The following is a 115,343-nucleotide window of genomic DNA, read 5'->3' on the forward strand; positions in this document are numbered from 1 at the left end:
AGCTATTCCTTATATGCGCTGTATTCCTTGATCATGGCGGCGGCATTATTTTATCGGCCAAGGGTCTTTAAGTGGGTGCTATTAAAAATCTTTAGCATCCGATGGATACGCAAATGGAAGTACAATGCCAGCGAGTATGGCGACCAGATCATCGAATCCAGCAAGGAGCTACAAGGCAAAAAAGCCAAATATTGGATCACCATCGCCGTAGCCACCATTTTTATCTGGTCTTCCCGCTACCTGATGCTCAATGCCCTGATGACGGCTTATGTAGACTTGAGTTTTACGGAACATATTTTGGTCTTTGCGAGGCAGATCATCATGTGGATCGTCATGATGATTTCCCCTACCCCTGGCAGCAGCGGTACAGCAGAGTTTTTCTTTGCACAGTTCTTCTATGAATTCCTGACCAACTACACCTTTGTGGGAAGTATCCTATGGAGAATGTTCTCTTATTATCCTTATTTGCTCTTGGGGGCGATCTTCCTTCCTAGATGGATCCGTCAGGTCTTTTTCAAGAAGAAAGAAGAGTAAGCCCCGGAAGGATATCAGGATTTTATCAGTAGGATAGAAGTAAGCGGTGTCGTCGGTCAGCTGTCGACTGTCCACAGGAGTCAAGGAGCTTGAAACCTTCCAGCATCATCATCTCACTGATCCTTCGTCTCGTGCATTACTTGGGAAGATAATTTTAACCCGCACTACAAGACATCGGCAAATAGTGACGTAAATCAGCTAACTTATTTAACCACATTAGGAACATAGGGTACATTAGGGAAAATTCGGTAATCAATATGCTGAAGCCATACCAAATCCAACGACATACAAATCTTCGGAAGTTAGATGAAAATATGCATTAGCCTATCTATTGCGACAAGAAATTGCTTTGCTTTAGTTTTCGGTTCTACCTGGCAGCTAAACCATAGCCGCTAGGTCAAGGGTGTAAAAGACTGATAGACAAGCCTGCCTTATTGCCCGCTCGCTTTTTAATTTCTTAACGCCCAATACCTGCAAGGCGGAATCAGTTAATAAGTCTGTTTTATGCTATAAAGAGTCTCTTTTGGATAAATTATCATGATTATTCCATGCAGTGGCCTATTTTCTTAAATAACCAAGTTGAGCCAGAACTATAAGCTCCCCTGAGCCAAAAAATGGTATCGTTTCCTTAAGACGGCCCTTGGCATGCCTGTTTTTCAGTAGGTGGTGGAGGCCGTTAGAAAAGGGAGTTGGCTCGCGTCGTGGAACAGCGAGACCCACTCTCTTTTAGGCCGTAGCTACCGGATGAAAATTAAAATGGGGGAGGGATCGTCGTCGCATGGGAAATGTATGTCCCATTTTAAAAGGCATACCACAGGCCTAGATTTTTTTCTTTCTTTTTTCATCAATGGAAAAAAGGAAAAGGATAAAATCCACCAAGATGATCAGGTTTCTGCGGCCACAGTCAATCAAAAAAGGGGGGCTTAAATACATAAAAAGGATAAATACCTTTAACTAAACGGCATTGATTTCGGGTTTAATTTCTAATTCCCTCTGAGAAAAAATTCTTCTTCCACATCTCTTTACAAACGAAATTGACACAATCTAAAATCTGGTAGATATTTTTGGGCACAAAAGGGCTCAGGCTGATTTGGTAATTGCCATGTCTGTCCTTTTGGATGTCCAATTCATATTGGTTCTTCAGCTGAAGTAATTCTCTTGGAAAAAAAATCTGGACATGGGTAGAGGTCATGTCATAATGAATGCCAAATTGCTTCTTTTTGTGGTGATAACGATGCTGAACGGACTTTTCCTGAAACAGCTTTTCGGATATATGAAGCATGGAGGATTGCCATAACTTTGGATTGAACTGATGGGTGACCTGGATGTTTCCCCTTATGAATTTATAGCTCACATGATGATCCAGCTCTAATTTAACAGGCAAGTTATTCTTGATGGATAGGAACCTCCATAAGTTATCAATTTTTCTTACGTCCATTTTCACGATATTTTGGGTCTACTCTATCAACCGAAAGTAATCTTCAGCGGTCGTTAAAAAAGCCTCTTGTCCCTCTTCTGTGTCCAGAATTGGGAGCCATTCTTGAGCCACCTTTACTTGGAATTTAGTCTTGCCATCTATTAAAGGCCAGATTTTTTTGACGAAACGATAGTGACTCCTGCGATCTCCTTGGCGAAAACTTACAGTATCCCTTATTTCTTTATCCACTATCCATCTCACCTCCACTTGGGCTTCATTTTCCAGCCTTTCAGAAGGTTCTATAAAGATGTAGGCTTTATTCCTTATACGGCTTATAATAATAGAGGGATTAACAAATATCAAATTTTTATTCTTAAAACGCTTCCTTAAACGATATATTTCCAGTTTTGACTCCTTATTTTTATCGATATCATAATAAGGTTTTCTCACATTTTTAAAATATAACAGATTGGAATCTGTGATATGATTGGGGCCTTTAGAAGCGGAATTATCTGCCCGGTAGTCGTTAAAAAAAGACAGGATCAACACTATTCCTACGGACACAAGACCAAAGATCTTCATGATCTTGATCAGCTCAGAAGTCAATATCGGATCGTTGGCGGGCATAAGCTTTCGTACAATTGAATGCAGTTACGGTAAGCAAGGCAGTTTTGAAATCGTAAAGTAAACCATAACTTTACTGACATGTTTGATTTAAAAAAGAATATTCGATTTCGTATCGGATCAGAAGACTGGGAAATGCCCTTCGGCGTGCTTTTGCTCTTACTTGGGATCGCTCTTGTAATGATCGTAGGAGGGGCTTACTTGGGATATTACTATGGAAAAACCCATTGATGAAAACTGACTCATGACCAAGGTAAGAACGGGCCGGACGCTATGATATTTTAAGGATTCTCTAAACAGCAAAATACAAAACCCTCGATAACCACCTGATAATCTATCAGTCGAATATGGCTTGATGGGGATAGCGCTACACAAAGTAGGCCCTTTTTCTGAAAAAGGGCCAATGATCATTTCCCCAATGGTCTTTCGTTCTTCCCCGCCCACGTTTTTCAATTATTGATTAAGTAGGTAGGGAATACCGTTCAAAACAAGCCCCAGCCGTCGTCAAATTTGCAGGAAGGATCGAAGCCCTTTACCCAGTCCACAAATAGTGACTTGAAGTCGTTAATGGCATCGCGGAGTAGCTGAAGGTGTTCTTCCGAATGATTGTCCACCATGGCCACCGAATAGGTCATTGAATTTAGATGGCGGGCATGCACTTTCATAAAAACGGCATTTTCCATTTTTAGGATATAATCGTCCACCCCTTCGGCACCTGCAAATTTTCCGCATATGACAGTGGCATCTTCTAGCATATATGTACCGTACATTTCTTTGGCCCCTTCATCCAAGACACCTACCAGCGCTTCGGTAAGGTGAAGGATGTCGTTGGCCTTCTGCATGAGTGGGTGCTTCCTGATGCGGTCTTGTTCTCTTCTGAAATCTTCCTCGTCTCCATCATCCCATTGATCATCGTCATCATCAAAATCATTCCACATAAACTCCAGATTTATTGTTAAGCTATTTTACTAGTAAAAAGGGCTGTACCGAAATCTCGATACAGCCCTTAAATATAGTCTTTTTGATAGTTTTGCCTCTATCAGAATGGCAAAATATCTTCTCCACTTTCGTCATTGAAGGTGCTTACCTCAGGAGAACCTGCCGCTCCTTGGCCGCCAGCTGGTGCTCCACCTTGCTTATCCACTCTCCATACCTTTACGTCGGTGTACCATCTGCTGTTATACTCACGGCTTTCGATCTCTATTCCCGCTTTGACAGTGTCACCTTGCTGCATCCCAAACTGGTCAATTTTATCTCCCCAGACGGTTAGGCAAACTTTTTTGGGATATTGCCCTTCTGTCTCAAGAATAAAATCCTGCTTTCTCCATGTCCCATTTTTTCCATTGCCAGATTGCTCAGGCATGATCTGAATGATTTTACCGTTAATTTCCATATAGTTATTTATTTTTATTGCCTTTCCGAACCACGAAGGTACTCATTCACCCCTTTTATTAAAAAAGAGAAGGTTTAATTTCTCAAAGTTTTTTGGACATCCCTGCTGAATGCCCTTGGCAATAAATGAATTAACCCGGTTTATGCATGCCAATAGTGCCATCAAGGATGACTGATCCTAGTTCCAAGTACAAAAGGCCAGTCAGTCAGTTGCGTTTAAAATGACAAAACTTCCAGAGCAAACGCATTTAAAAAAATGTTCCTATTTGCATTTATATCTGTCGTTCCTACGGAACTTACACTTTTGTGTGTAATCATTTTTTGTTGTCACCTGCACCTTCTATATGCCCCTCCGCCAAAGGCGGATGAGGCAGGATGCTCAGTTGCTAACGCATATTCAGGGTTTAACCTCAACCAAATCAACTAATCATTCTTTCAGCCCATCCCGCCATTCGGTAATCTAGTGTCAAGCCAAACCTAAACCTACGTGTAATCCGGTGTGTCTTTTGGCCTATCTCTACGTTGCAAAAAGACTTCCTTAGCTACGGCTAGGGGCGTTTTTTGTGCCTTGATCTCGTCCAAAATCCACTACCGCCTTACCCGTCATTTAAGCGTTGACTTGACTCTAGGCTACTGCGGTTTCCAATGTACAAATCGGGGCAAAGTGCCAGCGGCACGATAAATCTTGTAACCTGCGGATTCATCCGCAGGAGCTTAAGCTCTCCTCAACCTTCCGAAGGAGTGCCATCGGAACGGATGATAGCTATGCCTACACGAAAATTGTTCCCCTTCAAAACACTAAACGCGTTTGCCTTGACAAAACTTCCCTTTCCAGGTGCTATTTCTTTATGATTAATTATCTTTGACCAACTGTTTTTATGCAAGCACCGAAAGAGAAAAAATACACAGAAGGGAAGTTAATATCTGCACTTGTCAGCCTCGCCTTCCCGATCATTTTGGCCAATGTCCTTCAAACTGCCTATCAGCTGATTGATACTTTTTGGCTGGGAAGATTGGGGGCCAATGCGGTGGCTGCGGTGAGTGTGAGTTTTCCTATTCTCTTTCTGATCTTATCGGTCGGGGCCGGGCTTACGCTGGCCGGTACGGTGCTCGTCTCTCAGCACAAGGGAGCCAATAACCAAAAAATGGTCAATTCCGCCTCTTCCCAGACGGTATTTGTGGTGTTTTCTATCTCGGTTTTACTGGCTATCGTGGGTTATTTTGCTGCTGGACCCTTGATGAAGGTGATTGGGGCAGGCCCGGAAATCTACTCCGATTCGGTTGATTATTTCAAAGTATCTTCATTGGGCTTTGTCTTTCTCTTCATGTTCTTTGTCTTCCAGTCCCTTATGCGTGGGATCGGCAATGTCAAACTACCCGTTTATGTGGTATTGGTCACCGTATTGCTCAACTTGGTGCTTGACCCACTTTTTATTTACGGGTTTGGGCCAGTGCCGGGATTTGGAGTAGCGGGTGCAGCCGTGGCCAGTGTCATTACCCAAGGGCTCTCGGCCATCGCAGGCATCTACATCATGTGGAGAGGGAAACACGGCATTCAAATCCATTTTTCCGAAATGAAATGGGATCCTCCATGGGCCAAAAAACTGTTCCAGCTTGGTTTTCCTTCCAGTATGGAGCAATCCGCCAGGGCTTTGGGAATGATCATGATGGTCATGCTGGTCACTAGCTTTGGAAGTGAAACGGTCGCTGCATATGGAGTGGGCGCCAGAATGCTGAGTTTTGTAATCGTGCCAGCATTGGGATTGGCCATTGCCACGACTACCCTTGTGGGACAGAATGTGGGGGCGCGAAAACTCAAAAGAGCAGAAAAAACAGGCCTGCTCAGCATAAAAGTTGCCTTTTTTGGGCTAACGGGCATTGGCATATTGCTGTTTCTGTTTGCCGAGGATTTGGTGCGGTTTTTTGTTCCCAATGAGCCCAATGTGATTGCTGACGGTGCCCTTTTTATAAAGATCATGGGGCCTAGCTTTGGCTTCCTCGGCGTCCAGCAGGTGGTCAATGGCACCTTTAATGGAGCAGGATTTACCAAAGCGTCCATGTTTATCTCTTTCCTGAACCTGTGGATTATCCGTTTTCCAGTGGGATATTACCTGGCTTACCATACTTCTTTGGGCCACGAAGGAATCTACTGGGCATTCCCCATCTCCAACTGGGTCTCTGCCATCGTCGCTTTTATCTATTTCAAAACGGGTTATTGGCGGAAGCGGCTGGAGAGCTGATGCATAAATCAAGTGCGACGAACACCGCATTATTACTTCCTCTACAATAATCCTTTGATCAACCTAAAGCCTTTATTGCTATGAGTAGAATGCTTGGAATGTTTATCGTTGTTTTACTATTATGGTCATGCCAATCGGCAACTCCTGAATATCCGGATTCCAAATGTGCAGAAGCCACGGAGTTTGTCCAAGAGGTAGAAAACAGGGAAGGAAGATTATATCGAATGGAAGATTCAGAAAACTACGCTATCAATTACCATTATCCAGAAACGATTGATATGGTGGATGTGGGAGTTGTTTGCCATATTCCGACTGATTTTCCATTGCCCGAGACTACTGAAGAGGCGCTAGAAGTCACCTTTCGTGGTCGCTATTGGAAGTACACCGATGTGCCTCCAGCCATGCCTGCTGGAAGTACGGTGTATTATTTGGAAGTGACAGCTATCAGCAAAGAATAGTAGTAGCTACCAACGATATGGTATTGAGTTAGAAACCCACTACTCATAGTGCCTCAGCACAGCTGTCGGAACAACAAGGAGAAATGTGGGAACTGCCAATATTGCCCTTTATTTTTTCTTCACCTGAAGATAAACCTCTAAGGTTTGGACGTATTCTTCGAAGGCTCGGACTCCTTTTTTGGTAATTCTGCAGGTGGTAAGGGGAAAATTGTCCCGAAATGATTTATCCACCTCTATATAGCCTGCGGTTTTAAGTTTGCCGATCTGGATGGAAAGATTGCCTGAAGTGGCCCCGGTTTTTTCTTTGATATAATTAAATTCTGCATCCTCTACTGACATCAACAATGAAACGACGGCCAGCCTCAATTGGCTGTGGAGAATGGGATTTAATGTTTTAAACATTGTTTACTGGGGATTTTGGCTTCATTAGGTGAGCTGGGATAATATAACTGGTCAAAACGGCCACCATAAGCAGAATGAGTTGGTATTGAAATGGTTGTGTGAAGGCAATAAAGCCGCAAACCGAACTGACAATCCCACCGACCATCAACACCCTGTACTTCAAAGACACCGCAGTAGCATAGGAAGCTGTTCCGTACAAAATCATAAAGATAGGGTATACGACATCCCAACCAATGACAAAGGCCCTAAAAAGTACAAGAACAAGGGCAATTCCCATGCCTCCCCATATACCTGCCATCACTCGCCCCATGTAGGTACTTGCTTTGCGCCGCTTTTTCTTCTTGGCCAGATAGACGAAATGAGCCACACCGCCCAATGCCATCAGTGTCCATATCTGATAAGCTTGTGGGTACTGCACGACAAACGCCAATACATAATGAGCCACTGCACATCCCAATGTGAGGTACCCCCACATAAAATATAAAAAGCGGTCTTGATAAATCTGGTATTTGGTAGATTCCATCATTGAGCGGATCAGCTGGATGCTTTCCTTCTCGTTCCATTGTCTTGTTTTTTCCATCGGTTTTATTTTTTAGTTAAACTCGGTTTATGTATTTGGAATCGTCATAGCCTGTCCCGATGGCTATCAGGAAGAGCTGAAAGAGCAAGAAAAATCAGTTGGTTTGGAGGTGTGAGCGTAGCACCGCTACGGTGACACCGAAAACTAAAGCGAAGCGGCTGATTTTAAAGCAATTTCAGATCGCAATACCTGTGCGCCGTGGCGTAGATAGGCTAATGCATATTCCGGGTTAAATCCATATCCAAACTTGGGTGCCATTGCAGGCCAAGAGCGCATCTTGCAGGATTGGTCTTGCTCATCGAATGTCATGATGGCCACCGCATTGAAAGCGAGGCTATCTGATTGGTGCCCCTTCCCTTAAATGATGAGCGCTTTACCGCTGAGCCTGAATCCCACGTTTTCATATTGATAGTACTTGTTGTTAAAGAACACACTAACATAAAGTAGTTTATAATATAAACCAAATTAAATCAGTGTTTTATGATTTGGATATGGACCAAAGCTAGGAAACTGTGGATGTATTTATATGTAGGGAAGTTATACTGGAAAAGCACCCCACCTAAAGCCTAGCAGACAGTATAGTGCATACCCTTCGGGATACGCACCATACACAAACCGTTAGCCAACACATCAAGCAACTAAGTAAAATCATAGAAAAAACAAAATAAATACAGAAATTTGGAAAACTATATACCGTAGAGTATATTTGTAAAATGGTAAGGTCAGAGAAAACTAGGCAATTAATAATTGAAAAGACAGCTTCTATATTCAATAAAAAGGGATATACAGGAACTTATTTGTCCGATTTGACCAATGCTACTGGATTGACAAAAGGCAGTATTTATGGCAATTTCAAAGATAAAAACGAAGTCGCTTTAGAAGCTTTTAAATTCAATTATAAATTTCAGACGCATCAAATAATTAACAAAATTGAAAAAGAAGATAATTCAGCAAATAAATTAATTGCCTTTCTAAATCATTATAAATCATCATTTAAACCAATTTTTAATAATGGAGGTTGTGCAATTCTAAATACTGCGGTTGATGCTGATGATGGAAATGAATTATTAAAAGAAGAAGTACTAAAAACAATTCATAACTGGCATAAAAAAATAGTATCAATATTAATTGAAGGAGTTAAAAAAAATGAACTCAAAGAAATAGACATCGACCTATTTTCGTATCGAATGATTGCTATAATTGAGGGTAGCATTTTATTGGCAAAAACATTGAACAAACCAGAGATTTTATTAAATAACATAGAACATCTAGAAACAGAAATTCTACAATTAAAACAGGAGTAAAAAAATTTAATCATTCATATACCGTAAGGTATATGGTAAAAAAATATATATGAAAAGAGTAGTAATAACAGGGCTAGGAGCAATTACACCTATTGGAAAAAATGTAAAACAGTATTGGGAAAATCTATTGAAAGGAATTTCGGGTGCAAATAAAATAACACGTTTTGATGCAAGCAAATTCAAGACTCAATTCGCTTGTGAAATAAAAGAGTATGACGCTTTAGATTATTTTGACCGTAAAGAAGCTAGAAAACTTGATAGGTTTAGTCAATATGGGCTAATTTCAGCAGAAGAAGCCATTAAAGATGCTAATCTCGATTTTTCAAAATTAGACACAAATAGAATTGGTGTAATTTTTTCAAGTGGCATTGGTGGCTTTGAAACCTTTGAAAAGGAAATAATTGATTATACAAATAGGAATTTAAACCCTGGTTTTAATCCGTTTTTTATACCAAAGATAATATCCAATGGTTTGTCTGGTATAATTTCAATTAATCACGGCTTAAGAGGTGTAAATTACTGCCCTGTTACCGCTTGTGCTTCATCAACTCAAAGCATTATTCAATCCTTTAATTATATCAGGTTAGGAAAAGCAGATATTATTATCGCTGGTGGTTCAGAAGCACCAATAACAGAATCATCAATTGGAGGATTTAATGCTATGAAAGCAATGTCCACCAACAATGAAAATTTCAGTTCCGCTTCAAAACCATTTGATACAAATAGAGATGGTTTTGTTGTTGGAGAAGGTGCAGGAGCTTTAATAGTAGAAAGTCTTGATTCGGCATTGAAAAGAAATGCGAAAATTTATGCCGAAATCGTTGGTGGTGGAGAAAGTTCGGATGCTTATCATATAACCGGAACGCATCCCGAAGGACTTGGAGCATATTTAACAATGGAAATCGGAATCAAAGAAGCTCAAATAACATCAAATGAAATTGATTATATAAATGCACACGCAACATCAACTGGTTTAGGAGATTTATCTGAAATTAAAGCTATCGAAAGACTGTTTAAATCAAGTATTGACAAGGTACAAATTAGTGCGTCTAAATCTATGACTGGACATTTACTAGGCGGAACAGGTGCTATAGAAGCAATATCGACTTGTTTATCCGTAAAAACAGATTTGATACCACCAACAATCAATACCACCGAAATTGATGAAAATATTTCGAAGGAATTAAACCTAACATTAAGAAAGAAATCATTGAAAAAGATTGATTATGCTTTAAGCAACAGTTTTGGATTTGGCGGACATTGTTCGGCAATGATAATCAAAAAATACGTTTGCCAGTCGAGTAGCCCAACCTGATCCAATTAGCTCAGGTTGAGGCTCTCACAGCTCTGCTGAGCTTGTCGAAGTACCACCGTACGTACGGGTCTTACCGATAGTCAATCGGTACAGGCTGTATACGGCGGTTCGTAAAGCATAGGAATGCCGCTCTTTACACCAATATCCCCTTACTTCTAAGATAAGGCTACACTAAGGCTTCTTATCGAACCGGCCTGACGGATGGCCAGGTTTTCACTTAACAATACGTTCGGCCCTTCATCAACACGTGAGAACTCTTCGGTTTTACGAAGCTCAAGTCCTGTTGACTACTATGGCCTCTGTATGCAGCTTCTGTTCGATAGTACAGGATTTTGCAGTCCCACTCCCTTCACTGTATGCCTCACGACAACCAGCTTGCGGCTTGCTAACAGACTTTACCAACTCACCTGTAAGGGACTTTCACCCTCTGGAATATTTGGTATCTTCGATACCAGTTGCCCGTGCTGGGCACACACAACAACTATAAGCAATGCCCTTCGGGACACTGCTCATATCCAAACCGTTGGCAAACATTAAAACAAGTGGCTAATCCCTTTTTAGAACCCGAATCTATAATGTCAAGTATTTTGCGCAATATACTTGACAAATCACTACACTTTCTTATCTTTGCTTCCGTTAAGCAATGTCTTATCAATCAATGAAGGTGGCAGAGAAAATACAACGCAAGATCAACAGGATGCAGGAAGGAATTACCTTCAAGTATCAACAGTTGGGTATTGATCAGTCTGAGTACAGTGCTGCTACGAAAACGATTGAGCGATTGATTAAGAAAGGAATGATCAAAAGAGTGTCTACCGGAGTATTCTATAAACCTAAACAGTCTGCATTTGGTGAACTCAGACCACGGGAAGAAGAACTGCTTAAACCATATCTCTTTCAGGATGGAAAACGCATTGCATACATTACCGGAGGATCATTATACAATCGAATGGGCTTAACCACGCAGGTACCCAAAACCATCAAGGTAGCCAGCAAAGTTAAACGGGTAACCACCAAAATCGGGAAAACACAAGTCAAACCAGTTAAAAGCTATGTGGATGTATCCAATGAAAACTACTACCTACTGGAAATTTTGGATGCGCTAAAAGACTTCAAAACCATTCCCGACCTGGACAAGAAATCCGCCATTGCGTTACTGAAAAACGAAATAAGCAAGCTATCTGAAAATGATCAAACAAAAATAATCCGGTATGCATTGAAATACCCACCACGAGCAACAGCACTATTGGGAGCCATATTGGAACTATCAAACAAAAAGAGTGGTCTTGATAGACTGAGAGCAAAATTGAATCCGTTGACCACCTATAGACTTGTAATAAAGAAAGAAACATTACCAACAGCACCAGAATGGAATATTAACTGATATGAATTTACACAGCAACAAAGAACTACTACAAGACGCAATCCTTGCCACAGCGGAATATATCGATATGAGAGACATTTATGTGGAGAAGGATTATTGGGTAACGGTTGCTTTGTATGAGATATTCCTTTCAGATATAGCCGACCAATCCGTTTTTAAAGGTGGAACAGCACTTTCAAAATGCCACAAACTGATAGAGTGATTCTCAGAAGATATTGACATAGTAGTGCTCCGCAATGAAGGAGAGAATGACAATCAGTTAAAGAAGAAAATCCGGGCAATCAGTAAAGTGGTGGAAAGGGTAATTCCAGAAGTAGAAGTTAAAGGACTCACCAATAAAAGGGGAAATATTCGGAAAACGGTTCATCAATACAACAAGTTACTTGAAGGAGATTTTGGTCAGATCAGGGAACACGTAGTGGTTGAAGCTACATGGTTAGGGAATTTTGAACCTTTTTCTGATATGCAGGTCAGTTCTTACATATATGAAATGATGAAGTCTAAAGGACAAGACGAACTGATTGAACAATACAACATGGCTCCATTCACCATTCAGGTATTGAGCAAGCTGAGAACTATCTGCGAGAAGATCATGAGTCTAGTGAGGTTCTCCAGAACAGAAGAACCGATAGATGACCTGAGAAACAAGATCCGTCATGTGTACGACATCCATCAAATGTTAAAAGATGAAGAAATACAGCAGTTCTTTGAAAGTAGTGGTTTTGATGATATGCTGATAAAGGTGGGTAATGACGACATGATCGGCTATAAGAACAACAATGACTGGATTTCCGAACATCCTTCAACGGCCATCATATTTGACAAACCACAAGAAACATGGAAACAACTCAGCACTGCATACAAAGGTGATTTCAAAAACCTAGTAACAGGTAAACTTCCGGCAGAAAGCAAATTGATTGAAACCCTGAAACAAGTTGGTGCTCGTCTTAAAAAAATAGAATGGAATATAAAATAACGTTTGCCAGTCGAGTAGCCCGAGCTCAGCCAATCAGCTCAGATCCATTTCGACCCCGCCTGACGGATGGCCCTTCATCAACCCGTGAGAACTCTTCGGTTTACTAAGCTCAAGCCCTGTTGACTATTATGGCCTTTGCTGACTTCTTGACTCATATATGCCGTTTCTGTTCGATAGTACCGGAATTTGCAGTCCCGCTTCCTTCACTGTATGCCTCACGGCAACCAGCTTGCGAATTGCTAACAGACTTCACCAACTCGTCTGTAAGGGACTTTCACCCTCTGGAATATTTTGGTATCTTCGATCCAGATGCCCATGCTGGGCACACACAATGTATATACAAAATGGGCGAGATAGTAGTTAATTCAAAGGTTGTAGCCCGCTTAAAAATCGTAACGGTTTGATAGGTTTGAAGCCCGCAATCGCCTACTTTGCATATACTTAACGTTAGAAATAATATAATGGAAGGAGCAACAATGAAAACCAATAAAGTATTTGGAGTTTCCAACGAGAAAGTTGAATCATATATTCAAAGAGAAGAAGTCGACGATAGATTTCTGGAGGGACTCAATTCTAACAAACACATCGTTGTGTACGGTGCTTCAAAGCAAGGGAAAACGGCTCTTACCAACAGGCACATGGAGCCAAGTGAATTTATTCGAGTTGATTGTGCCCCCAACTCTACCTCACTTGACTTATTTAAGTCAATCCTTAGACAAGAAAATATTGAGTTTGAAATTGGTCGAACTGATGAAAAAAGTAGTGAATTCGGTGGTAAGATCGGAGCAAAAGCTAAGGTTAAAATACCATTGATAGCAGAGGCTGAATTCGGTGGCGAAGGCGAAGGTAAGGGAGGAGAGAAAATGTCAAAAACGTATAAAAATGTAGATTTTAATTTGAGCTTGGCTCAAGATATTTCAGAAATATTGAAGAAAGCCGGATCGAACAAAAGAATCATACTAGAAAACTTCCATTACTTGGATGAGGAAGTTCAAAAGTCTCTTGCATTCGATCTTAGGATTTTTGAGGATCATCATATACTGTTCATCGTTCTTGGAATCTGGAGAGAAAAAAATAGGCTTTCACAATTCAATGGTGATTTGCTAGACCGAATGATCGAGGTTCCTGTTGAACCATGGAAAAAAGAAGATTTTCTGAAAGTACTTAGAGGCGGTGAGCCTTTATTAAATGTTGATTTCAGTACAATTGAAGATCAAATGGTAGAGTCAGCTTTTGACAGCATTGGTGTTTTTCAAGAACTCGCAAAATATGCTTGCTTTGACGCAGGTGTCGAAGAAACCCAGCAGGAAAAAATGGTTACATTATCAGCGACTAACCTAAACAATGCGGAAGCTCAGAAATTAGAAGATTATTCGAGCAGGCATATTAGGTGCCTAGAGTCCTTTATTGAACAAAAGGCTAAAACTTCTGATAAAACACCGTTGTACCTTGCTTACTACTTCGTAAAGGGTGTTTTTGAGTCAACCTTTGATGATATTACCAAAGGTTTTAAAAGGAAAGAAGTTCAGGAACTTATAAAAAAAGACCACCATCGCCCAGATGATGTAAGACCTTCTGATATGGGATATTTCTTGCATGATATAGTAAAAACTCAAGTCAAAAAAAACATAATCCCACCTATTTTCGACTATGACAGAAGCACTAGGACTTTGAAAATTATTGATTCAACATTTTACTTCTTCATCAAACACTGCAATAAAGAAGAACTAGTGGAAGAGTTGGAAGCTCCTGAGATATAAACTACCGCCAGTCGAATAGGTAAAGAGAAATCTCACCCCTAAACCTCTCACAGAACCGTACGTGAACCTCTCGATACATATGGCTCTTATGGTGCAGTCGGTTAATAGTCCATAAGTTAGACCAATTTGTGGATCAAGCGGAAAAGTTGAGGGGCTGATGGAACGCTGATTTACCTCGGCGAGACAGGTGGCTCAGATGATTATGATTTGCGCTGATTTTTTGCTTAAATTGGAATAGCCAAGTGGCATAAAAAAGCCCTGAAAGGGCGTGACATCCATAGCCATGGGCAACACCCATGGTAAACATCAAAAATAATCTCATTGTTTTAGCAGCTATTACCTTCCTAGCGCTTATAAATTCACGCTAAAACCCAACACACACCAACAGCGCTTTAGTCCAAAAATCAATAGGAAATAAATTTCAAGAAAGTGTGTCGAAATTTATTCGCCCAACAATATGGCTTGATCCTTAAACCCGGAATATGCATTAGCCTATCTATTGCGGTATGAATCTACTTCAAAATCAGTCGCTTCGCTGCTGTTTTCGATTTCACCATAGCGGTGCTATGCCTCAATCTCCAAACAGCCTGATTTTCTTGTAGTTACAAACCTTCCCGATAGCTATCGGGACAGGCGATGACGATTCCTAATGCATAAACCGGGTTAAATAGACTCCAGAAAAACGACTTGACCCAACAAAAAAAGCCCCGGGGTTCTCCCGAGGCTCTGTGGCTTATTTTTCTTCGATAAACTGGCGCTGTATTTCGTCTTCTTCCTCTTCTTGATGCTGCTTGGTCTCCTCTCCAAAGAATCTTTTCTGGAAGAGTAGGATGAACACTACACCCATAAAGATGGAGGCGTCAGCGACATTGAAGATCGGCCATAATGCCGTATAGCTTCCGCCCCATAGCGGCACCCAGTCTGGTATGAAACCTTCCCAAATGTCAATATAGAACATGTCCACCACTTGTCCATGAAACCATGGTGTGCTGGCATCATAGGGGGCATTGCCTAAAAGCACACCGTAAAACACACTATCTACCAAATTGCCTATGGCACCACCCAAAATCATGGCGATGCAAATGATATAGCCAGGGTGTACTTTCTTCATGATCAGGTAGTACAGGTAATATCCGATACCCACCATGGCCACTAGCCTAAAGGTCGTCAAGATCAACTTCCCATATTCAGAACCCAGCTCCATGCCGAAGGCCATTCCTGGATTGGTCGTGTAATGGAGCTTAAACCAGTCACCAAAAATCTTGATCTGACCGGCAGTTCCCATTGCCATATTGGTATCGACAGCCAATTTTACGATTTGGTCAATCAAAATGACCAGTAAGGTAATACCAAAGTACTTTAAATATTTCATTTGCTCTACGTTCAGCGACTACGTGATGGCCGCGCCAGTTTAGTTTATACTTTATCTACCTTTACTTTCAGTTCGAATTCATCCATGTCCAGCACTGTTCCTTCTTCCACATCTCCATTGACAGAAAGTGAGAGGGCTTGTGTTTCGGACTGGATATAAGCCGAGAAGTTTTCCAATGCACTGTCCACCTGCTCGTTCAGCTTGGCCACCTTGATGGTGATTTTGTCCTGCACTTCCAGCCCCATGTCCTTTCTCAGATTTTGGATCCTATTGACCAAGTCCCGGGCGATGCCTTCTTGCTTGAGTGCTTCGGTCAGGGTGACATCCAGGGCGACGGTGATGCCATTGGCACTGGCCACAGACCAGCCAGGGATGTCCTGGGAGGTGATGAGGACTTCTTCTTGTGCCAAGCTGGCTTTCTCTCCATCCACCTCGATGTCAATGCTGCCATTTCGCTCCAGCATGTTGATTTCCTCGTGGCCCCACTTACCGATGGCTGCGGCCACCAGCTTCATTTTTGGCCCAAAACGTTTCCCGAGAAGCGGGAAGTTAGGCTTGGCATTTTTTACCAATATTCCTGAAGCATCATCGATGTACTCGACACTTTTGATGTTCACTTCAGACTTGATCAGCTCTTCCACATGTTGGATTTGCTGCCTGGTTTTTTCATTCAGGATAGGAATAAGGATCTTTTGAAGCGGTTGGCGTACTTTCAGTTTATCCTTCTTCCGTAGGCTATGCACTAATGAAGAAATGTCTTGCGCCAACTGCATGCTGGCTTCCAGGTCTTCATTGATAAGGGCATTATCAGCTGCCTTCCAGTCGGTCAAATGTACCGATTCCGGAATTTTCTGACCTGCTTCTTTAGCGCCTTCGGTCAAGTTGGTGAACATCCAGTCCGAATAGAACGGCGCAAAGGACGACATCAACTGGCTGATCGCCATAAGACATTCGTACAAGGTCTCGTAAGCCGCTTGCTTGTCCTGGTTCATCTCGCCTCTCCAGAAGCGTTTTCTCGCCAACCTTACGTACCAATTGGACAGCTGGTCCACGGTAAAGTTCATGATGGCACGCGTTGCTCGGGTAGCATCATAATTGTCCATGGAGTTTTCCACTTCCTTGATCAGGGACTGGAGCTTGGAAATGATCCATCTGTCCAGTTCCGGCCGCTCACTTACGGCCACGGTATTGGCGGGGTCATAAGTAAAAGCATCCAGATTGGCATATAACGCAAAGAAGTTATAGGTATTTTGCAAGGTGCCAAAAAACCTTCGCTGAACTTCCGCTACACCTTCCAGGTTAAACTTCAGGTTGTCCCAAGGATTGGCATTGGAGAGCATGTACCAGCGGAGTGCATCCGGTCCATATTCTTTCAGCGTTTTGAATGGATCGACGGCATTGCCATGGCGTTTGGACATCTTGTTGCCGTTTTTGTCCAGTACAAGGCCGTTGGCGATCACGTTTTTGAAGGCTACACTGTCAAAGAGCATCACAGCAATGGTATGCAAAGTGAAGAACCATCCTCTGGTCTGGTCTACGCCTTCTGCGATATAGTCTGCCGGGTAATTGGCCTTAAATATTTCCTCGTTTTCAAATGGGTAATGCCACTGTGCATACGGCATGGCTCCAGAGTCAAACCACACATCGATCAGGTCTGGCTCACGGAACATTTTATTGCCTTGGCTGTCCACCAAGACCACGTCATCTACATAAGGTCTGTGCAGATCGATTTCTTCTCCTTTGAATGGAGATTCCTGCATAATGCCCTTGGCAATGGATTTCTTGATCTCTTCGTTCAGTTCAGCGATAGAGCCGATACACTTGGTTTCGGTAGCATCTTCATTTCTCCAAACGGGCAGTGGCGTGCCCCAGAACCGCGAGCGGCTGAGGTTCCAGTCTACCAAATTTTCCAGCCAGTTGCCAAAACGCCCAGTACCGGTGGCTTCCGGCTTCCAGTTGATGGTATTGTTCAGCTCCACTAAGCGATCCTTGTAAGCGGTGGTTTTGACAAACCAGCTTTCTAGGGGATAATACAGCACAGGCATGTCTGTCCTCCAGCAATGGGGATAGCTGTGCTCGTATTTCTCTACCTTGAACGCCTTGTTTTCATTCTTCAAGATGATGGAAATGATCACATCGGTATTTTTGTATTCCGCTGCATTTTCATCCTCTTTCAGGTAATTTTTTACATAGAAATCATCGACCGTGTATTCTTTATGTGCGGTGATTTGGTGCTCATCCATTTTGGCCAGCAAGTATTCACCTACCACGGGCAAGAACTTGCCTTTTTTATCCACTACAGGGATTTCATTGTCCTGGTCGTCCTTGATAAATACGCCGGGCACACCTGCCTGCACCAATGTCCTAAAGTCATCCGCGCCAAATGCCTTGGCAAGGTGGACGATCCCCGTACCATCTTCTGTGGTCACATAGTCGGCAGGAATTACTGTATATGCAGGATGGGGCAGCTTGATGCCATCAATAGGGAAGAGCGGTTCGTACTCCATTCCCAACATGTCCGATCCTTTGAATTCCTCCACGATTTCATAAGGAATCAGCTTATCGCCAGCTTTATAGTCCTCTATTTTTAGGTCCGCAGCTTTATTACTGAACAAAGCGCCCATTCTGGCCTTGGCCAAAATAACCGTTTGTGGCTGGAAGGTATAGGGGTTGAAGGTTTTGACCTTGACATAATCGAGCTTTTCTCCCACCGCCAGGGCGGAATTGGAAGGAAGTGTCCACGGGGTCGTGGTCCAAGCGATGATGTATTCATTTTCGCGGCCTTTTACCTTAAACTGCGCCGTGATGGAAGTGTCCTTCACATCACGGTAGCAACCTGGCTGGTTGAGTTCGTGGGAACTCAGCCCCGTGCCAGCTGCAGGGGAATAAGGCTGGATCGTATAGCCTTTATAGAGCAGGTCCTTCTCGTAAAGTCGCTTAAGAAGGCTCCACAGGGTTTCGATGTATTTCGGCTCAAAAGTGATATAAGGATCATCCAAGTCCACCCAATAGCCTATTTTTTCGGTAAGGTCATCCCATTCATCCTTGAAGCGCATGACCGTTTCCCGGCATTTTTGATTGTATTCCTCTACAGAGATTTTCTTACCGATATCTTCCTTGGTGATGCCCAGTTCCTTCTCCACTTGCAGCTCTACAGGCAATCCGTGCGTGTCCCAGCCGCCTTTCCGCTTCACCTGGTATCCTTTGAGGGTTTTGTACCGACAAAAAATATCCTTCAATGTTCTGGCCATCACATGGTGAATTCCCGGCGTTCCATTAGCAGATGGAGGGCCTTCAAAAAAGGTAAATGTCTCCGCTCCCTCTCGGTTTTTGACGGATTTTTCGAAGATCTTATTCTCCTGCCAGTAGTGCAGTACACTTTCTCCTATTCCGGGATAATCTACTTGTTTGAACTCCTGATATTTTTTCACGATATCTCTCTTATTTCTTCTTGATCAAATGCTTAAGTGCCAGCTCTGTGCTCCCGAAAAGGATTACAGCGCTGAGCTAATTGTTTCAAAAGCAGGCACAAAGTTAATAGAAAAGTAGGGTTTATGTATGGTGAATACTGAAAAACTCTCTTTCTTCATTGGATTAGCATAAAATGCCCTTCTCTTTGTTGGAAACATCTGTTACAAATAGGATTTTTCGAGGCCGTCTTTTCAATTTTATTTAACTCGAAGAACTTGGGAAAGGGCATAAAAATCCAGTTATTAGTAATATTGTTTTACCCTCATTTGCAATACAATGAAAAAAATAACCATCTACTGCGGCTCCAATACCGGAAATAATCCTGCCTATAAAAATGGCGCTATCGCATTGGCAGAAGAAATGACCTTAAGGAAGATGGATTTGGTGTATGGAGCAGGCAAAGTGGGGCTAATGGGGATTATCGCTGATTATATGCTAAGCGTGGGAAGAAATGTATATGGCTTCATTCCCCAAAAACTGGTAGATGTGGAAGTCGCTCATCACGGTTGTACGGAGCTCACTGTGGTAGAGACCATGCGAGACCGTAAGTGGCTCATGGCAGAGACCGGTGATGGCTTCATCGCCATGCCAGGGGGAATCGGTACACTGGAGGAGCTTTTTGAGATCATGACCCTTAACCAACTCGCCTATATCCAAAAGCCATTGGCACTATATAACGTGGAGGGGTATTACGATAAATTGATCGAATTTTTGAGTTTTTCTGCCCAAGAAGGTTTTCTGAAACAAGCCCAAATGGAGCTGCTGATCATCAGTGACGACCCTGCCGAGATGCTGGACAAGATGGCTGCTTATGAGCCCAAGTTTGTCCCTAAATGGGGAAAATAACTGGGAAGAACTGGTTTCCTGCCTCGATAGCTTTGGCGCACGCAGTATTATTAATTAATTGTTTTTTATAAATTTTCTTATTGTTCAAATCATAAATAAAACAAAACATTGTCTTAATCAGATTGACTGGCTCTCGGAGTATTTTTGTAATAACACAACCACTCTAAAGAGACCAATTATGAAAAAATTATTGACCATCCAAGCGGTTGTCGGCACGTTATTTTTAGCCGGCTGTGGTGATGACAAAGAAGGGGGAGTTCCTACCACCCCATCATCAGATGTAGAACTGGCGAACCATTCAAGTTCTCCAGTATTCCTCAAATTAAAATCGGGCTTTGAAGACGTAGAAGTCTATAACCTGTTGTCTTCAGAGGACCAATTGGAAAACACGCCGGACTTCGTTTATGGAAGTATGGCAGACGGTGCAGGCCTGATGAAAAATGACGATGGCACGTTTACCTTGCTGAACAATATTGAGGCTGATTACTCTGTGGCCCGTATTTCTTTTGATGAGACATTTAAGCCAGTAGGGGGAGAATATATCCTTAATGCGGAAGCCACCGCTTCCACTGCGCAGTGCTCCGGTTCTTTGATCACCATGGAGGAGCATGGTTTTGGGCCATTATATCTCTCTGGTGGAGAATGGGGCGGAAACTCCAAAGGTGTTTTTATGACCGACCCGGCAAAAGATCCTGCGGATGCAGATGTGGCCACTTTACTTCCTGCACTGGGACAATGGTCTGTAGAAAACGCCGTAGCCATCGGAAAAGAGGCCTACCCTGGACAGACAGTGGTCTTTATCGGCGATGATACCAGCGATAATGAAACACCTTCTGGCCAAGTGGCCATGTATATCGGTGATCATGGAGACCTCTCAGGAGGTAAACTTTATGGATTAAAGGTCACCAGCCCTGACATTACCTATGAAATGGACATGGTGGAAGGAGAAGAGTATGAGGTAGAATTTTTGGAATATGAAGAGCGTACCTATGATGAACTAGAGGAAGAATCCAGAGCAAAAGGCTTTATGGGCTTTTCCAGAGTGGAAGACATCGACTGGAGAAGGGGATCTGCTGCCAATAACAGAGAAATTTATGTAGCCGTGACGGGAAGAAAAAACGACCCGCTACTAAACAAAGGCACTTTTTATGGCCGGGTTTATAAAATCGTCCTAGATGAAGAAGACCCTACCAAAGCTACGATTTCCTGCGTGCTAGATGGCGATAAGCTGGACGGAAAAGCCAAGGCATTTCATAGCCCGGACAATATCTTGGTGACCGAAAATTATGTCTATATCCAAGAAGACCCCAATGGCTATTTTGACCAAGAAGATAAAATGCACTTTGCACAGTTGTATCAATATGATATCAACACAGGTGATTTGAGAACAGTACTTGAGTGCGATCAAGATGCTGCTGCAAGCCAAAATTATGGTACTACGGACCGTACTTGGGAGCTCACAGGGATGATCGATGTTTCCGATATTTTAGGAGAGGAAGAGACTTTTGTACTCATTACCCAAAATCATGGCTGGGAAAATGATGCTTTCACTGATCCCAATGCCAACCCGACAACTGATTCTAACGAAGGCAGTATGCTTTACGTGCTGAAGGGCTTAAAACGCTAACAACATGCATAATATATATTCTAAAAAGGCTTATGGTTTCATAAGCCTTTTAGGTTTTTTAGCTTTCTTTGTTTCTTGTGGCAAGGCTACAGATTCGCAGCAAGACCATCGTCCTGTCGATCGACTCGCAGAACAATACATGTTTCACCTAAAAAAATCCTTTCTTTACTTGGACAGTATTCCCGATGAGAGAGATTTCAGAAAGGTGGAGAATTACTTTTTATTGGCCCGAAAGCACTTTAAAAAAGCCGAGCCAATCCTTGCTTTCATGGACTCCGAAAACTATAAGTTCCTTAACCAGCCGAATATCACCAAGGTGGAGGAAGAAGATTTTACGGATATAAAAATCAAATCGCCCAAAGGATTTCAGGTACTTGAGGAGAATATCTTTGCGGATGATCCTGACTGGCACTTGATAGGCAAGACGGCCAAGGTCACTTCAAAAAGAATACAATTGGTCCATGCCAATTCAACCTTTGATTTTGTAAAGCCTTACCATGTCTTATGGATGTTTCGGGACGGCATAGTGAGAGTGGCCCTGACGGGAATCACCGGCTTCGATTCTCCTGTATTGCAAAACTCACTGACCGAAGCACAGTATGTGTACTCAGGCTTAAAAACCACCATGGAAGCATATGAAGGGCACTTTAATGACAAGGGACTTTACCAAAAAACAATGAAAAAACTCGATGCTGGAATAGCAGCATTGACCGGTGATTTCAACAGTTTTGACCGATACGGTTTTATCAAAAACCACACCCAACCGATGCTCGGCGTTTGGAATGAAGTGGTCAAGGATTGGGCAGTGAACTTCCCGTTTGATGAAGCCATACGGAATAACGCAACCTCCCTGTTTTCGGACCAAACCTTTAACATCAGTTATTTCTCCTCTGAAAACTTTGGGGTCTTGGACCAAAAAAAAGCAGCCCTGGGAAAGCAGTTGTTTAATGAAAAGGCCTTTTCCCGTAGTGGTGACATGAGCTGCGCCACCTGCCATCTACCAGAAAAGCAATTTACCGACGGAATGAAAACCTCCCTAGGGAATACCCGAAACAGCCCCACCCTTCTTTATGCTGCGCTTCAGAAGGGATTTTTCTATGACAATCGGTCAGGCAGCCTAGAGGGACAAATAGTGGATGTGACCACAAATGAAAAAGAGTTCCACACAGATTTGGAGCATCTCCAGAAAGTCACTTCCCGCAATGAAGCGTATGTGGAGGCTTTTAAAGACCTTTATGGTGACGGGACGGTTGCGGAAGGGGATATCCGTAACGCCATTGCCAGTTATATCAGAAGCTTGACACCCTTCGACTCCAAGTTTGACAGAAACATCAATGGACAAGAACAAACCCTGACCGCAGATGAACGGGAAGGCTTTAATCTGTTCATGGGCAAGGCAAAATGCGCCACATGCCATTTTCCTCCCGTCTTTAACGGCACTGTACCCGTTACATTCAAAGAATCTGAAATGGAGCTGATCGGCGTACCCGCCTCCAATGACACGATCAATGCCTCCATAGACGAGGATCTCGGCAGGTACCATGTCTATGGGACCAAGGAACGTAAATTTTTCTTTAAAACACCTACCGTAAGAAATGCAGCCCTCACCGCACCGTATATGCATAATGGTGTATATGAAACATTGGAAGAAGTGGTGGACTTCTATGATCGGGGAGGGGGTGTTGGCATCGGCATCGATCTTCCTAACCAAACCTTGCCTACGGATAGGCTAGAGCTGACAGAAGCCGAAAAAGCAGCCCTGGTGGCTTTTATCGAATCACTCAATGATGAAGTTCCCTCTACCCAAACAGCAAAAGATAAACGGATGGCGGTAAAGTGATCCCGCTTATTAAACCCGGAATATGCATTAGCCTATCTACGCCGCGGCGCACAGGTATTACGGTATGAACCTACTTCAAAATCAGTCGCTTCGCTGCTGTTTTCGATTTCACCATAGCGGTGCTATGCCTCAATCTCCAAACAGCCTGATTTTCTTGCAGTTTCAAACCTTCCCGATAGCTATCGGGACAGGCGATCACGATTCCTAATGCATAAACCGGGTTAAACTCGGCATTGAAACCAGGTTAAGCATGGTTTCAGTGCTGTTTAGTTAGTATGTACCTGCAAGGCGGATCCATTTTATACATGTTTAAAAAGGCCATGGATTAAAACCATAATTCTCTCAGTGGACGATCTGTATTGGGAAATCTAGCTATAAGGTTGAGCCAGAATTATGAGCCCTGCTGAGTCCACAAAAGGTGTCGCTTCCTTTTGATGGCCCTTGGTATGCCTGTTTTCCAGCCGGTGGTGGAGGCCGTTAGGAAAGGGAGTTGGCTCGCGTCGTGGAACAGCGAGACCCACTCGCTTTCAGGCCGTAGCCACCGGCTGGAAATTAAAATGGGTGACGGATTGATGGTGTTTTCTTGGTCAACCTGACCCCTCTAAATAAACGCCTCGATGATCCGCATCAGCTTCTCCAAGTATTCGGCATCGGTTTTATCAAAATCATTGAGCTGATCGCTGTCAATATCGAGTACCAAAGCCACCTTGCTGGCTTTGAAGGCAGGGAGGACGATTTCGGACTTAGAGGAAGAACTGCAGGCAATATGCCCTGGAAATACGTCTACGTCTGGAACCAACTGTGTTTTGCCTTCTTTCCAAGCGGCACCGCAAACGCCTTTGCCAAAGTTGATCCGAGTACAGGCAATCGGCCCCTGAAAGGGTCCCAAAACCAGCTGGTCATTTTTTACCAAATAGAAGCCTACCCAAAAAAAGCCAAATGCTTCTTTAAGTGCCGCACTGATATTGGCAAGATTGGCAGTGAGGTCTTCTTCACCGTTGGTGAGGGCGTCTAATTGCGGAAGTAGGGCGTTGTATTTTTCTGCTTTTGTGGCATTGTCGGGAAAGAATAATGATTCGGCCATTGCGTGTTGGATTAGTTTGATCGGGTTAGTTGACTCGCTTGTAAATTGCCAATTGATCCCCCATGATGTCATGTTTTTCATGCGGATGTTGCTTTAGCTTCGGTGCTGCAATACCGCTTTCAAATTTGCTTTGGCCAGTAAACACCCTGGCCTCGTCCCAAAGTTCACTTTGGACAAACTTTTGTAACAAATAACTTCCTCCCTCTATGATGATACTTTGGACTTTTCTTTTGTGAAGATCTTCCAGTATGGCGCTGATGTCAAAATTTCTTTGGAGTTTTACGTAGACGAGGTTTTCCAGCGTTTCGTCCTTGATCAGATTATAGCAGATCGTGGGGATACTTTGATCAAAAAGGTGGAGATTATTGTCCAAGGTGAGCTGCTTATCCAGTACGATTCTCAGCGGGTCTTTCCCCTGCCAATCACGCACGTTGAGTTTGGGATCATCAAAATGAGCCGTCTTGGTACCTACCATGATGGCGTCTTCTTCGGAGCGCCATTGGTGCACGAGCTGGCGGCTGTAAGCATTGGAAATCCATTTGCTGTCATAATTGGCTCGGGCCACGAAGCCGTCTTGCGTCTGTGCCCACTTGAGGATGACATAAGGCCGTTTTTTTTCTATAGCCGTAAAAAAGCGCTTGTTCTGTATACGGGCTTCTTTTTCTAATACTCCAGTGACTACATCCACTCCCGCCTCCCGGAGAATATCAATTCCCTTGCCGCCTACAAGGGGATTGCTGTCCACTGCAGCGATGACCACTTTCTTTACTTGTTTTTCGGCCAATAGGCTGGCACATGGTGGGGTTTTGCCGAAATGCGCACAAGGCTCCAGTGTCACATAAACGATCGCCTCTTTGAGCAATTCCTGATCCTTCACTTGGTTGACCGCATTGGGCTCGGCATGAGGTCCGCCATAATTTTGGTGATATCCCTCTCCGATGATTCGTCCTTGATAGACAATGACACAACCTACCATGGGATTAGGGCTGACATCACTTCTGCCCAACTCGGCAAGTTCCAATGCACGGAGCATATATTTTTCGTCTACAGTCATGGATCTTGTAGGGGTTATTCTGATGGTATTTCCTGTTCTTGGAGCAATACCGTCTCCATTTGAGAAGTGGAATCCAGTTTGGTGATCACTGTGGTCAGGCTGTCCAAATATGGCGCTCTAGGCTCAAATGACACTGTATATTCACCGGCCTCCAAGCCAATAAAAGTAAAATTGCCCAAGCTGTCCGTTAGTGTGCCCAAGGTATCTTGTCCCATAATAGCATAAATATATGGATAGGCATCCAAGGGCGTCACTTTGCCTTCGATGGTAGCACTGCTCCCTGTCTCGAAGACGCGTATAACAGGGTCAAATAAAAAGACATCATTGGTGTTGCCGGCCTGAATGGACCTGCTCAGGTCAATATCCAGGACCAAATCATAGGACATCCCTCCTTCTAGGGGGTAATTCACTTCATGGATATAGGCTTCATCTTCGGCATTGGCAAATTGGAGCGACAGTTCTTGGTCTTCTGACACCAAATACTGACCATCTCCAAAAACCAATTTGACCTGACTGATTTTCCCCAATGGAAGCTCTCCTCTACCTAGGATTAACTTGGAGTCATTGACCAGCGCACTTACATTGACGATATTGCTGAGCGGCAAGTAATCCAATGGAATCCATTCTTGTGTACCTGCGCTATTTCCGCTTTCTACAAAAAGTTCTACTCGCTCAATATCCAAATATACCTTATCCCAATCTCCAGGAGCATCGACGAGGTAAACATTCACCAAGGAGTGGCTTTGATTGGAGGCATCATCCAAACAGCTAAAGGTGAGAAAAAGAATGGGCAGGTACAGCCCAAGAGATCGTTTAAGTCTGTGCATTACCTTGATAGATTAGTATGAGGTAAACTACGCAAGATTACCGGAATTTGATGTACCCATTGATAAATTGGTCAACTACTTATCTAGTGGTAACGTCCGGTTACTTCTGCTTGATTTCGTCACAAAGGTAAGGATTTCGGACAAGTAAATAGGAATGATCATCATATAAACAAAACAAGGCTGCTCACATTGTATGAGCAGCCTTGAGGCAGTTATAAACAATAGTTGGTATGCTTTTTATCGGCCAAGACCTATTTCTATTCCAACATCAGAAGCTATTTCTTCTTTGGTAAAGTGTTCATAACATAATAGTAGTTGGTTTAGTGCTTTGGCTGGCAACAATTAACATGCCATAAGTAATAGTTTCATTGCTGCTTTTTCGCAGTTCATTATTATTTTATTTTTTCGATGATTGTAAAACCTATCCCAGAAGAAGATTGGTGAAAAGCTGGTAGCCAATCCCAATGCTAATTCCCCCAATAATAATAAAAGGGGTAGGGATTTTGGTAAACTGAAGAAGTAAGTAAGTGGAGATAATGGCAGTGATGTTGAATACATTAGCGGGCATCGGCTCGAAGAGCAAATAGGCTGCGGCAATGAGCATTCCACAGCTGACGGCGTTGATGCCTTCCAGTGCTGCACGGACAGGACGGTATTTTTTGAGTTCGTCCCAAAACCTGATGACAAAAAATATCAAAAATGTGCCTGGAAGAAATATTCCTGCGGCAGAGACTAGTCCACCTACAATAGCCCCACCAACTCCCATTCCGGCGCTGCGCATGGATAAGGCGCCTATGTACGAACTGATACTGAAAGTAGGCCCTGGCACACCTTGCGAAATGGCATACCCCGTCAGAAACTCTTCGGAAGTAAGATAGGCCTTAAATTCCACAAATTCTGTATACAAGTAAGGCACCAGCACTTGTCCCCCTCCAAAAATCAAACTGCCGTTACGATAAAAGTTTTCAAATAGCCTAATGGGAAGGATTTTAGTGAAATGCCCCAAGGTAGCCGCCAAGATCAGCACCCCTCCCCAGAGCAGAAAATTGGCCCACTGAACTTTAATACCACTTTTTTCTTCGATTTTAGGGTGTTTGTTATACTTCAAGGAAGTGGTAATCCCTCCCGCTACAAGCATTACCGGAAAAATATAGGGGGAATTATAAAAGAAAGCCACAAAGGCGGATAACAACATCAGCACCATTGCCTCGGTAGTTTTCACCATTTTCCCAATGGTTTTTTGGGCGGCATAAATGATGAACCCTATGGCCATTGGCTGAATAAACTTGGCAAAATCCAGCGAACCCTCTGTCTGCGTCTGGAGGAAGTCCACTAAGATCGCTGCAGAGGTCATGATCAAGGTGGCTGGAAGAATCCATACCACTAGCGACAGGTAAGCCAAGTTGGGCCCTCCCACCCGATAGCCAATGGCAGAAATGGTCTGGGTAGATGTAGGGCCTGGCAATACCTGGCAGAGGGCATTCAGCTCCCAGAGCTCCTCCTCTGTTATGTAGTGGCGTTTACGAACCATGATGTCCAAGACCATGGCCAAGAAAGCCTGAGGGCCGCCAAATGCAGTTACCGAAAGGGTGATGACATCCTTCAGGTAAAGGTAGTATTTTACTTTGCGGATGGTCACCAGCCCTTATTTACGTAAGCCTAATTCACGGAGTCTTTCTTCCAAAAATTCTCCCGCAGTAGCATCAGCAAATCCTTTTGGGCTTTCATCATCCACACAGCTTTCCAAGCAGGTAAGATCCATATCAGATCGGGGATGCATAAAAAATGGAATAGAATAGCGGCTGTTGTTCATCTTCTCACGGGGAGGATTCACCACGCGGTGGATGGTGGATTTCAGCTTTTTGTTGGTCAGTCTTTCGAGCATGTCCCCTACGTTGACCACCAGCTGTTCCGGTAAGGCGGTGATGGGGATCCATTGGCCATCTTTGCGCAGTACCTGAAGTCCATCTGCACTAGCCCCCATCAGTAGGGTGATCAGGTTAATATCACCGTGCTCCGCTGCCCGTACCGCATCACTGGGCACATCAGCGGGATTTTCTATGGGAAAATAATGAATGGGGCGCAAAATCGAATTGCCATGCAGGACCTTGTCTTCAAAATAATTCTCCTCCAATTCCAAATATAGTGCGATCGCCTGTAGCATCGACTTGCCAGCAGCTTCAATGATGCGAAACACTTCTAGCGCAGTTTGCTTAAATTCAGGCACCTCTTCAGGCCAAACATTGGGCGGATAATCTTTTTTGAGCGGATCAGTATCGGCAATATTGGAGAGCTCCTGGCCGACGTGGTAAAATTCCTTCAGATCACCGGTATTCCTACCTTTGGCATGTTCTTTTCCTTTGCCGGTATAGCCGCGTTGGTAGCCGATCTCTGGGCGTTCATAATTGGACTTAATAGCATCATCCAGACCAAAAAATGCTTTGATAGAAGCGTATAGCTGATCCTGTAGCTCTTGGGTAAGTCCGTGGTTTTTTATGGCTACAAAACCAATATTTTGGTATGCTTCACCTAGTTTTTTTACAAATTGGGCCTTTTTGTTCGGATCTCCATCGGTAAAATCAGATAGATCCAAGGAGGGTATTTCGTTATATAGGATTTCGCTCATGACAAGATTAATTTATCATGCAAGGTAAATATTTTATAGGAAAATTAAATATCTTTAGCTAAACCCAATCTCCCGCCAATCATGAAAATCACATCCATTGCATTGCTAGTTATTAGTGTTGTCATTTTTTATTCATGTTCTTCTGACTCGAAAAAGGAAAAGGTCAATGACGATACCACATCCATTGAAGTAGCAAAGCCTAGCCAAAAAACCACTGCATTTCGGTACGAAAAGCAGCATAACTCATATCCCGATGCCATCCTTGAGCTTCATCATCCACTGGAAAACCAAGTCTTTGATGAGGGTGATGTAGCTTTCGAATTCAATATCAAAAACTACCCCTTCGAGCATGGACACAAGGGGTTCCAGCTAAAAATGATCATCAACGGAAATGACCCCATTGGCTATAACAGCCCTATCTTCAAGGAAAATTTTGATACGGGAACGTATAAGGTGCTGGCTTTTTTGGTGGATGACGAGGGCATGGCCCTGAAGGAATACGGCAATTATGTCGAACGTGACTTTGTAGTAGGCAAATCCAAGCCATTTCCAGAAAGTGACGATCCCTACATCGGGCTGAACAAGCCTGAAAATGGGCAAGTGTATGAAGCTGGAGAAGAAGTGCTGGTAGATTTTGTTCTGGTAGGGGGAGATTTGCAGGAAGATAGTTTGCAAATAATGGTTAAGGCTGGAGAGGAGGAATTTACCACACATGAACTTGGGATGGTGAATATCGCCAATTTACCAACTGGAACTCACCAAGTTTCCGTGGCACTGGTAGATGCTAATGGCAAAGAGCTTCCTGGGATTTTTTCGAAAACAATAAGAGAAATAGAAGTCAAATGAGCCTTATGATGATGGTACGTATTGTACCTTACATCAGGTTTCGAAGGACTTCCAGTGATTTTACCTCGAAGAAGGTATCCAAGTGGAGTTTATAAAATGTCAATAGGTCATCCAATAAACTTTTTCTCACTGAGGAAGGTATTTTTACGGATGGGTCAAATGGTGCTGCCAAGAGTTGGTGGAAATGTTTTTTTTCTTTGAGAGCAAATGAGCTGTCGTTGACATCCGGATGGACCTGCTCAAAAAACTCGGCAGCGGAACCGGGCGCAAAACCCAAAAACCGCGAGGTCTCCAGCAAGAAGGAAAGTGGATAAGCACTTAGACTGATCCCCTCACTATCCAACAAAGCAACCGATTGATAGATAAAATCAAACAAATATTCGTTTTGATAGTTTTCATAGATGTACTTGCTCAATATTTCTCCTATAAACATGGCCACACCAGACCGATAAAAATCAAACGGAATTCGCTGAAAGGGATGGGCCAATTTCACTTCTGAAATGCGATTAAGCGAAGCGTTTTCTTTATCATAAACGACTAGTTCCAAAAGACTTAGTGGTTGGTAAAGGGCCATCTTGGACTTGGATTTGGCACTTCTTACACCATTGACTATATAGCTTTTCAGTCCAAGGTCGCGTGTGAAGACCTTAACGATAATGGAAGTTTCCCTATACTTGATATAGTGAATGACGATTCCCTGTGTTTTTTTGATCATAACCTAGGATAGTTGATGGTGGCAGGGCTACGATTTACTATCATAAAAGCACTTCCTACATCGGGCTTCATAACTGTCTTTTTCTCCGAGCACCACTTTTTCCTTTGCGGGAGTAAGCCGATAGCTGTAGGATGCCAGGTCGCCGCATTTCATGCAGATGGCATGTACCTTGGTGACATACTCTGCGGCAGCCAAAAGCTGGGGCATGGGATCAAAAGGCCTTCCTTCAAAATCCATGTCCAACCCAGCGATGATCACCCTCTTTCCGGCTATTGCCAGCTGGTTGGCCACACGCACGATCTGTTCATCAAAAAACTGCACTTCATCAATTCCCACCACATCGCAATCGCCTGCCAAAAGCAAAATATCATCGGCAAATTGAACAGGGGTGGAGCGGATTTCGGTTTCGTTATGCGAGACCACATTACTTTCGTGATACCGCGTGTCTATGGCTGGCTTGAAGATTTCGATCTTCTGTCGGGCTATCAATGCCCTGTTGAGCCTCCGGATCAGCTCTTCAGTCTTCCCCGAAAACATCGATCCGCAGATTACTTCAATGTGCCCCTTTTTATCCTTGGGATTATTATTTCCTATGAGAGGTTCTATGAACATAGTATTGCAATGTTAAGGAAAATTGTGAAACCGTCTATCATTCCCTTTGTATCATTCACCATAATCCAAGTGGGGAAGTTTGTACAGTTCATTGACCCGGATACGAAGGGTGCCCTCTTTCAGTTGGGCTTGACAGGTGAGCCGTTGATTGGCGTTAAGTTTACCCAGTTTTCGAAAATGGGCTTCCCGGTCCGTGAGTTCAGATAAGTTTTCCATACCTTCTTCCACAATCATCATACAAGTGGTACACCTGCCTTTTTTTCCACAAGCATGCATCCAATCTACGTAATTTTCATGGATAATTTCGATAACTTTGCGGTCGAGGGCTTTTGTGGAAATCTCCTTGTGGTATAGGTTTTCAATTATTATTTTAGGCATTATTCTCAAAAGGCTATAGCTAATCCAACAACGAAATGAACGATAAAATTAACCTCAATTATTTAGAAAACTATGCTCATGATGTATCGGAAAAGATATGTTCCGAATATTTTGGTACCAAAAGGTACATGTCTGGGCAAGAAATCATCCAATTGACCCCAAGTTCACAGGTTAATTTTATGGTAATCAAGACGCTTTTTGAAAAGTGGAACGCGGAATTGGAAAAGCTGAAAGCCAATCCCTACTTTGACTATAAGGACATGGCCGTTTCCGAAGCCTTGAAGGAATTTATGAATGTACTCTCCAGGGCCATTAAAATCGAGCATCATCACTTTTTGCCGCTATTGGAAATCGCAGTAATTGATACGGTGCTGTTGGCTTTGGATCCCATGGTCTACTTCTGGGGAGAAATCGAAAAGAGCCAGGGTTCCAGCCCTCATGGTCATCTGAAAGCTTCTAGAAAGTACATCAAATGGCACGAAAATATGCTGAATGAGCTGATGGAAAAAGGAGGCCACGGTTATGCAGATCAATACAAAACCGCCCTGAGCGATACCTATCAGCAATTGCTCGATCAGTTGGCTGAGCCAAAACCCCTGCTGGAAGGACTGGCACAAGTACAGCCTATCGTCTGGGAACAGCTACTTCCTGAAACAAAGAAAAAAAACCACATCGAAGACGCCACTCCAGACGAAACGCCACTTCACAATGAGTCTCCGGAAGCAGAGGACCTCGAAGAAACTCAGGTGGATAGCGAAGAAAAAGTGGAAGCAGTAGAAAAAAATGCCTTTGGCAGCCATGAAAAAGACATCGACCCAGCATTGGCTTGGGCAAAATTTGAAGCAGAGCAAAGTGGTATACTAAAAGGTCCCATTACCTCTATGGATGACGGACTGGCCATCAACCAGCGATTTATGTTTACGAAAAAACTCTTCGATGGCAATCCTGACCTGATGGGACACGCATTTAAATCGATCGATGAATGCGATAGTTTTGTGGAAGCAATAGACCTGGTCAATGATAGGTATGTCGACGAGCTGAACTGGGACAAAGAATCCGATGAGGTAAATGAGTTCTTGCACCTGATCTATCGGAAATTTGACGAAAAGTAGTACCTTAGTCATCCCCTAACCCGATAATCCATTATCTAAAAATTCTCATGTAAATCTGCGAGGCTATCGGTGCGGCAGTGAAGGCACCTCTTTAGAGAGGCCAACTGCGCCCTGATACCGAGGACACAGCATGTTTGATAACTATTATGAATTTGAAGAAAATGCGAAAAATCGGTCTTTCCCTGGTTCTCCTAGGACTTATCTGCACTACGGTATTTGCCCAGAATTTGACATCCAGTAATTTGCCGCAAGGCAAAAAACAACCTAACTATGTTTTGATCGTTGCAGATGATCTTGGCTACGGAGATCTCAGCTTTACTGGAAGCACACAAATTAAGACGCCCCATATTGACCTACTTGCAGAGACTGGTGTGGTTTTTTCTCAAGGATATGTTTCTTCGGCAGTCTGCAGCCCATCCAGGGCGGGATTTTTGACGGGCAAAAATCAGGTGACTTTTGGCTATGACAATAACTTATCAAATAACCAAGCGGGTTTTGACCCAGAATACCTCGGCTTGCCAGTGGATGTCAAAACGGTCGGAAACCACCTTCAAGAACTGGGCTATACCACAGGGATAGTCGGAAAATGGCACTTGGGCGAGAAAGACCAGTTCTACCCACTGAACAGGGGCTTTGATGAATTTTGGGGCTATCGGGGTGGTGGCCATGATTATTTTGAAGCTACTGAAGCTCGCCGGGGCTATAAAGCCCAGCTGGAAAGTAATTATAAAATCCCTCAAGAAATCACCTACATAACCGACGATAAGGGGGACGAATGTGTAGATTTTATCCTTCGTCATCAGGAGGAACCTTTTTTCCTATATGCCTCCTTTAATGCTCCCCACACACCGATGCAGGCCACAGCAGAAGACCTGGAACTTTACTCGCATATCAAAGACAAAAAAAGAAGGACTTATGCTGCAATGGTACACCGACTGGATGTCAATGTGGGCAAAATCGTCAATGCGGTAAAAGAAGCGGGGCTGGTAGAAGAAACAGTCTTTGTATTTATCAGTGACAACGGCGGTCCTGTGATAACCAACGCTTCCATCAATGCCCCCTACAATGGCAAAAAGGGGACATTGCTGGAAGGGGGTATTCGGGTTCCATTTATCATCAACTGGAAAGGACACCTGCAAGGTGGAACGATATATCCACACCCTGTAAGCGCTCTGGACCTGACACCTACCTTTATAGCACTTGGTGGAGGTACCTTGCGGAAAGAAAACCAATTTGATGGCGTCAACCTAATGCCTTATCTCCTGGGAGAAAATAAGCAGGCGCCACATGAGGAGATAAAATGGAGATTCACCATCAGCGCCGCCATCCGGGAGGGAGATTGGAAATTGGTTAGGCTACCTGACAGGTTGCCGATGTTGTTTGATCTTAGTACGGATGTTTCAGAGCAGCATGACGTAGCCTTAGAAAACCTTGAGGTAACCAAAAACCTGCTCCAAAAACTGGGGCACTGGGACGTCAGGTTGCCACATCCATTGTTTTTGGAAGGACCTGAGTGGAGACCAATCCAAATAGGCCAATATGATAAAAGCTACCCGATCAACCAGCCGGATTGATTATTAATCCCGGGTTAATTCATCCTTCCAAGTAGTTGGATCCGGTGTGAATCCAACTTGATAAAGATGAACAACAGGATGGTAAAGGACCACAAGGAAGATCCGCCATAACTAAAAAACGGCAGTGGAATCCCTACCACTGGAAACAGCCCAATGGTCATGGATATATTGATCATAAAGTGAAAGAGTAAGATGGATATGACACAGTAGCCATACACTCGCGAGAATCGGGTTTTTTGCCGCTCGGCCAAAAACACCAACCGGACAAGCAAGGCTACAAAGAGCACCACCACGACCAAACTTCCTATCCACCCAAACTCTTCTCCCAGCGTACAGAAGATAAAATCGGTATGCTGCTCGGGCACAAAATCAAACTTCGTCTGGGTTCCCTCAAGGTACCCTTTTCCCAAGAAACCACCAGATCCGATCGCAATTTTGGACTGGGTGACATTCCATCCCACACCCAAAGGGTCAATGTCAGGATTAAAAAGCACCATTATCCTGTTTTGTTGGTGCTGGGGAAGTTTGGAAACGACCAAGTCCAAACTGTAAGAATAAGCAATGATAGCGATACCGATAAGGCCCAGCGTCACGATTCGCTGCCAGTTTTTCTTACCCATCAAGATCAGGGCGAGGGTAAGGCCGGCCACGGGAAGTGCAATGTACAGGTTATTATCCACTGCCAAGGAGAGTAGCGAAATGGCAATAAAAACCAATGCAGTGATATAATATTTCTGGGGCATTCCTTCACGGTACAGCATGATGAAAAATGAAAAATACACCATGGCAGTACCCGTATCTGGCTGGAGCATGATCAGTGACACAGGTATCATGATGACAAGAAGTGCCTGAAACTGGAATTTGGGCTGGCTGAGGTCAAATGAAGGTTTTTCGATGAACTTGGCCAACGCCAATGCCGTGGCAAATTTGGCAAACTCCCCAGGTTGTAAACGGAACGGGCCTATTTCAAACCAGGCTCGTTGTCCATTGATCTCTTTGCCGATAAATGGAGTCAGGAGCAAGATCACCAAGAATACCCCATAAAGGATCAGGCTAAGGTTATCAAAAAGCCGGTAATCGGCGACCATGATGACAGTAATCAGAAGCACGGCAGTTCCGATCCATACCAGCTGTTTTCCACTGTTGATACTAAAATCAAAGATACTTTTTGCGGCCTGTTCATCATAGACGGCAGCATAGATGTTAAACCAGCCGATCATCACCAAAGCTCCGTAAAGCAAAATGCTCAGCCAATCAATTTTGTTGATATATAAATCGTCTTGTCTCACGTCAGTCTGCAAAGTCTCCGACCAGAACGTACTCTTCGAGTGCCGGTCTTTCTATATGTCCTCTCAAATATTTCTCGATCATCAAGCTGGCCGTGCTGGCAGCGGCCCGGCCACCCCAGCCGGCATTTTCTACGTACACCGCAATAGCGATCTTGGGATCCTCTTTTGGTGCGAAGGCGATGAAGACCGAGTGATCTTCCCCTTGGGGGTTTTGCGCAGTCCCAGTCTTTCCGGCAATAGCAATGTCCTTGATGATGGCGCGCATGGCAGTACCGTAAAGCGCCTCCGCCATGGCATCCTGTACCATATCAAAGTGATGGGCGGCCACACCAACATCATGCTTGGTGGTATATTCTTCAGGGATATTGTCTGGATCCCCGTTGATTGCCTTGATGAGGTGCGGAGTATAATAATAGCCTTTATTAGCAAATATTGCTGCTAAATTGGCCATTTGTATTGGAGTGACCTCCATTTCACCTTGGCCAATGGATAATGAATAGATCGTACTGTACTTCCACCTGGCCTTACCATAAATCCTATCGTAGAGTGAGCTGGAAGGAACACTACCACTATTTTCGTAGGGTAGATCCACTCCCAGTTTATTTCCCAGGCCAAATTTCTCGACCGCCTCATGCCACTTATCCAAACCAATCTGGGTATCCTTGTAAGTGTTGGAAGATACCTCCTGATTGATCATTTGCCTGAAGGCTTGATAATAGTATGGGTTACAAGAGTTCCGAATAGCACCGAATAGATTTACGGGGCTCGGGTGGTTATGGCAAGCCACTAACGCTTTATTGCATGCATAAGTGGTTTTTGGTGTCAAGACGCCCCATTGCAGGCCTATTAAGGACTGCACCACCTTAAAGATGGAGCCTGGAGGATATTTTGCCTGAATAGGCCGAATAAAAAGTGGCTTTGTCGTGTCCGATAGCAAAACATTATAATTCTTGCTGTAAGCAGCCCCGGCCAGCAGGTTTGGGTCATAAACGGGTGCAGAAACCATCGACAGTATCTCCCCAGTTTTTGGTTCGATCGCCACCACAGATCCCCGTTTGCCTTTCATGAGCTTTTCTCCGTACTTCTGTAATTGCAGGTCAATGGTGGTTTGAAGGTTCATTCCTTCCACGGAAGCTGTATCCAAAGCGCCGTTTTTGAAGGAGCCTTTATCCACGCCACGTACATTGACCATTTTGTATTTGGCGCCCTTTTTGCCACGGAGTGTTTTTTCATAATAAGACTCCAGTCCAGAGTGACCGATATAGTCACCTTGTATATAATAGTTGATAGTGTCCCTTTCCAACTGCCTCGGTATGATCTCAGCAATATATCCCAAAGCGCTACCAGCAATGGAATCAGGATATGCCCTGACTGATCTGGTCATGACAAATAAACCAGCATAATCGATCAGGTAGTCCTGAATTTTTGCAAAATCGGTAGTGGAGATTTGCTTTATAAGAGGCGAAGGTTTTACCCAAGAGTACTTTTTTGCTGCGGTATATCGCTCGATCAGCTTTTCTTTTTCGATCTGAAAAATATCACAAAATTTGGCTGTATCTTCAATGTTGAACTCCTGCGGGATGACCATCAGGTCAAAAACCGGATTATTATAGACCAAGAGTTCTTCATTGCGGTCGGATATCAGGCCTCTATATGGATAATCCACTATTCGCTGTACAGCATTTCTTTCGGCACGCCTTAGGAAACTGTCATCCACTACTTGGATCATGAACAGTTTGCTCAGCAGGATTACCCCAACGATAATGATAACGATGATGATGACACTGTGCCTGTTTTCGTTCATTTAAATGCCTCTCCTTTTCTTGTAAAACAAAACCTGAACGATGATACCAATAATAAACGTAAACACCGTACTGCTCAGTGTTTTGTACGCCATCGGAATATACAAGGAAGTCCCTAGATTATCAATGAAGAAGAAAGTCAGGTGGTGCAAGAAAATTAAGGGAACACTATAAATCAAAAACCATCCTATGCCCATATTCAGTAGCGTGGGAGGGGTATTGGTATCATAGCCGCCAGTCGGGGTGATGATCGTAAGCCAAGGTTTGCGAAAAAAAGCCATCATTACCGCACTGGCAGTGTGAATCCCCAAACTGTCATAAAACACATCTATACCAAAACCAAGAACAAAAGCAATCAGCATTAAAGGAATGGTCTTGATTTCAATAGGTAGCAGCAACAGGTAAATGATGTACAAAAAACAAAATGCCGTACCAAAAAGCACGAGGTTTTTTAGCACCAGTACCTGGATGATCATGTAAAGAAAGATACCTCCAATAGAAGCGATAACAGTTCTGCTATTCATTGACAATTTCGGTCATTTCCTGAAGGGAATCAAGCTCCACTTCACGGTTATTTTCTACAAGATATACATAAGTAAGCGTACTGAAATTAGCCGCCAACTCAATGGTTATATCTAGGTAATTGGTTTCGGTACCGTTAGCAACGGTGTCCACGGTACCCACTAAGATCCCTTCCGGGAATATGGCATTATAGCCAGAAGTCACTACGGTGTCTCCATGCGCCACCTGTACGTGCCTAGGGACGTATTTTAGCTTGGCTTTTTGCGGATTTTTACCGTCCCACTGGGTAGACCCAAATACATTCGTGGATTTTATCTTTGAAGAGACAAAGAGGTCGGTGTGCAGCAAGGAAATGACTGAGGCATAATGACTGCTGACACCTTTTACACGCCCTACGATACCATCTCCATTGAAGACGCCCATTCCTTCTTTGATACCGTCTTCCGCTCCCCTGTTCAAGGTAATGTAATTGTAGCGGAGATTAATGGAATTATTGATGACCTTCGCAGACCGAAATTCATACATGCTTTCCATGGCACTGTCCAGAGATAGGTGCACACTGTCTTTGGCTGGCTGAAAATTGGCCAGCTGTTTCATCAGCTGTGCGTTCTTTTTTGCCAATTCCTCATTGGACCTGCCAAGGGTGAAGTACTCCGTAAAGTTATCTTTGGTACTTAGAAATGCCCCAGTAAAGGTATTGGAACTATTAAAGAAGACGGCCCCTTGTGGTGAGTTATAGGAAACAATCAGCCAAACGGCGGCAGTTTCCAATGTAATAAACAGCAAAAAGGCCCTTATGCTATATAGAAATAATAAAATGCGTTGCATTCAGTCATCAGGTCATCAGCACGGTTCGGAAACTATTTATGTTTTTCAGGGCGGTGCCTGTTCCTCGCACCACAGCCCTTAGTGGATCTTCAGCGATATGGATGGGCAATTTGGTCTTTTGGTGAAGCCTTCTGTCCAGCCCTTTGAGTAGCGCGCCACCACCGGTGAGGTGAATGCCATTGTCATAGATGTCTGCTGACAATTCCGGCGGTGCGATTTCCAATGCCTTGAGCACAGCTTCTTCGATTTTGGAAACCGACTTATCCAATGCGAAAGCAATCTCCGAATAAGAAACCTTGATCACCTTAGGAATCCCTGTCATCAGGTCACGTCCACGGATTTCGTAGTCTTCAGGAGCATCATCCAGCTCCGTAAGCGCAGAGCCAATGGCGATCTTCACTTTTTCTGCAGACCGCTCTCCGATCAGCAGGTTATGCTGCCTTCTCATGTAATCCAAAATGTCTTTTGTAAAGGTGTCGCCAGCAACCCTGATGGACTGGTCGGCGACGATTCCAGAAAGGGCTATCAATGCAATCTCAGTCGTACCACCACCGATGTCCACGATCATAGATCCCATGGGCTTTTCGATATCGATTCCGATTCCGATAGCTGCTGCGATAGGTTCGTAGACCATGTACACTTCTTTGGCTCCTGCATGCTCGGCCGAATCCCGTACCGCTCTCTTTTCCACTTCTGTGATCCCTGACGGAATACAGATGACCATGCGGTGGGACTGGGGAAACATGCCTTTTTTGTGTCCAGGAATCATTTTGATCAGACCACGGATCATTTGTTCGGCAGCGTAGAAATCCGCAATCACACCATCCTTCAGCGGACGGACGGTCTTGATGTTTTCGTGCGTCTTTTCATGCATGTTCATGGCTTCCCTACCCACTGCCAAAATCCTGTTACTGGATTTGTCAATGGCGATAATGGAAGGTTCGTCCACTACAATTTTTTCTTTATGAATTATAAGTGTATTTGCCGTACCTAAATCTATTGCTATATCACTTGAAAAAAAGTCAAATAATCCCATCCTGGTAGTTTTACTTAGAATTTACGTTTGAGTTGATCGTTTAAAGTTAGCATTAACAATGCTTAAATAAAACGAGGGACGACAAAATTATTACCTTAATTTGGATTTATAATAGTGACCACTGACTTTTTTTAAGTCACTTGCACAGAGATACAAATAGCCCAGATGCTAAATCTCAAATTAGGGAAGTAAATAAGCGTTTTTTGGGTGATACCAGATTGCCGAACCAAGCTTTGGGCTGCATTAGCAAAAAGCAGTCCAATTTTTATTTATTGCCGCTGTTCGGGATTTGTAATCCCGAACCCAAATGAACCGGATTTATAATCCGGCTATAGGAGGATTGCAAATCCTCTCTATCTGTCATCGGGATTGCAAATCCCGAGGAGAGCTATTATTCCTTAATCATCAAATTTTATAATGGAGCCAATTCAATAGGACTGTTTCGAATACCGTAAAACTCACCACAACTACTGTTCAAGTACTCTTCTTCTTTTTCTACAATGCCGGCTTTTACAGGGTTTAGATGAATATAATTTATTTTAGTAGCCATAAATTTCGCTGAAGTTATTTCCTCTCCGTGATAGCCTTCTTTCCAAAACCAAATCCCCTCCTCCTTCTTCAACAACCATAGCAACCAATTTTTCCTGCTTTCTTGTGGGTTTTCTTCAATCGCTTTGACAATACTTTTTGCTGTGTATTTCTTAAAATCCCTGATGATGTCACTTAATGGGACTTTAGTGCTTTGCATGATAAAATGACAATGGTTAGTCATGATGACATAGGCATAAACTAGAAGTCCTTTTTGCTTCTGACAATGTTTAATGCTATTCAGCAATTGATCGGTATAGATTTTTCGTGTGAAAACGTCTACCCATTGATGAACTGTGAAGGTTAAAAAATAGGTCGCTGATTGATCTTTAATCGCGTATGAAAAAGCCATGAGAAGTAGTTTGTTAAATTTCACAAATAATATATGGCTTTTGATTATATTTCCAATTATCGGAGTGCTTTTTTCTATCGACTTGCTGTTTTAGGGTGATTGGAGTGCTGTTCGGGATTTGCAATCCCGAACCCAAATAAACCGGATTTATAATCCGGCTATAGGAGGATTGCAAATCCTCTTTATCTGTCCTCGGGATTGCAAATCCCGAGGAGCTAATAGTCAAAAAAAATCCCCAACAGAACTGTTGGGGATGGGGAAATTATTATTGCGGGATATTTTAGTGTTTGAAGTGCCTTACTCCTGTCATCACCATGCTCACGCCTACCTTGTCACAGAAGGCGATGCTGTCTTGGTCCTTGATGGAGCCTCCTGGCTGTACCACGGCAGCGACTCCCTCTTTAAAGGCGATCTCCACGCAGTCAGGGAAAGGGAAGAAGGCGTCGGACGCCATTACGGAACCTTTCAGTTCAAAACCAAAAGACTTGGCTTTTTCGATAGCTTGTTTCAAGGCATCTACACGAGAAGTTTGGCCTACACCGCTGGCAAACAGTTGGTCCTTGTTGCTTAACACGATGGTATTGGATTTGGAGTGTTTACAGACTTTGGCCGCAAATACCAATGCGTCTTTTTGTTCTTCGGTAGGAGCTACTTTGGTAGCGACTTTGAAGTCCTCCTTGGTTTCTGTAGCTAGGTCTTTGTCTTGTTCGATGATGCCGTTGAGCAAGGTTTTGATCTGCTTGGTACCGCCCACTTGGGTTTTCTGTACCAGTAGAATCCTGTTTTTCTTGCCTTTCAGTATTTCCAGGGCATCTTCGTCAAACGCAGGAGCGATCAGCACTTCAAAGAACAGGCTGTGCATTTCTTCTGCAGCCGCTTTGTCCACCGCCTGGTTGGTGATCAGTACACCACCAAATGCAGATAGGGTGTCTGCTTCAAAGGCTTTTAGATACGCTTCTTTTACCGAGGTTCCTTTGGCCACGCCACAGGCATTGTTGTGCTTAAGGATGGCAAAGGCTGTTTCGCCGTCAAATTCGGCCATCAAGGCCACAGCGGCATCCACGTCCACAAGATTGTTATAAGAAAGTTCTTTGCCATTTAGCTGGTCAAAAAGGTCGTCCAACTTGCCATAGAAATGGGCTTTTTGGTGCGGGTTTTCGCCGTAGCGAAGTGCCTTGGAGTTGGTTTCGCTTACTTTCAACGCTGGAATTTCTTCCGTTTGGTTGAAGTAGTTGAAGATATGGGTATCGTAATGTGAGGACACTTGGAAAGCTTGGGCAGCAAAGTACCTTCTGTCCTCCAGGGTCGTGCCACCGTTATTGTTTTTCAATCGCTCTTCCAGTTCACCATACTGGTCACGTGAAGCGATGATGGTGACATCTTTGAAGTTTTTGGCGGCAGCCCTGATCAGGGAAATGCCTCCGATGTCGATTTTTTCGATAATATCCTGCTCTGAAGCACCGGAGGCTACTGTCTCCTCAAATGGATACAGGTCCACGATCACCAGGTCAATGGCAGGGATATCAAATTCTTGTGCTTGGGAAAGATCTCCTTCATCTTCTCTCCTGTGGAGGATGCCTCCAAATACTTTTGGGTGGAGTGTTTTGACTCTTCCCCCGAAGATGGAAGGGTACCCAGTAAGGTCTTCTACAGCAGTTACTTCTGCGCCTTGCTCTTCGATGAACTTTTGGGTGCCTCCTGTGGAGTAGATCTTTACGCCTTGCTCTTTTAGCTGGGCGATGATCGGTTCAAGATTGTCTTTATAAAAGACCGAGATAAGGGCAGATTCTATTTTCTTAACAGCCATTTTTTGAAGTATTGAATGAAATAGGTTTGCTTAATTTTGATTTAAGCTGCAAAGTTAGGAAAATCAGCTGATTAAAGTAGGCTTTCGATGACTTTTGGGAAATATTTGTGTTCAAGGGCATGTACTTTCTTGGCGATGTCCTCTGGGGTGTCGTTTTCGTCCACAGTAACGTTTTCCTGAAAGATGACCCGGCCATCATCATACTTTTCGTTGACATAATGGATGGTGATACCTGTTTCTTTCTCTCTTTTTGCCTTGACAGCTTCATGTACACGCATCCCATACATGCCTTTGCCACCAAATTTTGGCAGTAACGCAGGGTGTATATTGATGATCCTTTCGGGAAACATGTGGATCAGGCCATCGGGTACCTTGAGGAGAAAACCGGCCAGTACGACGAGGTCCACATCCAGCTCCTCGAATGCCTTTTCCAATACCGCCTCTTCCATTTCCTTTCTGTTAAATGAAAAGAAGGGGATATCGTGGTTTTTGGCCCTTTCCAGCACATAAGCATCTTTTTTATTGGATGCGATGACGGCGACTTTTCCTTTGGTGGAGCCATCAAAATGTTTGATGATCTCTTCGGCATTGCTACCGTTTCCTGAGGCGAGTATGGCGATTTTTTTCAATTGAAAACCAGTTTTTAAGTGCTTAATGTATCTTTTCGTGGGCAAAAATAATCATAATTTTGGCTTATTGATCAATATAACCCGATCAGGTCAAAATCCTAATTGGAGCAGCATAGTAGACTTTGTCGTACTCATGGGACCACCAGTACCGTACTACAAGAGCTGCGCCACAATAGAACCGACTACAAAAAAGCCATGCTCAGCACACCCGTCAACATCAATATTTTAGAAAGTAAGCTGAGTCGTGTAAAATGGGCCTTCCTGTCTGCTTGGTAAATCAAAGACATAAAATAGATAAACAACATTCCAATAAAACCGAAGTAAACATACAAAAGTGTTTCGTCAACTTTATAAGCAACTATCAATATAGAACAAACAAAAACGGCAGCAATGACAAAGATGATGTTCTTTGTAGCTCGAAACCCCAATACAATGGGCAGTGTTTTGCAACCGTGTTTCCGATCACCTTCCCGGTCTTCGATGTCTTTGATGATTTCGCGGATAAGGTTAATGAAGAATGCGAAAACAGCATAGGTGAGCACCAAAAGCCGTGACTGTCCAAAGTAAAACCCTACCATCCAAATGGCCAATCCCGTCAGTGTGGCCACTGCCAAATTTCCCACAAATGGCAACCGCTTCAGGGTATTGGAATATAGCCAAAGAATAAAAGCCGCCCCAAAGTGAGTGACGCCTACTTTTAGGCTTACCAAGCAAGCAAGGCCTATTCCTGCTATATTCAAAAATGTGTGGAGAAACATCACCACTCTGCGGCGCATTCCCTTACCGATAATTACCTCATCAGGTTTGTTTATATAATCGATTTTCACATCGTAATAGTCATTTATCAAGTAACCAGCTGCAGCTATCAGAACAGTGGAAGTGATCAGCAGATAGATACTAGGATCCAGAAGGGCAGGAATGCCCGACAAGGTTTCCCCTACCAAAAAATAAGCCGTCATCAGTTGTGCAAAAGCCATCATCAGTAAGTTATCAGTCCTGATAATCCTTAAAAAAGCAGGAAGGGAAAACGCTCTTTCAGCAGATGGCATATGATTCATAATTCAAAAATACGCGAAAGTAGGAGAGATGTTCCTGTTTTTTGGGGTTTTCATCAAATTCAGCCTCCAGCGCTTTCCATTGGATTTTTTTTATTCATACAATTTTAAGGGTGACATTATAGATAACTGTCGGAAGTAGTGGTTGCCAAGCTTTCAACCCGGCTTTAATGCCTTAACCATTTTGTGTCACTTGCTTCAAGAAACATCAGCAATTGAATTGTGCACACAGTGTGTGCATTTTTCCGTCTACTATTTTTCGTACGGTACGAGGGGTATGGTTCCTACAATGCTTTGAAGAAAACTTAATCGCTTGTTCATGCTTCCCATCCAATTCGTTAAGTTAGTCTACCTTGTTGGAATATTAACCGACTGCATAATATGCGCCGTATGAACCGAGAGGTTCGCAGCCTGTCAAACATACTTACAGGATATAGCCCTGGTGAGGTTTAGGGGTGGGATTCCCCTTTGCCTTCCCGACTACCAGCTGGCATTCCTATCAATTCGTAATTAGTGCTTCTTCCTCCTGCTGCTTCTTTTTGCAAGATCCCTTTCTCAATAAGGTCGTTAATATCCCTAACTGCTGAATCTTTAGAGCACTTTGCAATCTTTGCCCATTTGGACGAAGTTAATTTCCCGTCAAATCCATCCATTAGCTTATTCAATAATTTTCTTTGTCGGTCATTTATTGCAGTATCTATATGCTTTTGCCAAAAATCTGCTATGAATAAAACTTTTGAAAGTATTAAATCCGTGGTTTTTAAAGCGTTAATCAAACAGTTTAAAAACCAAACAATCCAATCAGTTATATCCAAATCCCCTTTTTGCGTTTTTTCCAATATCTCATAATACTGTTTTCTTTCCAACCGGATCTGGGCAGACATACTGTAAAAACGTTGGTTACTTTTGTCAGCTCGCGCCAAGAGCATATCCGTCAATGCCCTTGTTATTCTTCCATTTCCACCTTCAAAAGGGTGGATTGTCACAAACCATAAATGGGCGATTGCTGCTTTAATTACCAAGTCAATTTTATTATTGTTGAACCAATTTAGAAATCGGGTCATTTCTTTTTCAACCAGATCGGAATCAGGTGCTTGAAAATGAACCCTTTCTTTCCCCATTGCCCCAGATACTACCTGCATAGGCCCAGTTGTATCTTTTCTCCAATCTGCTACGGTAATTTTGTACATCCCACTTCTTCCTGTTGGAAACAATGCGGCATGCCAGTCAAAAAGCCTGTCAGCTGTTAATGGATCAAAGCATCTTTGGGTAGCGTCAAGCATCATTTCAACTACTCCTTCTACACTTCTGTCAGCATCCACTGCTCCTGCTATTTCCATTCCCAATCTACGTGCAATTGATGAACGCACTTGGTCAGGGTCAAGGAATTCGCCTTCTATCTCCGATGATTTTAATACATCAAGGGTCAATGTATCAAGTAGGGCCTCGTTTCTCAAACCGAAACCTAATGTTTCCATTTTTCCAATAAGTCTACCCTGTAAATTTCTTGCCTCACTTAACAGGCCCAAGAAGTCATTACTGTTCCAGGTAAATTCTGGCCAGTTATCTTTTTGATGTATAAAAGCCTTCATTCGACGCATTGTTTGCAACGAAAATAGCCTTTATTCGACGCAAATCAAAAATAATCGATGCTTATTTTGCATCAAATACACTCCTTATTCGTTGCACGGTCGTCTCTTTTTCTTTTAACTAATGCTTTTTACTGCCTATCGCCGGAATCAGATCCTTGTCTTTTAAGCCTTTTCCCTCTTCATGATTCCACGTTGGTTTACGCCTTTAAAATTGATCTACCGTATTCGCATCCACCTTATCATACTCGGAGTGTGTGCCTTCCTGCTTATTAATTTTCTAGTATGTTCATCAATTTCTGGTTCAAGTATAATTTTTCTTTTCCTACCCTAACAGATTTCAGGAAGCCTTCTTCTTCCAATGCGTTGAGATAGTTTCCAACTGTTTTTGGTGTTCCTAAGTCTATGTCAATTAGGTTTTGCCTCTTGTAAGTGAAGGGTGTCAAGAAATAGACTAGGATTAGGAAGGTTTCTTATGGCACCATTAAGCTGAGCTAATGCTCTACTAGCCTTAATGGTTTTAGTTAGTATCTCTTTAGTTTCTAAATCTGCTCTAGGCGGAAGAAGAAGTAGATTGTTATAAGGTTGAGATTTATTGAAGTCGTTCATAACGAGAGTAACTTTGCACTTGAACTTTATTCGAGGGTAAAAACACTAATTATCCCGGTTTATGCATTAGGAATCGTGATGAGGTTTGAAACTACAAGAAAATCAGGCTGTTTGGAGATTGAGGCATAGCACCGCTATGGTGAAATCGAAAACAGCAGCGAAGCGACTGATTTTGAAGTAGGTTCATACCGCAATAGATAGGCTAATGCATATTCCGGGATTACTTACTCTTGTTTTGATGTGAAAGGTAAGTTTTACTCTCGTTTTTGGCATGAGGCACAACGGTTTGGCCATGCGCAGTATCGGATTTAACACACTGCTTTTTCAGCATGACCAGCTGCCAATCTTTTCAGAAGTTTCTTTATGTTATTCTGTAAATGTGGTTTTTGTCAGTTCGAGACTACCATCCCACAGGCTTTTTTGAAAAACTTTGTTATAAGAATCAACTGAAGTTTTAACCACTTTCCCATCCGAGAAATAAATTCCCTTCAAGTCTTTGTACTTTTCAGAATAAGCAAGGTTTGCTAAATTTCTTCCTGCTTGGGCTGGTGAATGTATGTTGCTTTTTAATAGGGTCAAAACAGGGAAGACGTTTTTCCATAAAAATCGCATAATAGGTGAATAAGTTTTGGCAAGCCCTGTTCCTGGTGTCATTCCTGGGTCATAGGCATTTATCCTCATGTTTGTGTTTTTTACTCGTTCTTGTAATTGATAAGTGGTTATTATATTACACAATTTTGATGTAGAATACCTTCTTTGCCCAACTATATTAGGTTTTTCGGCAGTTTCCTTTGGGAAAGCGAGGTCTTGAACACTGGTATAAATAGGTGGTTCTATTGGTGTTTTAAGTGCTGGGTCATGTGTTTCGCTAGATGTGAATATTATGTGTCCGTCATTTTTTATTAGGGGTAGCAATTGCATAGTCAAGGCAAAAGACCCGAGATGATTTACACCAAATGTCTCTTCAAATCCATCTGCCGTATAGTGTGTTTCGCCAATATTCTGTACTCCTGCATTATTTATCAAGATAGAAATAGAGTTGTTTTTTTCTTTGGCAAATGATTCAGAGAACTTTCTTATAGATTCTAAAGAAGCCAAATCTAATTCCAGACATTTTAGGTTTTTATGACCTGTTTTGGTTTTTATTTTTTCTATTATTTCTTTTCCTGCTTTAATATTTCTGGCAGGAATGATAATTTGTTCGTTTTTGGCAATTTGAGCCATTTGTAAAGTACACTCAAAACCAATTCCACTGGTTGCTCCTGTAATAATTATTGAATCCATTTTTTCGCTTTTTGTTAAAATGATGAAATAAAGCTCAGCACTTCAAAAGCAAAAACTTTTGCCATTTGGCAAATAATAAATTCAGATACTTTTTCGAATTCTGCTTAATGATGATTGCGTGATTCCTAAATAAGACGCGAGATAGGAAAGCGGAATTCTGTTGGCTAAATTCGGAAACTTTTCTAAAAAACTAAGATACCTAGTCTTGGCATCCTCGGCTAACATAGGACTTAGTTTATTTACCTTTTCAACCAATGCTTTTTCTGTTATTTTATTGATAATGCCGTCCCACTGAATGACGGTGGCTGACAAATCGTTAAGTGATTCTGTAGAAAATACGAGTAGCATACAATCTGTAACAGCCTGGACATATTCGGAAGAGGGGATTTTTTGATTGAAGCTGTTTATATCCACTGCAAAATTGTTTTCATCAACAAAGTATTTGGTGATTTCATCCCCTTCGCTGTTATAGTAACATACCCGTAAAATACCTTCTTCAATAAAAGCTACTTGTTTTGGTGTTTTTCCTGCTTCGGAAAAGTAATCGCCTTTTTTTAACTCCAATACCCGTGCTTTTCTCTTGATCAATTCAATTTGCTGTTGATTTAGCTGCCCGAACTCCAATAGATAGTTTATTAGTTTGTCCATAGTCACAAAGGTTGTCGTTGCATTTTATTAGGAATTTGTCAAATGGCAAAAAAGGTTGATTTTGGTTGGATATTCCGGAGCAAGTTGACCCCTTGGATCCAGGCAATAATTCAAGTACCGAAGTGGCTTTAGGTGCCGGAACCGCCTGCCATTCCGGCGGATGCTGACCCCCTGAAGAATAATATTGAGCTGATTCCGGAGCAAGCTGACCCCTTTGGATCCTGGATTCCGGAGCAAGTTGCCCCCTCTATGGAGTTGTTTTGGTTTTTTAGCGGACATTTTAAAAAACCGCTAAGTATAGTCCGATGGCAGGAAAACCAAAACCGATGAGTCAGATCAAACAGATGATTATTTTACGGCAGCAGGGCAACGGTATCAAAACCATTGCCCGTATGCTGGACATGAGCAAGAACACGGTAAAAAGCTATCTTTTCAAGCTTGACAAGCTGCTGGAAAACAACAGGAAGACAGGGCTTACAACCAAAAAGCTGCTGTCCATGGAAGACCCCGAAGTTGAGAAGCTGTTCCTTTCAGGGGATCCGTCCTATAAAGACCCCCGTTACGAGCACTTTATAGCCAACCTCCCTTATTATCAAAAAGAACTCAAGCGTAAAGGGGTGACCAAAACCCTTCTATGGGAGGAATACAGGGAATCTTACCCCGAAGGGTATGGCCGGAGCCAGTTTTGTTATCACCTTGGCCAGCAGGAGGTGGCCAGGGCAAAGCCTTCCATGGTGCTTGACCATAAACCGGCAGAGAAGCTGTATATAGACTTTGCGGGCAAGCCCATCTGCTACATAGACAGGGAGACCGGGGAGGAGATCAGGTGCCAACTGTTCGTGGCCTGCCTGCCCTATTCGGACTATGCCTTTGCCATGGCTGTGCCCTCCCAGACCATCCCCGACTTCCTGCACGTCCTGGGCTGTTGTATGGAGCAGCTGGGAGGGGTGCCACAGCTGCTCGTCCCTGACAACCTAAAAGCGGCCGTAAACAAGGCCGACAAATATGAGCCAGGTATCAACCGGGCCCTGGAGGACTTTGCCAACCATTACGGCACGGCCGTAGTGCCTGCCAGGGCAAGGAAACCGCAGGACAAGGCATTGGTGGAAAACCAGGTAAAGGTGCTCTATTCCCGGGTATATGCCAAGCTCAGGAACGTCCAATTCTTCGACATACACAGCCTGAACCGGGCCATTGCCGAAAAGGTGAAGGCCCATAACCAGACCCGTATGCAGCAAAAGCCTTACTGCAGGGAGGAAAGGTTCCTGGCCGATGAGAAGCACTTATTGGGAAAGCTTCCCGGGGAGCGCTTCGAGCTGAGGCATTATGCCGAACTGACGGTAGCCAAGAACAACCACGTCTACCTGTCCCGGGACAAGCACTATTACAGCGTGCCATATTCCCTGATAGGCCAGAAGGTAAAGGTGGTCTACACCCGCAGCATGCTCTATGTGTTCCATAAAGGGGAACGGGTGGCCATACACGGCAGGGGCTTCCAGCAAGGGCCTTATTCCACACTCAAAGAACACCTGTGTTCCCAACACCAACACTACAGGGACAGAAGTCCGGCGTATTACCGCGACAAAGCTGCCCAATACTCCAATACCTTCGCCAAATACATTGCCCTGATCTTTAAGCAGGACAGGTACCCTGAGCAACTCTACAGGACCTGTGACGGCTTACTTGCCCTGGCCAGGAAGGTGGATGAACAGCGGCTGGACAAGGCCTGCAATATCGCCATGGAGTACAATCAATACAGCTATGGCTTTATCAAGAACATGCTGGAAAACAATATGACAGAAGCCACAACGGAAGCCTCCGGCAAGGAACTTCCCAAACACGGCAACGTCAGGGGAAGAACATATTACAACGAACAACGATAACTTAAACTTTAAACAACTATGCCCAACCCGATCGAAACACAACTTATCAAACTCAGGCTCCATGGCATGCGCCAGACCTGGGCAACATTACAGGAGACCCGTAAAAACCAAAGCCTCTCCCTTACCGAAGGCCTTGAGCTTATGCTGCAGGCAGAAGAACAGGAACGGGACAACAGGAGATTCAAAAGACTGGAATCCAATGCGGGCTTCCGTTACAGGGCTTCCCTGGAAGAACTTTCCCTGGACAGGACCAGGGGCCTGGATGACATGCTCCTGACAACACTGGCGACCGGGGAATATATGGAACATGGTGATGCGGTACTTATCACGGGAGCCACCGGCTGCGGAAAAAGTTACCTGGCCTCGGCCCTCGGCCATCAGGCCTGTGTGCACGGCAAAAAGGTCGCCTACTTCAATACCCAGAAGCTTATGCTCAAAATCAAGATGGTAAGGTTGGACGGTACCGTGCTCAAGTTCTTCGATAAAATGGCCAGAACAGACCTGCTTATCCTGGATGACTTCGGGCTCACACACCTGGACAAACAACAACAAATGGACTTTATGGAACTTATCGAAGACAGACATGGTAAAAAATCCACTGTTATTGTAAGCCAGCTCCCTGTCTCAAGCTGGTATGATGTAATAGGTGAACCGACCATAGCGGACGCCATCCTTGACCGGTTGGTGCACGCCTCCTACAGAATCGTGTTAAAAGGGGAAAGTCTCAGAAAAAAAATGTAAAATTGTCAGTCTTCTGACTATACTACCAAAACAGCCTCTGCAGAGGGGTCAATATCACCGGAACAGGGGTCAACATCGACCGGAATATCCATTGGTATTGTACCATTTGGACGGGTATTCTGGTTGCATGTACACGAGTGGACATACGCATTGCGAATATATCTCTTGTATTCTGTTTTTATAAAATGGTCAGCTTAGTTAATTCAAGACTTATTATCCATTACAAACGTTTACTGATCAATTGTAAACATTTATGATTGAATAATCCTCTAAAACTAAGGGACTCCTAAAAATATAAAAAATACTCCATCTAGGGTGTTTTTTGTGGAAACCTACTGCTGTGGTGTTTTTAAATATTTGTTGTTTTCTTACGTGGCTCAAAAAGAAAAAAGGAACTGGACAAAGGGTTACCTAAATCCTGGATTAGCATTAGGCGCAGTAACTAATATCCAAAAAATAGGGACAAAATCATCCGAATTTAACAGAATCAAACAGATTCGAAATAATGCTAAACCCCTGAAAAACAAAAAACTCCGAACAATTTTGACATTGTCCGGAGTTTAAAAGTAGCGGGAACAGGACTCGAACCTGTGACCTTCGGGTTATGAGCCCGACGAGCTACCAACTGCTCCATCCCGCGATATATCTTGTAATTATTTATATCTTTTGTCTAAATTTAAAGGTGGTTTTGACTTGCTCAATACCCTGTTTCCTTTATTGTGATACAAAGGTAGGCAGAAATTATGAAAAATCAAGTACCTTTGTAAAAATATTTATCCTATGACCGAAAAAACACATAAGGCTGGTTTTGTAAATATCATCGGCAAGCCCAACGTGGGCAAGTCCACACTGATGAATGTATTGGTGGGTGAGCGGCTTTCGATTATTTCATCCAAAGCACAGACTACACGCCACCGTATTCTTGGACTGATGAATGATGCTGACTATCAGATTGTTTTTTCGGACACTCCTGGCATGCTCAAGCCAAAATATGAACTGCACAAAAGCATGATGAGCTTTGTGAACCTGTCATTGGAGGATGCCGATGTGATCGTTTTTGTTACTGACCTGTTCGAAACCGACAATGAAATCGAGGAAGTCATCGAAAAAATCAATGCCTCTGGAACTCCTGTTTTATTGGTGATCAACAAAATTGACCTCGCCAAGAATAACAAGCTGGAAGAAGTCACCCAATACTGGACTGATCGACTAAAAACAGACACAGTCATTCCTGTGTCGGCATTGGAGAACTTTAATATTGAGCGGATCATGCAGGAGATTCTGGACAGGTTGCCCGTTCATCCACCCTATTATGACAAGGAGGAACTTACTGATCGGCCAGAGCGTTTCTTTGCCTCTGAGATCATCAGGGAAAAGATCTTTACCAATTACAAGAAAGAAATCCCCTACAGCACAGAAGTAACTATTGATCAATTTACGGAAGATGATAAGATCATCCGCATCAGAGCTATTATCTTTGTGGAGCGATCCAGCCAAAAGGGCATCATCATAGGTGATAAAGGCAAGGCCATAAAGAATGTAGGTATTCAGTCAAGAGAGGCGATGGAAGCTTTTTTTGGCAAGCAGGTATTTCTCGAAACCCATGTGAAGGTAGAGGACGACTGGAGAAAAAATAAAAACAAACTAAGAAAATTCGGTTACGATCAGTAACCTAACTAAGCGTAGAAAAAAATGGCAAATATTGTAGCAATAGTAGGGAGGCCAAATGTGGGCAAATCCACTTTCTTCAACCGTCTCATCGAACAGCGTAAGGCTATCGAAGACAATGAAAGTGGGGTCACTAGAGACCGCCATTACGGGCATGCCCAGTGGGGAGGAAAGTACTTCTCGGTGATCGATACCGGCGGGTACGTTACCGGCTCGGAAGATGTCTTCGAGGCGGAGATCCGTAAGCAGGTGAAGCTGGCTGTGGAAGAAGCTTCTGTGATCCTTTTTGTGGTGGACTGCATCGATGGTCTGACGGATCTGGACAAGGAATTTGCCAATGAACTTCGGGGTGCCAATAAGCCCATATATATCGTCGCCAATAAAGCCGATACACAAGAAAGGTCTTTTATGGCCAATGAGTTTTATGAATTGGGCCTAGGGGATGGTGCCGTCTATCCTATTGCTGCTGCCAGTGGGAGCGGTACGGGAGACCTGTTGGATGAGCTGGTGGTTAATTTTGACGATATTGGCATCGAAAATCCGGATGAGGGCATTCCAAAGCTCGCCATCTTGGGTCGCCCCAATGTCGGTAAATCCTCTTTCCTTAACGCCCTGCTCGGAACCGAAAGGACCATCGTCACGGACGAGGCCGGTACTACAAGGGATACCATCAATTCCCACTATACCCTTTACGGGAAGAATTTTATCATCTCCGATACCGCTGGGATCCGTAAAAAGTCCAGGGTAAAAGAGGATATCGAGTTTTATTCCGTGATGCGTTCATTGCGGACGCTGGAGGATTCTGATGTGGTCATCGTGATGGTGGATGCCAGCCGCGGTCTTGAAGCACAGGATGTCAACTTGATCTCTCTGGCCATCAAAAACAACAAAGGCGTCATGATAATGGTCAATAAGTGGGACCTCATCGAAAAAGACCACAAAACCATGAACACCTTCAAAGATGATATGATGGAAAAACTTGGCGAAAATCGCTGGATCCCTATCATCTTTACATCCATGCTGACCAAGCAGCGGATATTTCAGGCCATCGAACTGGCAGTGCAGGTGTACGAAAACAAGACGAGAAAAATCGCTACTTCACAGCTCAATGACAAAATGCTTCCGGAAATCGAGCGTTATCCACCGCCAGCATGGAAAGGAAAATACATCAAAATCAAATACGTCACCCAGCTGCCTACCAAAAATCCAGTATTTGCTTTCTTCTGTAATTTGCCACAATACCTCAAAGCACCTTATACCAGGTACCTGGAAAACAGACTCAGAGAACACTTTGATTTCCAAGGAGTTCCTGTAAAAATTACCTATAAGAAAAAGTAAAAATATTTTTTCTTATATCGCTTGAATATATCAATCAGGGCTGTACATTTGCGTGCTTATTTTAAGAAACAAACACATGAAAAAGACAATGGTTTTGTTTGCCCTAGTTGGTCTGGCATTGACCACTTCTTGCGGCAAGAAGGAAGTTGAACAAACTGAAGAGACGATCGAAACGCAGCTCGAAGAAACTGAGCAAGTAATCGAAGAATCAGTGGAAGAGCTTGAAGAATCGGTAGAAGACGCTGCTGAGTCAGTAGAAGACACCGTAGAAGAAGTGACCGAAGAAATCAACGGTTAATTCTCCTATTAAAATCAAAATTCCCAAAGCACCGAGCAATCGGTGCTTTTTTTTATCTTAGCACCAGATGAAACCAAGTGCCGCATCAAAACTAGCCAAAATTTTTGAGGCCAAAGTGCCAGAAAATGCCGCTCCATACTGCCTCAAGCTATGGAAAGAGGCTCCGTTTCATTTTACCGTCAGCAAGTCAAGACTGTCAAAGCTGGGGGATTTTCGCTTTCGGGCCGACCAGTCTGTCCAAACCATCACGATCAACCACAACCTCAACCGATATCAATTTCTCATTACGTACATCCATGAAGTAGCACATCATCGGGCCTTTCGGAAATATGGCACCACCATCAAGCCACACGGGAACGAATGGAAAAACACCTTTAAGCAGTTAATGCAGCCTGTGCTTACTGACGAAGTATTTCCCAAAGACTTGCTCATTCCGCTCAGGAGACATATGACCAGCCCAAAAGCCAGCTCCAGTACAGACTTCTGGCTAAACAGGGAGTTGCGAAAATACGATGCATCACTGAATGGTCTAAAGGCCACCTACCTCTATGAAGTCACCATTGGAACAGTCTTCGAACTTCGGGGGAGAAAGTTCAAAAAAGTACAGCCACGAAGAACCCGGGTCTTATGTGAAGAAGTCACCTCAGGAAGGCATTACCTTATTTCCGGCAATGCTGAAATTTCACTATCCCTTCAGAGCGAAAATTAAGCTTCACGGTTTAGAGGGAGTTATCCTCTCACAAGTTTGATATATTCGACCTTTTCTTCCCACCTGATTTCCAGTACCCAAATTCCTTTTTTCAACGATGAAAAAATTTCCCTTAGGGCATCTTCAAATGCCTTTTGTCCATCTACCCGGATATATTCAGTGGTATGCAATGGCGAAACCAACCGAAAATATATCTTCTCTATCTTATCTGTAGACCCAGAATAGGAAACGTTCATATCAGCTCCGGAAGATGGATTTGGGTAAATTTTCCAAACCTTTTGCGGTTTTTGGGACGTAGGCACAGTAACGGAATACACCTCTGAGTAGGACCTATCACCATATATGTCCACTTCCCTGATCCGATAATACAGTCTTCCACCCAAAGCAGGTAGACCATGGTCCTGATAGCGGTATTCGATCAATTCCTCACCCAAGTCACGTGACTCCAAAGTAGCGATTTGTTTAAAATCATCTATTCCTCCCAGCGAGCGTTCAAGCACATAATGGCTGGTAGAAGACTCCTCTTTCACCTGCCAATCTATTTGGACGGTGTTATTGATGGATTGATAGGCAACGTTAACAGCTTTCCATAGCACTGGCAAGCTGGATAGGCGAAGGCGGATAATCACCATTCCGTCGGCACCGTCTCCACCGCCGTCCCAACCAGCACCTCCTCCTGATCCGGTATTCTGCTCCCCCGACCCACCAACATCGGTATCCGCATCTCCACCAATGCCGCTTCCTCCTGTACCCTGATTGTTACCTTGCCCTGGCCGTCCAGAACCACCCCCACCTCCGGCAAAAATATTGTCAATACTCACCGACACATCGAGGTCTTCCAATATCGGTGAAGAGGCTCCTTCACCACCATCACCGCCACGTGAGCCATTTCCGGATATTCCGCGGGTCTCGGCCCCACCACCACCGCCACCTGATCTAGCCTGTCCATTTCCTTGCCCTCCCTGAGCTCCTTCATTTCCCTGTGAGCCACTAGAAGCCCCAGAGGAGGAGTTACTTGCATGCCCTCCTCCTGAGCCCCCAGACCTTCCTGTATTATGGGTGCTGTTGCTATGATAGGATCCCCCGCCTCCACCTCCTATAGCAGTAACATTATTAAAATAAGAGCTCATTCCATTTTGGCCAGCTTCATTGGACGAAGTGGCTCCTTCTCCTCCCTTGCCCACATATACAGGGTAGGTCTCTCCCTGGTTTAGCGACACCGATGGTTCATACACCATTCCTCCTGCACCTCCACCGCCGGCACTGCCGCCATACCCCCCGCCTCCACCTCCAGCGACAAGCAGCACCTCGGCATCGTCAAATTCAGCTGGAACAGTAAATGGCCCATCGCATCGGTATATATACAAGCGCTCCAACTCGGAAACTTGCACTTCTTCAACACAGGAATTGGGTTCCTCACAAACCCCTTCAGTGATCTCATTATCTTCTGCCTGGATGTCCGGACCTTGTATGACCAACCTAAAATTAAAACATCCTAAATCAGCAGGACTTGGATGTGGAGGACTGGAATAACAGGTATGCCAATCACTTTGGGCGGCCAATACTGAACCGCTTCCTCCTCCCTCCGGAAGGTCAAAATAGTTTTCATCACGCTCTGTACCGTCATCGCAAATCAAATACCCCTGCAATGTCCAAAGTGTAGGGGTGGGGCCGGTAAAACTCACGTTATAGTCAATCCTTACTCGATATTCAAATCCTCCAGGGCAATAGGTGTTGTAAGTGATGACCTCCGTAAGTTCGAGCTCGATATTGATTTCACTTTCACCAGAAGGAACGGTAATGGTATTTGAACACTGCCCTACTGCCTCACTCGTGGTGAAGATAAGCCAGCCAGTTAATGCGATAAGTAGGTTAAAATAAAAAATAGAACACTTTAATCGGTCATTAAGGATGCTCATATATTGGTGGTAAGGGTGTATAATACAAACTTACGAAAACCAACGAACTCAAAAAGGGTTTCCTTTATAATCTAATCACATGTGTGATACATTACATTTTACACCATCCCTAAAGCAATAATTTGATAAGCTGTGACTCATCTGCCCAGCGCACTTTTACTACCACGAGTCCTTTCGAAAACTGGGCCAATTCTTCTCTTAAGCGCATGTTTAACTCTTCTACAGAACTTGCCTGGAAGGAACGCGATTGGTTAAGTGAATTAAAAATCGTTATGGACATCTCTTCTCCATGGTACTTTTCAGGGTTGGTCAGTGCTAGGTGGATTTGTTCACCTTTGGAAGGGTTTGGATAAATTTGCCAAGCGGCTTTCCCTGTCGATAAACCTTGGATATCCAAACCGATAATTTTACTGAAGGTAGCTTTCCCATCGGTATCCACTTGCTTTATACGATAATAAAGACGACCTGCCTGGACAGGTAAATCGTCATCGTCAAAAGTATAGTGTTGTAACTCATTGGTCCATCCTCCACCTGAAACCTCTCCAACAGTCTTAAAATTCGAAATGCCATTGAATGAGCGTTCTATTGAATATGTTGAAACAAAATTGTCCTCATATACTGACCATAAGACCTTGACAGTTTGGTAGGATGCCAATATTCCATTGATTTCATTAAACACTACAGGTAGTGTCCTAGCACATTCAGACCCCATATTTTGGTTTTGAGATCGGTAACAAGCATTTTCTATTGCCGAAAAATGGTTACCTCCATTCGTGCTTCCATCTACCAAAAATGAAGCATTACCACTTAGAGCAGCTGTATTCCAAGAATTAACATTTACATCTCCCTCAGTATGGACAAACGTATCGTCTGACATATCTATTCTGGCACCTCCCCCCATAACAATGCTTCCTCCCACTTGCATTTCAGATCGACCTTCCATGTTAAGCTGGCCACTATTCATGTTTACGTCTTGCTCTACGTTCACGACCCCATTTTCGTTAGAATTTATGACTCCTCCTGATGAAAAAGATAGCCCTTTTGTACTAAAATCTCCATTAACATTCAGTGTAGAACTGGAATTAATAATAGATTCATTTAAGACTATTAATCGTGAACCTTCTTCTATGTTAATAGTTGAGGTGTTATTGGCCATTGATAAGTTCTCTACGATTACGGTACTGTTACCTATAATATTCATCACGGCACCTGCACCAATGTTCAATGTTCCGTTTTGTATGTTTAATGAAGCCCCATTTTCGACATTAAAAACTGTAGGAGGTACTCCACCATTGTTGTCATATAGAGTTACATCCCCTGTAAATATAAGATTGGCCAATGCCCCTGAAACAGTAATTTGGCTAAACGTATTCCTACCAATATTTGCATCCCCTTGATACTCTACGCTATGATTTACAATCACGTTTGTCCGACAAGGACTTGAATTATCAGGCGATTGAGTAGGCGTTGCACACCCGTTCGGATTCGTGCTATCCCAAGTGGAGGAAGCACTCCAATCACCGTCACTGTTTGACTCAAACTGCTGGGCAAATCCAGCATGGCTTATTCCAATAGTGCAGAAAATAAATAGCATCTTATGTCCATTTTTCCACATGCGGAACAATAAACTTTTCATTCGTATTATTTTAGTTAGCAAGGACCGTTGGTGACACTTCCTTGGCTAGGGTGATTGACATTTCAAAAATATTTTTCCTAAATCACAACAAAACCGCTAATCTTCACCTGTTTTTGCTGTTTGATGGCAAAAATATTAAACTCAACACCTAAAACAAGTAATTACTAAATAAATATTTTCATTTTAAACCCACTATTAAGCGGTTTGATTGCTGTTTTTAGCTTTTCATTTACAATGGTATTACTTCTATTAAAAGAAAAAGTAGATCAAATAAATCCTTTCAGAGCTCATTTAGGACAAATCAAAGATTTATTATAGGCACCCAAAAGGAATGAGTTCATCTAATCAACTTATCGGCACCTTCCCAGTATTATCGTGGAATTTGCATTAATCTTTCTCTTGCGACCTGAAAATGGTTCAAATCCCAAACTGTTTGTTTCCACAAACCTTCTCATCTAACCCACCATTCCGAGTAACTTCCCCACACTCACCAAACAAATGAAAACCTTAGTTTCTACCAGATATAAGACCTGGCCCTACATCTCCAAAGCGGCATATACACAAAAAAAAGCTGTACCCCAATACTCAGGATACAGCTCTTGCTATTAGTTAAGAAAACGCATCAGGGGTATTGCCTGAAGGTAATTTACTTTTCCATGATCTCAGCTGATGAAATCACAAATTCCTCTTTTGGGGTACGGAATTTTTTCATACCGGCGAGCCAGTCATTCGTTTCATCCCTATAGCCCAAAGGCAATACCAAGGCGCTCTTCAGGCCAAGCTCCTTCAAAGCAAGCAATTCATCCAAAGCGGCCGAATCGAACCCTTCCATTGGCGTGGCATCCACTTTCTGCTCAGCAGCCGCTGCGATGGCCGTACCAAATGCAATATATGCCTGCTTGGCAGCATGATGGGCATGCCACTCTTCTGGAAGCTGGCTGTACATGCCCCAGAGTCGCTCTCTATAAGCATCCATTTTGTCCAGTGGCATTCCCCTAGCTGTCAAGGTATTGGCAAAGACTTCCTTGATTTTGTCTTCTGTATAATTTTCCCATGCCGCAAATACCAATATATGGGATGCATCGGTAATCTGGCTTTGATCCCAGGCGATGGGTTTTATCTTTTCTTTCATTTCTGGATCGGTGATCACAATGATGCGATAAGGCTGCAGCCCAGAAGAAGAAGGAGAAAGCCTCGCTGCTTCCAGAATATAATCCACTTTTTCTTGGGGCACAGCCTTTCCGTTCATTTTTTTTGTGGCATATCTCCACTCAAGATTTTCTAATAAGCTCATGATCTCGTTCTTTAGTTTTTTTGATATTCCAAAATTAGCTATATTTGCTATACAAAAGGAAGTAACATCATATAATATACCACTATACTTTTGTATAGTGATGTTCAAAATGATTATGGACACATCAACGACAAAAGGCCAAGAAAAAGTTCACATTTGTTCAGGTGAATTTGTAGTAGCAGTACGGGATACGCTAAATGTGATCAGTGGGAAATGGAAGCTTCCCATTATCGGATCCCTATGTTATGGCAAAAAACGGTTTAAAGACTTGGAAAATGACATTCCAAAAATCACCCCTCGCATGCTCTCCAAAGAACTCAAGGAGCTCGAACTAAATAGTATCGTAACCAGAACGGTGTATGACACCACGCCCGTCACCGTGGAATATGAACTCACCCCTTCAGGCAGAAAAATCCGTGAACTACTGGATGCCATGGTAAAGTGGGGCCTTCAGCATCGAGAAGAGGTGATGAAGCCGGAATGACGCCATTGGTTAAACCCGGTTTATGCATTAGGAATTGTGATGAGGTTTGAAACTACAAGAAAATCAGGCTGTTTGGAGATTGAGGCATAGCACCGCTAGGGTGAAATCGAAAACAGCGGCGAAGCGACTGATTTTGAAGTAGGTTCATACCGCAATAGATAGGCTAATGCATATTCCGGGTTAAAACATAAAAACTGCATCCTGACCGGAGTAGACCTATCAGGATGCAGTTTATTCATGTCTGGGGCTAGCTATTTATTGTTCACTCCTCCAGACTAGTAAGTACAGCTGTCAGCATTTTACCACTCATTCGGCTGTCATAATTGGGATTGACGTATTCAAAAAGGATCGTTCCTTTTTTGTCCAGCACAAATACCGAAGGAACGGGAAGCACTCCTGGGTTTTGCTGATCCGAAGCCTTAAAAAGCATGTCTTTATAGCGATCCGGAGCTTGAAAAGCCAAACCAAAGGACTTGGTTACTTTAAGGTCATTATCCGAATACAGACTGTAGGTCAGTTCATTCTTATCCACTGTTGCTTTGAGCTGTTCAGGTGCATCTGGACTGATGGCGAGGATCTGATAGCCCTTGTCCAGGATTTCCTGTTCTACCTCTTGCAGCTCGGCAAGGTGCTTATTACAATAGGGACACCATCCACCACGATAAAAAATCAAAACTGTAGGCTTCTGGGCAATTTTTTTCTTAAGTGACACCGTGTTTCCGTCAGGGTCTTTAAGGTCACTCTCTGGAATTTCTTCTCCGATCAGTAGGGGAGAGATGTCCGTGGGCTGAGATGGAACCTCTTGTGCTTTGGTCGAGAAAACCACCATGGTCACCAAACCAGCAACCATACCTAATACAATGTTTTTTAATCTCATAGAAATTGATTTTAAAAGATAAACTAATGACATACCACAATAATATGCTCTACATATTATTGAAGACAAAATATTGAATAAATTCAAAAACCTGTTCTAATTTACATCAGAAGTTCCCTTTTGGATCGTCTTGGTAAACACAGGGGGGTGAAAGGGTTTATGTATCTACGGATTACTTTTCCAAATGTTCTGGATCTTTCACATTTCCTTGTGGCTGTATTTTGGGAAGCAATAGACTAAAGGTACTTCCTTTCCCTAAGTCACTATCGATTTCTACTCTTCCCCCTTGATGTTCTGCCAGTTTTTGACAAATTCTGACGCCAAAACCCGTTCCTGATTCCTTTTCCGTCCCATCACTGGAAACCACATTTCGCTCCGAATGCAGCAAATCTTCCAAACTAGACGCCTTCATGCCAGCTCCATAATCACTTACTGACAGACAATTATAATCAGAAGTTTTGTTCATCGAGATATCAATTGAAGTATTCCTATAAGAAAATTTCAACGCATTGGAAATAAAATTCCTGATGATGGTAGCAGTCATGTTTGGGTCAGCGGTGATCTTTACATTTTTATTAATCAGGTTATTGATCACAATGTCCTTAGACTTGGCCTGTCCTTCAAAAAAATTGACTTCTTTTTGTATCAAATCATGTATCAAAACGTCGTCCATCACTGCCTTGGATTCCGCAGCTTGTGACTTGGCCCAGAGCATTAGGTCCTGCAGCAGTCGATTGCCATTTTCAACCGCTTTAAACATGACATTTTTCATATCCTCAAAACCCTCATGGCTCATTTCTCTCGTTATCAAACTGAGCACCATACTAATTTGGTTAAACGGTGTCCTGATATCATGACCAATAATCCTGAAAAGATGGTCTTTTTGCTTGTTACTTTCAATCAGTTCTTCATTATGACGCGCTACTTTTTCATTGGCCCTTGTCAGGCTTTCTCTAAGTTCACTCAGCTCTTTCTGTAACTGGTGACCTGCCAACCCTGCTCCTGTGGACAGTACGAGATAAAAAATGTATTTTGACATTGGATAGTCAACAGGAAGGATCAACATACATGAGATGATAAAAGCACCATTGATCAGCAATATATAGATCATATGTCGTCGATGGATAAGGATACCAGCCACCAACATCAGCAATAAAGTGATCAGCTCCACTTTTACAAAATAAGCTTCCATCAACAGTGATCCGCTGCCCAATCGTATAGGAACTGAAATATATATACTCACAAAAATAGAGTATACTACCACCATCAAGACATGTTCAATAGTGAGAAAACGGAACCTACAAAGGATAACTGCAATGATGATGATAGCTATATTGATCAGGTTTTTGATATAGAGCATGGGGTGATTGTCCATCTTCCACTCCACATAGGCATCTGCCATCAAGGAAAATAAGGCCACCATGACGACATACATGATGACACGCTTGATCTTTCGAAGATTTCTTATGATGATTTCCATACTTTTTACTCATTAAATACAGCTACCCAAAATCCATTTCTACACCTATCTCTTTAGCCTTTTTGAACCTAGATGACGTAGGGGAGGAAATGCTTGAATGTAGCCTCGTAATAAAAAAACAAATTAGGCTTACCTCTAAAACAATTTTTCGTAATTCACCTTTACTATCCGCACACTTAGTGGTTGACCTCTGTTTTATGACCCAACTACGCTGCTTGATTCCCTTTTAGTCATTATTGTTTGTACAGATAACTGAACAATACACACGAATATTGTATTCCTTTGACCTTCTTATAAATGACTGTTGTCATTAAAAAAAAACGTTGGCCGAGCACCTTTCTACCAAAAGAACGCTAGCCCTTCCAAAAAACCCATTTAAACACTTGTTTGAACTAAACAGCTTTTAATTCTGTAAACTAGATATATTACTAAATAATATTTCAAACACTATTCTACAAAAATAATTACATTTTTAACCACTTACAATAAAACAGCAAATTCATTACAAAAAATAAATATACACATCTGTTTATCATTTATTTACAACATAACACAGAAGATTAAGACTACCATTTGGAAAGAAATAAGACGATATTTCCGGAGCTCAACCAATTATAACACTGGAAAAACAACCTAATTTTTTGTTAAAAAAACTTTAAAAAATCAAACTACACCTATTCAAAGGTCTTTTTTTAACTTCACCCAAAACAGTACATTATTTGGGTCCTCAAAAACACCAAAAAGTCAAGGATAGGTTTTGGTCATGTCCTCGTCCACGCAGATGATAAAATCGGCGAGCCCTTCATACCCTTCTTCCAACTTACCCACATCCTTTTGCCTCACGGTAGAAACTGTCACAAAAGTCAAGTCAGGACGTACCCTGTTGAAGTACCAGCAGATTCCTTCATAATTATTGGAGAGAACAATCTCATCATAAAAACCCTAATGATCCATGAACAATATAAATCAGAAACAGAGAAAACAATAACCTTTTATAATGATTTCTTGGCATTGATTCTGGAGGAGAATTTACTGATCAAAATCCCCACCAGCAAGACATTGTACAGCTGGCTGAGAACACCTAAAAAAGAAGTGGCCAGTTTGGTGGTATGAAAAGTAGGGGTAATGTCCCCAAAACCAATGGAAGTCTGAATCACCGAAGCGAAATAGACCAGGTCTATATAGGTCTTGGCCAATTTACTCGTATCCAAATTCGCAAATGATCCTTCATGATGGTAAAACATAAACTGGAGTAAAAAAACACTGATCTCCACCAACAGAAAATAACCACATCCTGCAGCAAATATAATATCGGCATTGACATAGCTCGGCCGGATCAAAAACTTCATGACTTCCCAAAATATCAAAGAGAAAAATGCAACGTACAATAAACTTAAGATCTGCATAAATACATCGTGATCTTGCAGAAACGAATGGGAGATGGGCAAAACAATCACCACCACTAGTAGAAAATTTTTAGTGAAAATTTTCCACCGCCCTTTTTCCCTAAATACCCCTACACTGGCCAATCCTAAAAACAAAGTGCTCAAGGGCCAGATAAAAAGGATGTAGATATTAAGATTTTCAAAAAATACACCTGAGTAAAGATTCACAATCAACGCAAAAATGAGTATTTCGTACTTTCTGCGTTCTAAAATCTGCGGTACATTTTTTAAGATCAGTTTCATTCAACTCCTTGGGCTTAATTATGCAAGAATAAAAAATATATCATTCATCTTCCCCAATAACTGTTTATCTTTTGCCTTGATTTTAGTATTCTTTACAAATTACCTATGAAAAAGTACTCTAAATAAGGCCTTCCATGACGCATTTGGAAACCAATTCTGCCATGCTAGGTAGTTTGGTTTTCTTTAAGATGTTTTTTCTATGGGTTCTCACGGTCAACTCTGATATGTTTAAAGCCTCTCCAATTTCCTTAGCACCAAGACCTTTTGAAAAATAAAAGATAATTTCTTGTTCTCTCTTTGTCAGGTCAGCACCAAACTTATTTAATGGCATCTCAAAAAGTGAATCATCAAACTCACCAGTACTACAATCCACATTATAATAAGACTTATTACCGTTCAGGCTAATGAACGATATGTGATCACTCTTGGCCACTCCTAAATAAGAAATATCCGTATGCACACTAAGTACATGTTCTATAGTGCCATTATCAGAGACTGAGAGGACATTGACCTGAAGTAGCATCGTCCGGTACCGATTATACCGATCCTTCATCCGATACATATACAAAACCTTGTAGAATGGTAGCTCATAAGGATCCTCAAATTTCTCCAAAAAATCTTGAAGCACCATTTCTTTCTTCCTTACAGACTCCATGTCTTCCGGGACAATCCACTCCAGTAAATCATTGATCTTAGCCCGCTCTGGATCCACGTCCATAAAGTTCTTCACATTGGGATGCACATATTCCATTTCTAAATTGTGCATGTTTAGAATAAAATAGAAAAAATCCCCGGGACTGAACAATGAAGCTATGTGCTTGATTTGCTGAATAGCCTGGTACGGCTGATGCTTCTGTAACCTCTCGGAATAACCTTCCTTCCACAAATCGATCAGACTACTTATACCTCTTTCCATAATCAACATCTCTGAACAAGGTGCAAAGATACTCTTTTTCTAAAAATAAGACTTTAGTTATTACTATAAGTATAATATGCAAAAAATATATAGAATAATTACATAGGTGGCCGTTTTAATAACCAATAAACGCTCTTCTATTACAAATTTTGCAAATCATATGTCCTAGCCTAGCCAAAAGTCAGGTTTAATCCATTAACATTACTTTTTTGATGTAACCAGCTCTTTTTGCCTATTCAGCCAAAAGCCATCAAAATAACCCATCCACTTCTTAAGGTCATCAAAGCCCTTTCCATTAAGATGGCAATATTTTTCACGGCCTTTTCTATGGACATGAATTAATCCTGCTGCATGAAGTAATTTTAAATGTTTGCTCACTGCTGGCCGGCTCATGTCAAAATTTCTGCTCAGTGAACTGATAGTATGGCTGCCCTGTGACAAAATAATCAACATCGCCCGACGATTAGGGTCTGCAATGGCTTTAAATGGATCAATAATAGCACTCATTTAGGAAGGTATCTATAGTAATTTTATTAAAAATAGGTAATTATTTGGTAACATTTAAATAAGTAACCAATTAATTACCTATTACAGGTTTCTATGCAGCCTTGCTATGGCGTATAGGCGATGCCAGATCAAATCCTATTTGGGGATTTTTCACCAATTGCTGTAGCCTAGCAAGTTCGCTAACAGCGAGCTTTTTTTACATTAGCTTGAGGCAAGATATTCGAACCAAAAACCCAGAAATGTAGCTATTAATCAGATATAAAGCCTAGTTATATATTTCCCCATGAACATGCCAAATTGGATAGGGCACATTGAATGAGCATCATTTTAGCTGGCCATATAAGCCACAGATGATATCACCTTCGCCGATGGAGCTAATGGCTATTTTCAGTATTATCAACAAACCTCCATTATTCAGATAAAAAGAAAATTTTGTGGATAAAAACCCTTACCAATTAACCAAAAAAAAGAGTTAAAACTGTAAGTTTTGTGAATAAAATATAAGTTATCCACAAGTGGTATAAATAAAGCCTAAAAAAGTATTCTCAACAATACTCCATCAGATAGTTAGTTGAATTAACCAATAAAACCCCTTGTCATCAGTATAGACAGAAGTCCAATTCTTTTCCTACACTCACTGGAGACTCCACTATTTTCAATAGCGACCTCACTATTGATCACCTAAGCTTATCGCTAGGACTCCCTTCACTCAACACCATCCTAGAAACGGCATTTTGGATTTATGAATCAGCAGTGCAAATAAAGGAGCTTCATAGAAGGCTCAGGTAAGCCAGTGTTTTTTGATACTGAAATTAGCCAACCAAACCAAAAATACAGCGATCACAATGACCATAATCGGCATCACTACAGCACCTGGCCCGTACACTTCGGTGGCCCTCGCTATAATAAGACTATGAAACATCTGAATGATGATCCCAATCAGGGAGAGGATAAGAATGAATTTTGCCCACTTTTTTCTCATCAATAAACCCACGCATCCTACCACACCTCCAAAAACGGCCACAGCAAAAGCAATTAATGCCCAAGTCGGGTAGGCAGCATACATTGCTTGCTCTTCGTCCGGAAGAGTAGCCAAGGTTTCTTCGGACATTCCAGTATGCATAAAAAAAGAACCCACTCCCACCAAATTCCATAGTAGCATCACACCGACCACTATCCAAAACCAAACAGGAACTCTCATTTTTTCCATAAGTCGATCATTTAAAGGTTGATAGTATCAGTTATAATTTACTAAAAATATGCATCTAACAACATAAAAAAGTGACATTAAAAAAATTTAGGTGCATTGTCCAAGGTGAAAATGCACCCAAAGTGGGGTAGGAATATTAATCTTCCAAGGTATCTTTCCAGCCTTTTAGCTCAACATCACGTGCGGTTTCCTCTACCTTTTCCCTCAATTCCTTCTTAAAGTTATCCATATTTTCGGCGACCTTGGCGTCATAAGCTCCTACCATAGATGCTGCGAGGATACCGGCATTTTTAGCGCCGTTGAGGGCCACGGTAGCTACAGGAATCCCTGCTGGCATTTGGAGGATAGACAAGATACTGTCCCATCCATCGATGCTATTGGAGGATTTGATCGGAACACCGATGACTGGCAGAGAAGTCAATGAAGCCACCATTCCAGGAAGATGGGCTGCCCCTCCAGCACCGGCGATGATGACTTTTATACCGCGCTGGCGAGCACTTTCTGCATAATCGATCATCCGTCTCGGGGTACGGTGGGCGGAGACGATCGTCAGCTCATAGTTTACGCCAAGTTCGTCCAAGGCTTTGGCTGCTTCTGACATGATGGGAAGGTCAGACTTGCTTCCCATGATGATTCCTACCTGTTTGCTCATAATTTATGCTTTTATCTTTATGCTTTCTTTGATTTTAAGGGCTTTGACTTTCAATGCCTCCACATTTTCTTCCAAAATAGTCACATGCCCCATTTTTCGGAAAGGCTTGGTGATTTTCTTACCATAAAGGTGGATATAGACACCTTTTTCTTTCATGGCCTCGTCCATTCCTTCCACTACTGCATCACCGGTAAACCCATCTTCTCCGAGGAGATTGACCATGGCTGCAGGCATCCGGAGGCCCGTGTCGCCCAGCGGCATGCCCATGACTGATCTTAAGTGCTGCTCAAACTGCGAAGTAAAATTAGCTTCGATCGTATGGTGTCCGCTGTTATGTGGCCTAGGGGCAATTTCATTGACCAGGATCTCGCCTGATTTGGTCACAAACATCTCCACCGCCAGGATCCCGATCATGTCTAATTTCAAAATAACATCCTTGGCCACTTTGATGGCCTTCTCACCGATCGCATCAGCTATCTGCGCAGGAGCAAATAAGAACTCCACCAAATTGGCGGTAGGGTGAAAGGCACATTCCACAGGTGGAAAAGCCACCAACTCCCCGTGTTCATTCCTGGAAACAATCACCGCAATTTCCTTTTCAAAATCGATCAACTTCTCCAATAAACTAGGCGCTTCGAAAGCCATGTCCAAATCCTCTTCGGATTTAAGCACTTGAACACCTCTTCCATCATAGCCTTCTTTTCCCAATTTATTCACGGCCGGCAAAAAATCGGCATTTGCCAGTACAGCTTCTTTGGTATCCGTCAGGATAAAATCCGCCGTAGGAATATTGTTTGCCTTATAAAACTGTTTCTGCTCGCGTTTATCTTGGATCAGGCGGATAATTTCTGGTTGAGGAAAAACCTTCTTTCCCTCTTTTGCCAACTGCTCTAGCGCTTCGGTATTCACATTTTCGATTTCTATCGTAATGATGTCGCACTGCTTACCAAAAGCATATACCGTATCATAATCCGTCAACTTGCCGTTGGTAAAGTCGTGGCAAATATGCTTGCAAGGTGCATTTTCATCTGGATCAAGGATATGGATATCCACGTTGTAGTTAATGGCAGATTGGATGACCATACGCCCCAGCTGGCCACCACCCACGATTCCCAATATTTTTTGCTGATAGTTATCTTGCACTTTTCCGCTGTTTTTTTGAAAATGATGCCCCAAAATTAAAACAAATTCTCCGTACCACGTACCTTCAGCCTATAATTTGTCCCTTTTAACCCCTCTTGGTCTACTAATTCTAGGTCTAAAATGGACATCGAGAGAGAATCGGCACCAGGGCAAACGCATTTAAAAAAAAATGTTCCTATTTGCATTTATATCTGCCGTTCCTACGGAACTTCCCCTTTTGTGTGTAATCATTTTTGGTGCAGGTTGTCACCTGCACCTTCTATATGACCCTCCGCCAAAGGCGGATGAGGCAGGATGCTCAGTGGCTAATGCATATTCAGGGTTTAACCTCAACCAAATCAACTAATCATTTTTTCAGCCCATCCCGCCATTCGGTAATATAGGCTACTGCGGTTTCCAATGTACAAATCGGGGCAAAGTGCCAGCAGCACGATAAATTTAGTAACCTGCGGATTCATCCGCAGGAGCTTAAGGTCTCCTCAACCTCCCGAAGGAGTGCCAGCGGCACGGATGATAGCTATGCCTACACGAAAACCGGAATTGTTACCAAGCTTTCATGTCTACGGCATGAGGCCCTTAAGATTATGGTAAAGATTTGGTGACACTCCTTTACAGGGTTTACATAAAACCACCCAATAGGTGGTTTGAGTTAAAAACTCAATGCTAGTGGCTCCGCAGCATAGCTGTCGGAACAACGGTATAAGTAATAAAGGTAACTTTTCCGCTTGATCCAAAAAAAAGTGCCAACCTCCATGAGACTGGCACTTCTTCGGTACTAGGCTTAGCTACTGCTAGACTGTCCTCCCACCAATTAGGCGGAACAATACAGCGATAACGGCAAGCACCAGTAAAATATGTATTAATCCTCCGACACTGTAAACGAAGGCACCAAATATCCATCCTATAACAAGAATCAATGCGATCAAATATAATAAAGAACTCATAACTATGGTCGTTTTAGTGAAACAATTGGTTTATAGGTATTTATAAACAATAGCTATGCCAAAACAACCAAAATTATGCATTTACTAAAAGCGAATCCCCATCAATTCCATCAATTTATGGGCATTAAAGCTCGGACAAGGCCCGTTTTTTATTTTATAATCAAAGAGGATTTCATTGTCTTTTATGTCGCTATGGAAACTATAATTGAGCAAACTAGGGATTTTATCAGCTAATTCAGCCAATTCGATATCATGGGTACTGATGATACCTTTACTTTGGCTATCGGTGAGCTGCCTGATCAGGGCCTCACTCCCCATGACCCGATCAGTAGTATTGGTGCCTTTGAGAATTTCATCCAACAAGTAAAACACCGGATACTGTTTTTCTGCTTGATCCAAAAGGCTCTTGATCCTCGCCAGCTCTGCATAAAAGGAGCTGACACTTTCTCCAAGGTTATCGGTATTGCGCATACTGGTAAACAGCCAAAAAGCCCCACTCTCAAAAGAACGGGCATAGGGGCTCACTCCGAGATTGGCCAAGACCATGTTGATTCCTACAGTACGCATAAACGTTGTTTTTCCGGACATATTGGATCCTGTCAGCAAAATGGTCTTATCGTCTTTTGTCAAGCTAAAATCATTGGCTACGCAGGCCTTCTGGAGCAACAGAGGATGTTTCAAACCCTTCACATTCAGCACTTTTTCCCGTGACCAATTTATCTGGCAGTCCAGCTTCTCCTCCTGTGTAAAGGCCGCCAAGGACACCATCACTTGCCATTCTTGAAAGACAAATTCCCACCGCTGTACTTTATCGGCATGCTTTCTTTTCCATTGCTCCAAAGAGAACAACACCACAAAATCCACCCAAAACAGGAGATTAAAAACCATGTACATCATGTTAACGCGGTTTTGGATCATAAAACTGCGCTGTTCCAGGGATCGTAGTGCCGCAGAGGCTCGGTATTTCCCTTCGAGAATAGGTTGCTGAAGTTCTCGCAAATAAGGGTCTTCAAAATCCAGTTCCTCAAGTTCACGTGCCCAGATCGTGAGGGTTTTCAGGTCTCCTTCATCTGGCATCCGCTTATATGCCGCCAAAAGCGGCTTGAAAATAAATCCAAGAAACCCTAATCCTACTAAAATCCACAACAACAAATAACCTAGTGACCAGCCCAGGTATAACCAGCCAACCAAAAAGGCGATACCACCAAGGGGCCCAGCAACCATTGGAATCCAATAGAAACCTTTCCATTCTCCGGGAGTTTTCAACCAACCATAAAAAGGGTCCTTGGACCTTTCTTCCTTGATAAAGGCTTTTCCGATGGCCTCAAAATTTCGAAGAAAGGCAGTAAAACCAGAAAGTTCCTTTACCGCAGAAAACCGCCTCTTGGCCTGCTCAGGATCCACCGGAGATTTCATCCACGTAGCCAACAGCTTCTTTCCACCTTCTCCAACAGTATGGTTCAGCAATTGGAAAAGGGAATGCTCCCCAAACAGGTCCAAATCATTACAAAATGGATGGTGCTTATCTTTAAATTCTTCTCCTGGTTCAAATTCCCTTAACTTTCTGTCCTTCCTCCAGCTACTTTCCTCCTCCATCTTTGCTACCATTTGCAGAAACGACAGCCGGTCCTTCTGTAGGTTAAAAAGCAAAATCAAATAAATGAATAGGCCGCACATTGGAAAAAACACCAACATCAACCAACGAATTTCTGTTAGGCCCACTATCGCCAAGGCCAAAATTGAAAAAAACAACAGGATTCTCGCCAAGGACAAACTGGCCATTTTCCGTTTACAAACGCGGAGCTCTTGTGTAATATCTGCAGTTTCGAGGTTTAGCTTCATGACCCAAATATAAAAGCTTTTGCATATTGTAAATGCCTTATGCTCGGATATCCTTATCTTAACATGAATCTTTCAACACGATTTCAAGGATCCTTGTTTTACAACAAGCATAAAAACCACTGTAAAACCACGCTATTGATGGACATGAAAAAACCACTTCAGCTCTTGCCTGTACTATTGTTATTGCTCCTCTTTGCACCAGGCCAATTATCCGCGCAACAGGATACTACCCAAGGGTCCACTAAAACCGACAGTACCAAAAAGGTGGATTTCAGTTTGATGCCCTTTCTTAGCTATAACCGGAATTTGGAGTTGATGCTTGGGGTGATCCCAATGATGATGTACAAGCTGGACCAGACAGACAGCATTTCACCCAAGTCCCTCTCGGGACTATCGGCCATCTACACGACGAATGGTTCCTTCTTTGTGGCGGGGTTTAACAGGTGGTACTTTAAAGAAGATCGATGGAGGGCAAGTCTTTTTGCCTTGACAGGTGATAATAACTCCCAATTTTATATGGACGACATCGACTCGCCAGGGTTTTACGATTATGGCACCAAGACCACCATAGTGAGTGTGGGCATCCAAAGAAAAATCATCGATAAATTCTATGGTGGTATCACGTACACTTATTCCCATTATGATACCCAATACGAGGATGATGTCCAGCCTCCTTCCACCACCGAGACCAATGGCCTAGAGGTCAACCTCCTGCTGGACACCAGAGATGCGGTCTATTATCCCACCAAAGGCAGACGGTCCCGCTTACGCTGGATCACTTACCCTGAAGGCCTTGGCAACGAGGTGGAAGCCAATAAAATACTCTCTGAGTACAATCATTACTTTTCCGTTCACGACGACAGGGATGTTATTGCCGCTCGCTTTGCTGGTAAATTTGGCCTAGGTGACATAGCCTTCGAGCAGCAAGTGACAGTCGGCGGCAAAGATATCCGGGGTTATTCCCAAGGGAAATACCGTGGTGATGGCCTGATGTCCCTGCAAGGTGAGTACAGGTATAATTTTAATGAAAAAATGGGCTTGGTAGGCTTTGCCGGGATGGCTACCATATATGGCTCAGACACCGATAGCTTCAACTGGAAGCTCTACCCCGGAGCAGGCGTGGGCTACCGCTACCGCGCCTTCAAGACCGTCAAGTTCAATATCGGCCTGGATGCAGCCGTAGGCAAGGACGACTGGGGCGTTTACTTCCGAATAGGCGAGTCTTTTTAACCCCACCTGTTGTTCCGACAGCTGTGCTGCGGGACCACCAAAAATTGAGTTTTTAACTCAATACCACTTATAAAAGTTATATTTTGAAGTATGATGTATGTATAACAACATAGGAACATAGGGCACAATAGGGGCATAGGCAGCTAATCAGCCATGTCGGGTATCTCCCTCGTCCTCATGAGGGTGATCAGAAAGTCCCTTTTAGGGGATTTAGGGGTATCCGGTTGTTCCGACAGCTGTGCTGTGGAACAACCTAAAATTGAGTTTTTAACTCAATACCACTTACAGAAGTTATACTTTGGAGTATGATTTATGGGTAACAACATAGGAACATAGGGCACAATAGGGGCATAGGCAGCTAATCAGCCATGTCGGGTATCTCCCTCGTCCTCATGAGGGTGATCAGAAAGTCCCCTTTAGGGGATTTAGGGGTATCCGGTTGTTCCGACAGCTGTGCTGCGGAACCACCTAAAATTGAGTTTTTAACTCAATACCACTTACAGAAGTTATACTTTGGAGTATGATGTATGTATAACAACATAGGAACATAGGGCACAATAGGATGAATCAGCCGCTGCCTTATGCGGGAACAGTAAGAAGCCACTAAGGCACCAAGACACTAAGTATTTTGGAAAGTAATTGGCCAAGTACGCAACAACCCCAATTCATTCCCCGTTGTGACTTCGAGACTTTGGGGCCATTGGCTCATTCAGAGAGGGTATTATTTTCTACCTCCACCCAGAAAGGAAAGATCCGTTTGCCATTATGGCTATAAAATGGGATAAAGTCACCTTCCATTTCCTCCAACGTTACATTATCCATGACGATCCATTCTCCTTTGGACGGGTTTTCCATACGAAATACGCGTGGTCCTACCTCAAGGGTCATTTGACCTCCTTCTGGTACCGGGTTTAGAAATCGAAACTTCATGGTATAAGTACCCGGCTGTGCATTCACGTACCACTTTCCATAAATATCTTCTTGGCTCCAAATACCACGATCACCACCCGCATCATTTCTGTTGAGTATAGAAGGGTTTTCCGCTGCACTGCCGATTACGATCGGGGGCTGGTGAAGAAGATGGGGCGATTGAATTAGCTCCTGATAAATACTGTCCATGGCTCCTTTCAGCAATTTTGCCTTTGCGGGGTTTTCAAGGGTAACATTGTTGAATTCACCCTGATCAGTCCCTATCTCGAAAAGCTCAAAATCCTTCCAAGAAGCATCATAATCTGCATGGCCTACAAGTTTAAATTCACCTTGCTGCACGGCCATATTTTGGTAAAGCTCTGGATACCTTCTGGTCCAATAAAAGAACAACGGCCTATCGGCCCAATCCACCGCGTCTCCATTTATCAGTGGCACCAGACTTTTTCCATCTATTGTCTTGTCTGCTGGTAGTGGTACTCCGCAGAGTTCGGCCAGCGTAGGCATCACATCCATGTGCACTCCCGAGGTGCTGACAGTGGTATTCCCGGAATATTTGGCTGGATACCTCATCAAAAAAGGTGTCCTGACCCCTCCACGGTAAACAGTAGCTTTTTTTCCACGCATCCCTGACAGGTAGCGATAATGCTGGGGACCATTGTCCGTCATAAAGATCACGATGGTATTCTCTTCAATCCCCCAATCACGTAGCTTGTCAAAAACCTTCCCGAGGTTATCGTCAATGTTTTCCACCATGGCATAGACTTTTCTGGCGGCCTCTTTGTCCTCTTCAGTCATCTCCGGAAACTCGCCCTTGCCCGAATCAAAGCCAGCTGTCGGGTCGATATCTTTGTATTTTTGGTAGTATTTATCAGGCACCTGCAAAGGCGTATGGGGAGCATTGAATGACAGATAACAAAAGAAGGGTTCTTGCCCTGATTTGAGGGAATTCTCCATAAAATCAATGGCTTCACTGGCAAAAATATCGGAGCAATACCCTTGGTAAGCTTCCTTACGGCCATTATGCCATAGCACAGGATCGAAATAGCTCCTGTCTCCTTTAAAATAGGTAGTGACATCCCCCACCTGTCCCATCCCACCAGAAAGGTGAATGACCGATTCATCGAATCCCTGATCCACGGGGCGTGATGGATAGTTGTCTCCAAGGTGCCACTTACCAAAAATACCCGTTTGGTACCCTCCTTGTTTCAGCATTTCGGGAAGGGTGATTTCTTCAGTCGCCATTATTGCACCACCATTATAGGTGTCACGGATACCCGTCCGCAGCGAATACCTGCCCGTCATAAGACTCGCTCGGGTAGGAGCACAGACCGGCGAAACATAAAACTGATCAAAATAGGTACTCTCTTCCTTCAGCTGATCCAAATGCGGCGTATGGACAAGGTGATTACCTGTGAAGCCAAAATCGCCAAAGCCCTGGTCATCGGTCATGATCAAAATCACATTGGGCCTTTCTGCCCCTTGGGCCATCACTTTTCCCACCAGAAAACTAAAAAAAACGCCGCTTACAATGGTAAATAATATTGTCTTCATGTCATGATTTTATATCCAAGATAGTTATATAATCTGTTTTCATAAAACCGTCAATTATATCGACTAGGGCAAACGCATTTAAAAAGTATCCCAGTTTGAATATATCTGCCGTTCCTAGGGAATTTAGCTTCATATCCTTTATCGGACTTTTCTACTTTTCCCCCCGAAAGCTTTCGGGACAGGCTATTGATGAAAAAAGAAAGAAAAAAATCTAGGCCAGTGGTATTCCTTTTAAAATGGAACATGGATTTACCCTGCGACGGGGATCTGTCACCCATTTTAATTTCCACCCGATAGCTACGGCCTAAAAGCGAGTGGGTCTCGCTGTTTCACGACGCGAGCCAACTCCCCTTCTTAACGGCCTCCACCATTGACTGGAAAACAGACATACCAAGGGCCGTCAAAAGGAAGCGACACCTTTTGTGGACTCAATAGGATCCATAATTATGGCTCAACCTTTTAATTAAGAAATATGCCACTACATGGAATAATGATATTAATTTATCCAAAAGAAACTTATTAATTGGATCCGCCTTGCAGGTATTGGGCGTTAAGAAATTAAAAAGCGGGCGGGCAATAAGGCAGGCATGTTTGACGAAATGCTGCCCAAGGAAAAAATATAAAACCCGTATTTTCCAGATACACACTAACTAAACGGCATTGATTCTAGGTTAAACTTATCTAAGCCATTCTCCCCACTTGGGCAGATAGGTGCGGTGGATTATTTGTCCTTTAGACCAACTGATGCTCGTGCTCTTTCAGTATTTGCCGGGACAGGCTGTTGCTATTTCTAATGTACAAACTGCGGTAAAGTGCCAGCGGCATGATAAATTTAGTAACCTGCGGATTCATCCGCAGGAGCTTAAGCTCTCCTCAACCTCCCGAAGGAGTGCCAGCGGCACGGATGATAGCTGCCATACACGATAAAACCCATTTGATACCTTCAATGTCTTTGCACACGAAATCAAGTGATTTATAATTATTAAAGTATGATTTATGTCATTATTACTAATTTAAGCCAAAGTTTAATGGAAAATTACTAATAACTTTTACTATTTGCAGTAGAGATTTACTATCTTGATAAAGCTATTACGTCAAATGCCCAATCAGATGGGTAAAACATTTTTTTTAACATAAAGCAGGAACCATGGGTTTTTGGCAAACCACAAAACGAACACTGTTTCGGTGGAAACTTATTCCACCACATCGTTGGCGGAGACCGGCTATCATGCTGGTGGCTGCCATCGTGGGGTTGGGGATCTATGTCCTCAAGCTCAGCAATGCTGCCTCCTACCTTTCGGATGATCCCCAAGCCTGTGTCAACTGCCACCTGATGACACCCCAGTACATCACGTGGACTCACAGCTCCCACAGGGAAGTGGCCCATTGCAATGATTGCCACGTGCCCCATGACAATGTCTTCAACAAGTACTTCTTCAAGGCAAAAGACGGGCTTTACCACGCATCCATCTTTACGCTAAGAAAAGAGCCAGAGGTCATCAGGGCTTTGGCACCTTCGCAGGCAGTGATCCAAAGTAACTGCATCCGGTGCCACCAAGATCAGGTCACCGACGCCAGAATGACGGCCACTATCGCCAACCACAAAGAAATGCGTACAGACCGTACTTGCTGGGAATGCCACAGGGATGTTCCCCATGGCAAGATAAAAAGCCTCTCTTCTGTAGGCTACCAAATCGAGCCTATCAAAGAATACGCTCCCAAAGACATGGAGGTAATACCTGCATGGCTAAAATCCTCTATGCAAAAACAAAACACTCAAAACGAATCAAACGACTAGGGCTATGAAAAACTGGATTCTCTTTTTAATCACGGCAGTAGTGGTCTTCTTATTGGCCATGTTGGCCTATTCCATTATGGACAGAAAAAACGAAGCCAAATACGCCTATCAGCCAAAAGTGGAAATTGGGAACATAGAACCCCGAGATTCCATCTGGGGGCTGAACTACCCCAGGCAATACCAGTCTTATATGAAAACCAAGGACACCAGTTTTCATAGCATGTACAATACTTCTGGGCATGTCGCCGTGCTGGAAGAAGATCCAGAGCTCGTAATCCTCTGGGCAGGATATGCCTTCAGCAAGGAATACAACCAGCCCAAGGGACACGCCCATGCGGTAGAGGACATCCGTCAGATACTCCGGACAGGTGGCCCCATGGAACCGGGAGAAGGCCCTATGCCCAGCACGTGCTGGACCTGCAAAAGCCCCGATGTACCCCGACTGATGAAAGAAATCGGTGTGACAGAATTTTACAGTAAAAAATGGTCTGACCTCGGAGCCGAGGTAATCAACCCGATCGGCTGCGCAGATTGCCACAACCCCGAAACCATGAACCTGACCATCACACGCCCAGCACTCGTGGAGGCTTTTGAAGCCATGGGAAAAGATGTCAATGCGGCAAGCCACCAGCAAATGCGTAGTCTTGTATGCGCCCAGTGTCACGTGGAATATTATTTCGACAAAGACGCACCCGATAAAAAAGGTGCCCAATACCTGACCTTCCCGTGGAAAGACGGTATGGACGTCGAATCCGTCGAATCTTACTACGACAAGTTGGACTTCGCTGACTGGGTACACCCGATCAGCAAAACCCGCATGCTGAAAGCCCAGCATCCGGATTATGAACTCTTCTCCCTTGGAGTACATGCCAAAAGGGGTGTATCCTGTGCCGATTGCCACATGCCCTATAAGACTGAAGGTGGTCAGAAATTTACTGACCACCACATCGGCTCTCCACTGAGCAATGTGGAAAACTCCTGTTTCGTCTGCCATCGAGAGAAGAAGGAAGACCTCATTACCGATGTCTATGATCGCCAACGCACCATCAAAAAGGGCTCTCAAAACCTCATGAGGCTCATCGCCAAAGCCCATATCGAAGCAGGCAAAGCTTGGGAACTAGGTGCGTCGGAAGAGCAGATGAAGCCTATCCAAGAAGGAATTCGTCATGCCCAGTGGCGATGGGACTATGCCGTGGCTTCTCACGGAGCGGCCTTCCATGCCCCATTGCCGACTAGCAGCATCGTCACCTCGGGAACTTCCATCATCGAAGAATCCCGGCTCCAATTGGCCAGGCTCTTGGCCGACTTGGGACATAATAAACCCGTGGAAATGCCGGACTTTAACGACACCGAAGCCCTCCAAGCGTATATCGGCCTGGACATGGAGAAGGAGCGCGCAGATAAAGCGCAGTTTCTCCAAGAGGTCGTTCCTAAATGGCTGGAAGAAGGCAAAAAAAGAGAGGCCGGCTACTCGATAGAGATGATCTCCAATGAATAACCGTAAATCCCCAAAAAACCCGTTATTCATTTCCAAAACCCATTATACCATTGCTAAAGTAATTACTTCTCTATGCGATTTTTAAAGTTGCTGGTATCAAGCAAGTTCATGCTTCTTTTACTGCTTACTTTTGCCACCGCCATGGCAGTGGCCACATTTATGGAAAATGACTTTGGTACGGCGGTAGCCTGGGCCGTTATCTACGAATCGTGGTGGTTTGAAATGGTCATGGTCCTGCTCGCCGTCAACTTCATCGCCAATATCAAAAGGTATGGTTTGTTTAGCCGTCAAAAATGGCCTATCGGACTATTTCATGTGGCCTTTATTGTGGTGATCATTGGTGCGGGCATTACCCGGTATTTTAGCCATACGGGCACCATTCATATCCGAGAAGGGCAAGCCCAAAATGTTTACTATACCCAAGAAAAATACTTACAGGTACAACAAAACGATCCGAACAATTCACTGCATTTTCAAAAACCCTTCAAGCTCACCAGTCAAACATTCCGCCCACAAGAAGTAGCTTTGCCCAATAGCGATGGCCTGAAAATCCGGATCAGCGATTTTATTCCTCACGGCCGTCCAACATTTCAAAAAGGAGAGGAGGATTACCTGGACATTGCCCTCACCCTAGGCGAAGGCCGAGAAGATATCATCTTGCCCATCGGCAAAAGCCTCCCCATGAAGGAGCTTCACCTGGCCACCCAACCACAAGCAGCCCACCCCATCAAAATCTATAAAGGTGACAGCAGCTGGATGATCAGCACTGATGTGCACCTCCAAGTCATGCAGATGAGCAACCAAAACCTAGGCGTCCTCCATGCTGGGGAAACCAAGCCCCTTAAGCTGCGGAGTCTCTACCAATGGGAAAATGGCGCTTTCCTCATCAAGGCTACACATGAAGACAGCCAACTGGCCTATAGGGAAGAAAAAGATCCGAAACTGGCCGAGCAGCTCCCCGATGTGGTGACCTTAGAAGTACTGGACAAAACCGGAAATCTCCTCCAAAAGAACCACGTACAACTGGTAAAGCTTAACCCCACATGGAACCACTTCACTTATCAAGGTAAAAACTACCAATTTACCTACGGACCTAAAGCCCAGCAGTTGCCTTTTTCTTTGTACTTGAAGCACTTTGATATGCAACGCTATCCTGGTAGCCAGAGCCCCTCCAGCTATGCCAGTGAGCTAATTGTGGAAGATGGGCAGCAATCCTTTGATTTTAGGATATATATGAACAATGTACTCGATCACGGTGGCTACCGCTTCTACCAAGCCTCTTACGACACGGATGAGCAGGGGACAGTACTCTCCATCAATCAGGATAAACTGGGCAGTACATTGACCTATATCGGCTATTTCCTGCTTGGCTTGGGGATGTTCTTCACCCTTTTTACACTCAACAGCCGCTTTCAGTACCTTAACAAGCACCTCCAAAAAATCAAAAACGTCGCAACCCTGCTGCTGGTCTTCGTGAGTGGTGCCAGTATCGCTCAGGAAATGTCCAAAACGGCGGAATGGGTGGTGCCTGAAACGCAGGCCAACCGCTATGGGCAATTGGTCGTTCAGGATTTGGACGGCAGAATGAAACCATTGGGCACTCTGGCCAATGAAATCATCCGTAAACTGAACGGCAAGTCCTCCATCGCACTGGACGAAGGACAGCTGGAACTAAGCCCAGAGCAATTTCTGCTGGCCATGCAGATGTACCCAGAAATGATGGGTAGCCTTCCGATCATCAATATCGATGAACAAAAAGGCCTTCATATCTATGAGGCCTTGAAATTGCCCCCTTCGGGCAAAGTGAGTTTTTTGGATTTTGTGGATGATGAAGGTCAGTATAAGTTGCAGACCATGGTAGAAAAAGCCAATCTCCTCAAACCATCCGAGAGAAATGAAGGCGACAATGAACTCCTCAAAGTAGATGAGCGATTTAATATTTTCTTCGGACTGCTATCCGGTGATTTTCTCAAGCTCTTCCCCAACCGGCTGGATGAAAACCACACTTGGTTTACCCGGGACAATTCCACCCAAAACTTCCCGGAAGAGGATATACAATTTGTCCGTTATATTACCGGAATTTATCTAGAGGGACTACAGCAAGGGCTGGAAACTGATAATTGGCAAAAAGCCAATGAGTCCCTCGAATACATCGACTTGTACCAGCGCAAAGCAGGCGAAGCGGTCTATCCCTCTGACAGCCGGTTACAGGCCGAGCGTTTTTATAATAAACTCAGCCTTGGCAATCGGCTGTTTGGCGTATTCTGGTTGCTGGGGATTTTCATGATGGTAATAGCCATCTGGCAGACTTTTACCGAAAACAAGTGGACCAAAAGGCTCTGGAGAGCAGGAATGGTATTGAGTGGGTTGGGCATGCTTGCCTTCACCTTTCATCTAGGTCTCCGCTGGTACATTGCGCAGCATCCTCCTTGGAGTGATGGATTCGAAATGCTCGTATTTGTGGGCTGGGGAGTTTTGCTTTTCGGGCTGCTCTTTTCACGAAAGTCCAGGTTTACAGTACCACTAGGACTGCTATTTTCGGGTACATTGCTATTCGTGGCCTTTCTGGAATGGCTCAATCCGGAGATCACCAACCTCATGCCTGTGCTGCATTCCTACTGGCTCAAGATCCATGTGGCGATCATCGTAAGCAGCTACGCACCCTTGGCACTCGCCGCTGTCATGGCCTTGCTCAGCATGATTTTGCTGATTTTCTCCCCGAAAAGCCCCCTTGCCAACTGGTGGAGAAGCCTGCTGGAGCTGACCATTGTCAATGAAATGGCCATTACCATTGGGCTGTTTTTGCTCACCATCGGCACCTTCTTGGGCGGCGTCTGGGCCAATGAAAGCTGGGGACGCTACTGGGCTTGGGACCCAAAGGAAACTTGGGCGCTGATTTCCATTCTCGTGTATGCCAGTGTGCTTCATTTGAGGTTGATTCCAGGACTAAAAAACTTCATGGTCTACCAGCTGGCCAGTCTATGGGCATTTGCCTCCATTGTCATGACATCCTTCGGGGTCAACTATTACCTTTCTGGCTTGCACTCCTACGCCAAAGGCGACCCCGTGCCCATTCCATCGTGGGTGTATTGGTGCGTGGCCATATTGTTGGTCATTTCCATCGGGGCTATTTTACGGTACAAAAACTTCCCTGCCACCGTAAAGTCATACCTCAAAGTCTAACGTCTCATCGCCGCTCTTGATCCAGCTGAGCTTTTCTCTGCGCAGCCTGCTTGAGGATGGTCTTTATTCATTGGGCGACTATTTTTTGTGCTAAATTCCGCGGTGATTTTCACCTCTTCACCCTCTCTTCTAATCATTTAAACCCAAGCCATCAAAGATCCTTGGAATGGCTTTCTCAATCCGGGACACTTTGGTCTTGGACTGTTTGGCTTGGGAAAAATGGAGCAAGTACCCCCGCTGCCTCCCCGGGGTCAGCTTTTCAAAAGCCGCTTTCAGCTCAGGGCGGTCCTCCAAATATTCCTTAAATTCATCAGGCAGGCTAAACTCTTTTGTCTTCTTGAGCTTTACTTCCAGCCCAGCCTTCTCGACCTCAATGGCTTCGTAGATATATGCTTTCAGTGCCGACCGATGGTTCACGATTTCCTGAACATTGGTAAACCGGATCTGCCGGGCCGCCTGCACATTATCTGTCTGCTGGATCAGCAGACCATCCGTATCCTTAAGCAAGGCTCCCTTATGAAAAAGCAGCGCACAGTACTCCTTAAATCCATGGATCAATACCACGTTGGCTTGCTTTCCTGTCTTGCCAGATGGACTAGTGTAACACGGCACACCCCACTTCAGCTCTTCCGTGAGTCCACATTCAAGCGCTATCTTCCTCAATTGGCCGTACGCTTCCTTCCATTTGGTGTCTTTATCAAAGAAAAAATCAACTTTTGGGTTCATCGGTTCTTGATTTATAGTTCATTAATTTCAGCTTGAGCAAGTACTAGGCGTTTTATTATTGCTGAAGGCACCTCTTGGTCAAACTTAATCTGTATCGTTTTTTTACCGGTTTTATAACCTAATTCTTTAAGGACCTTTCGATCCTCTTCCTGTAGCGAATCCACCCCGAAGCTTACATGCTGCTTGGCCACAGAAAACCCGACCAATATCCCATGGTATTTGTATATGGGCACATTCCAACTGATACCTTCTTCTGCTTCGGGCATGGCAGATTTTATGATTCTTCTCAGTTCATCCATGACCGATCGAGCCTCCTCGGTGGCATTGGCTATATATGAATTTACATCTTTGGGCTTGTCCATATGCATCGTGATTATTTGGTGATAGCTTTGCGAGCTACTGCAATAGTTTTCCTCTCTTCAGGTCTAAAATACCAAGAAATAACCGTTAATGCTACCAAAAGTAGAGGTCCAAAAAGTGTAATAGGTTCATCACCAACGGCCAGGTGCGAACACACTGCTCCTGACATCGCAAAGAAAAAACCTGCATATGCCCATTCTTTCACTAATGGAAATTTAGGGATCAAAATGGCCACCGTACCCAGCATTTTCCATATGCCCAATATCGTAAGTAAGTACACAGGATAGCCCAAGTGTTCCATCATCTGCACTTCCTCCTCCATCTGTATCAACTGGACAATGCCCGTCGACACCATCCCCAATGCCAGCCAAACGGTGGCAATCCAATAGATAATCCTGTTCCGTTTCTTCATGATTTTTAGTTTAATCAGTACGTTCTCTAAGTTCACCCATTTTTTGCACGCTTCCTGATAGACCGTCTATACAGCGTGGTCCGAAGAAAAATGGTTGGGTATTTTTTACAGTTAATCCCCGGTTTTTTCTTTGTCCCAACATTACTCCACCTAAGGATTTCATATCTCACGTCTCACTACTAGTCATTTACTACTCTTCTGAACTTCCTCCAATCGGTCGTGTGCCATATTGATGCCTTGGACGAAGGGGAGCTGGAGGATTTTGTCCCTGATGGCTACCGAGCGGTAGATGACATGCATGCTGAGTTTGCTAGTGCCCTCATGGAGTGACTCAAACTCCAAAAACTCCAACTGGGCGCCAAAATCTGCATTCTCCATTTCGAAGGTTCGCGTGATCTTCTCATTGATGACAAAATCATGGATCGTACCATGAAAGCCGTGCTTATTGCCCATTGGATCTGTGGTCTCAAAGTGGTAGCTGCCATGCGTCCTGTTTTCGAGCTTTAGCACCTTGGTGCCCATCCATTGTTCCACGATTTCAGGTTCCATATATGCCTTGAAAAGCAAGTCCAACGGAAGGTCAAATTCCCGCGTAATAAGAATTTCCTGCTTGCCATCTTCTGCATGTACGTTTGTCTTGAGTGCCATGGTAAGTTTAGTGGTTAAGTTTTATGGTTAGTTATTATCGTACAACTGAGAATATCAGTCACTATCTTTTTTAGGTTGATAGTTTTTCATTACGGCCTCCAGTTTATTGAACTTCTCATCCCAAAACTGCCGAAAGGGCGCAATAAAATCAGCGATGGTTTTCAGCTTTTCTGGGTTCAGCTGGTAATAGATTTCCCTACCGGACTGCTCCTGCTCCAGCAATTCACACTCGGTAAGGATCTGGATATGCTTAGAAATGGTCTGTCTGGAGGAATCAAAGTTCCCCGCGATAGCACTAGGTGTCATGGCCTGAATCGCCACCAACATAATGATTGCCCTCCGCGTGGGATCGGCAATGGCCTGAAATACATCTCTTCGTAGTTCCATAAATGCAGCTATTTGACTGCTAATATAAACGCAATCATTTAACTGCGCAAATTTTTATATCAATTAATAGTTTCGGCTTGAAGCATTTAGGTATTAAGAAGTTAGGGTATGTGGACGAACTAGTTCGGTTTACCTAGCGGCCAAGGCAATCGCATTTAGTGTTTTGAAAGGAAACATTTTTTGTACAGGGTAGGTATCATCCGTGCCGCTGGCACTCCTTCTGGAGGGTGAGGAAACCTTAACCTCCTGCGGATGAATCCGCAGGTTACAAAATTCATCGTGCCGCTGGCACTATACCCCGATTGGTGCATTAGGAATCGAAGTAGCCTATCCCGGCGAATGTAGAGAAGAGCTTAATGTGTAAGATTTGGAGGTCAAACAACCTTCGCGCCTGCCTGTCCAAATATAGGAGGTGGATTATATAGGTAAAAAGAATATGGCTTTTGTAGTCAGCAACTACGCATGTTGTCTAATCCGCCTTTGACGGAGGATCATATAGAAAGTACAGGTGACCATCTGCACCCTAAAAGGACATTTTTCTAAATGCCTTTGTCCTGACGCAGCGACAGCAGAGGGAACCGTTGTTCCGACAGCTATGCTGCGGAACCACTAGCATTGAGTTTTTAACTCAAATCCACCTATTCAGTGATTTCAAGGGAAGCTTGCTACAGAGTATCCACCAAACCTTTAACATAGGCTTAAGAAAGCTTGGTAACAGCCCTGACACAAAAAGGTTAAATCTATGTAAATCCGTGTAATTCGTGGACTGCGCTACCACCACACCCGCTGCTTCAGTCCCTTCACCATTGGTTTTTGTAAATTGATCAGGTAGCCGTTGACTATGGCATGGGTCCGCTGACCGTTACTTTCCAGGAAAAAATTGGCAGCGCTACCTGTCGTGGTACCGCTGGGAATGCTGTCCTGCTCAGCAAAAACCAGGATGGGCAACTCATGCAGTGCCTCTTCAGGTGCATACTTTACCCTAACCGCCAAGTTTCCAGCTCTCAGCAGCTCAAGGGCCTTTTCAGGAGTAATACTGCTAAGTGAATCCAACGTCTCCTCGGCCACTTTGCCTTCTTTCAGCACCATTCCGCTGGCATCAAACTCCTTATATCCGTAGTACACCGACAGGTCGCCCACATCATCCAAGCTCCCCCGCACATGATAATCTCCCTTGCCCGTCTCCACATTACGCCGCTTGATTCCTAAATCCAACTGATATTGGCCATTGGCATCAGCGATGGTTACATTTTTCAGGAGCAAGTCCATCAGCATATTGTCATTATCTGGAATGCGAAAGTAGTCCTCCACAGCATAGCGGGTATACTCCTCCATGGCAATTTCATAGAGGGCATTCAGGATAATCATAAAGTTCAGCTGGCGAATGTATTGCTTATCAGGGTCGTCAGGATAGCCCCCAGACTCGATCAGGATGGTGCTCGTGCCCCACTTTTGGAAATTATCACCAAACGCTCTCGGCTCAAAGGCATCGTTATACTTGCCCACCTGGCCGGGGGTGACTTTTTGGAGGATTCTGTTCATGCCCACGATCACCTGCATGGCCTTGGCACGGACGTCGTTCACTTCCGTCTTGTAATTATAAGCAGGTGCCAATACCGAAATCGTAGCAGGTTTAGGGGTTTGCTCCACATTATAATAAATCTGCTGATCGTGAAGGTTAAAGCCAAAATCGGCCTCAAACTCCTCCCGAGCACCTTTGAGGAGCTTGGCCTCTGGAGATACTTCCTTGATGGCATCCCGGTTCAGGTCAATGCCATAGGCATTGCGGCGGGTAAATCTCTCCGCTCCATCTGGGTTGACCATAGGGATAAAATGCAGTGTCAATTGATCACGAATGGCTTTTCGGATTGGGTCAAAATCATCACCACTGCCTTCAAGGAAGTTAAACAAGTCAAAAAGCGCCATCGTGGCCGTGCTTTCATCCCCGTGCATCTGAGACCACAGCAGCACCTTGGTCTCTCCGCTTCCATAAGCGAGCTGTCTGATAGCCCGCCCCTCCACGGACTGTCCAAGATCCGTCACGTCAAACGTCCCGGCATGCTTCTCGATCAGCGGCTGCAAGTCCGCATGCTTAAACCTCCGATGGGTGATAGCAGCCTCTTTATAATGCTCAAATGCCTTTTCCAGTACTTCGGGCTGGAGACTTTTTTTGCGCTCTTGGGGCTGCTTGCATGCAAACAAGCACAAGGAAAGCCCTATGCTTACCAGTGTTATAATGCTCCCACGTTTCCTGTATAATTGATCCATATCTTTGGTCTATTTAAATTTTCCTTTTCCAAAATTGCCCTTCAATTCTCTCCCTTGGCTCACTGATTTCAGGGATTTTTCTTTCACAAGGTGCCAAAACTATTGTCAGAATTCACTATTCACTTTTTAATGTCAATCAAAATAATAAACTTCAAGCATATTTTGATTCGAATACAAAAATAACAACCATGACCACCACGTGTTTTGAGTTCTTGTGCAGAAGTATCCCCTTCTAATTATATTGAACCTAGAATATGCGCTAGCCTATTTACGCCACGGTACACAGGTATTGCGACCTAATCCGCAGCGGTGGACAAAACCAACCGCTTCGCTTTAGCCTTCGGAATGGATTCTATCGTAAGCAGGACAAACTCAAGCCACGTTAATAGTAGCAACTATAAAAAAACCCACAGCCCAATGAAACTAGAGATATTGATCAAGCAATTGCCACTGAAACACACCTTTACCATCGCCCATCAAAGTCGTGATGTGCAGGAAACGCTTATCGTCCGTCTCACAGATGGTGAGCGATATGGTCTTGGTGAGTCCACTACCAATCCTTTTTACGGCATGACGGTCGAAAATATGACGGAGGCACTGGAAAATGCCCGGCCGATCGTCGAAGCAGGTGACTGGGAAACGCCCGAAAAGCTATGGGAACAGTGTAAAGAAATCTTTGCCCATAATCCATTTGCCCAATGTGCGCTGGACTTGGCTGCTTGGGACCTGTTCACCAAAAAGATGGACGTAAAGCTCTATGAATACCTCAAGCTGGATCCGCTGGACATCCCGACGACCAACTTCACCATTGGTATCGCCGAAACCGACAAAATGGTGGAAAAAATGAGGGAGCTGGACTGGCCACTTTATAAAATTAAGCTGGGCACAGACCATGACCTGGAGATCGTACGTGAGCTGCGCAAACACACCAAGGCTATTTTTCGCATCGATGCGAATTGTGCTTGGACGGCAGAACAGGCCATCGAATACTCCCATGAACTGAAAAAACTCCAAGTGGAATTTATGGAGCAGCCACTGGCCAAAGACGACTTGGAAGGAATGAAGAAAGTATATGAGCACAGCAAGTTGCCTGTCATCGCAGATGAAAGCTGCATCGTGGAATCAGATGTCAAAAAATGCCACGGTCTCTTTCACGGCATCAATGTCAAGCTGGTCAAGGCAGGAGGCATCACACCGGGATTGAGGATGCTCTATCAGGCCAAGGAGCTGGGCATGCAGACCATGGTAGGCTGTATGACAGAATCTTCTGTGGGCGTAACGGCCATTGCCCATATCGCACCACTACTGGATTATGTAGACATGGACGGGGCCATGCTGCTCGCCAAGGACATTGCCACAGGCGTCCATATCGAACCCGGAAAAGTCACTTTCCCAGAAGGACCAGGCATTGGTGCTGAACTGATCTGATTTCACCAGCCTAAAACCCGAAACATGCATTAGAGCGGCATGGCGCTACTACGATAACCATAAAATTTCCTTCCAAAACCATATGCAGCACCACCCCATACCTCACAAAATCGGTCGGCTTATTCCTTGGCAGGGAAAGGACTACCGCTATTTCAGCGGCACTGCCTATTTGGGAATGGGCAGTGTGCCGCAATTCGAACAGCTCATTATCCAAGGCATCCAACAATACGGCCCCAATCACGGGGCTAGCCGGTTTAGCAATGTCCAGCTGGAAGTGTACGAGGAGCTGGAGCAGCAGTTTGCTTCTGGAGCTGGAGCTCCATATGCTGCTTTGCTCAGTAGTGGCTTCATGGCTGGCTACCTTACGCAGACCTTGCTCTGCGAAATGGCCCACACGGTATGGGCGGCCCCTGATGCCCATCCGGCTATCCTTCCTGCCAACTATCAGCCAGATCCAGAACAATCCTTTCACGAATTTGCTAACGAATGCATCCAGAAGAGCCATCAGGTAAAAGGCCAGACCATCGCCATTCTCTCCAATGCAGTGGATACTATCCTGCCGGCCATTCATGATTTTGACTGGGTAAAAGACCTGTCACCAGCAAATACCTATTATTTGCTGGTGGATGACAGCCATGCTTTTGGACTGCTTGGAAAAGGCATATACGGCACCTACAGCCAGTGGAAGTCCCTCCCGGCACATTTGATCGTGGCAGGTTCACTTGGTAAGGGACTGGCCATTCCTGCGGGCATTGTATTGGGAGATGCGCAATTTATCGGGAAGGTAAAAAACAGTGCCATCTTCCGGGGAGCATCACCAGCTGCGCCTGGTTACTGTCAAGCATTCTTGCAGGCTGGGAAGATCTACAAGCAGCAGCAATCACTTCTTCAAGCTAACATGGAATATTTTTTTAAACTAATCAATAATTCCTCGGATCAGCTAAGGTACGATCCTCGTTTCCCTGTGATCACCTTCAAAAATAACGGCTGGTCTCCTAAATTACTGGAAGCAGGCATCATGATTTCTTCTTTTTCCTATCCGAGACCCGAAGATCCACCCGTGGATCGCATCATCCTCTCGGCCTACCATATGCAGGAAGACTTGGAAAAACTGACAGAAGTACTGACGAATACTTCAATCTAACAAAAGAGACGGGAAAACCTTGTCCAGAAGGACTACCTTTTCTTTGCTTCAAAGGTGGCGATGAGTTTCTCAAAATCCTCTTGGAGATTTTCGGCAGCAGCTAAAGGAGCTGTCGTCATGATCTTAAAATTTTGCCCTAACTTTGGGTACATATAAAAGTAACTTATCCACTCTTGCTCACCGCTAAGGGACTGAAATTTTGCCCAAAGAGCAGTAGCGCCATCTATTTTGGTTTTCCCCCGTTCTATCACCTTGAAATCCTCAACGTCTTCGGCCACATTGTACAACAGCTCAAAATTAAAATCCTCCTTAAAAGCCGGTTTGTCACCGAGAGACTCTACATAATCATCTCCTTGGGGCCGTTGCACATAAGTGAAGGACACATACGCACCGCTCGAATTAGGGGCGTACACCTCATAAGTATAGCCATCGTCCTTCACCTCCCAGCCACTGGGTTTGACATAGCTAAACTGAATACTAGGGTCGTTTATCACCACTCGTTCTTGGGCCGAAGCCACCAAAGGCAACACCCCAAGACAAAAAAGAATTATCGATCTGACTATCATAAAATTACTTGTCTAATTCTATAAAACAATAGCAATAAAAGTGCCTAGCTTGTTCATAAAAACAGGGCAAGATGAATTATCCCCATGTAAGTTAATGGCTTTCACCTCATTCTAGCGTCTCCAATAAGCTTCTTACCTCATCCCAAATTGGCTCGGAATATGCATTAAGGCTGCTATTCATAGCCTAATGCATATTCCCGAGTTTAACTAAAATGGTACGGAGGCCCCTTATGGCACTTCAATGGAAAAAGGAACACCCCGCAACAAATTTATCCTTGGTTTTTCAAGGCATGGTCCACCGCCCTAGCTGCAAAAACCATGTAGGTCAGCGAGGGGTTTTGGGTGCTGGTGGATGTCATGCAAGCGCCGTCTGTCACATAGACATTGGGACAAGTATGGAGTTGGTGGTGTTTGTTGAGCAGGGATGTCTTGGGATCATGCCCCATGCGGACGCCGCCCATTTCGTGGATGTCCAAGCCTGGCCGACGTTCATCATCCCAAGTGCGGATATTCTTAAATCCCGCTTCATCAAACATCTCCGATAACTGGTCGCGGTAATCCTGGATCATGTCAAGGTCGTTTTGGTCATAGTCCACATTGACCTTGAGCTGGGGCATTCCCCATTCGTCTTTTTGGTCCGTGTCGAGTGCGACGTAATTGCTTTCCTTCGGAATGGTTTCGCCCATCATGTGGGAGCCAACCCTCCATGGACCATAGGATGGATTCATCATGTTTTTAACTAAATCCGCTCCAGTTCCGCTATAATTAACATCCTTCGATCGGCTACCATGGATGCCTGCTGCATATCCTCTTAGAAACTTCGTTTCTTGTTTATCCACATTCCTGAATCGCGGCATATAGCCGCTGGTGGGCCTTTTTCCTTCTGTGGTAAACTCTTTTAGACCGTCATATTCTCCTGATACACCACCGCGGTAATTGTGAAAAGCAACGTATTTTCCCATCAAACCATTGTCATTGCCCAGCCCATTGGGAAAACGCTTCGACGTAGAATTCAACAGTATCAAATTGGTATTGAGTGCACTGGCGTTGACGAAAATAATCGGTGCGAAGTATTCTGTTACTTCTTTAGTATTCGCATCGATTACTCTCACTCCCGTGGCTTTTTGCTGTGCATCGTCATAAATAATGGAATGCACCACGGCGTGATTTTTTAGGGTCAGGTTTCCGGTACGTTGCGCCCAGGGAAGTGATGCGGAGTTCGAACTGAAATACCCACCAAAAGGGCATCCACGCTGGCAAATGGTGCGGTGCTGGCAGATTCCCCTACCTTGTTTTGCATAATATTCCGCGTTCCCTGTGATATGAGCACAGCGGCCACTGATGACATTTCGTCCAGGGTATTTTTGCTCCACGACGGATTTAAAGTATTCTTCTGCAGCAGTCAACTCGATTCCAGGCAAAAACTCTCCATCCGGAAGCTGTGGAATACCATCATGAAAACCGGCCACGCCGACAAACTTTTCCACATAACTGTACCAAGGTGCCAAGTCCTTATACCTGATCGGCCAATCAACGGCAAAACCATCCCTTGCCGGCCCCTCGAAGTCGTGATCACTCCAGCGCTGGACCTGACGAGCCCACAACAGCGATTTTCCTCCCGTCTGATAGCCCCTGATCCAGTCAAAAGGCTTTTCTTGGATATAAGGATGCTCTTGATCTTTCACGAAAAAGTGCGCAGCATCCTCTCTGAATGCATAGCAGCGACTGACGACAGGATTTTCCCGCTGGATGTCTTCCGGCATTTGGCCGCGGTGCTCAAATTCCCACGGCATCATATTCGTAGTGGGGTAATCTTTATTGTGGATAACGCTCCTTCCCCGTTCCAGCACCAAGGTTTTGACACCTTTGTCACATAGTTCTTTGGCAGCGAAGCCGCCACTCATGCCAGAGCCAATCACAATGGCTCCATAGGTATTTTCTTGTTTGCTTTTTATATTCAGATTAGCCATTGATGTTCACTTTTTCTCCTGGTACGATTTCTTTTTTTCCATTGAACTCCGGCCCGGGCACCAACTGGAAGGGCATGAGTTCGGTCATCACATATTCGGAATTCAAATAACCTTGGATGGTGTATTTTTTGGTGGTTTGCAAAAAATATTTCGTGGCCATTTCATCATCCGATGTTGGTTTGTCTTCCAAAATGGCATTGACAGTTTTTTCTGCTTCTACATTGTCCATTTTGGTAAACCGGGTACCGGACGTCTTTTTGGTATAATCATCAAATCCTTTCAGGCCACCGAGGAATTGTTTTTGTTCTTCAGCGCTCATGCAGTCATTGGCCATGACTAAGACAAAATTATGCACACCAAGCTCCGTTGCACCTTTGAGGTCTGTTTTAGGAATAATGGTATCCACCAGTTTTTGGAGCAATTGCTGCTGACTTTCAGTGATCTGCAGCTCATCATAAGCGGCCAGTACTTTTTCCTCACTGAAATCACAGGAAGGAATCAGAGCCAGGCCACCTGCCGCCATGGCGAGTTGTTTTAAGGCTAATCGTCTGTTCATAGGTTTGTCATTAGGGGTATTTTGGGTTAATGAGAATTTTGTGAAAAGATAAAACGGTTTAGCCAATTTTTCAATGAATTAGTGATTTAATCCATCGGTAGCAAATTTTATTGATTTCAGCTTTTTGGCAATTTTAATAAGAACTTGGATTCCAATATATGTTTATCCGGAATGATACCATTAATCACAGGGAAATTAAATAGGTGCTCACAGAAAACATGGAAATATCAGAAAAGCCTTATCTCATTCTAGGTGTTCAGTGCGTTCCGTGAGAAATAAAACCTGCCGGCAATAAAGCGTATAATCAGATTCCAATATATCGAAAAAAGTAGAGCAATACAGCTAACTTATGGGAGAACCACATTAGGCACATAGAGTACAATAGGGTGAAGTTCGGTGATCATTTTTGGCTTTCACACCATTTGATTAAACGTAGCGAGCATACTATAAATTGGATTCCTTATCACATCAACAAAATGGAGTTTTTAACTCAATTTTAGAGGTTCCGCAACACAGCTGGTCGAAACAACCTGGGAAGCAACTCGGTACCCGTTCGTCACTTTTGAGTCTTTAGCCTCACCACCTTCATAACCATAAAAAAGAGCCGGAAAGCAAATGGGCTTTCCGGCTACAAACTAAATCTAAAAAATTAGCGAATGTGATAAGTCTTCTTACCGTAATGTTTTTTGCCAAACATATCGGTTGCTTCCACTTCGATAGTGTGTACCCCTTTATCCTGTTTGGCATTTATTCCAGCACGCCACAGGTGGGTACTTTTTACAGGATTGGAAGGTCGTCTGCCATCCAGAAGCTCTTCGGTGGTGTCCCACTTATATACATCCATCATGTAGCTTGGGTCATATTCCTCCAGATAGGTCATTTTTTTCCAAGGGCCATCATCGATTCTGTAGCGGACTTCGTCATCGGCAGTACCCATAAAGAAATTTACAAAGATACCAGCAGAGGTACGTTTGTCCTTTTCAAGCACTTTCGGTGCGAAAATGGCCATTTGATAGTCTTCATTTTGGTCCACCACCTTGTACCTTACTTCATATTGATTTCCAGTGATGTCCAAGAATGCATAACCTTTTGGTGTTCCATCTCGCATGGTGGACTTGGGGACCCCTTTCTCATTGAGCTCACCAGAGTACCAGTCTCCAGAGGTAGTGCCTACGTTATAGTGATGGTGTGGATTTTCTTGACCCCAGCCGTCCTTCTCAAAAAAGAAGTCTTGTCGCTGCAAGTGGGTATGGGCAGAAAGTGAAAGCGTATGTGGATAATCCTTCAGCAGATCAAACAGCTGTTGGCGTTCTTCATCGTTAAATGGATCACCACTTGGCTCACTCAATGGAATATGGAAAGCCAAAACAATTAAGTGGTCCTTTGGTACATACTTAAGATCATTTTTGACAAACTCCAATTGATCTGGACGAAAACCTCCCCAGTAGCCCTTACCATCCCGAGGGTCAGGATACATCACGTCGTCCAATACGATAAAGTGAACTTTGCCATGATTAAAGGCATAATTGGCCGGGCCAAAATGCGCTTCAAACGTTTCGTCTGCTAGATGGTCTTCCTTGGCATCGAAGTTAAGGTCATGATTTCCCAATACATTGTACCAAGGGACGCCCACCTTGGCGGTAGCTGCAATATACGGATCAAAAAGATCCAAGTCATTACCAACCAAATCTCCCAATGACAACCCAAAGTCTATGTCCTCAATGCCTTCTACTTCTGAGACTACGCCATTGTCAAAGTGGTTGATCTCCTCAATGGTGTAAGGCTGTGGATCACCAAAGATCAGCGCGGTAAAATTCGTCTTGTCCGAAATGGGCAACAGGCCGAAGTCTACTTTCTTTGGAAGCTTGCCAGTGGGTGCTACTCCCTCAAAATCCATTTCAGGAGAACCTTCAGGCTTGTGAATGTAGAAATACTGAGGAAGGTTTTGCTCATTTACGGGAGCTTGGTAGCCGGCCGGTTTGATGACAAAGATGATCTGATCTTGGCCTATTGGCAGTTCGTACCGGCCTTTTTTGTCCGTCAGGACGACATCCACCCCGTTCGAAACGGCTACTTGTGCTATTCCATCTTCTTTTCGGTCTTTTTTGCCGTTGTTGTTAAGGTCTTCATAGACCGTTCCTTTGGCAGTTTCTTGTGCAAAAGCTGACCAAGAGGCCGCCACAATTAAGCTTGATAAAAGCAGTTTTTTCATTTTGCTATATTAATTTTAGTAGTGTTTACTCATTTTATGACATCATCATTATAACTAAAAACCAATGCAACAATAGATGAGAATCTCTTCTTTTCGCCGCACTGTCACTTCACTTATGTGGCTCAAAGTGGGCACTTATTCTTAACAATGATAACAATGACTAGTTACTAGATAAGTATCATTAAAGGGGTAGAACTACCGAAAATTCTGATTATAGAATTGTTATTAATTAATTAAATTGATGATGTTATATTAATATGGAAAATTTTCGTGTAGGTATATAGCTATCATCAGTGCCGCTGGCACGTTAATCCAGTTCGTGCATTAGAAACTGTAGCATCCTGTCCCAGCCTACGGGCCAGAATGTCTGAAAGAACAAGGACATCTGTGAACATGGCGTTCGATAAAGCCTTCGCGCCTGGCTGCTCAAGTATGGCGGATGGCTTAGATTAAAGAATTTTGTGAGTTAGCAACTGGCCATGCTGTCTAATCCGCCTTTGGCGGAGGATCATATAGAAGGTGAAGGTGACCGCCTGTACCTTAAACTGTAACGCACGTGAATATAAACGACAGATATAAATGCTATTGTCTGAAAAGGCTGCTACGGATAGTGGGATTTTACCGACCAAAGCTTAGTTTTGTAAGCTCAATGCTTACCCAAACAGCAGATGCAAAATACACCGCCAAATACCGACCAAGCTATGCCCCGCTATACCATGCCGATGCGGGGAGTTATCCTCATTTCGGGGATGGTGACCGTGGCCTGGGGAGCATTTTTTAGATGGATGGGAGACCCGCTACTATCCTGGTTGGCGATGACACCTCAACAAACAATCCCTGCAGACGCCACCATTTATGGCACCTTTGTGTTGATCATTGGCTTTTTGTTATTTTTAAGTGCTTTTTATCCCATTTCGTGGATATACCTTACCATGATAGGTATCGCGGGAAAGCTCATCTCTGCCATTTGGTTTGTGGTTTCCTATGTGGATATCCTCGGATGGAATAAAAGAACGATATTCCATTTGGGCTTTAACGAGATTTTTTGGCTGATTCCACTCACCTATGTATTATGGAAAGCACTACAGGTAAAGGATTTTCTAAAAACTTACGAGGAGTAAATTAAATAACTTCATGGCGCAATAAAAGCGATTTCCCTGTGTCATTCATTTACGATTTTTTACCTTTTGAGTTTTGTGTTATATTAGCAAATTCTTATCAAACCTAAATTCATTTTTTTATAGGGCTTCGAAATTTCAGAGGCCATACACTAAATCAATTGACCCATCTCATACTCTTTGAATTTGATCTATCACTTATAACACACACAAATGGACATTTCTAAAGTAGATTTATTTCTGATGATGAATGCTAAATATTTTGAAAGCCATCACCTACCATTTATCCGTGAACATCTAATTCGACTAGATGATTCTGCATGGCAGAGCATTCAAATCTTGCAGTTTTACGACCCCAGCAGCACACAAGTTGTGTCACTGGTAGGTGGCCAAATGGGCATTGACCGCTTTATGGTAGGCGACGTAGGTTTAGGAGTACTAAAATTACTCACTTGTGGCGGAATGGGTATTTGGGCGATCATAGATTGGTTTATGATCCAAGGTATCGTTCGCGAAAAGAACGGGATAAAACTCAAAGAAGCATTGGCCTCTATGTCAAAGTCACTTCCAAACCCTGACACCAATGAACAGGAATAAACTTTATTCGTTTTTGGCCATTGCTTTCGCTGCAGGCTACGGTTGGTTGGGTTACCAACTGCTGTCTGCCGCGCAGCATAGCCATGGACCTACCGTATGCCTTATCAAGAATGTTACTGGCGTGCCGTGTCCTTCCTGTGGCACCACTCGTGCGGTAGTGTCCATAGCCTATGGGGATTTTGGTGGTGCTTTTTTCAGTAACCCCCTTGGATTTGTGGTGGCGCTGGGATTATTGGTAGGACCAGCTTGGCTGCTCTACGATGTTATTTCAAGTAAAAGCACCTTGTGGATAAGTTATCAGCAATTCGAGATTTGGCTTAAAAATCCCGTCCGGGCCATTCCATTGGCCGTGCTAGTGCTGATCAATTGGTTTTGGAATATATACAAAGGCATATGATACACATTGGCAATTTCAGTTATAAACCCAGCGACCACGAGGCCGAAAAAGCATCCAACAGCTATTTGATGTCCCTGATTGCGGTGATTGCGGGATTACCTCTGCCCATTATCAACCTATTGGCCACACTGATCTTTTATTTAGGTAACCGAAAAGGAACCTATTTTGTGCGCTGGCACTGCACACAAGCTTTAGTTTCCCAGTTTTCACTTTTTATTATCAACACCATTGGGTTTTGGTGGACACTTTCATTGATTTTTAAAGACACTGAATTGAGCAATATGTATATCGCTTATATGATTATGGTCATGCTAGCGAACCTTACAGAATTTATAGTGACCATCTATAGCGCCATTCAGATTCGGAAAGGAATTCACATCGAATGGTGGCTATATGGAAGTCTCACCCATAAAATTTGTAAGGAGTCATGAAGAACAATATATTTCTCCAAGGAATTGTCGTAGTAGGGTCATTTTTGATGGGATGGTTTTTGCTAGCTCAGGTAGATTGGCTAGAGCTCTTCAAATGGGAAGAATCCACTGATAAGCTCGAAGAAAGGCTAGGTGAGGAGTTGTGGGAACTTTATTCGCGAGAATCCGATGAAGTCACCAATGATACCTTACGCACCGCCATGGACAGTATCATCAGCGTGATATGTGATGCCAATGCCATCGATGTGGATAACATCAAGCTTCGGATCTTAAAAAAAGATGAGGTCAATGCCTTCGCCATGCCAGACGGGTATTTGGTGCTTTATACAGGCTTGATCAAGAATGTGGATAAACAGGAGGAGCTGACGGGGGTGATCTGTCATGAAATCGCCCATATCCAACAAAACCATGTGATGAAGAAACTGGCCAAAGAAGTGGGCATTTCAGTGTTGGTTTCGCTGACGACGGGAAGTTCGGGAACGGGGATCGCTGAGGTAGCAAAGCTGCTTTCTTCTACTGCCTTTGACCGTGATCAAGAGCGGGAAGCGGATATGAAAGCTGCCGAATACATGAAAAATGCCCAAGTCAGTCCTGAGCATTTGGCCAATTTCCTCTATAAAATGTCCTTGGATGATCACGAAGCAGTAACGTATTTTACTTGGATCAGCTCACATCCTGACAGTAAGGAGCGCTCCACGGCCATTGTGGATAACTTTCGAGATGATGAAATACAAAACGAGCCTATTTTAAGTGAGACTTCTTGGGAAGATGTAGTGACAATCGTTCGTCATCTCGATGTCAGATAGGAATGAGAATCCCACCACAAAACAGTAAGTGGATTAAACCCGGATTATGCGTTAGGAATCGTAGTGAGAGCTGAAATTGCAAGAAAATCAGTTAGTTTGGAGGCATTAGCGTAGCACCGCTACGGTTATGCCGAAAACTAAAGTGAAACGGCTGATTTTGAAGCAGTTTCAGGTCGCAACACCTGTGCGCCGTGGCGTAGATAGGCTAATGCATATTCCGGGTTTAAGTAATTATTGAAGTGGTTATTAATTTAAGCTGCTGATAAACTAATCGGGGATAACAATACTGATAATCAGTATATTATGAAAAACCCAATTCAGAAATACAAAAGAGGCTGATCCCGTATATTTTTCCCAACGGTGAATCAGCCTCTTTTTTGCAGGATGCAATACCTTTTTAAGTTACCAAGATCAATACTAATAGGATGATGATGATAGCTCCTACAGAAAGGTAAATGCCTTCTCCCATGGTTTTAGCTTCTTTTTTCATTCCTCTGAGTTCATCACGAACATCTTTAATTTCGTCTTTGCTCATTTCAGAAAAGTCCATGGATTTGATTTCGTCCACCCGCTCATTGATCTCAGCAAGCCTAGTTTCCTCCTCGGGTGACAATTCGGTTTTTTCTTTTTCCTTTTTTACGGGTGCTGCCATGGCCGCTGGCGAAAACGCAGCAAAGCAAAACATGACCGCTAAAAAGTAGGCGATTTTTTTCATATTCATTTTTGATTTAGTGATAAACAATATGCTATAATTGGTTTTGAATTTACGAAAATAAAACGCACTGTAAAACCTACAATACGCCAACGGCAAATAGCTCATCAAATTTTAAACCAAAGTACTGACGATGATTAAAAAAAATTTACCGCATTTATACCTGAAATGAGGTTAACAACCTGAGCTCGACTTATTTTAAGTATTAAAAGCGTCAATGCGAACCTGTCTGCCCAGTCAGGCCCTTTTTAGTAGGATGTGGGTTGGAAAAGGGTGTGGCAACTCGCCGCGGCGAGCTGCCACGGCTTCCACCCCTTAAATCCCCCCTAAGCCTCGCAGTGACGATTTTAGAATCGAACTGAGCTTAACACAGTTTTCGCATTAGAAATCCTTATAGCTTGTCCCTGCGGATCTCTGGAAAACCTATAATTACATGGGAAGTAGGCTACCTAGTGATTTATTTCAACTACCTGACTATAAGACACATTTATATTGGTTTACAAAGCAGGGTCATTGATTGTGATTTTTACGAACATAATTTACCTTTAATAGGTAGATTATTGGCATTGTCTTTGATTTTCTATCCCGTTGAAAACTAAACCAACTATATTATTATGAAAAAGTCTTTTGGAATCTTTCTGACCGCTTTGGTCCTCTTTGCTTCTTGTAACAATGATGAGGAGCCAATGCCGGAGCAATCAGAAAAACCAGCACTTCCCCCTGAAGCCAGCATGGCGCCAGATATGAGCATGTTTGAGGATGAGGACGGTGAAGGAGCTCGTGTTACTGCCGCTACCCACTGGGCATATGCAGCTATTAATGTAGGGGTCTACTCTTCCATATTGTATACCCATTTGGCCATCCCGGTTACAGCTTTTAAAGCCACTATCGGTACAGATGCTTCCTTCGATGAAGATGCAGGGGTTTGGGTTTGGGAAAGAGCCTTTGATGTAGAGGGGCACGGCTCGTATGACATTCGCCTTACAGCTAATGTGCAAGATGAAAATGTCAACTGGATGGGATATATTTCCGGCGAAGGGATTGTGGATAACTTCGTTTGGTTCACCGGAACTTCCAATATGACCGGAGAAACGGGATATTGGGAGCTCTATGAATCACCTGAGTCCACCTCAGTATGGCTCTCCAATTCTTGGGAATATGATAAGGAAACCGGCAATGGCGCCACCACCTTTACAGTAGAGAAAGAGGGAGACAACCTCGGAAGCGCTATCACTTACCGAATCGATGATACTCTGGAAATGGACAGAGGTGTGATCATCACCAACACCGATCTGGACAGTGAAATCTACGTGAATTGGAGTAGGTCAGATAAATTTGGTCAAGTAAAAAGTGAAAGTCATTTTGACAGCAATACCTATTTTTGCTGGGATGCCAGCTTACAAAATACAAGTTGCGAATAATCACCTCCACTGACGTGATCAACAAAAAAGGCGATGAGATTAATTTCCCATCGCCTTTTCTCTTTTTAAGCTATAAACGTTGTCCCGTTAAAGGAGTATTGTCGGATTAAGGAATACTTCTGGGAGAATACTTTTCGATACACTTTCTTAAAATTGCTTTTTCAGTTTAAGAATAAAATCAGTGCAAATCATAATCATCTGCGTCATCAGCGTTCTATCAGCCCCCTTGCTTTTCCTCTTGATCCATATTGTCCTAGTCGATCATACTGCTACTGAAATCAGCTCGCAACTTTTGTATTCCCTAACCAGTGCAACATTTTGAAGTGAGACTTCAGGGCCTGGAAGAAGGTAACCTTGGAATAATAAGGCAGTTCGTACTCAGCAGCTGTCTTGCGGACGATCGGTGCTAATTTTCGATAATGCACATGACAAATATCAGGAAATAAGTGGTGCTCAATCTGATAGTTAAGCCCACCAATCAACCAAGAAAAGACCCGGTTTTTCTCTGAATAATTGCAAGTGGTCAGCAGCTGGTGAATCATACGTTCCCCTTCCACTTTACCTTCACTGTCCACGGTAGGGAAAGTCACATCGGGCATAATATGCGCTGTCTGAAACACTAATGAAATACTCAAGCCCGTCACAAAGTGCAAAGCGATAAATGCAAGAAAGACCTGACCAATGCTAAAGGGCGAAAAGAGAATAGGAAGGACCAAGATAAAGGTATAATAAAGGACTTTCCAAGCAATTATCTTCAGCACGGTGTTCCTATAAATATTTTTTCCTCTCAGCAAACCCATTTTGTAATACCTGTTTAGCCTTACAAAATCCTTGGTGGTAACCCAAGAAAGGGTAGAAAGCCCATAAAAAAACCAAGTATATAAATGCTGATAGGAATGAATGACATTCTTTTTGGCATTGGGGGAGAAGCGCAGGAAGAATGGCATATTGATATCATCATCACCTTCATGGATATTGGTAAAGGAATGATGGAGAACATTATGCTGGATCTTCCACAAAGTAGCATTTGCCCCTACTAGGTTAAGGGTATAGCCAAGGAGTTTGTTGATATGCTTGTTTTTAGAGTAGGTGCCGTGTATAGCATCGTGCATGACTCCCATGCCTATTCCCGCCATTCCCAATCCACTTAGGATAAAGCAAAGGAAAAGCTGCCAAGTTTGTCCCACTACTCCCACGGTAACCAATAACACTGGCACAAAGTAGAGGCTAAGCATAAATAACGTCTTGAGAATCATTTCCAGATTGCCATATCTGGACTTTTGGGTCTGCTTAAAATAAGCATTCACCCGGCTTCTTAGTGTAATGGAGAAATCAGACAGTGCTGATTCCGTAAATCGGATAGTCTTGATATTGGATGTAATTAAATGGTAAATTAATTAATTTCGATGCACGCAATGTGAAAACCTGCGAAATGTGTTCATTACCAATCTTTTCTGGTTGTGAACCACGCTGTAGAACAAAAAGAATTAAACCTTTATCGAGAGAAAATTCTTGGATAACTACGTAGGCTATATATTTGGGCCCTTAGGTCTAGGTAAATGTGTGTAAAATACTTGTTACTTTTTGTTCAAAACTTAATACCTGAGGCTTGAGAAGCAAAAGCAGCTTACCTGCACAGAAGCTAATTCAAGGTGATGTAAGATTTGCCTCAGTATTAATTTTATAATTTCCTGTGTGTAGCACCATCTTACCTTATACCAAATGTAGCTAAACTAAACGGATATATTGGCAAACGAAGATGTTAAATCTTCCTAAACTTCCTTAATAACTGGAATACAGTTCTTCTTAAAATCCCTAATAAATCGTTTTTAACTCGCTAACTATCAATAAGAAAGGATTTTTCAATAAAACAGACATGTTTACGGTTATGATAAAAATCATTAACTTTTAGCCAAATGGAAACCATAACAGCTCCTATAAAATGAATAAAGCTCAACTACAACGGGGTTGTATGCCCAAAGAACTGGTACTGAAACTTAATCAAGACCTCTCGCCCTCCGATTGGAAGGAAAAAATTCGCTTGCTGGAGGAGTTCTTTGCCAGTCAGGAAGATAAAATGGATGCAGACGTCCTCTTTATTCGGAAAAACGAAAAATTCGCTTTTTATTATTGGGAAGCGGAGCAATATGAGCTTTCCATTATCCATTACGAAAAAGCACTTACGCTGCTCCAGCCGACTGATTACCCTTTTCTATATCACTTTATTACCTTACAGCTCATCACCTGTTATCGCCATCTAGGGAAATATGATGCGGCGCTTGTTTGGTTCGAGACGGCTTTGGTGAACTTTACGGAAGAAAACCACTCGTTCGAGTTATTGAATTTGCTGAAAAGCTATGTGGATATCTTGGAGGCTACCGACGGTTTTTTTGACGAAAATCACATGCCTTTCATCCAGCGGGTGGTCGCTGATGCGGGTTTTCCACAGCCCGATGACAATCCCAAAACAGCCATTAAGTCACTATCTGCCATGCATTTAGAATGGAACATGAAACTGTCCATGCTGTATATCGATTCAAACGACGGCAAGATCGACCGGAAAACAGCACTTAAAGAGTATGCAGCTACTTGCCCTATTGGTTGGTACCGTGACTATGCCAAGGAACGGCTATAGCAGAACATGACTTATCCACATAATTGGCTCGAAAGGAAGTTGCTTTCTCTCCACATTCCTCATGGGTGTGTATGCTCCCAAGGTCATTTTCCTATTGAAGTCAACCTTCAAACGTTTTACTCGAACCGGCCACTTGGTGGTTGATCTCAGCAAGTTCCTCTGCTGTGAGGTAGCGCCATTTCCCGACAGGGGTATCCAGTTGGACATTCATGATCCGGATACGCTTTAGCTTGGTGACTTCGTATCCCAAGTGGGTACACATTCGTCTGATTTGCCGGTTAAGGCCTTGTGTAAGGATGATCTTAAACTTCCGCTTACCGATCTGCTCCACCTTGCACTCCTTGGTGACGGTGTCCAAGATAGGAACGCCATTGGCCATTTTGTGGATAAACGCTAGGCTGATGGGCTTATCCACCGTGACGACGTATTCCTTTTCATGGTGGTTTTTGGCACGCAGGATCTTGTTCACAATATCACCATCATTGGTAAGAAATATCAACCCTTCACTGGGCTTGTCAAGCCTGCCAATGGGAAAAATCCGCTTGGGGTAGTTGATATAATCGATGATATTGTCCTTTTCTCTTTTGGTATCGGTGGTGCAAACAATGCCCACAGGTTTGTGAAAGGCGATATAGATAAAATCCTCCTTTGGCGGTGACACTAGCTGGCCATTGACACGGACCTCATCACCAGGGCTTACCTTGGTCCCCAGCTCGGGAACTTGGCCATTGATGGTAATGCGGCCTTCCTCTAGCAGCTTATCAGCAGCCCTTCTGGAGCAATAGCCAATTTCACTTAAGTATTTATTGATCCTTACCGTGTCTTTTTCCATATATGCCTTCACCGTTTGTGCACAAAGTTAGGAGATTATTTGCAAAACCGCCTGATGATGTCGCTTGGATCCAGGGCAAACGCATATTCGGGGTTTAACCTCAACCAAATCAACTCATCATTCTTTCAGCCCATCCCGCCATTCAGTAAGATAGGCTACTGCGGTTTCCAATGTACAAACCGGGGCAAAGTGCCAGCGGCACGATGAATTTAGTAACCTGCGGATTCATCCGCAGGAGCTTAAGCTCTCCTCAACCTCCCGAAGGAGTGCCATCGGCACGGATGATGGTGCCCAATACGAAATTAATATTATATGAATTTGCCCAGATTCAGCGCCATATTTTAAGCCTCGAATTCATCAGGTCCCCAAGTCATTTGTAACATAACTTAAACTATAACTTGGTGCCTTAGAGCCTTTGTGGCCACCCATCTTTTTTCCAAGAGCAAACAATCAAAAGTAAATCAGCCATAAGTCGTCCAATCAGCGTCACCTGTCCCGCCAAGGTTAATCTGCATAGCATTAATAACGGCTTTGACTTTGTCATTTGGAAAGGTACCACTAACTCCCGGCCCATTTGCTTCATCCATATGACTGACGAGGAAGGCAAAAGCCTGTTGATACCTCGCTCAGTCTTTCTCCACCAGCCTAAAAATCAGATCACGTGCCAAAGTGCCGATGGTCTTTACATTGTACCAAACGGCATTGACATCCATCAAAATTCCATTGGCAATATGGCCCACGGCATAGATGCCTCCACCTCCCTTGGGAGAGATGACCTGCATGGTGCGTTCGTTGATGATGGCTCCTCCCACCTCGTAAGGCTGGATAAATTGCCGCTCCAACAAGCGGTGGATAAGTGGACTTTCCATCTGGTCAAGAGCTGATGAGCTACCGGTGGCATTGACCAAAAAATCCACAGCCATGACTTTTTCTTCGCTAGTCTTTATATTAAAAGCAGGCTTTTCATAGGATACAGCATCGCCACCCATCATCGCACAAACATCCAGCTGACCTTCTTCAAATAACCCTAGGAGTTTTTTAGCATTATGCAGCGGCATGGGATGTCTGTTGATGGCCCAGTCGTTTCCAACCCATTTTTTGAACAGCACCTTTTGGTCCATATCCATCCAGCTCCAGATGGTGGAAGCATCGTAACGTAGGGCATCGGCGATATTGAGCAATGCATCACCTCCTTCTTCTGAAGAGGAAATGTCCCATTGGAGCAATTCCTCTGCAGCGGATTGGCGGGAAGTAAGCTGCTGCCAATCCACCGGGTGCCCCTCATAATGCTCCACTTCTTCCATAAAGAGCCGTATCAGGGATTTTACTCGGGGCTTTTCCAATGTTTTGCGCTTGATCTTGTGGATATTTTCCAGCGTGAGGTAAACACGTTCGTATGCTTTATTTTCTAAAGGCTGAACGCGAGGAAGCTTTCCGTCGGGTGAAAAAAGCGTGATATTTCCCTGATGGCCATTATCCACAAGCGTCATTACCGTATCAATGGCACTCAGGCTAGTACCCAAAACGCCCACATGAGCTTTGGTTGGTATGGTAGCTTTGATCCTGGAAGCAGGCCAAGGAAAATCCAAATACCGCTGGTGTTTTCTGAAGGAAGTGAAATTATTGGGTTTAGGTGTCCCCAAGGCCAAAATGACATAGTCGCTCGTAATGGTCTCGCCCTTCCCCAGCCTGACCTGATACCGCTCTTCTGAAGTAGCAATGTCCACGGCCTCGTCTTTTATCACGGTGACGGAAAAGCCATATTCCCTAGCTTTCTTTAAAAAAATAGAAGCCTGCTCAGCTATATAGTCACCATAAAAAATCCGTGTGGTATAGGCGTTATCCAAGTCGCCTTTACCTTTGACATTGTTGTCTTTGCGGTGGTCTTGCTTTTTTAGCCAGTCGGCAAAGTGTGCCGGCTCATGGGCAAAGATCCCCATCAGATCCGCTTGGGTATTTAGAATATGACCCGGCTGTGGCGTTCCAAAAGCGAGTCCATAACCCAGTTTTTCATCCTTTTCCACAATGGTAACCTCCACGGCTCGTTCCAAACCTGCCGTGGTGACCTGTATAAACAGTTCAATAAAAGCCGAAATGCCATTGGCACCGCCGCCAATAATAGTGATGTTTTTCATTGCTGATGTTTAAAAGTCAAGCGTTGTTCAAGATAGTTAAAATAATTTCATAAAAGATAAGTTGTCCTCCTTCAGGAAAGCCCTTATTTTGTGAATTGCTTGCATCTCATGTCTTAAGTCCCGCTATATGAAACGAAAATTACTGATAACTCTCTCATTCATTATCCTGAGCTTTATTGCACAGGGCCAAACCAAAAGTCCCGCAGTATTTTTGGGCTATCAATTGGGGGAGCGGTTTACGCCACACCATCGCATTGTGGATTATTTTGAACATGTGGCGGCGCATAATGACAATGTCAAGCTGGAGTACTACGGGGAAACGTTCGAAAAACGTCCCTTAATGGTCGTATGGGTCTCGGCACAGGGTAATATCGACCAACTGGAAGAAATCCGTATGGATAACCTCCGGCGCACAGGTCTAGAAACGGGCAGTCCCAGCAATCAAATCCCCATCACCTGGCTGAGCTATAATGTTCATGGCAATGAAGCGGTTTCTTCCGAAGCAGCGATGAAAACACTCTGGGCACTGGTGGATCCTGCAAAAAGTAACAACAAAACCTGGCTACAAAACAACATGGTGGTCATCGACCCATGTGTCAATCCCGACGGCCGTGACCGCTATGTCAACTGGTACAATCAAAAGATGAATACCCAGCTCCAACCGGACATCCAGTCCACAGAGCACCAAGAGCCTTGGCCCGGAGGAAGGGCAAACCATTATCTATTTGACCTGAACAGGGACTGGGCTTGGCAGACACAGCAGGAATCCCAGCAGCGCATGGCACTTTATCAACAATGGATGCCCAATATCCATTTGGATTTTCATGAACAAGGCATCAACAGCCCCTATTATTTTGCTCCTGCGGCGGTTCCGCTCCATCGTCAGCTTAGTGATTATCAACTGGAGTTTCAGGAAACGTTTGGTCGTCAGAATGCTGCCTATTTTGACAAAAACGACTGGTTTTATTTTACCAAGGAAGTGTTTGACCTGCTGTACCCCAGTTATGGTGATACCTACCCGATGTTTAACGGAGCCATCGGCATGACCATCGAGCAAGGTGGATCAGGAGCCGCTGGCATAGGTGTCCATACGGCGGAAAGTGATACCTTGACGCTGAAAGAGCGTATCAAGCACCACCACACCACAGGACTCACTGCCATCGAAGTCACCTCCAAGAACGCTTCGCGGCTCTTGAGTGAATTTGAAGCCTACTTCGACCAATCACCCCAAGGAAAGTACAAGAGCTTTGTCATCAAAGGCGACAATTCCGAGGGCCGCATTACGGGCCTTCTGGCGCTCCTGGACAAGAATAAAATCCAATACAGCCAAAGTGGAAAATCCACCAGTCTTCGCGGCTATTCTTACCAAAAAGGAAAAGAGGAGGCATTTAACCTGGAAAAAGAAGATATCATCATTAATGCCTGGCAGCCCAAGTCGGTGCTCACCCAAGTACTGTTCGAACCCGAAGCTCAGCTACAGGATAGCTTGACTTATGACATTACCAGCTGGGCCCTTCCCTATGCCTATGGTCTTGCAGCCTATGCCTTAGAAGAAAAACTCGAAGGAAGCACCACTTATCCACAGCCAGAAGTGGTCAACAATGAGGTGGATAACTCCACTCTTGGCTACCTAGTCGCGTGGAACGATGTTAAACAGGCTACATTTTTGGCAGAGCTGCTCCAAGAAGGCATACGTATCAGGTCTGCTGCTTATCCTTTTGCGGTCGATGGCAAAAGCTATCCTACAGGAAGCCTGATCATCACGCGGGGCGGGAATGATTACGTGAAGAATTTCCACCAAAAAGTCACACAACTAGCAAATAAACACCAAATCACCTTGGGTACTGCCAGCACTGGTTTTATGGATAGTGGAAAGGACTTTGGCTCCTCAACGGTAAGGACCATCAAAGCACCAAAAATAGCAGTTTTCAGCGGCGAGGGTGTTTCTTCCTTGAATTTTGGAGAAGTATGGCACTTCTTCGAGCAGCAGCTAAATTACCCGATTGCAGTACTGAATGCTTCAGATGCAGGCCATTTGAACTTGGAAAAATACGATGTCCTCATCTTGCCCAGTGGCAGTTATAATTGGGAAAATGGCGAGATGAAGAATATCACTGAATGGACCAAAGCAGGAGGTAAGCTTATTGCAATAGAAGGGGCGTTGGAGCTATTTGTGGATAAAGAAGGTTTCGGGTTATCCACATTTATTTCGGACCAACAAAAAGTAACCTTTGATACCGACCAAGAGGAAGACCTTACTTCTCCTTACCGAGATCGGGAACGCCAGGCCATTTCCAATTATGCGGCAGGAGCAGTATTCGAGGTGGACATGGACAGCACCTATTCACTGGGGTTTGGTACCGGAGGAAAATACTACAGCCTCAAAAACAATCCAAACCGCTATTCCTTCCTTAACAACTGCATCAATGCAGGAGTTATCCACAGCCTGGATCAGCACCGTGCTGGTTTTATCGGCTACAAGGCAAAAGCCAAAATGAAGGAAAGTCTGGTGTTCGGTGTCGAAAACATGGGCAAAGGCCAACTCATATACCTTGTGGATAACCCACTTTTCAGGAGCTTTTGGGAAAATGGCAAACTTATTATGGCCAATGCGGTCTTTTTGGTGGGAAATTGAGGCACATGCCAATAGTGAAGGGGGTATAAGTCGGAAAAACGGTCATTGTGCCAAGTAGCGTTAAGGTCATTTTGAATGGCACGCTGATGACGCTGATTGGGCAGATTTTCGCTGATTTTTTTTATTGGCCACAAAGTCACAAAGGGGGGATGAATTGGGGCTTGTCGCATACTTTATCTATTATTTTCTAAAAACACTTAGCGCCTTGGTGCCTTTGTGGCTTTTTATTGTCCCACTGTAAGGCAGCAGCTGACTAGATCCACATCATCCTACTGTGCCCTATGTGCCTATGTTGTTACCCAAAAACGAGCTCCAAAGAATAACTTCTGTATGTGGTATGGAGTTAAAAACTCAATTTTAGGTGGTCCCGCAGCACAGCTGTCGGAACAACCGAATACCCCTAAATCCCCTAAAGGGGACTTTCTGATCCTCCTAATGAGGACGAGGTAATTTTAAAAAATCAAAAAAATCTTTTCTCTTTACGTTTAAACGTACTTCTTTTGAGTATTTAAAATTTAGTCGGAACAACCGATTGTCATTTACTTGATCTATTATTATCTAAAAATACTTAGCGTCTTGGTGTCTTAGTGGCTTCTTACTATTCCAGTATTAGTCAGCAGCTGACTAAATGCATATCATCCTATTGTGCCCTATGTGCCTATGTTGTTACACATAAATCATACTTCAAAGCATAACTTCTGTATGTGGTATGGAGTTAAAAACTCAATTTTACCTGGTTCCGCAGCACAGCTGTCGGAACAACCAATTATCGCATACTTGATCTATTATTATCTAAAAATACTTAGCGTCTTAGTGCCTTAGTGGCTTCTTACTATTCCAGTATTAGTCAGCAGCTGACTAGATGCACATCATCCTACTGTGCCCTATGTGCCTATGTTGTTACCCAAAAACGAGCTCCAAAGCATAACTTCTGTAAGTAGCATTGAGTTAAAAACTCAATTTTACCTGGTTCCGCAGCAGAGCTGTCGGAACAACCAATTATCGCATACTTTATCTATTATTTTCTAAAAACAATAGTGTCTTGGTGCCTTAGTGGCTTTTTATTGTCCCACTTTAAGGCAGCAGCTGACTAGATGCATATCATCCTATTGTGCCCTATGTGCCTATGTTGTTACCCAAAAACGAGCTCCAAAGCATAACTTCTGTAAGTGGTATGGAGTTAAAAACTCAATTTTACTTGGTTCCGCAGCACAGCTGTCGGAACAACCATTAACGGATATTGAGAAATAGATCAATAAACATTTGCATCCTCCCATTCGTTTATTCAACTATGGGCAAAAAAGACAAGAAAAAGCAACAAGAGGAGGCCACAGAATGGGATGTGAGCGAGGGTTTTGGAGGTATTCCGGAGGATGTGGAACTCACCAAAAACATCGGCTGTGCTTCCAATAGCAGTAAGAAGAACAAAAAAAAGGAGGACTGAGCAGTCCTCCTTTTTTTATCGGTACTATCTATGATTAACTCTCGGATTTTCCATCAGGATAGAAATGGTTTACATCCCTTTGTGGAAATGGAATTTCGATGTCATTGGCTTCAAAGGCCTCTTTCATGGCTTCCATATTGTCAAAATACACTGGCCATAGATTTCCGGCGTCTGTCCATACACGGATGACCAAGTCAAGGGAGCTATCACCAAAGCTATTGAAGAATACCACAGGAGCGGGGTCTTGGTGTACCCTTTCGTCCTTGGCAAATACGCCCAAGATGATTTCCCTGGTTTTCTTCAGATCAGTCCCGTAGGCCACACCCACGTTAAAATCCGCCCTTCTGGTTGGCTTGTTGGACATGTTGATAATGTCTGAATTGGCCAGCGCACCATTAGGGATGACGATGTCTTTGTTATCAAAAGAGTGCATTTTGGTATACAGGATGTCGATGGACTCTACTACGCCCAGGTGGCCCTGTCCTTCGATGACATCACCCACCTTGAAGGGCTTAAAGAGCAGGATCAACACCCCACCGGCAAAATTGGCCAAGGAACCTTGGAGCGCCAAACCAATCGCCAAGCCGGCAGCACCAATAATAGCCACAAATGAAGTAACCGGTATGCCTATCACATAGGCTATGGTCAGGAATAATAAAATATAGAGAATCGCACTCAACAGAGAGACTAAAAAGTTGGTCAATGAGGGATCCGAATTCTTCTTGGCAATGATGGCCTTTACGGATTTAAGAATTCGTGAAATAATAATCTTACCTACAATATAGATAAGAATAGCATAAAGAAGACTTGGGATAATTGCCCACAAGAGCTCAATTCCTTGATCAATCATTGATTGCAAGGTTTCTGCATTAACATTTCCCAATTGCAAGGTATCTGCATTAGTGTTTTCCATGAGGTATAAAATAAATTGTTAAAAACTTAGATTTTTATTGGCTACAACTAATTTGCCAAAGGATGATTTCACTTTATCAATTCTTAAGATAAACGAAAATAGATAAATATTAAAGAATAAACTGGACATTTGTAGGTAAAAAAATCGTTATCATGGATAAAAAAATCATAATCTCTAATCAATTAATATGATAACCGGAATCAAGCATGTAGCTTCCCATTTCGTAAATTGTCAAAAAATGAACGATTAGAGGCAGTTAACTGGTTCTATTACAAAAGTAAGAAAGATATCACGGGGCATAAAAGTGCGGTAATTAGATGAATTTAGCTTATTTTTACCCAAACGAATTGCCCAATAATACCGAAAGTTTATGTCTACAAAATCAGCAAAAATACTCAAGGGACATCAGCTCCGCGTTACCAGCTGCAGGAGGGACGTGCTGGACACCTTTTTGGACAGGGACATTGCATTATCCCATTCAGACCTGGAGGAAGAGTTAAAAGAGAATTTTGATCGGGTAACCATTTACAGGACTTTAAAGACGTTTTTGGACAGTGATCTTATCCACAAGGTCCTCGATGACACAGGAGTGACTAAATATGCACTTTGTCACCACGATGCTGCAGAGGAGCACCATGACCATGAACACGTTCATTTTAAATGTGATGTCTGTGGCCAGACGCAGTGTATTGCAGAAATAGCACTTCCCGATATCCATTTGCCACAAGGATTTATCGTCAAAGAAAAAAGTCTTTTGATACAAGGAACCTGCAATAAATGCAGCAATTGAACCGCTAAACCTCCATGGGCGGCGCAGGATCCTTGGCTTTTGGGCCGTCTGACGGCCAGATCACACCCGGTGGCAAATCGATCTTTGGCGTATCCGGGATGTCAATGCCACCATCGCCATCATCATTTTTGTCTCTATTAGGCAAATGCGGCGGTCTGATCATCGTCATGACCAAGTATACAAGCAGCACATATGCCATCCCAAAAACAATCATATCCACTACCATAATGCTCATGTGCCTTAAATTTTCTGGTTTACGATAATTTACAAGAAAATTTAAAATAAGTCAATAGCACTGAGAGCAAAGCGCTGGTATTTGGATATACATTTTTCCCCAAGGAAATAGGTAAGGAGATAAAAGCCATCAAACAATCTCTCCTAACTTCAGCTTTCATCTTGCCCATTACCACCGAAGGATGGTATAAAAATACCAAAAATTTTCGTGGCTATTTCCTGATCTATTTGTTAAATACCTCATATCATCAGATATTTGCCGTTCGAAAAACTAGTGTCATGATCGTAAAAACAAAAAAATATAAACTCGAAACAGGAACGTATGTCAAACTGGGATTGAAAAATGTCCTTAGGGAACAATGGTGGGTGGCTTTGATTGCTATAGCTATTGCCTGTGGATATTTTTGGATCGCTTCCTGGTGGTGGATCAGCATGGCTATTGTAGCCTTGTTGCTATACGTGCTGTTTTGGGTCATCCAATTTGCTGGTGTCAGCCAAATGGAACAAAACAAGGTGATGTTCGAGAAACTGGCCTATGAGATCGATAGCCGCCAGGTCCTGATGAAGATCAACACCAAACAGGGCATGCCGATCAACTGGGGAATGATCAAAAAAGCGGAAATCCACAAGGATGCTTTTGTGCTGATCATGTCAAAGGCCCAATTTGTTTACTTGCCATTCAAAATATTCAACACAGAAAACGAACGGAAATTTGTCGAAACTATTCTGAAGAGGAAGGGGCTTATCACGGCCTAAGTAAGCAACTTACGTAAACATTGCCCTTAAATATGTAACCACAGGTGGAAACAATGGATTTTGTACCTGTGGTTTTTTATTTCTTCGAAAATACTTTCTATGATAGAACTGGTGTTTGGCGCAAACACGGGTTTTGATATCAGTTTCGGATAGAGAGGGGCAAGTCGCTGAAAGGCTTTTTTCTGGCCATTCCATGCAAGTGACATGATAGCCCTTTTGGAGAAAAAACTGGCTTAGTCCAATTTCTCCTTTTAGGATAATTTGCAATCGCTCTTCTTCACTTTCTGCGGGAAAGGCTTCTCCAAACATCGTGAGAAACTTTTGCTGTGTGATAAAGGCATAGGTCTGCACATGCGGCATCAGGCTATTGCTCCGGCAATGATGGTCCTTAAAATTGATGGTGCTACCACACAAAGCTACATTGGGAAAATAGTTCAATTGATCCACAAATGCTTTCAGCCAATTATTTTCAAAAGGTCCAAACCCACTTCTATTTTGGAAAAAAATATAGTCTTCTACATTGGCAAGTTGCTTTACTTTTCGATAAAGAACAGCGTAACTGCTAAAATCACGTCCCTTATTCTCCTTAAAACAAATATCATGAAGCACAATCGTCGGGTGGTCGGAAAACAATTTTTTGACAGTATTCACGAATAGTCGATCCATAAAGCCAATGGACTTCACCTTGCTGATCGCAATGTAGAGGTTTACTTTTTCCACGCCCGAATGGACGCACTTTAAGCGGACCAGGTTAAGGATATCTTTGGTAAAAAGCCGATTATCATTAGCTGTGGCATAGCAATGAAAAAATTGGGCCTTTTGATTTGATTGCATACGTTTTTGCTTTATTAGCTGCCCTACTCCCCAAAGAGAAATTTTCAGCCTTTTCTAATCAAGCAAACTACCATTTTTTATATCGCAAAACAAAATGTCATCAGTAAATCCTATTGATTAAAATTATCAAAAAAATTTATATCCCTGTGGATAACTGAGTTATCCACAGGGAATAAAGGCCATTTTGACCTAAGCGTCTAGCGAATAGCCATTTTCATAATCATAATGTAGCATAGCTTCTGCTTCTGCATCCTGCTCAAAAGTCTGCTGTGTAGGATTCCATTTTAGCTTTCGGCCGAGTTTATTGGAGATGTTTCCAAGTGTGCATACCGTACAGGTGCTATGTCCTATTTCTACTGAAGCAATCGGATCTTTTCTACGAATCACACTTTCTATAAAATCCACATGGTGTGGGTGGGCATTTATGGTTGATTTTTCGGCTTCTGGTACAGCTAGATCAGGAATAGATGACTTAAAACCTTGTCTGGAGACTTGGATCCAGCCTTTGTCACCGATAAAGCGTACACCTCGCGTACCTCCATCAAAAGGCTCAGCGGTCATGACAATTCCATTTGCATAGGTGAAGGTTAGCGGATTATTGTCTTTTTCAGGAGCGACTTCTACCGGACCATGTCGGTCCATGCCGATTCCCCACTGGGCAATATCAAACATATGGGCTCCCCAGTCGGTCATCAACCCGCCACCAGTCTCCCAATACCATCTCCAAGCTCCCCAGATATTTTCATTTTTTTTCGGATCCAACGAAATAGGAGGATTTAGCTCAGCATTATAATGCACTGGCTTGATAGGTCCCAGCCATAAATCCCAGTTCAGGTCAGCAGGGATGGATTCTTTGGAGAGATCATAAGGTTTTGGTGAAGTAGGCTGACCCACATGGGCTTTTACATGGTTTACTTTCCCAATATGGCCTTTTTGGACCATTCTGACAGCATATTGGAAGTTGGCCTCAGACCGTTGCTGACTACCCACGGCCAAGACCACGCTATTATCACGAACGGCCTTAACCAGCTCTTGACCTTCTTTCACAGTATAAGTGAGTGGTTTTTCCAAGTAAATATCCTTTTTGGCACGACAGGCATCTATGGCGATCAGGGCATGCCAAAAATCCGGCGTGGCAATCACCACTGCATCCACATCAGCTCGCTGAAGCAAGTCTTGGTATTTCTCATAAACAGGAATAGATGAAGGCTCTTTCCCATATTGCTCAGCTACGACATGCTGGAAGCGCTCTCGCTTCACTCCATATACATCACAACCAGCGATGATTTCCACATTGGGAATATTCATCATGTTTCTAAGAAGTCCGGATGCCTGTCTTCCCAGACCGATAAATCCCAGACGTACTTTGCTGGTACCTAAAGAGGATGAGGTGAATTGCTGCGGTTTACTGAAGCCTAGGTAAGGCAAAAATGAAAGGCCAGTGGCACCGAGGGCCGAAGCGCCCATAAATTTTCTTCTGGAGAGTCCAGCATTCTTTTTCTTTTGCATGGAATATTTCGGGTTAAAATTAGTTGTCTCAAAATAATTTCTCCAAAATAAAGCGATACAATGTATTTACCAAGAACAATGCTGTTTTAGGTAGTTATTTAGAAGGCCTCCTCTATCTCATATTTATCGATAGTAAAAAACATCCTGGCGCCTTTCTCAAAAACCCTTCCAGGAGCAGCCTTGATGCTGAGCTGCTTCCCTTCGTCATCTTCCAGCTTTACGATCTGATGGTCTCCGTAAAACAATATTCGGGAAACGACGCCACTAAGAGGTTGTTCGGTATTTTTCTTGATTTTAGCATCCTCGGACCGAAAGAGTATTTTTACCTTCCCCGTATAATTTCCAGCCTCTAAATGGGGGATAAATCCAAATCCCGCATAAAATCCATCTTCTGTAGGCGTCGCCAAAATCTCATTGCGCTTACCGAAAAAGTTGGCCACATAGGCATTGGCAGGTTGCTTATATATTTCTATAGGCGTACCCACTTGCTGCAACAGGCCCTTGTGCAAAATAGCGATACTATCCGCTAAGGACAAAGCATCCTTGGCATGGTGACTCGCAATTATAGCGGTGATTCCTGTACTCTTGACGATATCTTGAATGTCTTCACTGATTTCATTTTTGAACCGCGTGTCCAAAC

General features: G+C 43.6%; 102 protein-coding genes, 1 tRNA gene and 1 pseudogene (2 of these 104 cut by a window edge). 40 read left to right on the plus strand and 64 right to left on the minus strand.

The window, feature by feature from the left end:
* A protein-coding gene (locus DN752_RS11110; protein WP_112784009.1) for a lysylphosphatidylglycerol synthase transmembrane domain-containing protein crosses the window boundary here: on the plus strand, positions 1-534 show its 3' portion. Its footprint begins 522 nt before the window's first position; 534 of the gene's 1,056 nt are visible here — the last part of the coding sequence; its start codon lies beyond the left edge, outside the window; the stop codon is at positions 532-534.
* 976 nt (positions 535-1,510) lie between these two features.
* Here the strand turns inward: DN752_RS11110 and DN752_RS11115 are convergent.
* Together DN752_RS11115 and DN752_RS11120 are read right to left on the minus strand one after the other, a co-directional pair.
* Positions 1,511-1,972: a hypothetical protein gene (locus tag DN752_RS11115; RefSeq protein WP_112784010.1), complete on the minus strand. Its 462-nt coding sequence runs from the start codon at positions 1,970-1,972 to the stop codon at positions 1,511-1,513.
* 18 nt (positions 1,973-1,990) lie between these two features.
* Positions 1,991-2,578, minus strand: a complete 588-nt coding sequence (locus DN752_RS11120) for a hypothetical protein (protein WP_112784011.1) — start codon at positions 2,576-2,578, stop codon at positions 1,991-1,993.
* Between the two features lie 78 nt (positions 2,579-2,656).
* Between DN752_RS11120 and DN752_RS24680 the strand changes: the two genes are divergently transcribed.
* Complete coding sequence (locus tag DN752_RS24680) at positions 2,657-2,806, plus strand: hypothetical protein (protein ID WP_170134448.1); 150 nt, start codon at positions 2,657-2,659, stop codon at positions 2,804-2,806.
* A 251-nt stretch (positions 2,807-3,057) separates the two neighbouring features.
* Here the strand turns inward: DN752_RS24680 and DN752_RS11125 are convergent, their stop codons facing one another.
* Both DN752_RS11125 and DN752_RS11130 read right to left on the minus strand, forming a co-directional pair.
* Positions 3,058-3,513 (minus strand): hypothetical protein, encoded by a 456-nt coding sequence (locus DN752_RS11125; RefSeq protein WP_112784012.1) that lies wholly within the window; start codon positions 3,511-3,513, stop codon positions 3,058-3,060.
* A 101-nt stretch (positions 3,514-3,614) separates the two neighbouring features.
* Positions 3,615-3,968, minus strand: a complete 354-nt coding sequence (locus tag DN752_RS11130; RefSeq protein WP_112784013.1) for a DUF3127 domain-containing protein — start codon at positions 3,966-3,968, stop codon at positions 3,615-3,617.
* An 877-nt stretch (positions 3,969-4,845) separates the two neighbouring features.
* Between DN752_RS11130 and DN752_RS11135 the strand changes: the two genes are divergently transcribed.
* Together DN752_RS11135 and DN752_RS11140 are read left to right on the plus strand one after the other, a co-directional pair.
* The gene (locus DN752_RS11135) at positions 4,846-6,207 is read left to right on the plus strand and encodes an MATE family efflux transporter (RefSeq protein ID WP_112784014.1); all 1,362 of its coding nucleotides are present in this window, start codon (positions 4,846-4,848) and stop codon (positions 6,205-6,207) included.
* 80 nt (positions 6,208-6,287) lie between these two features.
* Positions 6,288-6,665 carry a hypothetical protein gene (locus tag DN752_RS11140; protein ID WP_162633192.1) on the plus strand — a complete coding sequence of 126 codons (378 nt, stop codon included), beginning with the start codon at positions 6,288-6,290 and terminating at the stop codon, positions 6,663-6,665.
* Between the two features lie 108 nt (positions 6,666-6,773).
* On the opposite strand, the gene DN752_RS11145 is transcribed toward DN752_RS11140, so the two are convergent.
* Both DN752_RS11145 and DN752_RS11150 read right to left on the minus strand, forming a co-directional pair.
* Positions 6,774-7,067: a winged helix-turn-helix domain-containing protein gene (locus DN752_RS11145; protein ID WP_112784016.1), complete on the minus strand. Its 294-nt coding sequence runs from the start codon at positions 7,065-7,067 to the stop codon at positions 6,774-6,776.
* Positions 7,060-7,647, minus strand: coding sequence for a hypothetical protein (locus DN752_RS11150; RefSeq protein WP_112784017.1), 588 nt, complete (start codon positions 7,645-7,647; stop codon positions 7,060-7,062). Before DN752_RS11150 ends, DN752_RS11145 begins: the two co-directional genes overlap by 8 nt.
* A 713-nt stretch (positions 7,648-8,360) precedes the next feature.
* On the opposite strand from DN752_RS11150, the gene DN752_RS11155 reads away from it, so the two are divergent.
* The 5 genes and pseudogenes from DN752_RS11155 (at position 8,361) to DN752_RS11175 (ending at position 14,386) form a co-directional block, all read left to right on the plus strand.
* Complete coding sequence (locus DN752_RS11155) at positions 8,361-8,951, plus strand: TetR/AcrR family transcriptional regulator (protein WP_112784018.1); 591 nt, start codon at positions 8,361-8,363, stop codon at positions 8,949-8,951.
* Positions 8,952-9,000: 49 nt separating this feature from the next.
* Positions 9,001-10,266, plus strand: a complete 1,266-nt coding sequence (gene fabF, locus DN752_RS11160) for a beta-ketoacyl-ACP synthase II (RefSeq protein WP_112784019.1) — start codon at positions 9,001-9,003, stop codon at positions 10,264-10,266.
* 643 nt (positions 10,267-10,909) lie between these two features.
* Complete coding sequence (locus DN752_RS11165) at positions 10,910-11,650, plus strand: DUF6088 family protein (RefSeq protein WP_245949509.1); 741 nt, start codon at positions 10,910-10,912, stop codon at positions 11,648-11,650.
* Positions 11,651-11,717: 67 nt separating this feature from the next.
* A pseudogene (locus DN752_RS11170) lies at positions 11,718-12,626 on the plus strand (nucleotidyl transferase AbiEii/AbiGii toxin family protein).
* 461 nt (positions 12,627-13,087) lie between these two features.
* Positions 13,088-14,386: a P-loop NTPase family protein gene (locus DN752_RS11175; RefSeq protein WP_112784021.1), complete on the plus strand. Its 1,299-nt coding sequence runs from the start codon at positions 13,088-13,090 to the stop codon at positions 14,384-14,386.
* A 733-nt stretch (positions 14,387-15,119) separates the two neighbouring features.
* Here DN752_RS11175 and DN752_RS11180 read toward each other — a convergent pair.
* Both DN752_RS11180 and ileS read right to left on the minus strand, forming a co-directional pair.
* A complete protein-coding gene (locus DN752_RS11180) occupies positions 15,120-15,758 on the minus strand; it encodes a lipoprotein signal peptidase (protein WP_112784022.1) in 639 nt (212 codons plus the stop codon).
* A gap of 44 nt (positions 15,759-15,802) precedes the next feature.
* Positions 15,803-19,189: an isoleucine--tRNA ligase gene (gene ileS / locus DN752_RS11185; protein WP_112784023.1), complete on the minus strand. Its 3,387-nt coding sequence runs from the start codon at positions 19,187-19,189 to the stop codon at positions 15,803-15,805.
* Between the two features lie 316 nt (positions 19,190-19,505).
* Here ileS and DN752_RS11190 point away from each other — a divergent pair, with 316 nt between their 5' ends.
* The 4 genes from DN752_RS11190 to DN752_RS24475 all read left to right on the plus strand — a co-directional run bounded on the left by DN752_RS11190 (position 19,506) and on the right by DN752_RS24475 (position 24,138).
* Positions 19,506-20,075: an LOG family protein gene (locus DN752_RS11190; protein WP_112784024.1), complete on the plus strand. Its 570-nt coding sequence runs from the start codon at positions 19,506-19,508 to the stop codon at positions 20,073-20,075.
* Positions 20,076-20,253: 178 nt separating this feature from the next.
* On the plus strand, positions 20,254-21,702 hold the full coding sequence (locus DN752_RS11195; protein ID WP_112784025.1) for a PhoX family protein: 1,449 nt from the start codon (positions 20,254-20,256) through the stop codon (positions 21,700-21,702).
* Positions 21,703-21,706: 4 nt separating this feature from the next.
* Positions 21,707-23,542 (plus strand): cytochrome-c peroxidase, encoded by a 1,836-nt coding sequence (locus DN752_RS11200; protein ID WP_112784026.1) that lies wholly within the window; start codon positions 21,707-21,709, stop codon positions 23,540-23,542.
* Between the two features lie 446 nt (positions 23,543-23,988).
* The gene (locus tag DN752_RS24475; protein ID WP_162633193.1) at positions 23,989-24,138 is read left to right on the plus strand and encodes a hypothetical protein; all 150 of its coding nucleotides are present in this window, start codon (positions 23,989-23,991) and stop codon (positions 24,136-24,138) included.
* Positions 24,139-24,143: 5 nt separating this feature from the next.
* Here DN752_RS24475 and DN752_RS11205 read toward each other — a convergent pair whose 3' ends face one another.
* The 5 genes from DN752_RS11205 to DN752_RS11225 form a co-directional block, all read right to left on the minus strand.
* The gene (locus DN752_RS11205; protein WP_112784027.1) at positions 24,144-24,626 is read right to left on the minus strand and encodes a GAF domain-containing protein; all 483 of its coding nucleotides are present in this window, start codon (positions 24,624-24,626) and stop codon (positions 24,144-24,146) included.
* A gap of 25 nt (positions 24,627-24,651) precedes the next feature.
* Entirely contained in the window at positions 24,652-25,680 is a 1,029-nt protein-coding gene (ribD, locus tag DN752_RS11210) for a bifunctional diaminohydroxyphosphoribosylaminopyrimidine deaminase/5-amino-6-(5-phosphoribosylamino)uracil reductase RibD (protein ID WP_112784028.1), read from the minus strand.
* Positions 25,681-25,694: 14 nt separating this feature from the next.
* A complete protein-coding gene (locus DN752_RS11215; RefSeq protein ID WP_112784029.1) occupies positions 25,695-26,507 on the minus strand; it encodes a DUF4382 domain-containing protein in 813 nt (270 codons plus the stop codon).
* Positions 26,508-26,928: 421 nt separating this feature from the next.
* Positions 26,929-28,146, minus strand: coding sequence for a chromate efflux transporter (gene chrA / locus DN752_RS11220; RefSeq protein ID WP_112784030.1), 1,218 nt, complete (start codon positions 28,144-28,146; stop codon positions 26,929-26,931).
* 6 nt (positions 28,147-28,152) lie between these two features.
* A complete protein-coding gene (locus DN752_RS11225) occupies positions 28,153-29,133 on the minus strand; it encodes an isopenicillin N synthase family dioxygenase (protein ID WP_112784031.1) in 981 nt (326 codons plus the stop codon).
* Between the two features lie 81 nt (positions 29,134-29,214).
* On the opposite strand from DN752_RS11225, the gene DN752_RS11230 reads away from it, so the two are divergent.
* Positions 29,215-29,979, plus strand: coding sequence for a hypothetical protein (locus DN752_RS11230; protein WP_112784032.1), 765 nt, complete (start codon positions 29,215-29,217; stop codon positions 29,977-29,979).
* A gap of 28 nt (positions 29,980-30,007) precedes the next feature.
* Here DN752_RS11230 and recO read toward each other — a convergent pair whose 3' ends face one another.
* The 3 genes from recO to DN752_RS11245 are packed head-to-tail and all read right to left on the minus strand — an operon-like array spanning position 30,008 to position 31,684.
* A complete protein-coding gene (gene recO / locus DN752_RS11235; protein WP_112784033.1) occupies positions 30,008-30,694 on the minus strand; it encodes a DNA repair protein RecO in 687 nt (228 codons plus the stop codon).
* A 27-nt stretch (positions 30,695-30,721) separates the two neighbouring features.
* Positions 30,722-31,306, minus strand: a complete 585-nt coding sequence (locus DN752_RS11240; protein ID WP_112784034.1) for a thymidine kinase — start codon at positions 31,304-31,306, stop codon at positions 30,722-30,724.
* A gap of 51 nt (positions 31,307-31,357) precedes the next feature.
* Positions 31,358-31,684, minus strand: coding sequence for a 2Fe-2S iron-sulfur cluster-binding protein (locus DN752_RS11245; protein WP_112784035.1), 327 nt, complete (start codon positions 31,682-31,684; stop codon positions 31,358-31,360).
* 35 nt (positions 31,685-31,719) lie between these two features.
* Between DN752_RS11245 and DN752_RS11250 the strand changes: the two genes are divergently transcribed.
* Both DN752_RS11250 and DN752_RS11255 read left to right on the plus strand, forming a co-directional pair.
* Positions 31,720-32,796, plus strand: a complete 1,077-nt coding sequence (locus DN752_RS11250; RefSeq protein WP_112784036.1) for a hypothetical protein — start codon at positions 31,720-31,722, stop codon at positions 32,794-32,796.
* Between the two features lie 146 nt (positions 32,797-32,942).
* Positions 32,943-34,370, plus strand: coding sequence for a sulfatase-like hydrolase/transferase (locus DN752_RS11255; protein ID WP_245949510.1), 1,428 nt, complete (start codon positions 32,943-32,945; stop codon positions 34,368-34,370).
* Positions 34,371-34,384: 14 nt separating this feature from the next.
* Here DN752_RS11255 and rodA read toward each other — a convergent pair whose 3' ends face one another.
* The 14 genes from rodA to DN752_RS11320 form a co-directional block, all read right to left on the minus strand.
* A complete protein-coding gene (rodA, locus tag DN752_RS11260; protein WP_112784038.1) occupies positions 34,385-35,659 on the minus strand; it encodes a rod shape-determining protein RodA in 1,275 nt (424 codons plus the stop codon).
* A gap of 1 nt (position 35,660) precedes the next feature.
* Positions 35,661-37,463, minus strand: a complete 1,803-nt coding sequence (gene mrdA / locus DN752_RS11265) for a penicillin-binding protein 2 (protein WP_112784039.1) — start codon at positions 37,461-37,463, stop codon at positions 35,661-35,663.
* The gene (locus tag DN752_RS11270; protein WP_112784040.1) at positions 37,464-37,985 is read right to left on the minus strand and encodes a rod shape-determining protein MreD; all 522 of its coding nucleotides are present in this window, start codon (positions 37,983-37,985) and stop codon (positions 37,464-37,466) included. It lies immediately after the preceding gene.
* Positions 37,978-38,811, minus strand: coding sequence for a rod shape-determining protein MreC (gene mreC, locus DN752_RS11275; protein ID WP_112784041.1), 834 nt, complete (start codon positions 38,809-38,811; stop codon positions 37,978-37,980). Before mreC ends, DN752_RS11270 begins: the two co-directional genes overlap by 8 nt.
* Before the next feature lie 7 nt (positions 38,812-38,818).
* A complete protein-coding gene (locus DN752_RS11280; protein ID WP_015265297.1) occupies positions 38,819-39,847 on the minus strand; it encodes a rod shape-determining protein in 1,029 nt (342 codons plus the stop codon).
* Between the two features lie 412 nt (positions 39,848-40,259).
* Positions 40,260-40,787 (minus strand): REP-associated tyrosine transposase, encoded by a 528-nt coding sequence (locus tag DN752_RS11285; protein ID WP_112784042.1) that lies wholly within the window; start codon positions 40,785-40,787, stop codon positions 40,260-40,262.
* A gap of 280 nt (positions 40,788-41,067) precedes the next feature.
* A complete protein-coding gene (gene purH / locus DN752_RS11290) occupies positions 41,068-42,594 on the minus strand; it encodes a bifunctional phosphoribosylaminoimidazolecarboxamide formyltransferase/IMP cyclohydrolase (protein ID WP_112784043.1) in 1,527 nt (508 codons plus the stop codon).
* A 71-nt stretch (positions 42,595-42,665) separates the two neighbouring features.
* Entirely contained in the window at positions 42,666-43,223 is a 558-nt protein-coding gene (gene purN / locus DN752_RS11295) for a phosphoribosylglycinamide formyltransferase (RefSeq protein WP_112784044.1), read from the minus strand.
* A gap of 182 nt (positions 43,224-43,405) precedes the next feature.
* Positions 43,406-44,281, minus strand: a complete 876-nt coding sequence (locus DN752_RS11300; protein ID WP_112784045.1) for a geranylgeranylglycerol-phosphate geranylgeranyltransferase — start codon at positions 44,279-44,281, stop codon at positions 43,406-43,408.
* 446 nt (positions 44,282-44,727) lie between these two features.
* Positions 44,728-45,870, minus strand: a complete 1,143-nt coding sequence (locus DN752_RS11305; RefSeq protein ID WP_112784046.1) for a Fic family protein — start codon at positions 45,868-45,870, stop codon at positions 44,728-44,730.
* Between the two features lie 269 nt (positions 45,871-46,139).
* The gene (locus DN752_RS25340; RefSeq protein ID WP_394337170.1) at positions 46,140-46,313 is read right to left on the minus strand and encodes a hypothetical protein; all 174 of its coding nucleotides are present in this window, start codon (positions 46,311-46,313) and stop codon (positions 46,140-46,142) included.
* A complete protein-coding gene (locus DN752_RS11310; protein ID WP_112784047.1) occupies positions 46,276-46,476 on the minus strand; it encodes a Fic/DOC family N-terminal domain-containing protein in 201 nt (66 codons plus the stop codon). Before DN752_RS11310 ends, DN752_RS25340 begins: the two co-directional genes overlap by 38 nt.
* A 366-nt stretch (positions 46,477-46,842) precedes the next feature.
* A complete protein-coding gene (locus tag DN752_RS11315) occupies positions 46,843-47,760 on the minus strand; it encodes an SDR family NAD(P)-dependent oxidoreductase (RefSeq protein ID WP_112784048.1) in 918 nt (305 codons plus the stop codon).
* 81 nt (positions 47,761-47,841) lie between these two features.
* Positions 47,842-48,408 (minus strand): Crp/Fnr family transcriptional regulator, encoded by a 567-nt coding sequence (locus DN752_RS11320; protein ID WP_112784049.1) that lies wholly within the window; start codon positions 48,406-48,408, stop codon positions 47,842-47,844.
* A gap of 326 nt (positions 48,409-48,734) precedes the next feature.
* Here DN752_RS11320 and istA point away from each other — a divergent pair, with 326 nt between their 5' ends.
* Entirely contained in the window at positions 48,735-50,291 is a 1,557-nt protein-coding gene (gene istA / locus DN752_RS11330) for an IS21 family transposase (RefSeq protein WP_245949435.1), read from the plus strand.
* 18 nt (positions 50,292-50,309) lie between these two features.
* Complete coding sequence (istB, locus tag DN752_RS11335) at positions 50,310-51,032, plus strand: IS21-like element helper ATPase IstB (protein ID WP_112782570.1); 723 nt, start codon at positions 50,310-50,312, stop codon at positions 51,030-51,032.
* A gap of 567 nt (positions 51,033-51,599) precedes the next feature.
* Here the strand turns inward: istB and DN752_RS11340 are convergent.
* Positions 51,600-51,672 (minus strand) — tRNA-Met (locus DN752_RS11340).
* A 140-nt stretch (positions 51,673-51,812) separates the two neighbouring features.
* Here DN752_RS11340 and era point away from each other — a divergent pair.
* The 4 genes from era (at position 51,813) to DN752_RS11360 (ending at position 55,045) form a co-directional block, all read left to right on the plus strand.
* Complete coding sequence (era, locus tag DN752_RS11345) at positions 51,813-52,703, plus strand: GTPase Era (RefSeq protein ID WP_112784050.1); 891 nt, start codon at positions 51,813-51,815, stop codon at positions 52,701-52,703.
* A gap of 21 nt (positions 52,704-52,724) precedes the next feature.
* Positions 52,725-54,038 (plus strand): ribosome biogenesis GTPase Der, encoded by a 1,314-nt coding sequence (gene der / locus DN752_RS11350; protein WP_112784051.1) that lies wholly within the window; start codon positions 52,725-52,727, stop codon positions 54,036-54,038.
* Positions 54,039-54,114: 76 nt separating this feature from the next.
* A complete protein-coding gene (locus DN752_RS11355; RefSeq protein ID WP_112784052.1) occupies positions 54,115-54,336 on the plus strand; it encodes a hypothetical protein in 222 nt (73 codons plus the stop codon).
* Between the two features lie 67 nt (positions 54,337-54,403).
* Positions 54,404-55,045 carry a SprT-like domain-containing protein gene (locus DN752_RS11360; RefSeq protein ID WP_112784053.1) on the plus strand — a complete coding sequence of 214 codons (642 nt, stop codon included), beginning with the start codon at positions 54,404-54,406 and terminating at the stop codon, positions 55,043-55,045.
* A 20-nt stretch (positions 55,046-55,065) separates the two neighbouring features.
* Here the strand turns inward: DN752_RS11360 and DN752_RS11365 are convergent, their stop codons facing one another.
* The 3 genes from DN752_RS11365 to DN752_RS11375 all read right to left on the minus strand — a co-directional run bounded on the left by DN752_RS11365 (position 55,066) and on the right by DN752_RS11375 (position 59,894).
* Positions 55,066-56,964 (minus strand): glycine-rich domain-containing protein, encoded by a 1,899-nt coding sequence (locus DN752_RS11365; RefSeq protein ID WP_112784054.1) that lies wholly within the window; start codon positions 56,962-56,964, stop codon positions 55,066-55,068.
* A gap of 109 nt (positions 56,965-57,073) precedes the next feature.
* Complete coding sequence (locus tag DN752_RS11370) at positions 57,074-58,600, minus strand: hypothetical protein (RefSeq protein ID WP_162633194.1); 1,527 nt, start codon at positions 58,598-58,600, stop codon at positions 57,074-57,076.
* Positions 58,601-59,246: 646 nt separating this feature from the next.
* Positions 59,247-59,894 (minus strand): NAD(P)H-dependent oxidoreductase, encoded by a 648-nt coding sequence (locus tag DN752_RS11375; RefSeq protein WP_112784056.1) that lies wholly within the window; start codon positions 59,892-59,894, stop codon positions 59,247-59,249.
* A gap of 115 nt (positions 59,895-60,009) precedes the next feature.
* On the opposite strand from DN752_RS11375, the gene DN752_RS11380 reads away from it, so the two are divergent.
* Entirely contained in the window at positions 60,010-60,378 is a 369-nt protein-coding gene (locus DN752_RS11380; RefSeq protein ID WP_112786511.1) for a winged helix-turn-helix transcriptional regulator, read from the plus strand.
* 262 nt (positions 60,379-60,640) lie between these two features.
* On the opposite strand, the gene DN752_RS11385 is transcribed toward DN752_RS11380, so the two are convergent.
* The 10 genes from DN752_RS11385 to DN752_RS11435 all read right to left on the minus strand — a co-directional run bounded on the left by DN752_RS11385 (position 60,641) and on the right by DN752_RS11435 (position 71,637).
* Positions 60,641-61,255 (minus strand): peroxiredoxin-like family protein, encoded by a 615-nt coding sequence (locus DN752_RS11385; protein WP_112784057.1) that lies wholly within the window; start codon positions 61,253-61,255, stop codon positions 60,641-60,643.
* Between the two features lie 172 nt (positions 61,256-61,427).
* Complete coding sequence (locus DN752_RS11390; protein WP_112784058.1) at positions 61,428-62,735, minus strand: sensor histidine kinase; 1,308 nt, start codon at positions 62,733-62,735, stop codon at positions 61,428-61,430.
* Positions 62,736-63,727: 992 nt separating this feature from the next.
* A complete protein-coding gene (locus tag DN752_RS11400) occupies positions 63,728-64,423 on the minus strand; it encodes an ion channel (RefSeq protein ID WP_112784059.1) in 696 nt (231 codons plus the stop codon).
* Between the two features lie 118 nt (positions 64,424-64,541).
* Positions 64,542-65,339, minus strand: a complete 798-nt coding sequence (locus DN752_RS11405) for a helix-turn-helix transcriptional regulator (protein WP_245949511.1) — start codon at positions 65,337-65,339, stop codon at positions 64,542-64,544.
* A 201-nt stretch (positions 65,340-65,540) separates the two neighbouring features.
* The gene (locus DN752_RS11410; protein ID WP_112784061.1) at positions 65,541-65,846 is read right to left on the minus strand and encodes an ArsR/SmtB family transcription factor; all 306 of its coding nucleotides are present in this window, start codon (positions 65,844-65,846) and stop codon (positions 65,541-65,543) included.
* Between the two features lie 781 nt (positions 65,847-66,627).
* Positions 66,628-67,056, minus strand: coding sequence for a hypothetical protein (locus DN752_RS11415; protein WP_112784062.1), 429 nt, complete (start codon positions 67,054-67,056; stop codon positions 66,628-66,630).
* Positions 67,057-67,192: 136 nt separating this feature from the next.
* On the minus strand, positions 67,193-67,708 hold the full coding sequence (gene purE / locus DN752_RS11420) for a 5-(carboxyamino)imidazole ribonucleotide mutase (protein WP_112784063.1): 516 nt from the start codon (positions 67,706-67,708) through the stop codon (positions 67,193-67,195).
* A gap of 3 nt (positions 67,709-67,711) precedes the next feature.
* Entirely contained in the window at positions 67,712-68,851 is a 1,140-nt protein-coding gene (locus DN752_RS11425) for a 5-(carboxyamino)imidazole ribonucleotide synthase (RefSeq protein WP_112786512.1), read from the minus strand.
* A gap of 791 nt (positions 68,852-69,642) precedes the next feature.
* Positions 69,643-69,795, minus strand: a complete 153-nt coding sequence (locus DN752_RS11430) for a lmo0937 family membrane protein (RefSeq protein ID WP_112784064.1) — start codon at positions 69,793-69,795, stop codon at positions 69,643-69,645.
* An 84-nt stretch (positions 69,796-69,879) separates the two neighbouring features.
* Entirely contained in the window at positions 69,880-71,637 is a 1,758-nt protein-coding gene (locus DN752_RS11435; protein ID WP_112784065.1) for a MutS-related protein, read from the minus strand.
* A 63-nt stretch (positions 71,638-71,700) separates the two neighbouring features.
* Here DN752_RS11435 and DN752_RS11440 point away from each other — a divergent pair, with 63 nt between their 5' ends.
* The gene (locus DN752_RS11440; RefSeq protein WP_245949512.1) at positions 71,701-72,867 is read left to right on the plus strand and encodes a BamA/TamA family outer membrane protein; all 1,167 of its coding nucleotides are present in this window, start codon (positions 71,701-71,703) and stop codon (positions 72,865-72,867) included.
* Between the two features lie 705 nt (positions 72,868-73,572).
* Here the strand turns inward: DN752_RS11440 and DN752_RS11445 are convergent.
* Positions 73,573-75,348 carry an arylsulfatase gene (locus tag DN752_RS11445; protein WP_112784066.1) on the minus strand — a complete coding sequence of 592 codons (1,776 nt, stop codon included), beginning with the start codon at positions 75,346-75,348 and terminating at the stop codon, positions 73,573-73,575.
* A 1,147-nt stretch (positions 75,349-76,495) separates the two neighbouring features.
* Between DN752_RS11445 and nrfH the strand changes: the two genes are divergently transcribed.
* The 3 genes from nrfH to ccsA all read left to right on the plus strand — a co-directional run bounded on the left by nrfH (position 76,496) and on the right by ccsA (position 81,827).
* A complete protein-coding gene (gene nrfH, locus DN752_RS11450) occupies positions 76,496-77,146 on the plus strand; it encodes a cytochrome c nitrite reductase small subunit (RefSeq protein WP_112784067.1) in 651 nt (216 codons plus the stop codon).
* A gap of 4 nt (positions 77,147-77,150) precedes the next feature.
* Positions 77,151-78,644: an ammonia-forming cytochrome c nitrite reductase gene (gene nrfA, locus DN752_RS11455; RefSeq protein WP_112784068.1), complete on the plus strand. Its 1,494-nt coding sequence runs from the start codon at positions 77,151-77,153 to the stop codon at positions 78,642-78,644.
* Between the two features lie 108 nt (positions 78,645-78,752).
* Positions 78,753-81,827, plus strand: a complete 3,075-nt coding sequence (gene ccsA, locus DN752_RS11460; protein WP_317048531.1) for a cytochrome c biogenesis protein — start codon at positions 78,753-78,755, stop codon at positions 81,825-81,827.
* A 129-nt stretch (positions 81,828-81,956) separates the two neighbouring features.
* Here ccsA and DN752_RS11465 read toward each other — a convergent pair whose 3' ends face one another.
* From DN752_RS11465 to DN752_RS11490, 6 genes are all read right to left on the minus strand, one after another.
* Positions 81,957-82,553 carry a YdeI/OmpD-associated family protein gene (locus tag DN752_RS11465; protein WP_112784070.1) on the minus strand — a complete coding sequence of 199 codons (597 nt, stop codon included), beginning with the start codon at positions 82,551-82,553 and terminating at the stop codon, positions 81,957-81,959.
* Between the two features lie 11 nt (positions 82,554-82,564).
* Entirely contained in the window at positions 82,565-82,915 is a 351-nt protein-coding gene (locus tag DN752_RS11470) for an iron chaperone (RefSeq protein WP_245949513.1), read from the minus strand.
* 11 nt (positions 82,916-82,926) lie between these two features.
* The gene (locus DN752_RS11475; RefSeq protein ID WP_112784072.1) at positions 82,927-83,325 is read right to left on the minus strand and encodes a DoxX family protein; all 399 of its coding nucleotides are present in this window, start codon (positions 83,323-83,325) and stop codon (positions 82,927-82,929) included.
* Positions 83,326-83,508: 183 nt separating this feature from the next.
* Positions 83,509-83,973 (minus strand): SRPBCC domain-containing protein, encoded by a 465-nt coding sequence (locus tag DN752_RS11480; RefSeq protein WP_112784073.1) that lies wholly within the window; start codon positions 83,971-83,973, stop codon positions 83,509-83,511.
* A gap of 54 nt (positions 83,974-84,027) precedes the next feature.
* The gene (locus DN752_RS11485; RefSeq protein WP_112784074.1) at positions 84,028-84,360 is read right to left on the minus strand and encodes an ArsR/SmtB family transcription factor; all 333 of its coding nucleotides are present in this window, start codon (positions 84,358-84,360) and stop codon (positions 84,028-84,030) included.
* Positions 84,361-85,131: 771 nt separating this feature from the next.
* On the minus strand, positions 85,132-86,628 hold the full coding sequence (locus DN752_RS11490) for a M14 family metallopeptidase (RefSeq protein ID WP_112784075.1): 1,497 nt from the start codon (positions 86,626-86,628) through the stop codon (positions 85,132-85,134).
* 417 nt (positions 86,629-87,045) lie between these two features.
* Here DN752_RS11490 and DN752_RS11495 point away from each other — a divergent pair, with 417 nt between their 5' ends.
* Positions 87,046-88,056, plus strand: coding sequence for a dipeptide epimerase (locus DN752_RS11495; RefSeq protein ID WP_112784076.1), 1,011 nt, complete (start codon positions 87,046-87,048; stop codon positions 88,054-88,056).
* Positions 88,057-88,138: 82 nt separating this feature from the next.
* Positions 88,139-89,200 (plus strand): aminotransferase class I/II-fold pyridoxal phosphate-dependent enzyme, encoded by a 1,062-nt coding sequence (locus DN752_RS11500; RefSeq protein WP_112784077.1) that lies wholly within the window; start codon positions 88,139-88,141, stop codon positions 89,198-89,200.
* A 32-nt stretch (positions 89,201-89,232) separates the two neighbouring features.
* Here the strand turns inward: DN752_RS11500 and DN752_RS11505 are convergent, their stop codons facing one another.
* The 4 genes from DN752_RS11505 to DN752_RS11520 form a co-directional block, all read right to left on the minus strand.
* A complete protein-coding gene (locus DN752_RS11505) occupies positions 89,233-89,766 on the minus strand; it encodes a hypothetical protein (RefSeq protein WP_162633195.1) in 534 nt (177 codons plus the stop codon).
* A 269-nt stretch (positions 89,767-90,035) separates the two neighbouring features.
* Entirely contained in the window at positions 90,036-91,736 is a 1,701-nt protein-coding gene (locus DN752_RS11510) for a GMC oxidoreductase (protein ID WP_112784079.1), read from the minus strand.
* Entirely contained in the window at positions 91,729-92,292 is a 564-nt protein-coding gene (locus DN752_RS11515; RefSeq protein ID WP_112784080.1) for a gluconate 2-dehydrogenase subunit 3 family protein, read from the minus strand. Before DN752_RS11515 ends, DN752_RS11510 begins: the two co-directional genes overlap by 8 nt.
* Before the next feature lie 649 nt (positions 92,293-92,941).
* Positions 92,942-94,504: a calcineurin-like phosphoesterase C-terminal domain-containing protein gene (locus DN752_RS11520; RefSeq protein WP_112784081.1), complete on the minus strand. Its 1,563-nt coding sequence runs from the start codon at positions 94,502-94,504 to the stop codon at positions 92,942-92,944.
* A 668-nt stretch (positions 94,505-95,172) separates the two neighbouring features.
* Between DN752_RS11520 and DN752_RS11525 the strand changes: the two genes are divergently transcribed.
* The 5 genes from DN752_RS11525 (at position 95,173) to DN752_RS11545 (ending at position 97,853) form a co-directional block, all read left to right on the plus strand.
* A complete protein-coding gene (locus tag DN752_RS11525) occupies positions 95,173-95,625 on the plus strand; it encodes a hypothetical protein (protein WP_112784082.1) in 453 nt (150 codons plus the stop codon).
* Positions 95,626-95,835: 210 nt separating this feature from the next.
* A complete protein-coding gene (locus DN752_RS11530; RefSeq protein ID WP_112784083.1) occupies positions 95,836-96,219 on the plus strand; it encodes a TM2 domain-containing protein in 384 nt (127 codons plus the stop codon).
* Complete coding sequence (locus DN752_RS11535) at positions 96,206-96,616, plus strand: DUF2752 domain-containing protein (RefSeq protein ID WP_112784084.1); 411 nt, start codon at positions 96,206-96,208, stop codon at positions 96,614-96,616. The genes DN752_RS11530 and DN752_RS11535 overlap by 14 nt, the downstream gene beginning before the upstream one ends.
* The gene (locus tag DN752_RS11540; RefSeq protein WP_112784085.1) at positions 96,613-97,047 is read left to right on the plus strand and encodes a DUF4870 domain-containing protein; all 435 of its coding nucleotides are present in this window, start codon (positions 96,613-96,615) and stop codon (positions 97,045-97,047) included. The genes DN752_RS11535 and DN752_RS11540 overlap by 4 nt, the downstream gene beginning before the upstream one ends.
* Positions 97,044-97,853: a M48 family metallopeptidase gene (locus DN752_RS11545; RefSeq protein WP_112784086.1), complete on the plus strand. Its 810-nt coding sequence runs from the start codon at positions 97,044-97,046 to the stop codon at positions 97,851-97,853. Before DN752_RS11540 ends, DN752_RS11545 begins: the two co-directional genes overlap by 4 nt.
* A gap of 397 nt (positions 97,854-98,250) precedes the next feature.
* On the opposite strand, the gene DN752_RS11550 is transcribed toward DN752_RS11545, so the two are convergent.
* On the minus strand, positions 98,251-98,568 hold the full coding sequence (locus tag DN752_RS11550; protein WP_112786514.1) for a hypothetical protein: 318 nt from the start codon (positions 98,566-98,568) through the stop codon (positions 98,251-98,253).
* Positions 98,569-99,179: 611 nt separating this feature from the next.
* Here DN752_RS11550 and DN752_RS11555 point away from each other — a divergent pair.
* Positions 99,180-99,986 carry a hypothetical protein gene (locus tag DN752_RS11555; RefSeq protein WP_245949514.1) on the plus strand — a complete coding sequence of 269 codons (807 nt, stop codon included), beginning with the start codon at positions 99,180-99,182 and terminating at the stop codon, positions 99,984-99,986.
* A 278-nt stretch (positions 99,987-100,264) separates the two neighbouring features.
* On the opposite strand, the gene DN752_RS11560 is transcribed toward DN752_RS11555, so the two are convergent.
* Complete coding sequence (locus tag DN752_RS11560; protein ID WP_245949515.1) at positions 100,265-101,293, minus strand: fatty acid desaturase family protein; 1,029 nt, start codon at positions 101,291-101,293, stop codon at positions 100,265-100,267.
* 635 nt (positions 101,294-101,928) lie between these two features.
* Here DN752_RS11560 and DN752_RS11565 point away from each other — a divergent pair.
* Positions 101,929-102,621 carry a tetratricopeptide repeat protein gene (locus DN752_RS11565; protein ID WP_112784089.1) on the plus strand — a complete coding sequence of 231 codons (693 nt, stop codon included), beginning with the start codon at positions 101,929-101,931 and terminating at the stop codon, positions 102,619-102,621.
* A gap of 100 nt (positions 102,622-102,721) precedes the next feature.
* Here the strand turns inward: DN752_RS11565 and rluF are convergent, their stop codons facing one another.
* On the minus strand, positions 102,722-103,453 hold the full coding sequence (rluF, locus tag DN752_RS11570; protein ID WP_112784090.1) for a 23S rRNA pseudouridine(2604) synthase RluF: 732 nt from the start codon (positions 103,451-103,453) through the stop codon (positions 102,722-102,724).
* Between the two features lie 626 nt (positions 103,454-104,079).
* On the minus strand, positions 104,080-105,588 hold the full coding sequence (locus DN752_RS11575; RefSeq protein WP_112784091.1) for an FAD/NAD(P)-binding protein: 1,509 nt from the start codon (positions 105,586-105,588) through the stop codon (positions 104,080-104,082).
* 127 nt (positions 105,589-105,715) lie between these two features.
* On the opposite strand from DN752_RS11575, the gene DN752_RS11580 reads away from it, so the two are divergent.
* Entirely contained in the window at positions 105,716-108,223 is a 2,508-nt protein-coding gene (locus DN752_RS11580) for a M14 family zinc carboxypeptidase (RefSeq protein ID WP_112784092.1), read from the plus strand.
* A gap of 1,291 nt (positions 108,224-109,514) precedes the next feature.
* Positions 109,515-109,667 carry a hypothetical protein gene (locus tag DN752_RS24685; RefSeq protein WP_170134449.1) on the plus strand — a complete coding sequence of 51 codons (153 nt, stop codon included), beginning with the start codon at positions 109,515-109,517 and terminating at the stop codon, positions 109,665-109,667.
* Positions 109,668-109,701: 34 nt separating this feature from the next.
* Here the strand turns inward: DN752_RS24685 and DN752_RS11585 are convergent, their stop codons facing one another.
* Positions 109,702-110,580 (minus strand): mechanosensitive ion channel family protein, encoded by an 879-nt coding sequence (locus tag DN752_RS11585; RefSeq protein WP_245949516.1) that lies wholly within the window; start codon positions 110,578-110,580, stop codon positions 109,702-109,704.
* 370 nt (positions 110,581-110,950) lie between these two features.
* Here DN752_RS11585 and DN752_RS11590 point away from each other — a divergent pair, with 370 nt between their 5' ends.
* A complete protein-coding gene (locus DN752_RS11590) occupies positions 110,951-111,370 on the plus strand; it encodes a Fur family transcriptional regulator (protein WP_112784093.1) in 420 nt (139 codons plus the stop codon).
* A gap of 4 nt (positions 111,371-111,374) precedes the next feature.
* On the opposite strand, the gene DN752_RS11595 is transcribed toward DN752_RS11590, so the two are convergent.
* The gene (locus DN752_RS11595; protein WP_170134450.1) at positions 111,375-111,605 is read right to left on the minus strand and encodes a hypothetical protein; all 231 of its coding nucleotides are present in this window, start codon (positions 111,603-111,605) and stop codon (positions 111,375-111,377) included.
* A 278-nt stretch (positions 111,606-111,883) separates the two neighbouring features.
* Between DN752_RS11595 and DN752_RS11600 the strand changes: the two genes are divergently transcribed.
* Positions 111,884-112,360: a YcxB family protein gene (locus tag DN752_RS11600; protein WP_112786517.1), complete on the plus strand. Its 477-nt coding sequence runs from the start codon at positions 111,884-111,886 to the stop codon at positions 112,358-112,360.
* Between the two features lie 9 nt (positions 112,361-112,369).
* Here the strand turns inward: DN752_RS11600 and DN752_RS11605 are convergent, their stop codons facing one another.
* The 3 genes from DN752_RS11605 to DN752_RS11615 form a co-directional block, all read right to left on the minus strand.
* Entirely contained in the window at positions 112,370-113,194 is an 825-nt protein-coding gene (locus tag DN752_RS11605; RefSeq protein WP_112784094.1) for a hypothetical protein, read from the minus strand.
* 189 nt (positions 113,195-113,383) lie between these two features.
* A complete protein-coding gene (locus DN752_RS11610; protein ID WP_112784095.1) occupies positions 113,384-114,703 on the minus strand; it encodes a Gfo/Idh/MocA family protein in 1,320 nt (439 codons plus the stop codon).
* Positions 114,704-114,801: 98 nt separating this feature from the next.
* On the minus strand, positions 114,802-115,343 hold the 3' portion of the coding sequence (locus tag DN752_RS11615) for an ABC transporter ATP-binding protein (protein ID WP_112784096.1). The gene runs 496 nt beyond the window's last position; only the last 542 of its 1,038 coding nucleotides appear in the window; the start codon falls outside the window, past its right edge; the stop codon is at positions 114,802-114,804.

Source organism: Echinicola strongylocentroti (assembly GCF_003260975.1).
Classification (GTDB): domain Bacteria; phylum Bacteroidota; class Bacteroidia; order Cytophagales; family Cyclobacteriaceae; genus Echinicola; species Echinicola strongylocentroti.

Bases quoted from the DNA above. Each gene is read 5' to 3' on its own strand.
- DN752_RS11595 (WP_170134450.1), bottom strand. From the start codon at position 111,605: ATGAGCATTATGGTAGTGGATATGATTGTTTTTGGGATGGCATATGTG.
- fabF (WP_112784019.1), top strand. From the start codon at position 9,001: ATGAAAAGAGTAGTAATAACAGGGCTAGGAGCAATTACACCTATTGGA.
- DN752_RS11180 (WP_112784022.1), bottom strand. From the start codon at position 15,758: ATGAAATATTTAAAGTACTTTGGTATTACCTTACTGGTCATTTTGATT.
- DN752_RS11365 (WP_112784054.1), bottom strand. From the start codon at position 56,964: ATGAGCATCCTTAATGACCGATTAAAGTGTTCTATTTTTTATTTTAAC.
- DN752_RS11390 (WP_112784058.1), bottom strand. From the start codon at position 62,735: ATGGAAATCATCATAAGAAATCTTCGAAAGATCAAGCGTGTCATCATG.
- DN752_RS11435 (WP_112784065.1), bottom strand. From the start codon at position 71,637: ATGAAGCTAAACCTCGAAACTGCAGATATTACACAAGAGCTCCGCGTT.
- purE (WP_112784063.1), bottom strand. From the start codon at position 67,708: ATGAGCAAACAGGTAGGAATCATCATGGGAAGCAAGTCTGACCTTCCC.
- DN752_RS11145 (WP_112784016.1), bottom strand. From the start codon at position 7,067: ATGTTTAAAACATTAAATCCCATTCTCCACAGCCAATTGAGGCTGGCC.
- DN752_RS11140 (WP_162633192.1), top strand. From the start codon at position 6,288: ATGAGTAGAATGCTTGGAATGTTTATCGTTGTTTTACTATTATGGTCA.
- DN752_RS11585 (WP_245949516.1), bottom strand. From the start codon at position 110,580: ATGGAAAACACTAATGCAGATACCTTGCAATTGGGAAATGTTAATGCA.
- DN752_RS11380 (WP_112786511.1), top strand. From the start codon at position 60,010: ATGGACACATCAACGACAAAAGGCCAAGAAAAAGTTCACATTTGTTCA.
- DN752_RS11310 (WP_112784047.1), bottom strand. From the start codon at position 46,476: ATGAACGACTTCAATAAATCTCAACCTTATAACAATCTACTTCTTCTT.
- purH (WP_112784043.1), bottom strand. From the start codon at position 42,594: ATGGCTGTTAAGAAAATAGAATCTGCCCTTATCTCGGTCTTTTATAAA.
- DN752_RS11600 (WP_112786517.1), top strand. From the start codon at position 111,884: ATGATCGTAAAAACAAAAAAATATAAACTCGAAACAGGAACGTATGTC.
- nrfH (WP_112784067.1), top strand. From the start codon at position 76,496: ATGGGTTTTTGGCAAACCACAAAACGAACACTGTTTCGGTGGAAACTT.
- DN752_RS11305 (WP_112784046.1), bottom strand. From the start codon at position 45,870: ATGAAGGCTTTTATACATCAAAAAGATAACTGGCCAGAATTTACCTGG.
- DN752_RS11320 (WP_112784049.1), bottom strand. From the start codon at position 48,408: ATGGACAAACTAATAAACTATCTATTGGAGTTCGGGCAGCTAAATCAA.
- mrdA (WP_112784039.1), bottom strand. From the start codon at position 37,463: ATGAACGAAAACAGGCACAGTGTCATCATCATCGTTATCATTATCGTT.
- ribD (WP_112784028.1), bottom strand. From the start codon at position 25,680: ATGACTGTAGACGAAAAATATATGCTCCGTGCATTGGAACTTGCCGAG.
- DN752_RS11250 (WP_112784036.1), top strand. From the start codon at position 31,720: ATGAACGATAAAATTAACCTCAATTATTTAGAAAACTATGCTCATGAT.
- ccsA (WP_317048531.1), top strand. From the start codon at position 78,753: ATGCTTCTTTTACTGCTTACTTTTGCCACCGCCATGGCAGTGGCCACA.
- DN752_RS11205 (WP_112784027.1), bottom strand. From the start codon at position 24,626: ATGGCCGAATCATTATTCTTTCCCGACAATGCCACAAAAGCAGAAAAA.
- DN752_RS11470 (WP_245949513.1), bottom strand. From the start codon at position 82,915: ATGGACAAGCCCAAAGATGTAAATTCATATATAGCCAATGCCACCGAG.
- DN752_RS11505 (WP_162633195.1), bottom strand. From the start codon at position 89,766: ATGATAGTCAGATCGATAATTCTTTTTTGTCTTGGGGTGTTGCCTTTG.
- DN752_RS11405 (WP_245949511.1), bottom strand. From the start codon at position 65,339: ATGGAAAGAGGTATAAGTAGTCTGATCGATTTGTGGAAGGAAGGTTAT.
- rluF (WP_112784090.1), bottom strand. From the start codon at position 103,453: ATGGAAAAAGACACGGTAAGGATCAATAAATACTTAAGTGAAATTGGC.
- DN752_RS11415 (WP_112784062.1), bottom strand. From the start codon at position 67,056: ATGGAAAAAATGAGAGTTCCTGTTTGGTTTTGGATAGTGGTCGGTGTG.
- DN752_RS11385 (WP_112784057.1), bottom strand. From the start codon at position 61,255: ATGAGATTAAAAAACATTGTATTAGGTATGGTTGCTGGTTTGGTGACC.
- DN752_RS11540 (WP_112784085.1), top strand. From the start codon at position 96,613: ATGATACACATTGGCAATTTCAGTTATAAACCCAGCGACCACGAGGCC.
- DN752_RS11525 (WP_112784082.1), top strand. From the start codon at position 95,173: ATGCAAAATACACCGCCAAATACCGACCAAGCTATGCCCCGCTATACC.
- DN752_RS11610 (WP_112784095.1), bottom strand. From the start codon at position 114,703: ATGCAAAAGAAAAAGAATGCTGGACTCTCCAGAAGAAAATTTATGGGC.
- DN752_RS11215 (WP_112784029.1), bottom strand. From the start codon at position 26,507: ATGCACAGACTTAAACGATCTCTTGGGCTGTACCTGCCCATTCTTTTT.
- DN752_RS11535 (WP_112784084.1), top strand. From the start codon at position 96,206: ATGAACAGGAATAAACTTTATTCGTTTTTGGCCATTGCTTTCGCTGCA.
- DN752_RS11530 (WP_112784083.1), top strand. From the start codon at position 95,836: ATGGACATTTCTAAAGTAGATTTATTTCTGATGATGAATGCTAAATAT.
- DN752_RS11565 (WP_112784089.1), top strand. From the start codon at position 101,929: ATGAATAAAGCTCAACTACAACGGGGTTGTATGCCCAAAGAACTGGTA.
- DN752_RS11230 (WP_112784032.1), top strand. From the start codon at position 29,215: ATGAAAATCACATCCATTGCATTGCTAGTTATTAGTGTTGTCATTTTT.
- DN752_RS11135 (WP_112784014.1), top strand. From the start codon at position 4,846: ATGCAAGCACCGAAAGAGAAAAAATACACAGAAGGGAAGTTAATATCT.
- DN752_RS11475 (WP_112784072.1), bottom strand. From the start codon at position 83,325: ATGAAGAAACGGAACAGGATTATCTATTGGATTGCCACCGTTTGGCTG.
- DN752_RS11495 (WP_112784076.1), top strand. From the start codon at position 87,046: ATGAAACTAGAGATATTGATCAAGCAATTGCCACTGAAACACACCTTT.
- era (WP_112784050.1), top strand. From the start codon at position 51,813: ATGACCGAAAAAACACATAAGGCTGGTTTTGTAAATATCATCGGCAAG.
- DN752_RS11225 (WP_112784031.1), bottom strand. From the start codon at position 29,133: ATGAGCGAAATCCTATATAACGAAATACCCTCCTTGGATCTATCTGAT.
- DN752_RS11130 (WP_112784013.1), bottom strand. From the start codon at position 3,968: ATGGAAATTAACGGTAAAATCATTCAGATCATGCCTGAGCAATCTGGC.
- DN752_RS11485 (WP_112784074.1), bottom strand. From the start codon at position 84,360: ATGGAACTACGAAGAGATGTATTTCAGGCCATTGCCGATCCCACGCGG.
- DN752_RS24685 (WP_170134449.1), top strand. From the start codon at position 109,515: ATGGGCAAAAAAGACAAGAAAAAGCAACAAGAGGAGGCCACAGAATGG.
- DN752_RS11285 (WP_112784042.1), bottom strand. From the start codon at position 40,787: ATGGCTTTTTCATACGCGATTAAAGATCAATCAGCGACCTATTTTTTA.
- DN752_RS11315 (WP_112784048.1), bottom strand. From the start codon at position 47,760: ATGGATTCAATAATTATTACAGGAGCAACCAGTGGAATTGGTTTTGAG.
- DN752_RS11355 (WP_112784052.1), top strand. From the start codon at position 54,115: ATGAAAAAGACAATGGTTTTGTTTGCCCTAGTTGGTCTGGCATTGACC.
- DN752_RS11370 (WP_162633194.1), bottom strand. From the start codon at position 58,600: ATGAAAAGTTTATTGTTCCGCATGTGGAAAAATGGACATAAGATGCTA.
- DN752_RS11200 (WP_112784026.1), top strand. From the start codon at position 21,707: ATGCATAATATATATTCTAAAAAGGCTTATGGTTTCATAAGCCTTTTA.
- recO (WP_112784033.1), bottom strand. From the start codon at position 30,694: ATGATCAAAAAAACACAGGGAATCGTCATTCACTATATCAAGTATAGG.
- DN752_RS24475 (WP_162633193.1), top strand. From the start codon at position 23,989: ATGCCTGTTTTCCAGCCGGTGGTGGAGGCCGTTAGGAAAGGGAGTTGG.
- DN752_RS11580 (WP_112784092.1), top strand. From the start codon at position 105,716: ATGAAACGAAAATTACTGATAACTCTCTCATTCATTATCCTGAGCTTT.
- DN752_RS11375 (WP_112784056.1), bottom strand. From the start codon at position 59,894: ATGAGCTTATTAGAAAATCTTGAGTGGAGATATGCCACAAAAAAAATG.
- DN752_RS11270 (WP_112784040.1), bottom strand. From the start codon at position 37,985: ATGAATAGCAGAACTGTTATCGCTTCTATTGGAGGTATCTTTCTTTAC.
- DN752_RS11555 (WP_245949514.1), top strand. From the start codon at position 99,180: ATGAAAAAGTCTTTTGGAATCTTTCTGACCGCTTTGGTCCTCTTTGCT.
- DN752_RS11445 (WP_112784066.1), bottom strand. From the start codon at position 75,348: ATGAAGACAATATTATTTACCATTGTAAGCGGCGTTTTTTTTAGTTTT.
- DN752_RS11255 (WP_245949510.1), top strand. From the start codon at position 32,943: ATGAATTTGAAGAAAATGCGAAAAATCGGTCTTTCCCTGGTTCTCCTA.
- DN752_RS11480 (WP_112784073.1), bottom strand. From the start codon at position 83,973: ATGGCACTCAAGACAAACGTACATGCAGAAGATGGCAAGCAGGAAATT.
- DN752_RS11150 (WP_112784017.1), bottom strand. From the start codon at position 7,647: ATGGAAAAAACAAGACAATGGAACGAGAAGGAAAGCATCCAGCTGATC.
- DN752_RS11155 (WP_112784018.1), top strand. From the start codon at position 8,361: ATGGTAAGGTCAGAGAAAACTAGGCAATTAATAATTGAAAAGACAGCT.
- DN752_RS11510 (WP_112784079.1), bottom strand. From the start codon at position 91,736: ATGGCTAATCTGAATATAAAAAGCAAACAAGAAAATACCTATGGAGCC.
- DN752_RS11360 (WP_112784053.1), top strand. From the start codon at position 54,404: ATGAAACCAAGTGCCGCATCAAAACTAGCCAAAATTTTTGAGGCCAAA.
- DN752_RS11195 (WP_112784025.1), top strand. From the start codon at position 20,254: ATGAAAAAATTATTGACCATCCAAGCGGTTGTCGGCACGTTATTTTTA.
- DN752_RS11120 (WP_112784011.1), bottom strand. From the start codon at position 2,578: ATGCCCGCCAACGATCCGATATTGACTTCTGAGCTGATCAAGATCATG.
- DN752_RS11500 (WP_112784077.1), top strand. From the start codon at position 88,139: ATGCAGCACCACCCCATACCTCACAAAATCGGTCGGCTTATTCCTTGG.
- DN752_RS11400 (WP_112784059.1), bottom strand. From the start codon at position 64,423: ATGAAACTGATCTTAAAAAATGTACCGCAGATTTTAGAACGCAGAAAG.
- DN752_RS11490 (WP_112784075.1), bottom strand. From the start codon at position 86,628: ATGGATCAATTATACAGGAAACGTGGGAGCATTATAACACTGGTAAGC.
- der (WP_112784051.1), top strand. From the start codon at position 52,725: ATGGCAAATATTGTAGCAATAGTAGGGAGGCCAAATGTGGGCAAATCC.
- DN752_RS11410 (WP_112784061.1), bottom strand. From the start codon at position 65,846: ATGAGTGCTATTATTGATCCATTTAAAGCCATTGCAGACCCTAATCGT.
- DN752_RS11115 (WP_112784010.1), bottom strand. From the start codon at position 1,972: ATGGACGTAAGAAAAATTGATAACTTATGGAGGTTCCTATCCATCAAG.
- DN752_RS11545 (WP_112784086.1), top strand. From the start codon at position 97,044: ATGAAGAACAATATATTTCTCCAAGGAATTGTCGTAGTAGGGTCATTT.
- DN752_RS11550 (WP_112786514.1), bottom strand. From the start codon at position 98,568: ATGAAAAAAATCGCCTACTTTTTAGCGGTCATGTTTTGCTTTGCTGCG.
- nrfA (WP_112784068.1), top strand. From the start codon at position 77,151: ATGAAAAACTGGATTCTCTTTTTAATCACGGCAGTAGTGGTCTTCTTA.
- DN752_RS24680 (WP_170134448.1), top strand. From the start codon at position 2,657: ATGTTTGATTTAAAAAAGAATATTCGATTTCGTATCGGATCAGAAGAC.
- istA (WP_245949435.1), top strand. From the start codon at position 48,735: ATGAGTCAGATCAAACAGATGATTATTTTACGGCAGCAGGGCAACGGT.
- DN752_RS11605 (WP_112784094.1), bottom strand. From the start codon at position 113,194: ATGCAATCAAATCAAAAGGCCCAATTTTTTCATTGCTATGCCACAGCT.
- DN752_RS11515 (WP_112784080.1), bottom strand. From the start codon at position 92,292: ATGAACAGACGATTAGCCTTAAAACAACTCGCCATGGCGGCAGGTGGC.
- DN752_RS11440 (WP_245949512.1), top strand. From the start codon at position 71,701: ATGAATCTTTCAACACGATTTCAAGGATCCTTGTTTTACAACAAGCAT.
- DN752_RS11575 (WP_112784091.1), bottom strand. From the start codon at position 105,588: ATGAAAAACATCACTATTATTGGCGGCGGTGCCAATGGCATTTCGGCT.
- DN752_RS11590 (WP_112784093.1), top strand. From the start codon at position 110,951: ATGTCTACAAAATCAGCAAAAATACTCAAGGGACATCAGCTCCGCGTT.
- DN752_RS11520 (WP_112784081.1), bottom strand. From the start codon at position 94,504: ATGAAAAAACTGCTTTTATCAAGCTTAATTGTGGCGGCCTCTTGGTCA.
- DN752_RS11175 (WP_112784021.1), top strand. From the start codon at position 13,088: ATGGAAGGAGCAACAATGAAAACCAATAAAGTATTTGGAGTTTCCAAC.
- DN752_RS11165 (WP_245949509.1), top strand. From the start codon at position 10,910: ATGTCTTATCAATCAATGAAGGTGGCAGAGAAAATACAACGCAAGATC.
- DN752_RS11190 (WP_112784024.1), top strand. From the start codon at position 19,506: ATGAAAAAAATAACCATCTACTGCGGCTCCAATACCGGAAATAATCCT.
- DN752_RS11125 (WP_112784012.1), bottom strand. From the start codon at position 3,513: ATGTGGAATGATTTTGATGATGACGATGATCAATGGGATGATGGAGAC.
- mreC (WP_112784041.1), bottom strand. From the start codon at position 38,811: ATGCAACGCATTTTATTATTTCTATATAGCATAAGGGCCTTTTTGCTG.
- DN752_RS11280 (WP_015265297.1), bottom strand. From the start codon at position 39,847: ATGGGATTATTTGACTTTTTTTCAAGTGATATAGCAATAGATTTAGGT.
- DN752_RS11300 (WP_112784045.1), bottom strand. From the start codon at position 44,281: ATGAATCATATGCCATCTGCTGAAAGAGCGTTTTCCCTTCCTGCTTTT.
- DN752_RS11245 (WP_112784035.1), bottom strand. From the start codon at position 31,684: ATGCCTAAAATAATAATTGAAAACCTATACCACAAGGAGATTTCCACA.
- istB (WP_112782570.1), top strand. From the start codon at position 50,310: ATGCCCAACCCGATCGAAACACAACTTATCAAACTCAGGCTCCATGGC.
- DN752_RS11465 (WP_112784070.1), bottom strand. From the start codon at position 82,553: ATGAACCCAAAAGTTGATTTTTTCTTTGATAAAGACACCAAATGGAAG.
- DN752_RS11240 (WP_112784034.1), bottom strand. From the start codon at position 31,306: ATGTTCATAGAACCTCTCATAGGAAATAATAATCCCAAGGATAAAAAG.
- DN752_RS11430 (WP_112784064.1), bottom strand. From the start codon at position 69,795: ATGAGTTCTTTATTATATTTGATCGCATTGATTCTTGTTATAGGATGG.